The sequence below is a fragment of the Parasedimentitalea huanghaiensis genome, assembly GCF_009753675.1.
Lineage (GTDB): Bacteria > Pseudomonadota > Alphaproteobacteria > Rhodobacterales > Rhodobacteraceae > Parasedimentitalea > Parasedimentitalea huanghaiensis.
In genome coordinates, this window is the sequence record NZ_WQLV01000002.1 from 398,327 (window position 1) to 510,485 (window position 112,159).

General features: G+C 55.5%; 119 protein-coding genes and 1 tRNA gene (2 of these 120 cut by a window edge). 54 read left to right on the forward strand and 66 right to left on the reverse strand.

Annotation, left to right across the window (positions count from 1 at the left end; translation table 11 throughout):
- Together GO984_RS05650 and GO984_RS05655 are read right to left on the reverse strand one after the other, a co-directional pair.
- On the reverse strand, positions 1–569 hold the 5' portion of the coding sequence (locus GO984_RS05650) for a permease (RefSeq protein ID WP_157021569.1). It extends 460 nt beyond the left edge of the window; the window shows 569 of its 1,029 coding nt (coding positions 1–569); it begins with the start codon at positions 567–569; its stop codon lies off the left edge, out of view.
- The gene (locus GO984_RS05655) at positions 562–873 is read right to left on the reverse strand and encodes an ArsR/SmtB family transcription factor (protein WP_157021857.1); all 312 of its coding nucleotides are present in this window, start codon (positions 871–873) and stop codon (positions 562–564) included. The genes GO984_RS05650 and GO984_RS05655 overlap by 8 nt, the downstream gene beginning before the upstream one ends.
- Before the next feature lie 130 nt (positions 874–1,003).
- Between GO984_RS05655 and pdxR the strand changes: the two genes are divergently transcribed.
- The 9 genes from pdxR (at position 1,004) to GO984_RS05700 (ending at position 12,276) form a co-directional block, all read left to right on the forward strand.
- Positions 1,004–2,464 carry a MocR-like pyridoxine biosynthesis transcription factor PdxR gene (gene pdxR / locus GO984_RS05660; RefSeq protein ID WP_157021570.1) on the forward strand — a complete coding sequence of 487 codons (1,461 nt, stop codon included), beginning with the start codon at positions 1,004–1,006 and terminating at the stop codon, positions 2,462–2,464.
- A 118-nt stretch (positions 2,465–2,582) separates the two neighbouring features.
- On the forward strand, positions 2,583–4,358 hold the full coding sequence (gene xsc / locus GO984_RS05665; RefSeq protein ID WP_157021571.1) for a sulfoacetaldehyde acetyltransferase: 1,776 nt from the start codon (positions 2,583–2,585) through the stop codon (positions 4,356–4,358).
- A 4-nt stretch (positions 4,359–4,362) separates the two neighbouring features.
- Positions 4,363–5,109, forward strand: a complete 747-nt coding sequence (locus GO984_RS05670) for a TSUP family transporter (protein ID WP_157021572.1) — start codon at positions 4,363–4,365, stop codon at positions 5,107–5,109.
- A complete protein-coding gene (gene pta / locus GO984_RS05675; protein ID WP_157021573.1) occupies positions 5,106–6,131 on the forward strand; it encodes a phosphate acetyltransferase in 1,026 nt (341 codons plus the stop codon). Before GO984_RS05670 ends, pta begins: the two co-directional genes overlap by 4 nt.
- An 88-nt stretch (positions 6,132–6,219) precedes the next feature.
- A complete protein-coding gene (locus GO984_RS05680) occupies positions 6,220–9,045 on the forward strand; it encodes a molybdopterin oxidoreductase family protein (protein WP_157021574.1) in 2,826 nt (941 codons plus the stop codon).
- A gap of 85 nt (positions 9,046–9,130) precedes the next feature.
- A complete protein-coding gene (locus GO984_RS05685) occupies positions 9,131–9,925 on the forward strand; it encodes a 4Fe-4S dicluster domain-containing protein (protein WP_157021575.1) in 795 nt (264 codons plus the stop codon).
- A complete protein-coding gene (locus GO984_RS05690) occupies positions 9,925–10,812 on the forward strand; it encodes a dimethyl sulfoxide reductase anchor subunit family protein (protein WP_157021576.1) in 888 nt (295 codons plus the stop codon). Before GO984_RS05685 ends, GO984_RS05690 begins: the two co-directional genes overlap by 1 nt.
- 106 nt (positions 10,813–10,918) lie before the next feature.
- Positions 10,919–11,380 (forward strand): carboxymuconolactone decarboxylase family protein, encoded by a 462-nt coding sequence (locus tag GO984_RS05695; RefSeq protein WP_157021577.1) that lies wholly within the window; start codon positions 10,919–10,921, stop codon positions 11,378–11,380.
- A 5-nt stretch (positions 11,381–11,385) separates the two neighbouring features.
- Positions 11,386–12,276, forward strand: a complete 891-nt coding sequence (locus tag GO984_RS05700; protein ID WP_157021578.1) for a sigma-70 family RNA polymerase sigma factor — start codon at positions 11,386–11,388, stop codon at positions 12,274–12,276.
- 15 nt (positions 12,277–12,291) lie between these two features.
- Here GO984_RS05700 and GO984_RS05705 read toward each other — a convergent pair whose 3' ends face one another.
- Positions 12,292–13,470 (reverse strand): ammonium transporter, encoded by a 1,179-nt coding sequence (locus tag GO984_RS05705; protein ID WP_157021579.1) that lies wholly within the window; start codon positions 13,468–13,470, stop codon positions 12,292–12,294.
- 510 nt (positions 13,471–13,980) lie between these two features.
- Between GO984_RS05705 and GO984_RS05710 the strand changes: the two genes are divergently transcribed.
- The 3 genes from GO984_RS05710 to GO984_RS05720 are packed head-to-tail and all read left to right on the forward strand — an operon-like array spanning position 13,981 to position 15,375.
- Entirely contained in the window at positions 13,981–14,505 is a 525-nt protein-coding gene (locus tag GO984_RS05710; RefSeq protein WP_157021580.1) for a DUF2975 domain-containing protein, read from the forward strand.
- A 16-nt stretch (positions 14,506–14,521) separates the two neighbouring features.
- Positions 14,522–14,740, forward strand: coding sequence for a helix-turn-helix domain-containing protein (locus GO984_RS05715; RefSeq protein ID WP_157021581.1), 219 nt, complete (start codon positions 14,522–14,524; stop codon positions 14,738–14,740).
- 41 nt (positions 14,741–14,781) lie between these two features.
- Entirely contained in the window at positions 14,782–15,375 is a 594-nt protein-coding gene (locus GO984_RS05720) for an outer membrane beta-barrel protein (RefSeq protein WP_157021582.1), read from the forward strand.
- 112 nt (positions 15,376–15,487) lie between these two features.
- On the opposite strand, the gene GO984_RS05725 is transcribed toward GO984_RS05720, so the two are convergent.
- Positions 15,488–15,928 (reverse strand): SRPBCC family protein, encoded by a 441-nt coding sequence (locus GO984_RS05725; RefSeq protein WP_245226969.1) that lies wholly within the window; start codon positions 15,926–15,928, stop codon positions 15,488–15,490.
- 167 nt (positions 15,929–16,095) lie between these two features.
- Positions 16,096–16,968, reverse strand: a complete 873-nt coding sequence (gene dapA / locus GO984_RS05730) for a 4-hydroxy-tetrahydrodipicolinate synthase (RefSeq protein ID WP_138161210.1) — start codon at positions 16,966–16,968, stop codon at positions 16,096–16,098.
- Between the two features lie 140 nt (positions 16,969–17,108).
- Here dapA and GO984_RS05735 point away from each other — a divergent pair, with 140 nt between their 5' ends.
- The gene (locus GO984_RS05735; RefSeq protein ID WP_157021584.1) at positions 17,109–19,073 is read left to right on the forward strand and encodes a lytic transglycosylase domain-containing protein; all 1,965 of its coding nucleotides are present in this window, start codon (positions 17,109–17,111) and stop codon (positions 19,071–19,073) included.
- On the opposite strand, the gene GO984_RS05740 is transcribed toward GO984_RS05735, so the two are convergent.
- Positions 19,047–19,937: a DMT family transporter gene (locus GO984_RS05740; RefSeq protein ID WP_157021585.1), complete on the reverse strand. Its 891-nt coding sequence runs from the start codon at positions 19,935–19,937 to the stop codon at positions 19,047–19,049. The two genes, GO984_RS05735 and GO984_RS05740, sit on opposite strands and share 27 nt — an antisense overlap.
- Complete coding sequence (mnmC2, locus tag GO984_RS05745) at positions 19,934–20,602, reverse strand: tRNA (5-methylaminomethyl-2-thiouridine)(34)-methyltransferase MnmC2 (RefSeq protein WP_157021586.1); 669 nt, start codon at positions 20,600–20,602, stop codon at positions 19,934–19,936. Before mnmC2 ends, GO984_RS05740 begins: the two co-directional genes overlap by 4 nt.
- Before the next feature lie 58 nt (positions 20,603–20,660).
- Between mnmC2 and GO984_RS05750 the strand changes: the two genes are divergently transcribed.
- Positions 20,661–21,701 (forward strand): NAD(P)/FAD-dependent oxidoreductase, encoded by a 1,041-nt coding sequence (locus GO984_RS05750; protein ID WP_157021587.1) that lies wholly within the window; start codon positions 20,661–20,663, stop codon positions 21,699–21,701.
- A gap of 9 nt (positions 21,702–21,710) precedes the next feature.
- Here GO984_RS05750 and GO984_RS05755 read toward each other — a convergent pair whose 3' ends face one another.
- Together GO984_RS05755 and GO984_RS05760 are read right to left on the reverse strand one after the other, a co-directional pair.
- A complete protein-coding gene (locus tag GO984_RS05755; RefSeq protein WP_157021588.1) occupies positions 21,711–22,520 on the reverse strand; it encodes an HTD2 family dehydratase in 810 nt (269 codons plus the stop codon).
- An 8-nt stretch (positions 22,521–22,528) separates the two neighbouring features.
- Entirely contained in the window at positions 22,529–23,071 is a 543-nt protein-coding gene (locus GO984_RS05760) for an NADPH-dependent FMN reductase (protein WP_157021589.1), read from the reverse strand.
- Positions 23,072–23,251: 180 nt separating this feature from the next.
- Here GO984_RS05760 and GO984_RS05765 point away from each other — a divergent pair, with 180 nt between their 5' ends.
- Complete coding sequence (locus GO984_RS05765) at positions 23,252–23,773, forward strand: YkgJ family cysteine cluster protein (protein WP_167740235.1); 522 nt, start codon at positions 23,252–23,254, stop codon at positions 23,771–23,773.
- A gap of 33 nt (positions 23,774–23,806) precedes the next feature.
- Here the strand turns inward: GO984_RS05765 and GO984_RS05770 are convergent, their stop codons facing one another.
- From GO984_RS05770 to GO984_RS05780, 3 genes are all read right to left on the reverse strand, one after another.
- On the reverse strand, positions 23,807–24,478 hold the full coding sequence (locus GO984_RS05770; RefSeq protein WP_157021591.1) for a YiaD family glycine zipper/OmpA-like lipoprotein: 672 nt from the start codon (positions 24,476–24,478) through the stop codon (positions 23,807–23,809).
- A gap of 126 nt (positions 24,479–24,604) precedes the next feature.
- The gene (locus GO984_RS05775; RefSeq protein ID WP_157021592.1) at positions 24,605–25,444 is read right to left on the reverse strand and encodes a methylated-DNA--[protein]-cysteine S-methyltransferase; all 840 of its coding nucleotides are present in this window, start codon (positions 25,442–25,444) and stop codon (positions 24,605–24,607) included.
- Between the two features lie 131 nt (positions 25,445–25,575).
- Entirely contained in the window at positions 25,576–25,977 is a 402-nt protein-coding gene (locus tag GO984_RS05780; protein ID WP_342448061.1) for a winged helix-turn-helix transcriptional regulator, read from the reverse strand.
- A gap of 180 nt (positions 25,978–26,157) precedes the next feature.
- On the opposite strand from GO984_RS05780, the gene GO984_RS05785 reads away from it, so the two are divergent.
- The 3 genes from GO984_RS05785 to GO984_RS05795 all read left to right on the forward strand — a co-directional run bounded on the left by GO984_RS05785 (position 26,158) and on the right by GO984_RS05795 (position 28,377).
- Positions 26,158–26,535 carry a VOC family protein gene (locus GO984_RS05785; protein WP_157021594.1) on the forward strand — a complete coding sequence of 126 codons (378 nt, stop codon included), beginning with the start codon at positions 26,158–26,160 and terminating at the stop codon, positions 26,533–26,535.
- A 211-nt stretch (positions 26,536–26,746) separates the two neighbouring features.
- Positions 26,747–27,391, forward strand: coding sequence for an endonuclease III (gene nth / locus GO984_RS05790; protein WP_157021595.1), 645 nt, complete (start codon positions 26,747–26,749; stop codon positions 27,389–27,391).
- Entirely contained in the window at positions 27,388–28,377 is a 990-nt protein-coding gene (locus GO984_RS05795; protein WP_138161198.1) for an adenosine kinase, read from the forward strand. The genes nth and GO984_RS05795 overlap by 4 nt, the downstream gene beginning before the upstream one ends.
- Before the next feature lie 70 nt (positions 28,378–28,447).
- Here GO984_RS05795 and GO984_RS05800 read toward each other — a convergent pair whose 3' ends face one another.
- On the reverse strand, positions 28,448–28,936 hold the full coding sequence (locus GO984_RS05800) for a MarR family winged helix-turn-helix transcriptional regulator (RefSeq protein ID WP_157021596.1): 489 nt from the start codon (positions 28,934–28,936) through the stop codon (positions 28,448–28,450).
- A gap of 76 nt (positions 28,937–29,012) precedes the next feature.
- On the opposite strand from GO984_RS05800, the gene GO984_RS05805 reads away from it, so the two are divergent.
- Entirely contained in the window at positions 29,013–29,885 is an 873-nt protein-coding gene (locus GO984_RS05805; RefSeq protein ID WP_157021597.1) for an EamA family transporter, read from the forward strand.
- A 9-nt stretch (positions 29,886–29,894) separates the two neighbouring features.
- Here the strand turns inward: GO984_RS05805 and GO984_RS05810 are convergent, their stop codons facing one another.
- A complete protein-coding gene (locus GO984_RS05810; protein ID WP_157021598.1) occupies positions 29,895–30,440 on the reverse strand; it encodes a P-loop NTPase family protein in 546 nt (181 codons plus the stop codon).
- Positions 30,441–30,501: 61 nt separating this feature from the next.
- On the reverse strand, positions 30,502–30,984 hold the full coding sequence (locus GO984_RS05815) for an RNA pyrophosphohydrolase (protein WP_157021599.1): 483 nt from the start codon (positions 30,982–30,984) through the stop codon (positions 30,502–30,504).
- Positions 30,985–31,114: 130 nt separating this feature from the next.
- Here GO984_RS05815 and GO984_RS05820 point away from each other — a divergent pair, with 130 nt between their 5' ends.
- A complete protein-coding gene (locus GO984_RS05820) occupies positions 31,115–33,142 on the forward strand; it encodes an NADPH-dependent 2,4-dienoyl-CoA reductase (protein WP_157021600.1) in 2,028 nt (675 codons plus the stop codon).
- A gap of 51 nt (positions 33,143–33,193) precedes the next feature.
- Here the strand turns inward: GO984_RS05820 and GO984_RS05825 are convergent, their stop codons facing one another.
- From GO984_RS05825 to GO984_RS05835, 3 genes are all read right to left on the reverse strand, one after another.
- The gene (locus GO984_RS05825) at positions 33,194–33,538 is read right to left on the reverse strand and encodes an antibiotic biosynthesis monooxygenase family protein (RefSeq protein ID WP_157021601.1); all 345 of its coding nucleotides are present in this window, start codon (positions 33,536–33,538) and stop codon (positions 33,194–33,196) included.
- Complete coding sequence (locus GO984_RS05830) at positions 33,535–33,858, reverse strand: NIPSNAP family protein (RefSeq protein WP_138161192.1); 324 nt, start codon at positions 33,856–33,858, stop codon at positions 33,535–33,537. Before GO984_RS05830 ends, GO984_RS05825 begins: the two co-directional genes overlap by 4 nt.
- A gap of 120 nt (positions 33,859–33,978) precedes the next feature.
- Complete coding sequence (locus GO984_RS05835) at positions 33,979–34,419, reverse strand: DUF4399 domain-containing protein (RefSeq protein ID WP_157021602.1); 441 nt, start codon at positions 34,417–34,419, stop codon at positions 33,979–33,981.
- Positions 34,420–34,704: 285 nt separating this feature from the next.
- Between GO984_RS05835 and GO984_RS05840 the strand changes: the two genes are divergently transcribed.
- Together GO984_RS05840 and GO984_RS05845 are read left to right on the forward strand one after the other, a co-directional pair.
- The gene (locus GO984_RS05840) at positions 34,705–35,610 is read left to right on the forward strand and encodes a LysR family transcriptional regulator (RefSeq protein ID WP_157021858.1); all 906 of its coding nucleotides are present in this window, start codon (positions 34,705–34,707) and stop codon (positions 35,608–35,610) included.
- Between the two features lie 153 nt (positions 35,611–35,763).
- Positions 35,764–37,329: a hypothetical protein gene (locus GO984_RS05845; protein WP_157021603.1), complete on the forward strand. Its 1,566-nt coding sequence runs from the start codon at positions 35,764–35,766 to the stop codon at positions 37,327–37,329.
- 17 nt (positions 37,330–37,346) lie between these two features.
- On the opposite strand, the gene GO984_RS05850 is transcribed toward GO984_RS05845, so the two are convergent.
- The 5 genes from GO984_RS05850 to GO984_RS05870 form a co-directional block, all read right to left on the reverse strand.
- Positions 37,347–38,282 carry an OmpA family protein gene (locus tag GO984_RS05850; protein WP_167740236.1) on the reverse strand — a complete coding sequence of 312 codons (936 nt, stop codon included), beginning with the start codon at positions 38,280–38,282 and terminating at the stop codon, positions 37,347–37,349.
- Positions 38,279–38,851 (reverse strand): peroxidase-related enzyme, encoded by a 573-nt coding sequence (locus GO984_RS05855; RefSeq protein ID WP_157021605.1) that lies wholly within the window; start codon positions 38,849–38,851, stop codon positions 38,279–38,281. Before GO984_RS05855 ends, GO984_RS05850 begins: the two co-directional genes overlap by 4 nt.
- Before the next feature lie 6 nt (positions 38,852–38,857).
- Positions 38,858–39,583, reverse strand: a complete 726-nt coding sequence (locus GO984_RS05860; RefSeq protein WP_167740237.1) for a GNAT family N-acetyltransferase — start codon at positions 39,581–39,583, stop codon at positions 38,858–38,860.
- A complete protein-coding gene (locus GO984_RS05865; protein ID WP_157021606.1) occupies positions 39,580–40,302 on the reverse strand; it encodes a competence/damage-inducible protein A in 723 nt (240 codons plus the stop codon). Before GO984_RS05865 ends, GO984_RS05860 begins: the two co-directional genes overlap by 4 nt.
- A 73-nt stretch (positions 40,303–40,375) precedes the next feature.
- Positions 40,376–40,912 (reverse strand): TetR/AcrR family transcriptional regulator, encoded by a 537-nt coding sequence (locus GO984_RS05870; RefSeq protein ID WP_157021608.1) that lies wholly within the window; start codon positions 40,910–40,912, stop codon positions 40,376–40,378.
- Between the two features lie 103 nt (positions 40,913–41,015).
- Here GO984_RS05870 and GO984_RS05875 point away from each other — a divergent pair, with 103 nt between their 5' ends.
- The 4 genes from GO984_RS05875 to GO984_RS05890 all read left to right on the forward strand — a co-directional run bounded on the left by GO984_RS05875 (position 41,016) and on the right by GO984_RS05890 (position 44,195).
- Entirely contained in the window at positions 41,016–41,771 is a 756-nt protein-coding gene (locus GO984_RS05875; protein ID WP_157021610.1) for an SDR family NAD(P)-dependent oxidoreductase, read from the forward strand.
- A gap of 38 nt (positions 41,772–41,809) precedes the next feature.
- Entirely contained in the window at positions 41,810–42,511 is a 702-nt protein-coding gene (gene sfsA / locus GO984_RS05880) for a DNA/RNA nuclease SfsA (RefSeq protein WP_157021612.1), read from the forward strand.
- A gap of 84 nt (positions 42,512–42,595) precedes the next feature.
- Positions 42,596–43,405: a type I methionyl aminopeptidase gene (gene map / locus GO984_RS05885; RefSeq protein ID WP_157021861.1), complete on the forward strand. Its 810-nt coding sequence runs from the start codon at positions 42,596–42,598 to the stop codon at positions 43,403–43,405.
- 115 nt (positions 43,406–43,520) lie between these two features.
- Positions 43,521–44,195, forward strand: a complete 675-nt coding sequence (locus tag GO984_RS05890; protein WP_157021614.1) for a hypothetical protein — start codon at positions 43,521–43,523, stop codon at positions 44,193–44,195.
- A 123-nt stretch (positions 44,196–44,318) separates the two neighbouring features.
- On the opposite strand, the gene GO984_RS05895 is transcribed toward GO984_RS05890, so the two are convergent.
- Genes GO984_RS05895 through GO984_RS05905 form a run of 3 tightly spaced genes read right to left on the reverse strand, consistent with a single transcriptional unit; the run spans position 44,319 to position 46,809 of the window.
- Positions 44,319–44,990, reverse strand: a complete 672-nt coding sequence (locus tag GO984_RS05895) for an HAD family hydrolase (protein WP_157021615.1) — start codon at positions 44,988–44,990, stop codon at positions 44,319–44,321.
- 56 nt (positions 44,991–45,046) lie between these two features.
- Positions 45,047–45,601, reverse strand: a complete 555-nt coding sequence (gene rsmD / locus GO984_RS05900; protein ID WP_167740238.1) for a 16S rRNA (guanine(966)-N(2))-methyltransferase RsmD — start codon at positions 45,599–45,601, stop codon at positions 45,047–45,049.
- Positions 45,598–46,809, reverse strand: coding sequence for an NAD(P)/FAD-dependent oxidoreductase (locus GO984_RS05905; protein ID WP_157021617.1), 1,212 nt, complete (start codon positions 46,807–46,809; stop codon positions 45,598–45,600). Before GO984_RS05905 ends, rsmD begins: the two co-directional genes overlap by 4 nt.
- A 95-nt stretch (positions 46,810–46,904) precedes the next feature.
- Between GO984_RS05905 and GO984_RS05910 the strand changes: the two genes are divergently transcribed.
- Positions 46,905–47,393 (forward strand): peroxiredoxin, encoded by a 489-nt coding sequence (locus tag GO984_RS05910; protein WP_157021618.1) that lies wholly within the window; start codon positions 46,905–46,907, stop codon positions 47,391–47,393.
- Here the strand turns inward: GO984_RS05910 and GO984_RS05915 are convergent.
- The 6 genes from GO984_RS05915 to GO984_RS05940 form a co-directional block, all read right to left on the reverse strand.
- Entirely contained in the window at positions 47,390–47,683 is a 294-nt protein-coding gene (locus GO984_RS05915) for a 4a-hydroxytetrahydrobiopterin dehydratase (protein WP_157021619.1), read from the reverse strand. The two genes, GO984_RS05910 and GO984_RS05915, sit on opposite strands and share 4 nt — an antisense overlap.
- Positions 47,680–48,867: a GNAT family N-acetyltransferase gene (locus GO984_RS05920; RefSeq protein ID WP_157021862.1), complete on the reverse strand. Its 1,188-nt coding sequence runs from the start codon at positions 48,865–48,867 to the stop codon at positions 47,680–47,682. Before GO984_RS05920 ends, GO984_RS05915 begins: the two co-directional genes overlap by 4 nt.
- Before the next feature lie 44 nt (positions 48,868–48,911).
- Complete coding sequence (locus GO984_RS05925; RefSeq protein ID WP_157021620.1) at positions 48,912–49,685, reverse strand: glycerophosphodiester phosphodiesterase family protein; 774 nt, start codon at positions 49,683–49,685, stop codon at positions 48,912–48,914.
- The gene (locus GO984_RS05930) at positions 49,682–50,140 is read right to left on the reverse strand and encodes a RidA family protein (protein ID WP_157021622.1); all 459 of its coding nucleotides are present in this window, start codon (positions 50,138–50,140) and stop codon (positions 49,682–49,684) included. Before GO984_RS05930 ends, GO984_RS05925 begins: the two co-directional genes overlap by 4 nt.
- A gap of 83 nt (positions 50,141–50,223) precedes the next feature.
- On the reverse strand, positions 50,224–51,528 hold the full coding sequence (locus GO984_RS05935) for an HlyD family type I secretion periplasmic adaptor subunit (RefSeq protein ID WP_157021623.1): 1,305 nt from the start codon (positions 51,526–51,528) through the stop codon (positions 50,224–50,226).
- On the reverse strand, positions 51,525–53,258 hold the full coding sequence (locus GO984_RS05940) for a type I secretion system permease/ATPase (protein WP_157021625.1): 1,734 nt from the start codon (positions 53,256–53,258) through the stop codon (positions 51,525–51,527). The genes GO984_RS05935 and GO984_RS05940 overlap by 4 nt, the downstream gene beginning before the upstream one ends.
- A 198-nt stretch (positions 53,259–53,456) precedes the next feature.
- Here GO984_RS05940 and GO984_RS05945 point away from each other — a divergent pair, with 198 nt between their 5' ends.
- Positions 53,457–54,230, forward strand: a complete 774-nt coding sequence (locus GO984_RS05945; RefSeq protein WP_157021626.1) for an MlaA family lipoprotein — start codon at positions 53,457–53,459, stop codon at positions 54,228–54,230.
- Positions 54,220–54,828, forward strand: a complete 609-nt coding sequence (locus tag GO984_RS05950) for an MlaC/ttg2D family ABC transporter substrate-binding protein (RefSeq protein ID WP_157021627.1) — start codon at positions 54,220–54,222, stop codon at positions 54,826–54,828. Before GO984_RS05945 ends, GO984_RS05950 begins: the two co-directional genes overlap by 11 nt.
- A 195-nt stretch (positions 54,829–55,023) precedes the next feature.
- Here GO984_RS05950 and GO984_RS05955 read toward each other — a convergent pair whose 3' ends face one another.
- On the reverse strand, positions 55,024–57,297 hold the full coding sequence (locus GO984_RS05955; RefSeq protein ID WP_157021628.1) for a transglycosylase domain-containing protein: 2,274 nt from the start codon (positions 57,295–57,297) through the stop codon (positions 55,024–55,026).
- A 257-nt stretch (positions 57,298–57,554) separates the two neighbouring features.
- Between GO984_RS05955 and GO984_RS05960 the strand changes: the two genes are divergently transcribed.
- Together GO984_RS05960 and GO984_RS05965 are read left to right on the forward strand one after the other, a co-directional pair.
- Positions 57,555–57,893, forward strand: a complete 339-nt coding sequence (locus GO984_RS05960) for a P-II family nitrogen regulator (protein ID WP_157021629.1) — start codon at positions 57,555–57,557, stop codon at positions 57,891–57,893.
- Between the two features lie 25 nt (positions 57,894–57,918).
- Positions 57,919–59,241, forward strand: a complete 1,323-nt coding sequence (locus tag GO984_RS05965; RefSeq protein WP_157021630.1) for an ammonium transporter family protein — start codon at positions 57,919–57,921, stop codon at positions 59,239–59,241.
- A gap of 195 nt (positions 59,242–59,436) precedes the next feature.
- Here GO984_RS05965 and GO984_RS05970 read toward each other — a convergent pair whose 3' ends face one another.
- The 7 genes from GO984_RS05970 to GO984_RS05995 all read right to left on the reverse strand — a co-directional run bounded on the left by GO984_RS05970 (position 59,437) and on the right by GO984_RS05995 (position 64,609).
- On the reverse strand, positions 59,437–60,621 hold the full coding sequence (locus GO984_RS05970) for an amino acid aminotransferase (RefSeq protein ID WP_157021631.1): 1,185 nt from the start codon (positions 60,619–60,621) through the stop codon (positions 59,437–59,439).
- Positions 60,621–61,475 (reverse strand): 3-mercaptopyruvate sulfurtransferase, encoded by an 855-nt coding sequence (sseA, locus tag GO984_RS05975; protein ID WP_157021632.1) that lies wholly within the window; start codon positions 61,473–61,475, stop codon positions 60,621–60,623. The genes GO984_RS05970 and sseA overlap by 1 nt, the downstream gene beginning before the upstream one ends.
- Before the next feature lie 115 nt (positions 61,476–61,590).
- Complete coding sequence (locus GO984_RS05980; RefSeq protein ID WP_157021633.1) at positions 61,591–62,079, reverse strand: GNAT family N-acetyltransferase; 489 nt, start codon at positions 62,077–62,079, stop codon at positions 61,591–61,593.
- 36 nt (positions 62,080–62,115) lie between these two features.
- Entirely contained in the window at positions 62,116–62,592 is a 477-nt protein-coding gene (gene smpB / locus GO984_RS05985) for an SsrA-binding protein SmpB (RefSeq protein ID WP_157021634.1), read from the reverse strand.
- A gap of 279 nt (positions 62,593–62,871) precedes the next feature.
- A complete protein-coding gene (locus tag GO984_RS23340; RefSeq protein WP_167740239.1) occupies positions 62,872–63,024 on the reverse strand; it encodes a hypothetical protein in 153 nt (50 codons plus the stop codon).
- A 78-nt stretch (positions 63,025–63,102) separates the two neighbouring features.
- Entirely contained in the window at positions 63,103–63,960 is an 858-nt protein-coding gene (locus GO984_RS05990) for a DMT family transporter (protein ID WP_157021635.1), read from the reverse strand.
- Positions 63,961–64,042: 82 nt separating this feature from the next.
- Positions 64,043–64,609 carry a helix-turn-helix domain-containing protein gene (locus GO984_RS05995; protein ID WP_157021636.1) on the reverse strand — a complete coding sequence of 189 codons (567 nt, stop codon included), beginning with the start codon at positions 64,607–64,609 and terminating at the stop codon, positions 64,043–64,045.
- Positions 64,610–64,711: 102 nt separating this feature from the next.
- On the opposite strand from GO984_RS05995, the gene GO984_RS06000 reads away from it, so the two are divergent.
- The 4 genes from GO984_RS06000 (at position 64,712) to GO984_RS06015 (ending at position 69,311) form a co-directional block, all read left to right on the forward strand.
- Entirely contained in the window at positions 64,712–65,908 is a 1,197-nt protein-coding gene (locus GO984_RS06000) for a benzoate/H(+) symporter BenE family transporter (RefSeq protein ID WP_157021637.1), read from the forward strand.
- 98 nt (positions 65,909–66,006) lie between these two features.
- Positions 66,007–67,839, forward strand: a complete 1,833-nt coding sequence (gene ilvD, locus GO984_RS06005) for a dihydroxy-acid dehydratase (protein WP_157021638.1) — start codon at positions 66,007–66,009, stop codon at positions 67,837–67,839.
- 69 nt (positions 67,840–67,908) lie between these two features.
- A complete protein-coding gene (locus GO984_RS06010) occupies positions 67,909–68,838 on the forward strand; it encodes a DMT family transporter (RefSeq protein ID WP_245231011.1) in 930 nt (309 codons plus the stop codon).
- The gene (locus GO984_RS06015; protein ID WP_157021639.1) at positions 68,835–69,311 is read left to right on the forward strand and encodes an NUDIX hydrolase; all 477 of its coding nucleotides are present in this window, start codon (positions 68,835–68,837) and stop codon (positions 69,309–69,311) included. The genes GO984_RS06010 and GO984_RS06015 overlap by 4 nt, the downstream gene beginning before the upstream one ends.
- Here GO984_RS06015 and GO984_RS06020 read toward each other — a convergent pair.
- Entirely contained in the window at positions 69,292–70,044 is a 753-nt protein-coding gene (locus tag GO984_RS06020) for a sulfite exporter TauE/SafE family protein (RefSeq protein WP_157021640.1), read from the reverse strand. The genes GO984_RS06015 and GO984_RS06020 overlap by 20 nt on opposite strands.
- 40 nt (positions 70,045–70,084) lie before the next feature.
- Positions 70,085–70,903, reverse strand: coding sequence for a sulfotransferase family protein (locus GO984_RS06025; RefSeq protein WP_157021641.1), 819 nt, complete (start codon positions 70,901–70,903; stop codon positions 70,085–70,087).
- Between the two features lie 151 nt (positions 70,904–71,054).
- Here GO984_RS06025 and GO984_RS06030 point away from each other — a divergent pair, with 151 nt between their 5' ends.
- The gene (locus GO984_RS06030) at positions 71,055–72,632 is read left to right on the forward strand and encodes a DUF5928 domain-containing protein (RefSeq protein WP_157021642.1); all 1,578 of its coding nucleotides are present in this window, start codon (positions 71,055–71,057) and stop codon (positions 72,630–72,632) included.
- A 73-nt stretch (positions 72,633–72,705) separates the two neighbouring features.
- Here the strand turns inward: GO984_RS06030 and GO984_RS06035 are convergent, their stop codons facing one another.
- The 10 genes from GO984_RS06035 to GO984_RS06080 form a co-directional block, all read right to left on the reverse strand.
- Positions 72,706–73,071: a hypothetical protein gene (locus GO984_RS06035; protein WP_157021643.1), complete on the reverse strand. Its 366-nt coding sequence runs from the start codon at positions 73,069–73,071 to the stop codon at positions 72,706–72,708.
- 149 nt (positions 73,072–73,220) lie between these two features.
- Positions 73,221–73,868 (reverse strand): DUF1523 family protein, encoded by a 648-nt coding sequence (locus tag GO984_RS06040; protein ID WP_157021644.1) that lies wholly within the window; start codon positions 73,866–73,868, stop codon positions 73,221–73,223.
- A gap of 10 nt (positions 73,869–73,878) precedes the next feature.
- Entirely contained in the window at positions 73,879–74,145 is a 267-nt protein-coding gene (locus GO984_RS06045; protein ID WP_157021645.1) for a hypothetical protein, read from the reverse strand.
- On the reverse strand, positions 74,146–75,528 hold the full coding sequence (locus tag GO984_RS06050) for a DUF6638 family protein (protein ID WP_157021646.1): 1,383 nt from the start codon (positions 75,526–75,528) through the stop codon (positions 74,146–74,148).
- Positions 75,525–76,445 (reverse strand): hypothetical protein, encoded by a 921-nt coding sequence (locus tag GO984_RS06055; protein ID WP_157021647.1) that lies wholly within the window; start codon positions 76,443–76,445, stop codon positions 75,525–75,527. Before GO984_RS06055 ends, GO984_RS06050 begins: the two co-directional genes overlap by 4 nt.
- Positions 76,446–76,563: 118 nt before the next feature.
- Entirely contained in the window at positions 76,564–78,501 is a 1,938-nt protein-coding gene (locus tag GO984_RS06060) for an AAA family ATPase (protein WP_157021648.1), read from the reverse strand.
- Positions 78,498–78,914 (reverse strand): hypothetical protein, encoded by a 417-nt coding sequence (locus tag GO984_RS06065; RefSeq protein ID WP_157021649.1) that lies wholly within the window; start codon positions 78,912–78,914, stop codon positions 78,498–78,500. The genes GO984_RS06060 and GO984_RS06065 overlap by 4 nt, the downstream gene beginning before the upstream one ends.
- A 90-nt stretch (positions 78,915–79,004) precedes the next feature.
- Positions 79,005–80,126 carry a hypothetical protein gene (locus tag GO984_RS06070; RefSeq protein ID WP_157021650.1) on the reverse strand — a complete coding sequence of 374 codons (1,122 nt, stop codon included), beginning with the start codon at positions 80,124–80,126 and terminating at the stop codon, positions 79,005–79,007.
- Between the two features lie 503 nt (positions 80,127–80,629).
- The gene (locus tag GO984_RS06075) at positions 80,630–81,712 is read right to left on the reverse strand and encodes a coiled-coil domain-containing protein (protein WP_157021651.1); all 1,083 of its coding nucleotides are present in this window, start codon (positions 81,710–81,712) and stop codon (positions 80,630–80,632) included.
- Between the two features lie 224 nt (positions 81,713–81,936).
- The gene (locus GO984_RS06080; protein ID WP_157021652.1) at positions 81,937–82,554 is read right to left on the reverse strand and encodes an NAD(P)-dependent oxidoreductase; all 618 of its coding nucleotides are present in this window, start codon (positions 82,552–82,554) and stop codon (positions 81,937–81,939) included.
- Between the two features lie 120 nt (positions 82,555–82,674).
- On the opposite strand from GO984_RS06080, the gene GO984_RS06085 reads away from it, so the two are divergent.
- Positions 82,675–83,043, forward strand: coding sequence for a winged helix-turn-helix transcriptional regulator (locus GO984_RS06085; RefSeq protein WP_157021653.1), 369 nt, complete (start codon positions 82,675–82,677; stop codon positions 83,041–83,043).
- Positions 83,044–83,085: 42 nt separating this feature from the next.
- On the opposite strand, the gene GO984_RS06090 is transcribed toward GO984_RS06085, so the two are convergent.
- The 3 genes from GO984_RS06090 to GO984_RS06100 all read right to left on the reverse strand — a co-directional run bounded on the left by GO984_RS06090 (position 83,086) and on the right by GO984_RS06100 (position 86,245).
- Positions 83,086–83,850, reverse strand: coding sequence for a nuclear transport factor 2 family protein (locus tag GO984_RS06090; protein WP_167740240.1), 765 nt, complete (start codon positions 83,848–83,850; stop codon positions 83,086–83,088).
- A 260-nt stretch (positions 83,851–84,110) separates the two neighbouring features.
- A complete protein-coding gene (locus GO984_RS06095) occupies positions 84,111–85,319 on the reverse strand; it encodes an aminopeptidase P family protein (RefSeq protein WP_138161140.1) in 1,209 nt (402 codons plus the stop codon).
- Between the two features lie 140 nt (positions 85,320–85,459).
- Positions 85,460–86,245 (reverse strand): alpha/beta hydrolase, encoded by a 786-nt coding sequence (locus GO984_RS06100; RefSeq protein ID WP_157021655.1) that lies wholly within the window; start codon positions 86,243–86,245, stop codon positions 85,460–85,462.
- A 195-nt stretch (positions 86,246–86,440) separates the two neighbouring features.
- Between GO984_RS06100 and GO984_RS06105 the strand changes: the two genes are divergently transcribed.
- A complete protein-coding gene (locus GO984_RS06105; protein ID WP_157021656.1) occupies positions 86,441–87,913 on the forward strand; it encodes an NAD-dependent succinate-semialdehyde dehydrogenase in 1,473 nt (490 codons plus the stop codon).
- Positions 87,914–87,932: 19 nt separating this feature from the next.
- On the opposite strand, the gene GO984_RS06110 is transcribed toward GO984_RS06105, so the two are convergent.
- Positions 87,933–88,337 (reverse strand): globin, encoded by a 405-nt coding sequence (locus GO984_RS06110; protein WP_157021657.1) that lies wholly within the window; start codon positions 88,335–88,337, stop codon positions 87,933–87,935.
- Between the two features lie 197 nt (positions 88,338–88,534).
- Between GO984_RS06110 and GO984_RS06115 the strand changes: the two genes are divergently transcribed.
- From GO984_RS06115 to GO984_RS06125, 3 genes are all read left to right on the forward strand, one after another.
- Positions 88,535–90,718, forward strand: a complete 2,184-nt coding sequence (locus GO984_RS06115; RefSeq protein ID WP_157021658.1) for an esterase-like activity of phytase family protein — start codon at positions 88,535–88,537, stop codon at positions 90,716–90,718.
- A 148-nt stretch (positions 90,719–90,866) separates the two neighbouring features.
- Positions 90,867–91,403: an RNA polymerase sigma factor gene (locus tag GO984_RS06120; RefSeq protein WP_157021863.1), complete on the forward strand. Its 537-nt coding sequence runs from the start codon at positions 90,867–90,869 to the stop codon at positions 91,401–91,403.
- On the forward strand, positions 91,400–93,370 hold the full coding sequence (locus tag GO984_RS06125; protein ID WP_157021659.1) for a vWA domain-containing protein: 1,971 nt from the start codon (positions 91,400–91,402) through the stop codon (positions 93,368–93,370). The genes GO984_RS06120 and GO984_RS06125 overlap by 4 nt, the downstream gene beginning before the upstream one ends.
- Positions 93,371–93,491: 121 nt before the next feature.
- Here GO984_RS06125 and GO984_RS06130 read toward each other — a convergent pair whose 3' ends face one another.
- From GO984_RS06130 to GO984_RS06150, 5 genes are all read right to left on the reverse strand, one after another.
- Entirely contained in the window at positions 93,492–93,956 is a 465-nt protein-coding gene (locus tag GO984_RS06130; RefSeq protein WP_157021660.1) for an Hsp20 family protein, read from the reverse strand.
- A gap of 164 nt (positions 93,957–94,120) precedes the next feature.
- A complete protein-coding gene (locus GO984_RS06135) occupies positions 94,121–94,903 on the reverse strand; it encodes a trypsin-like serine peptidase (protein ID WP_157021864.1) in 783 nt (260 codons plus the stop codon).
- Between the two features lie 136 nt (positions 94,904–95,039).
- Positions 95,040–96,362, reverse strand: a complete 1,323-nt coding sequence (glcF, locus tag GO984_RS06140) for a glycolate oxidase subunit GlcF (protein WP_157021661.1) — start codon at positions 96,360–96,362, stop codon at positions 95,040–95,042.
- 4 nt (positions 96,363–96,366) lie between these two features.
- Positions 96,367–97,479, reverse strand: a complete 1,113-nt coding sequence (locus GO984_RS06145) for an FAD-binding protein (RefSeq protein WP_157021662.1) — start codon at positions 97,477–97,479, stop codon at positions 96,367–96,369.
- Between the two features lie 41 nt (positions 97,480–97,520).
- Positions 97,521–98,966 (reverse strand): FAD-linked oxidase C-terminal domain-containing protein, encoded by a 1,446-nt coding sequence (locus tag GO984_RS06150; RefSeq protein ID WP_157021663.1) that lies wholly within the window; start codon positions 98,964–98,966, stop codon positions 97,521–97,523.
- 79 nt (positions 98,967–99,045) lie between these two features.
- Between GO984_RS06150 and GO984_RS06155 the strand changes: the two genes are divergently transcribed.
- Positions 99,046–99,756, forward strand: coding sequence for a DUF599 domain-containing protein (locus GO984_RS06155; protein ID WP_138161129.1), 711 nt, complete (start codon positions 99,046–99,048; stop codon positions 99,754–99,756).
- A gap of 35 nt (positions 99,757–99,791) precedes the next feature.
- Positions 99,792–100,145 (forward strand): hypothetical protein, encoded by a 354-nt coding sequence (locus GO984_RS06160; RefSeq protein WP_157021664.1) that lies wholly within the window; start codon positions 99,792–99,794, stop codon positions 100,143–100,145.
- Between the two features lie 71 nt (positions 100,146–100,216).
- Here the strand turns inward: GO984_RS06160 and rlmH are convergent, their stop codons facing one another.
- The gene (gene rlmH, locus GO984_RS06165; protein ID WP_157021665.1) at positions 100,217–100,687 is read right to left on the reverse strand and encodes a 23S rRNA (pseudouridine(1915)-N(3))-methyltransferase RlmH; all 471 of its coding nucleotides are present in this window, start codon (positions 100,685–100,687) and stop codon (positions 100,217–100,219) included.
- 78 nt (positions 100,688–100,765) lie between these two features.
- Positions 100,766–101,113, reverse strand: a complete 348-nt coding sequence (gene rsfS, locus GO984_RS06170; RefSeq protein ID WP_138161126.1) for a ribosome silencing factor — start codon at positions 101,111–101,113, stop codon at positions 100,766–100,768.
- 328 nt (positions 101,114–101,441) lie between these two features.
- On the opposite strand from rsfS, the gene GO984_RS06175 reads away from it, so the two are divergent.
- From GO984_RS06175 to leuD, 4 genes are read left to right on the forward strand one after another with little or no spacing between them, the layout of a single operon-like run.
- On the forward strand, positions 101,442–101,540 hold the full coding sequence (locus tag GO984_RS06175; RefSeq protein WP_245231012.1) for an isopropylmalate isomerase: 99 nt from the start codon (positions 101,442–101,444) through the stop codon (positions 101,538–101,540).
- A gap of 54 nt (positions 101,541–101,594) precedes the next feature.
- Complete coding sequence (leuC, locus tag GO984_RS06180) at positions 101,595–102,998, forward strand: 3-isopropylmalate dehydratase large subunit (RefSeq protein ID WP_157021666.1); 1,404 nt, start codon at positions 101,595–101,597, stop codon at positions 102,996–102,998.
- A 5-nt stretch (positions 102,999–103,003) separates the two neighbouring features.
- Complete coding sequence (locus tag GO984_RS06185; RefSeq protein WP_157021667.1) at positions 103,004–103,459, forward strand: hypothetical protein; 456 nt, start codon at positions 103,004–103,006, stop codon at positions 103,457–103,459.
- Complete coding sequence (gene leuD / locus GO984_RS06190) at positions 103,446–104,051, forward strand: 3-isopropylmalate dehydratase small subunit (RefSeq protein WP_157021668.1); 606 nt, start codon at positions 103,446–103,448, stop codon at positions 104,049–104,051. The genes GO984_RS06185 and leuD overlap by 14 nt, the downstream gene beginning before the upstream one ends.
- 73 nt (positions 104,052–104,124) lie before the next feature.
- Here leuD and GO984_RS06195 read toward each other — a convergent pair whose 3' ends face one another.
- Positions 104,125–104,409 carry a hypothetical protein gene (locus tag GO984_RS06195; protein ID WP_157021669.1) on the reverse strand — a complete coding sequence of 95 codons (285 nt, stop codon included), beginning with the start codon at positions 104,407–104,409 and terminating at the stop codon, positions 104,125–104,127.
- 225 nt (positions 104,410–104,634) lie between these two features.
- Here GO984_RS06195 and GO984_RS06200 point away from each other — a divergent pair, with 225 nt between their 5' ends.
- The 3 genes from GO984_RS06200 (at position 104,635) to GO984_RS06210 (ending at position 107,360) form a co-directional block, all read left to right on the forward strand.
- Entirely contained in the window at positions 104,635–105,156 is a 522-nt protein-coding gene (locus GO984_RS06200; protein WP_138161122.1) for an HdeD family acid-resistance protein, read from the forward strand.
- A 333-nt stretch (positions 105,157–105,489) separates the two neighbouring features.
- Entirely contained in the window at positions 105,490–106,323 is an 834-nt protein-coding gene (locus tag GO984_RS06205; RefSeq protein WP_167740241.1) for a hypothetical protein, read from the forward strand.
- Positions 106,320–107,360 carry an endonuclease/exonuclease/phosphatase family protein gene (locus GO984_RS06210; protein ID WP_157021671.1) on the forward strand — a complete coding sequence of 347 codons (1,041 nt, stop codon included), beginning with the start codon at positions 106,320–106,322 and terminating at the stop codon, positions 107,358–107,360. Before GO984_RS06205 ends, GO984_RS06210 begins: the two co-directional genes overlap by 4 nt.
- On the opposite strand, the gene GO984_RS06215 is transcribed toward GO984_RS06210, so the two are convergent.
- Positions 107,289–108,212 carry a sugar nucleotide-binding protein gene (locus GO984_RS06215; RefSeq protein ID WP_157021672.1) on the reverse strand — a complete coding sequence of 308 codons (924 nt, stop codon included), beginning with the start codon at positions 108,210–108,212 and terminating at the stop codon, positions 107,289–107,291. The genes GO984_RS06210 and GO984_RS06215 overlap by 72 nt on opposite strands.
- Before the next feature lie 93 nt (positions 108,213–108,305).
- On the opposite strand from GO984_RS06215, the gene GO984_RS06220 reads away from it, so the two are divergent.
- From GO984_RS06220 to GO984_RS06235, 4 genes are all read left to right on the forward strand, one after another.
- A complete protein-coding gene (locus tag GO984_RS06220) occupies positions 108,306–109,208 on the forward strand; it encodes a LysR family transcriptional regulator (protein ID WP_157021673.1) in 903 nt (300 codons plus the stop codon).
- A gap of 83 nt (positions 109,209–109,291) precedes the next feature.
- Positions 109,292–110,395 (forward strand): 3-isopropylmalate dehydrogenase, encoded by a 1,104-nt coding sequence (leuB, locus tag GO984_RS06225; protein ID WP_157021674.1) that lies wholly within the window; start codon positions 109,292–109,294, stop codon positions 110,393–110,395.
- Positions 110,396–110,705: 310 nt separating this feature from the next.
- A complete protein-coding gene (locus tag GO984_RS06230; protein WP_157021675.1) occupies positions 110,706–111,650 on the forward strand; it encodes a DMT family transporter in 945 nt (314 codons plus the stop codon).
- A gap of 56 nt (positions 111,651–111,706) precedes the next feature.
- Positions 111,707–111,783, forward strand: a tRNA-Pro gene (locus tag GO984_RS06235).
- Between the two features lie 170 nt (positions 111,784–111,953).
- Here GO984_RS06235 and GO984_RS06240 read toward each other — a convergent pair.
- Positions 111,954–112,159, reverse strand: partial view of an isocitrate lyase/PEP mutase family protein gene (locus GO984_RS06240; protein WP_157021676.1) — the 3' end only. Its footprint extends 679 nt past the window's final position; only the last 206 of its 885 coding nucleotides appear in the window; its start codon lies beyond the right edge, outside the window; the stop codon is at positions 111,954–111,956.

Genomic DNA, 112,159 nt, shown 5'->3' on the forward strand with positions numbered 1-112,159 from the left:
CCGCAACCGGTGCTCGGCGCTTTGCGCAGGGGAGAGGCAAACAACCCACCCTTCATCAGGGCCTTGATCGCAAAGCCACCAAACAAGCCCAATGCAACGGCTACAATGGCCTTACCAATGGCAAAGGGCCAACCAAGCGCGCCTGCTGTGATCAACAGGGTTGGCGGATCTATCAGGGGTGAGGACAGCCAGAATGCCATAACAGCAGACAGAGGCGCACCCAGTGCCAACAGGCCGGCGATAAAGGGAATCACTTCGCAGGAGCAAAATGGCGCCAATCCACCAAACAGAGCTGCCATAAAAATCATCCGGACCTCGCGACCTTCAAAGGCGCGCGCCACCATCACCTCTGCCCCTGTGGCTTTGAGGTAAGCCAGCAGCAACACTGCAAAAAGAATATAGCGGCCTGTACTGACCAGCGCAGTTGCAGCGAACTGCAAAACAGCCATGAAGTTACCGGGATCCAGCACGGCAACCAGCGTCAGGATCACCACGATCAGGGCCCAGGGTGTTTTAAGCCATTTGGCCAGATCGCGGCCCCGGCCTGAAATCTGTGTTACGTCAGTCATTGCTCTTTGCCTCGCTTGATGAATCCGCACAGCATTCGCTGAGGATGAAGTTTGCCAGCTGTTCCAGTTGATCAAAGTTGGCGCGATTGACGGTTGAACGGCCACTGCGTTCCTGTTCGACCACGCCCGCACCGGTGAGAAATTTCAGATGATGCGCCAGTGTTGAGGGCGCGATGCCACTGCGTTCCTGGATCTCATGCACCAGCAACCCGTCGTGGCCTGCCCGGATCAGACAGCGCAGAACCTGCAGTCGTGATTCGGATCCCATTGCAGCAAAACCCTGCGCTGCCTCTTCCCATAACATCATCGGAACTCCAATTGATTCGATAAAACTAGTTTTATAGTTTTATTTTCACTCTAGCAATCCATCTTTTTTTGCCCGACAAGTTAAGTCCAGATCGCACCCAGGTTAGGTCCAACCCAAGGTTTCCCGCATGGCTATTTCCGTCGACACTTTCTTCCTCAGCCCCAAGGCGCACGGCACTCTGCAGGCGCAGATCCAGCAGATGATCGCCGAAGGTATTCTGTCGGGACGCTTCCATGTCGGGGAAAAACTACCTTCTTCACGCAAACTGGCAACGCATCTGGGCATCAGCCGAATCACGGTGACACTGGCCTATACCGAATTGTTGGCGAATGATTATCTGACCTCGCGCGGACGATCTGGGTATTTTGTATCGGAAAACGCACCGGTTCCCCCCAGTTACACGCCGCCTGAGAAATCAGAAGAAACCGTGGATTGGTCGCGGGCTATGGCACGGCAGTTCACCGGGGGGGATACCCCCCGCAAGCCGCAGGATTGGCGGGACTACAAATTCCCGTTTATCTACGGTCAGGCCGACCCAACCCTGTTTGACCATGCCAACTGGCGTCTCTGCGCGCTGCGGGCACTGGGACAAAAGGATTTTGCAGCTCTGACAACCGACTATTTTGATCAGGACGACCCGTTATTGATCGAATACATCGCCCGCCACACGTTGCCCCGCCGTGGCATCACGGCCCGCCCCGAGGAAATTCTGATTACACTGGGCGCGCAGAACGCCTTGTGGCTGGTCACACAAATCCTGCTAAACAGTCGCCGCAATGCCACCATAGAAGATCCCTGCTACTACACATTGCGCGACCAGCTGGCCCACAGCCGATGTCAGGTTGATGCCATTCCAGTAGACCGCGATGGGCTGCCGCCGGATCTGATCACGGACGATACCGATGTCATATTTTCCACTCCCAGCCATCAGAGCCCGACAACGGCTACCATGCCGATGGAACGCCGCCGTGCCTTGCTGGACCGCGCCCGCGATATTGATGCGATCATCGTCGAAGATGACTATGAGTTTGAAATGTCGTTCTTGGCCCCCCCATCCCCGGCCCTGAAGTCGCTGGATAGCGATGGTCGCGTTGTCTATGTCGGCAGTTTTTCAAAATCTCTGTTTCCGGGTTTAAGGCTGGGCTATCTGGTTGGGTCTGAACCCTTCATTCGTCAGGCCCGCGCCCTGCGGGCCACAGTACTGCGCCACGCACCCGGCCATATCCAGCGTACGGTGGCTTACTTCCTGTCTCTGGGTCATTACGACGCCCAGATACGCCGCACAGCCAAGACCCTGCATCGACGCCGTACGGTGATGGAGGAGGCCATCTCCGAACATGGGCTAACCATTGCGGGCAGTGGCGTTTATGGAGGATCCTCCATGTGGATGCAGGCCGAGCCAGATGTCGACATGGCAGCGGTGGCCCGTAGCCTTATGCCGCAAAGCGTTCTTGTCGAACCCGGCGCGCCATTTTTTGCCCAAAACAACCGGCAGCAGAACTATTATCGGCTTGGCTATTCCTCGATTGCAGAGAGTCGCATCGAACCTGGCTTGGCCCTTCTGGCCAAGGCGCTGCAGTCCGGCTGAGACTGGCCCTAATCCGCCGCCACAACTGGCCCTAACTGCGGACTGCCCCACAATTTAGACCAGATGCAATCCCCGACATTTTGTCGGCCCTTTCGGCGTCTCATCAGGAGCACCCCACATGAAAATGACCACCGAAGAAGCCTTTGTAAAAACACTTCAGATGCATGGCATCGAACATGCATTTGGTATCATCGGTTCGGCCATGATGCCGATTTCCGACATCTTTGAGCCAGCTGGTATCACCTTCTGGGACTGCGCCCACGAAGGATCCGGCGGCATGATGGCTGACGGTTACACCCGTGCCACCGGCAAAATGTCGATGATGATCGCGCAGAACGGCCCCGGCATCACCAACTTTGTGACCGCTGTGAAAACCGCGTACTGGAACCACACCCCGCTGCTGCTGGTGACACCGCAAGCCGCAAACAAGACCATGGGACAAGGTGGCTTCCAGGAAATGGAACAGATGAACGCATTCGCTGATTGCGTTTGCTACCAGGAAGAAGTGCGTGACCCGACCCGTATGGCCGAAGTCCTGAACCGCGTGATCATGCAAGCCAAGCGCCAGAGTGCCCCGGCCCAGATCAACGTTCCACGCGATTACTTCACTCAGGTTGTCGACATCGAGCTGCCAGCCATCGTCGACTTTGAGCGCCCACAGGGTGGTGCCGCGGCATTGGATCAGGCTGCTGAATTGCTGTCCGGCGCCAAGTTCCCCGTTATCCTGAACGGTGCTGGTGTTGTCATCGGCGGTGCAATCCCAGCCTCCATCGCACTGGCCGAGCGTCTGGACGCCCCGGTTTGCTGTGGCTACCAGCACAACGACGCCTTCCCCGGTTCGCACCCACTGCACGCTGGCCCCCTCGGCTACAACGGCTCCAAGGCCGCTATGGAGCTGATCTCGAAGGCTGACGTTGTTCTGGCCCTCGGCACACGCCTGAACCCGTTCTCGACACTGCCAGGCTATGGCATCGACTACTGGCCAACTGACGCTCAGATCATTCAGGTCGACATCAACCCTGACCGCATCGGCCTGACCAAGAAAGTCACCGTGGGTATCGTAGGTGACGCCAAAACTGTAGCAACCACGATCCTCGACAAGCTGTCGGGCACTGCCGGTGACGAAGGTCGCGCATCGCGCAAAGACCTGATCGCCACCACCAAATCAGGATGGGCGCAGGAACTGTCGTCAATGGATGACGAGCAGGACGACCCCGGCACCACCTGGAACCAGCGCGCCCGTGCAGCCAAGCCGGACTGGCTGAGCCCACGTAAAGCATGGCGTGCCATTCAGGCAGCCTTGCCTGCAGATGCGATCATCTCGTCCGACATCGGCAACAACTGTGCCATCGGCAACGCCTATCCTTCGTTCGAAGAAGGCCGCAAATACTTGGCACCAGGTCTGTTCGGCCCATGTGGCTATGGTCTGCCAGCGGTTGTTGGCGCGAAAATCGGCCGCCCAGACGTTCCGGTTGTTGGCTTCTCGGGCGATGGTGCCTTTGGTATCGCTGTGACCGAGCTGACCGCCATTGGTCGCGAAGAATGGCCGGGTGTGACCCAGGTTGTTTTCCGCAACTACCAGTGGGGCGCCGAAAAGCGTAACTCGACACTGTGGTTCGACGACAACTTTGTCGGCACCGAGCTGGACACCAAAGTGTCTTATGCAGGTATCGCCAATGCATGTGGCCTGAAAGGCGTTGTCGCCCGCACCATGGACGAGTTGACCGATGCCCTGCGTCAGGCTTGTGAAGATCAGAAACAGGGGATCACCACTCTGATCGAAGCGATGATCAACCAGGAACTGGGGGAACCCTTCCGTCGCGATGCGATGAAGAACCCGGTTGAGGTTGCTGGCATCTCGGCCGACGACATGCGTCCGCAAAAAGGCGCCTGAGCCTATGACACTGCCCTTTGACCTGACCACCGGCCAAGGGGCCTTTTTGGCCGCCGCACTGTTTGTGGCGGCCTATATCCGAGGTTTTTCCGGCTTTGGATTTTCTGCCATTTTTATCATTCTTGCTGCGTTGGTGACAAACCCGCTGCCCCTGATCCCCGTCGTATTCAGTTGCGAAATCGCCATGACGCTGTTTCAGGCGCGTGGCATTCGGGCGCATATTGACTGGAAGCGAACCATCGCATTGTTGGGCGGCGCTGCTGTGGCTGTTGTTCCCGCTGTGGCCATCATGGCCCGTCTGGGTGAGCAAGAGGCCCGCATCGCCATCTCCGCCCTGATCCTTGTGCTGAGCCTGATCCTTCTGAGTGGCTGGCGGCTGGAACGCCAGATTGGTCCCAAGGGCAATATTGCTGTTGGAATGGTGTCCGGCATCGCCAACAGCGCTGGCGTTGGTGGCCTTCCCGTTGCCGCGTTTCTATCCACACAGCCTGTCCCGCCTGCCGTTTTCCGTGCCACCATGATTGTCTTTCTAACCGGCATTGACCTGATGACCCTGCCAGTAATGGCGTCACATGGGTTGGTTGGTGCTGGCACTGTGACTGGCATCGCACTGGGCTTTCCCATCCTTGGCTCGGGCATCTGGGCTGGTAGCCTGAAGTTCTCGGCCACCTCGCAAGATCAATTCCGCAAGGTGGTGGTTCTGCTGCTGACCGGGTTTTCCGTTCTCAACATCGTGAGGGTGATTGTATGACTACAATTCTGAACCCTGTGGAACTGCTGAAGGCCACGCCATCCGATAGCCGCCCCGTCATTGCATTGAGCGAGGGCAGTGACCCACGCGTGGTCGCTGGTGCACTGGCCGCTGTTGAGGCTGAATTGGCCAATATCATTCTGATAGGCCCAACCGCCGAAGTTGAAGCCACGCTAGAGGCTGTTGGCGGACGTGTTGTTGCAAGCAGTCTTTCCGTTCACGATCCTGAGATTTCAGAACTCTCGGATGAATTTGCAACAGCGTTTTATGAGCTGCGCAAGCACAAAGGCATTGATCAAGCGGCGGCCCAAAAAGCGGTGAGAACTCCGCTGGTCTATGCTGCCATGTTAGTCCGCTGCGGACACGCAACCGGCACCGTTGGCGGCGCGGTGGCCACCACATCGGATGTCGTACGCACCGCAATTCAAGTCATTGGCATGGCCCCAGATGCTGCCATGGTGTCCAGCTTTTTCCTGATGTACCCACCCAAAAACGCCGAAAGCGGTCGGGCGATGCTGTACTCGGACTGCGGGCTGGTGATTGATCCGTCAGCCACGGAACTGGCGGCAATCGCCGGGGCCTCGGCCCAAAGTTGTCGGACCCTACTGCGAAGCGAACCCAAGATCGCCATGCTGTCGTTTTCCACCATGGGCAGCGCCAGCCACGCGGCTATCGACAAGGTCACAACCGCAACCGCAGCTCTACGCGCGGCCCATCCAGAGCTGAGTGTTGACGGCGAGATGCAGTTCGACGCGGCCTTTGTGCCGTCAGTTGGTGAAAGCAAAGCGCCCGGATCACAAGTGGCAGGACAGGCCAATGTGATGATCTTCCCCAATCTGGACGCAGGTAACATCGGCTACAAGCTGACCCAACGCCTGGGTGGATATGCCGCCATTGGCCCGGTCCTGCAGGGTCTGGCACAACCCGCCAATGATCTATCGCGTGGTTGCAGCGCCGAAGATGTCACCCAGATGATTGCCGTGACCGTGCTGCAATCCCAAAGAACGGACGACGGCGATTGACAACCGGGACTGGAAAACCTTCCCAATTTCAGCCAACAATTGCGGAATTTATCGCTGTGCAGCAAGAAAAACCCAAACAGGATCCATCATGACGCACCAACAGCCGATCATTGATACCTCGCCCAAGGTTTCGGACGAGGTGCGCCAGACCACCTGCTATATGTGTGCCTGCCGTTGCGGCATCAACGTCCATATGAAGGATGGCAAGGTCGCCTATATCGAAGGCAACCGCGACCACCCGGTCAACAAGGGCGTGCTTTGCGCCAAGGGATCGGCCGGTATCATGCAGGTCAACGCACCTTCGCGGCTCAAGGCTCCGCTGAAACGGGTTGGGCCACGTGGGTCTGGTGAGTTTGAGGAAATCAGCTGGGACGAGGCGCTGGAAATCGCTGCCAGCCGGTTAGAGCCGATCCGCAAAGACAACCCTGAAAAGCTGGCGTTTTTCACCGGGCGCGATCAGTCACAAAGCTTTACCAGCTTCTGGGCGCAGAACTTCGGCACCTGCAACTACGCAGCACATGGCGGGTTCTGCTCGGTCAATATGGCCACCGCAGGCATCTACACCATGGGCGGTGCGTTCTGGGAGTTTGGACAGCCCGACTGGGACTATACCAAATTGTTCATGCTTTTCGGTGTCGCCGAAGATCACGACAGCAACCCAATCAAAGCGGGCCTGGGAAAAATCAAGGCACGTGGTGCCAAGGTGATTGGCGTCAATCCAATCCGCTCGGGTTATAACGCCATTGCTGACGAATGGGTTGGTATCACACCCGGTACCGACGGTCTGTTCATCCTGTCGATGGTGCATTGCCTGATGAAGGCCGGAAAGATCGATCTGGAATATCTTGGCCAGTTCACCAACGCACCAGTGCTGGTCAATCAAGACCCTGATAGTCCTGACTATGGGCTGTTCCTACGCGACGACCACGGTGCACCACTGGTGATCAACCGAAAAACCGGCAAGCTGGCCCCGTTTGACATGCACGGTGTGCGCCCGGATCTGGGCGGATCGTTTGAGCTGGATGGCATCACCCATGTGTCCGTTTTCCAGCTGATGGCCCAACGTTATCTGTCAGACGACTATGCCCCCGAGGCCGTAGCCGAGCGTTGCGGCATCCCGGCAAAACGCATCCGCGCCATTGCGGCCGAACTGGCCCGCGTCGCCTTTGACGAGGCGTTTGAGTTGGATCAGGAGTGGACCGATTTTCGCGGTGAAAAACACGACAAGATGATTGGCCGCCCCGTGGCCATGCACTCGATGCGCGGGGTTTCGGCCCATGCCAACGGCTTCCAGACCTGTCGCGCATTGCATGTCCTGCAAATCATTCTTGGCACGGTCGAAGTGCCCGGAGGGTTCCGGTTCAAGCCCCCCTACCCCAAGCCGGTTGAAGCACACCCTGCCCCGCACTGCCGTGTCGCCCCGAACAAACCGCTGGATGGCCCGCACCTTGGCTTTGTCCACGGCCCGGAACATCTGGCGCTCAAGAACGATGGTACTGCTGCGCGAATCGACAAGGCGTTCACCTGGGAAAACCCCATGTCTAGCCACGGGCTGATGCATATGGTGATTTCTAATGCCCATGCGGGTGACCCGTACAAGATTGATACGCTGTTCATGTATATGGCCAACATGTCATGGAACTCTTCCATGAACACCCGTGGCGTGATGGAGATGCTGACGGACAAGGATGAGAACGGGGACTATGTAATCCCGAACATCATCTATTCGGATGCCTATTCGTCAGAGATGGTGGCTTATGCTGATCTGGTTCTGCCAGACACCACCTATCTGGAGCGGCACGATTGCATCAGTCTGCTGGATCGCCCGATCTGCGAAGCGGATGGCGCGGCGGATGCGATCCGCTGGCCGGTGATCGAGCCAGACCGTGATGTGCGCGGCTTCCAAACTGTGCTGGTGCAACTGGCCAACAAGATGAAACTGCCCGGCTTTACCGATGAGGACGGCAACGCCAAATGGCAAGATTACGCCGACTATATCGTCAATCACGAACGCAAACCGGGCATCGGCCCATTGGCTGGGTTCCGGGGCAAAGATGGCGATCAGGCAGGACGTGGCGAGGTCAACCCGGATCAGCTGGACAAATACATCGAAAACGGCGGTTTCTTTGTCGAACACATCCCGACCGAGGCCAGCTATTACAAACCCTGGAACATGGCCTATCAGGATTGGGCCGTTGGCATGGGTATTTTTGACAGCCCGCAACCCTACCTGTTCCAGCTCTATGTTGAACCCATGCGCAAATTCCAGCTGGCTGCCGAAGGCCACGGTGAACGCCAACCACCCGAGCACCTGCGCGAGCGGATCAAGGACACGATGGACCCCTTGCCGATCTGGTACGAGACGGACCAAACCGGCAACGAAGGTTATACCATCAACGCTCTGACCCAGCGCCCGATGGCAATGTATCATTCCTGGGGCACCCAGAACGCCTGGCTGCGTCAGCTACACGGCCGCAACCCGCTTTATGTGCCGACCAAGCTGATGCGCGAAAATCAGTTGCAGGATGGCGACTGGGCCAAGGTGTCCTCGCCCCACGGTGAAATCATCGTCCCAGTGATGGAAATGGCAGCGCTGAACGACAATACGGTCTGGACCTGGAATGCCATCGGCAAACGCAAGGGCGCCTGGGCTCTGGAAGAAGACGCACCAGAGGCCACCAAGGGCTTCCTGCTGAACCATCTGATCCACGAATTGTTGCCATCCAAAGGCGACGGCATGCGATGGGCAAACTCGGACCCAATCACCGGGCAAGCCGCTTGGTTCGACCTGAAAGTGAAGATCGAAAAAGTCGGCGCGCCTGATGATATCGCAGAAAGCCAGCCGGTCTTCCCCCCAATGAAATCACCCATTGGCACAGGGCCTGAAGAACTCAAATGGAAGGTGGGGAAATGATCCGAACTTCATCTAGCCACAAATATCCCGGGGTCTGGGGCAGCGCCTTAGCCTTCGCTCAAGCCTACTGCAGGGGTCTGCTGACATGACCGAGCTACCAAACGCCACTGACCGCAAGATGGGGCTGGTCATTGACCTAGACACCTGTGTCGGCTGCCACGCCTGTGTGATTTCCTGCAAAGGCTGGAACACTGAAAACTATGGTGCGCCACTGTCCGATCAGGACCCTTATGGCAGTGACCCGTCGGGCACCTTCCTGAACCGCGTGCATTCGTTTGAGGTGCAGCCAAAACCCTGTGGTTCTGAACAAGCCCCAGCCGCACAGCTGATCCACTTCCCGAAATCCTGCCTGCATTGCGAAGATGCGCCCTGCGTCACCGTTTGCCCCACCGGCGCCAGTTACAAACGTGTCGAGGATGGCATTGTGCTGGTCAATGAAAGTGACTGTATTGGTTGTGGGTTGTGCGCCTGGTCCTGCCCTTATGGCGCACGCGAATTGGATCTGGCTGCAGGGGTGATGAAGAAATGCACGCTTTGCGTAGATCGGATTTACAACGACAACCTGCCCGAAGAAGACCGCATTCCATCCTGTGTTCGCACCTGCCCCGCGGGCGCGCGACATTTTGGTGATCTGGGTGATCCGGACAGTGACGTATCCAAGCTGGTGGCCGAGCGTGAAGGCATGGACCTGATGCCTGAAATGGGCACCAAGCCGGTGAACAAATACCTGCCACCGCGCCCTAAGGATCAGATGGAAGACCAGATTGATATCCTAGCCCCCTTGCTGGCCCCGGTTGCTGAGGAAGCAGGCGGCTTTTTGGGCTGGCTGGATAAGGCGCTCGACAAGCTACCCGGCAACTCGACCGAAGGAGCAAACTAATGCATCCGGCCCCTTCTGTTATTCTCTTCACCACCCTATCCGGGCTTGGCTTTGGGTTGCTGTTCTTCCTTGGTCTTGGCATGCCCGATGTGACCGGCATGGTATCTTTTGTGTTCTTTGCCATTGCCTATGCACTGGCAGTCGGCGGGCTCTTGGCCTCGACCTTTCACCTTGGCCATCCAGAACGCGCCATGAAGGCATTCAGCCAGTGGAAAACCAGCTGGCTGAGCCGCGAGGGCTGTTGTGCGGTTGGTGCTCTGTTGGTGATGGGGCTCTACGCTATTGGTACTGTGTTTCTGGACACCCAATGGACCCTGTTCGGCGTGATTGGTGCGGTTCTTAGCTTGGCGACAGTTTTCACAACATCGATGATCTACGCCCAGTTAAAGACTATTCCGCGCTGGAACATGCCGCTCACCCCAGCGATGTTCATCAGCTTTTCGCTTGCTGGCGGCGCATTGCTGGCCGGACAAGAGACCATGGCAACCGCCCTGCTGATCATCGCAGGGATGGTGCAGCTGGGTTATTGGTCCTACGGCGATAAAGCCTTTGCCGAGTCGGGAACTACAATGGGGACGGCCACCGGTTTGGGGGATCGTGGCGCAGTGCGTGCGTTTGAGCCACCGCATACTGGATCAAACTATCTGCTGCGTGAATTTGTGCATGTGGTGGGCCGCAAGCACAGTCAGAAACTGCGAATGATCGGGTTTGGTTTGGGCTTTGCGCTGCCGATCCTGTTGCTACTGGTCCCATTCGAAGGTCTGATGCTGAAGCACACAATGGCCGCCATTGCCGTGCTATCGCATCTGGCTGGAATAGCCTGCTCGCGATGGCTGTTCTTTGCTGAGGCCGAGCATGTGGTCGGCTTGTACTACGGTAAACGCTAGAAATTCAGGGGCACCCAAACCGGGTGCCCCAATTTATTTCCGGCCACATGTCACAAACCGTGTTGCTGCTTCGTCCTGTTCCTGAGCCATCAAAAAGGAACAGCTTATGTCTCAACGTCTTGACCAATACTCCACCGCTCCAGAACTGATTAAACCGCTGCTTGAAATGGAAAAAGCATTGGATGGAACAGAGCTGGAATTCAGTTTGAAAGAACTGATCAAGCTGCGCGCATCGCAGATCAACGGTTGCGCCTATTGCATTCACATGCACACAAATGATGCCCGCGCGGGTGGTGTAAGTGAGGATCGGCTGCACCTGCTGAACGCCTGGAGAGAATCCTCGCTGTATTCGGATCGCGAACGCGCGGCGCTGGCCTGGACTGAAACCCTGACCCGCGTAGAAACACAGGGAGCGCCTGACGGGCATTACAAAACCCTGACTGAACATTTCACACCACACGAACAAGTGGCCGTCACGCTAGCCATCACAGCGATCAACTCGTGGAACCGGCTTGCAATCGCATTTTCTACCCCACATCCTGCCGCGCAGGAGGCAAATGCTGCGTGACACCTATGAACTCCCCTGAAGCAAATATGTTTCTGGATGCGCGGCCGCGATTGTTCGCGGCTGCCTATCGTATGCTGGGCACCGTCAGTGATACCGAGGACATCCTGCAGGAAGTGTATTTGCGCTGGCAAACCGTCGCTATGGATACGGTGCGCGATCCGGTTGGATATCTCATGCGGATCACCACACGCCTTTGTCTGGACCAGTTGAAGTCAGCGCGAGTGAAACGCGAAGTTTACCCCGGCGAATGGCTCCCAGAGCCCGTGTTGACCGATGACTCGGTTGAGGCGCTGGATCATGATGTTTCGGTGGCTTTGTTGCTCGCACTGGAACGGCTAACACCGCTCGAACGAGTGGCGTTTTTGCTGCATGATGTGTTTGACTGCGATTACGACGAGGTGGCCCTGACCCTAGGGCGTAGCGAAGCCAGCTGTCGACAACTCACCACGCGCGCCCGTCGGCATGTGCAGGAATCCAAGCCAAGGGCAGCAGTAGATGATGAACAAGGCGCGGCGATGGTCGAAGCCTTTTTCATGGCCTCCAAGTCGGGTGACACCTCTGTATTGGCGAAGCTGCTGACCGAAGATGTGCAACTGATCTCGGACGGTGGCGGCAAGGCGATTGCGGCGCTCAATCCAATTGTCGGCCAGGATCACGTGGTGCGGTTCTTCGAGGGGCTGTCGCGCAAGCTGGATGGATTTATTCCAAAACACTGGAAGCTCTGCCAGCTAAATGGTTTGCCAGCCATCGTTAGTCGCGAGATTGATGGGATTGTTCAGACCACTGCTTTGGAAATTGTAGACGGTAAGATCCACCGGATCTACGTGGTTCGCAATCCAGACAAGACACAGCATCTGGTTGAAACTTTGAACGACGATGAAGGGCCGCGTCAATGACGCGACCCTGAGGTTTTACGAATGGAATTCGTAGGCCCGTTCGCCATGTTCCTCGAGATCCAAACCATTGGATTCCATCTCTTCTGAGACACGGAAAGGCGTGATCAGCGCGGTGATCTTGACCAAAACGACGGACACCACAAAGGTGAAAACGCCCACAATCGCCAGCGCCCCCAATTGCGCGGCCCATGTTCCTTCGCCAAACACCGCGATCATGATGGTGCCAAAGATGCCGCCAACACCGTGAACGGCAAATACATCCAGCGTGTCGTCAATTTTGACTTTGTTACGGATGAAATTCACAGCTTCCTGACACAGAACCCCAGCAAACGCGCCGATTATCATCGCCTCGACCGGGCCAACAAAACCTGAGGCCGGTGTGATAGATGCCAGGCCTGCAATGGTGCCTGTCACGATGCCAACCAGGCTGGCCTTGCCGTATTTGATACGTTCCCACAGGGCCCAAGTCAGAGAGGCCGTCGCGGCCGAGATATGCGTCACGGTAATCGCCATCGCCGCGCCGCCATCGGCTGTTAGTTGCGATCCGCCATTAAAGCCATACCAGCCAACCCACAGCATTGCAGCGCCCAACATCACAAAGGGAGGAGAATGCGGAGGTTTGGTCGATACCTTGCGTGCGCCCAGCATGACCGCCAGAACCAAGGCCGCGATACCAGCGGTTTCATGGACCACGATGCCACCAGCAAAGTCTTTGACACCCACCTCCCCAAAGATACCACCATCCGCCAGAAAGCCGCCGCCCCAGATCCAGTGCACAACGGGCGCATAACACAGCAGCATCCATAGACCAGAAAACACCATTACAAACCCAAAGTGGATGCGTTCCACATAGGCGCCGACGATCAGGGCTGGGGTGATAATCGCAAAGGTCATCTGAAAGGCAAAGAACAGGATCTCAGGCAGGGTGCCTGTCAGGCTATCGGCAGTCACACCATCAAGGAACATCTTGCCAAGTCCGCCCCAATAGGCATTGCCATCACCAAATGCGATTGAATAGCCAACGGCGAACCAGAGTATGCTCATCAAGCAGGCAATGGCATAGCAATGCATGAACACGCTGAGCACATTTCGCGCCCGCACCAGCCCACCATAAAAAAGGGCCAGCCCCGGTAGTGTCATGAATAACACCAATGCCGTTGCGACCATTATCCAAGCTGTATCTGCCCCGTTCATAGTACTCTCCGTTCGCGTTTGGATTCTGACGTCATTGCGATGAACCGTTTTGAACACGCAAAAGAAAGAGGCAGAGCCGCAACGAGCCGGTCAAATCAGCAGCAGTTCAGGGACTGACTGGAATTTGTGCGCAATGTTCGCAGTGCGCCCAAAAATGCGCCGCGTTGTGAAAAAGGGGTCGCGACCTTCCCCGACGTCATCTTCACCAATCAGCCAAAACACAATGAACAAAGTGAGGAAGAGATTTCAGAAATCACATGTTTGGCGCTCGGTCTGGAAATGGATAGCATCTGTATCTGACGAGGATAACACGCTGACAAGTAAGTAAAATATTTTCAATCGAGTTGGATGGTCGCGAGTTAGACCGTGCACTTGCGCTGGCGATATACCGTTAATAGGAAATTTTTTATCGTTTTTCGATAAATGATTTGACCTTCGTTTCCACCCACTATAGCAAAACCACAGGCTAAACGCCCCTGTGGGGACGCACTACGCAAAGGAACTGTGGCAATGAAGATGTCGCGATTGATCAAATTATTATTCGTCCTGATTTCCGTCACGGCAATCCTATCCCTGACAGATACCATCTTTGTTTTCCAAAGTGACTTCCCGCTTGCGCTGCAAGTCGACGGGGAAGTTTGGATCCGGAAAATTTCAGAGTTTTCCATATCCGATCGAGTTGCGATCTTCTCGATGATCGAGTTCACAACATTGCCTTGGTATTGGGCACTCTTCATGATGTGGCGCTTGGCAAAACTGTATCGAGACGGTCAGTATTTCACACCCCAAAACAGTCGGTGTTTTGTTGGAATTGCCTACGCTCTGATCGCGATGTCAATTTTGGACACTCTGATCGCACCCGTCATTGGTGGCTACTTCTATTATCGCGGCATCCTTGATGGCATGCCTGATATGGACGTGACCCTGATCTTAGCTGACACCGACCTACTGACAGCCGGATTATTCTTCTTTTTGATCGGGATGATCATGGAAAAAGCGAGTACTCTTAGGGAGGAAGCAGATATGACGATATAGATTGGTACACTGAATTATGGCGTTGATCATTCATCTGGATGTTATGTTGGCTACTCGCAAAATGAAGCTTTCCGAGCTGTCTGAGCGTGTCGGTATTACCATTGCCAACCTTTCAGTTTTGAAAACAGGGAAAGCAAAGGCAGTCCGCTTTTCAACTCTCGAAGCCATATGCCGGGAACTCAACTGCCAGCCCGGCGACCTCATAGAATACAAGCCTGACAAACCTTCTGAATAAACCTCTTTAGAACGACACCCTCAAAATCTGTGGAAAATACAATGAGCAAACAAACGCACTTCGCGTTGTTTGGTGCGGTAGCTATTGCCGTGCTGACAACAACTTCACATGCATATGCTGACGATAGCAGAGACGGTTTCTATGCCGGTCTGGCAATTGCTGGATCAGGTGTCGCAACCGAGGAAGGCGCTGGCGTCCCACAACGGGACAATTCAAAAACATCAATCGGGGCTTTTGCTGGTTACAAACAGAAAGTCTATTCGAACTATTTTATCGCCGGGGAAGCGTTTATCAACGACACCTCTCAGGACAGAACCTATTCGAATGGCGACAGATTGTCGTTCGGAACCCAGTACGGCGTGAAGGCACACCTTGGATATGAAGCGAACTGGGGATCCGTCTATGCAATCCTGGGCGCAGCCAACCTAGACTATGATGTCACCTTAAGCGGTTCAACTGTAAGCGAGAGCGGCATTTCCCCGATCTTCGGCTTGGGAACCAGCTATCAAATCAATGAAAAGGTCTCTGCCAACCTCGAGTACATTGGCACCGGTGATAGCATCAATATTGCTGGTAAGTCGGACAGGGGTGTTGGTCTTGGTGTAGTGCGCCTTGGTCTTGCGTACCATTTCTAATGCGGCAGACGTAAACACACGCAAATTGTGCACGAAAAAGGCGGCGCTCCGACTGGAGGCCGCCTTGATCATATCGAGTGATCTAGCTTGTAGCAGATCTGCCCAATTCCGACTAAACCTTGCTGGCAAGTCCCTTCAGGTTTCCGTCCAGAACTTTCCCCATCATCATTTTCATCATGGTCTGCCCAAGCAACCAGCCAAACGGGCCAAATTTGACGCGATAACTCATACCCCACTTCACGTTCGACCTACCGTTTTTAAGTGGCACTACATTCAGTTCTGCATGTGCTTCGTGCAGTGGCATCGCTGACATTTCCGACAGCTGGACCCGACATTTTCTATTTGGAACCCAAGCGGTAACTTCCTCGACGACCGAGGTGCCGTTATCGAAATGACAGCGGCGTTTTGATCCAACCCCATCTTCACCGCTGGTCAATGCATCAACGGATTTCACCAGCGGTGCAAATTCGTCAACGTGCATATAGCGGCCTAAAACAGCCCACACGGCTTCTGGTGTGGCGTCAATTTCGAGTGCTCGTTCATAGTGTATCATGTCGTCCATCCTGATCCAAATTTGAGTTCCTTATAATGGATGCCTGATGACAGTTTCTGTCATCATCAGAGCAAAATCACCCGTTCCGGAAAACTTTGTTGGGCCGACATGAAAAAGGCGGCGCTCCATCCGGAGGCCGCCTTGATCGGTAGTTGATTTGTTGCGGTTTACAGTAGGCCAGCGTGGGCCATTGCAGCGTCAATTGCAGCCTTGGTGCTGGCTTCCAAACCGGTCAAGGGTGAGCGAACTTCTTCGCTGCACAGGCCCAGTTTCGACAGGCCGTATTTGGCACCAACCAAACCGGGCTCGATAAAGATCGCTTCGTGCAGAGGCATCAATTTGTCTTGAAGTTCCAGCGCCTTGGCGTAATCGCCAGCCAGAGTTGCAGCCTGGAATTCAGCACAAAGTTTTGGCGCGACGTTCGCTGTCACTGAGATGCAGCCTGTACCGCCGTGGGCGTTGAAGCCCAGCGCCGTTGCGTCTTCGCCGGACAGTTGCACAAAATCGGCACCACAGGTCATGCGCTGTTGGCTGACCCGCGCGATGTCTCCGGTCGCGTCTTTAACACCGATGATGTTTGGCAGCTTAGCCAGCTCGCCCATCGTCTCGGGTGTCATGTCGACAATCGAGCGACCGGGGATGTTGTAGATAACGATCGGGATATTTGCACAATCATGCGCAGCGGTGAAATGTGCCACCAGGCCGCGCTGGGTCGGTTTGTTGTAATAGGGGGTCACCACCAAGGCCGCATCAGCGCCCGCACTTTTGGCAAACTCGACAAAACGAATCGTTTCAACAGTGTTGTTTGACCCTGCTCCGGCAATCACCGGCACCCGGCCAGCCGCTGCTTTCACAACTTCTGCGATGACAGTCTCATGCTCATCATGGGTCAGGGTGGGGCTTTCACCAGTGGTACCGACGGGGACCAAACCGGTTGATCCCTCGCTGATATGCCATTCTACAAGGTGTTTGAGTGCATCCAGATCCAACTCGCCGTTGTTAAACGGGGTGACGAGGGCTGGCATAGAGCCTTTAAACATGGACACGCTCCCTTAGCAGTGTATTTCAGACGGGCGATGGCCCGCCGACATTGTTGATCTGCCGATAAATTGAGTTGAACCCGGCAGGTCACGGATTATCGTTATTGGCTCTAGCCTTGGTTCATTGGAAAATGCAAGCGATGACACGCATTCTAACCCTACTTGTTCTGATTTCCGCACTTTGGGTGCATCCTCTGGTCGCCCAGCAAGGCCGTCACTTAGGAAGCGCCCTGGATTCGATGCGGTCCGAAAAATGGAGCGAAGCCGCTAATACAGCGGCCAAATCGGGAGATGTGGCCGAAGATGTCATTGAATGGCACCGGCTACGCGCGGGAATGGGATCAGCAGATGATGCGCTTGCCTTTTTGTCCCGGCGTCCGGATTGGCCGGGACTCGCCTATCTGCGCCGCAAAATCGAACCTTCAATTGCCGCTGCCGGAACTGAAGCTGTTTTGAAGTTTTATGCTACTGAAGCGCCGCAAACTGCCGAAGGTGTGTTGAGTTATGCCCGGGCGCTGATTGCCACCGGGAAACGGGGGGACGGTGAAGCCAATCTGGTGGTCGCCTGGCGGACCATGCCGATGGGCTCGGCCATTCAGACAGCTTACCTGAAAGACTTTGCCAAGCTGCTAAAACCTCACCATGCCGCGAGACTGGACCGGCTGTTGTGGGATAACCATCTGGTCAGCTCAAAACGAATGTTGTCACTAGCCCCAGATGGGGATCGCAGACTCGCAGAAGCGCGGATTGCCTTGCAAGAAAGAACACCCGGGGTCGACGCCAAGATCGAAGCCATTCCGGCCCGTTTGCAAGATGCTCCTGGATTGGCGCACGACCGATTTAACTGGCGCGATCGCAAGAAGCGGCGCGAGGATGCGATCACTTTGATGTTGGAGCGGAGCGAAAGTGCCGAGAGCCTGGGCGAGCCTGAACAATGGGCGCGTCGCCGCCGCGATCTAGTGCGTCAGGATATGCGCGATGGCAACAACCAGCGGGCCTATCAGCTGGCTGCGCGCCACCACACCACCCCAGAAGCAGGTTATAATTATTCCGACCTCGAGTGGCTGGCCGGATATATTGCGCTGCGAAAACTAAATGATCCCGCAACGGCTGTGCAACATTTTGACCGGTTTTTGGATTCCATCGAGACCCCCATTTCAATCGGCCGTGGCGGGTATTGGTTGGGACGTGCCTTTGCGGCGATGGATGAACCGGACAAAGCGCATGAGGCCTATGCCTTGGGGGCAAATTATCAAACCTCCTACTATGGCCTGCTGGCCGCTGAAGAGATTGGCCGCCCGTTTGATCCGGACTTGGAAAACCCACCGTCAGTCCCGCCCTGGAAACAGGCGGAGTTCGCTTCATCATCGGTGACCAAGGCGGCGCTGATGATGATTGATGCGGATGAATTGGATCTGGCCGAACGCTTCTTGACCCATTTGGTCGAAGGGCTGGACGAAGTTCAGGCTCGGCAATTGGGTCTGATGGCAGTTGAAATGGGTCACGCGCATCTGGCTGTAATGATTTCAAAACGAGCCGCGCGTCAGAGTATGGAGCTAGAGGGAGCCTATTTTCCATTACATGCTGTTGCAAAAGAAAAGCTGCCAATGGCCAAGGAAATGGTACTGGCAATTTCACGACGCGAAAGCGAGTTCGATCATCAAGTGGTCAGTGGTGCGGGCGCACGCGGGCTGATGCAGGTGATGCCTGCAACGGCAAAACTGGTGGCCAAAGAGCTGGGCATACTGGCCAAGCATTCAACCGCACGGCTAACGGGCGAGTGGGACTATAACGCCAAATTGGGGGCCAACTATCTGGCGGGGCTGGCAGGCACCTTCGACGGCAATGTTGTTATGATGGCAGCCGGATACAATGCCGGGCCGCGACGTCCGATTGCCTGGATGGAACGCTACGGCGATCCGCGTGACGGCACCCCGGATATCGTGGACTGGATTGAGCACATCCCGTTCAACGAAACCCGCAATTACGTCATGCGGGTTTCTGAGAGCCTGCCTGTTTACCGCGCCCGATTGGGTAAACCCCCATTGCCCGTGCCGTTCACTCAGGAACTGGCTGGGTCAACCCTTCGCGCGTTCGCGCCATAGGGTAAACAGCCCGGCTGCGATAATGATACCGGCACCAATGGCCACATTGGTGCGGATCACCTCGCTAAACACTGCAATGCCCAATATGGCGGTCCAAATAAGATGGAAGTAAGCAAAGGGCTGCACGGCGCTGGCTTCAGCCATCTCATAACACTTAATCAACAGCCAATGCCCCGCGACGCCAGACACACAAAGCAACGCCATCCAAAGCCAGTCGCTGCCAACCATTGGCTCCCAGAACCAGATGCCAACAACCGTCATGCAAACCGCGCCAGAAATGCCGGTCCAGAAAAAGCTGGTTGCGGTGGTGTCTTTGCGGGCCGCGTACCGCGTCAGCAACCCATAGACCGCAAACATCAGTGCCGAGAAAAAGGGGATCACGGCTGCGGGGTTAAACACGCCCATGCCAGGCTGCAGAATAACTAGCACCCCGATCAAGCCTACGCCAATCGCTGACCAACGTCGCCAGCCAACTCTTTCTCCCAAGACCGGACCACTCAAAGCAGCCACCAACAGCGGATAAGATATAAAGACCGCCTGGCTTTCGATCAGGCCAAGAATGGTAAAGCCGTAGACGGCGACACATATTTCAGCGACCAGCAAGGCGCCTCGAAATACCTGTAATCCCAGTTGATCCGTTTTTGCAGTTGCGCGGATGCCACCGGGGGCTCGGGTCGCCAAAAACACCACAAACGCGGCGAAAAACCAGTAGCGCACCATCACCACCATGTAGGTGTTATAGGTTCCGGCTAAGTGCCGGGAGATCCCGTCCTGAAGGGCAAAAACCACAGTCGCACCAATCATAAGTAAAATGCCCAAAGGCACATTGTTGGTTTGCGTCTGTTCAGTACTGACCTGTGTCATACCATCTTTGCCTTTGTCATATGCCGCTTGCGCCCAAAACCCGGAACGCGAGTTACTTCGAATCCTGCCTCTTCCAACCCGCGCCTAACAAAACCGGCTGCCGTGTAGGTCGCCGCACTACCACCCTGTTTGGTGTGGCGCGCCACTTGCTGCATCAAATCAGCCTGCCATAGTTCGGGATTTTTGGCGGGAGAGAACCCATCCAGAAACCAAGCATCCGCCTGCCCCGTCCACTCTGGCAGCGACACGCGCGCGTCGCCTATGACCACATTCAGCTGCAACGTGCCCAAATCACAGCAACCGGTTCCCTTCCAGAGCTGTAGAAACCTCTCGGCCCAGGGTGTTATGGCGGGAAAAGCAGCCAGCGCTTTTGCCATATCTGCGGGCAACATTGGAAAGGCCTCGAAACTGGTAAAGCATAGAGGCGTGGTCATCCCCGCCTCTTCCCAGGCCTTCCAGGCGGTCAGCATGCCAAGGCCCGTCCCAAACCCCAGTTCGGCGATTTGAAACCCAGGCACAAACCGCTTTGGCAGGTCGTTGCCTGCAAGAAACACAAATTCAGTTTCAGCCAGTCCGCCCTGAAGTGAAAAGTAGGGATCATCAAACTTATCTGACACCGGCACAACGTCGTCGCGCCAACTGAGGCGGGCCTGCTGGTCTGCCATGTGATTATCCCCTAAATGAGTAGCTGGAACGGCGCGACACTGTCGAAAGGGCAAACAAATGGCAATGGCTGACATAACGGTGCGTGGCGCGGGGGCGTTTGGACTGACAATCGCCTGGGTCTGTGCCCAACGTGGTGCGCGGGTCCAAGTGGTCGATCCAAATGGCGCGGGTTCGGGGTCCAGCGGCGGATTGGTCGGGGCGCTGGCCCCCCATGTGCCTGAAAACTGGAACCCCAAGAAAGCCTTCCAGCTCGACAGCCTGCTGATGGCGGAGAAGTTCTGGTCTGAAGTGGAAGCGGCCGGAGGTGTCTCTTCGGGCTATGGCCGGACTGGGCGATTGCAACCCATCAAGGACGACAAGGCCTTGGGAATGGCCCGTCGACGGGCGGAAACCGCGCGCGAGTTGTGGCAGGGTGAGGCTGAGTGGTCAGTCTGCAAGACTTCCGATCTCGGATCATGGACGCCGCCCAGCGCCACCGGCTATGTCATCCACGACACCTTGACCGCCCGCATGTCACCACGCCGCGCCGGGGCCAGTCTGATCGCCGGGTTGGCAGTGATGGGGATAGATGTGGTCCCCGAAGCCCCGGATCAGGGATTGGTGGTACATGCCAAGGGCTTTGCTGGGCTGCAGGAGTTGAACGTCGAATTGGGCAAGACGATCGGCAGCGGTATCAAAGGCCAGTCGGCTGTGCTGCGCTTTGACGCTGGAGAGGTGCCGCAGATTTTTGCGGATAACCTCTACATGATTCCACATGCAGATGGGACATTGGCCATCGGATCCACCAGTGAACGAGAGTTCGATAGCCCAGATGAGACAGACCACCTTCTTGAGGATGTGATCGACCGCATCCGCACGCTGATGCCCGTTCTGCATGGTGCCGAAGTGATCGATCGTTGGGCTGGGGTACGGCCGCGATCTAAATCCCGCGCGCCCATGTTGGGGGCTTATCCCAACCGGCCTGGACATTTCATCGCCAACGGTGGTTTTAAGATCGGCTTTGGCATGGCGCCCAAAGTGGCGCATGTGATGGCGGATCTGTTGCTCAATGGGGTGGATGCCATTCCCGAAGGGTTCCGGGTGGAGGATAACCTGTAAGCTTTCGCACTATTTCGGCAAAGCGACCGCACTCATACATTGTCGCCCATCCGGGCCGCGCACCCACAGGTCATTGCCCTTGCTGCACAGAGTAGCCATTTCAAAATGCATGAGTGGCGAGGAGGCGCGGAAGCTAAATTCTGCAAGAGGCCCGATCTGCGCAGTTGCCATGAGCATCAGCTGCTGTGCCAGTAGCGGACCGTGCACCACCAGCCCAGTATACCCTTCGACATCACGTGCGTAATCCAGATCATAATGGATGCGATGCCCATTGAAGGTCAGCGCCGAATAGCGAAACAGCAGGGTTGAACTGAACTCAACCTCTTGGACATCGGTTTCATCCAACCTTGCTTCAGGCGCAATTGGCAAAGGTGCATTTGGATCTGGGTCCTCGCGGTAGACCAGATCCTGCCATTCGGTCAGGCACAGCTGGTCTTGCTGCCAGATTTCATGTCTGAGCGTCACAAACCCCAGCGGCCCACTGCGTCCGCGTTTTTGTGTTGCCGTTTCCAATACAGATCGTTTTTCAGCCACCAGACCTGCGCGTAGCGGTTCGCTAAACCTCAATCGGCCACCGGCCCACATGCGACGTGGCAGGCCAAGATCAGGCACTAGCCCACCGCCAGTTTTCGGGTGTCCGTCACGCCCCAAGTTGCTGGCCGGTTGTGGCGTCCAGAAATACAGCTGATGAAAAAATGGCGGTAAGTCGCTGCCAGCCCGAAGAGACGGCCCCTGCCCTAACGCAACTTGCAAAGCAACGCCACGGTCCGGGTCCATCATATCTGATTGCACGATCAGGTCTTGGGCTTTGGCGTTCATATTTCTTCTCAGCGTTGAATCTCGGTTTGCAGATTTTGCATCAAGGCCGACAAGGTCGTCAAATACTGATCGCTGGTCAGACGACCTGCATCGTCGAACTGGCCACCCGATCCCGCCAAATGCACTGGAGGTCCTGCAATCACACGAGGTTGGAACGGCACCATAAAGGCACGCAACACCATCTGTGCCTGTTCACCACCCGTCCGACCGGCGGCAGCCGACATCAGGGCGACGGGTTTATCCGCCCAAGGGCGACCGTCAGTGCGGCTGATCCAATCGAGGGCGTTCTTTAAAACCCCTGAAGGGCCCTTGTTATACTCAGGTGTGGAAATCAGCACAGCATCTGCCGCTGCAATCTGGTCCGCCAACTGCTGAACCGCGGCCGGAACGCCATCGCGGCTCTCCACATCTCCATCATAAAGTGGCAGATCAAGGTCCGCCTCAACATGACTTACGTCACCAAGCAACCGTACCGCCTCTAGCAGCAGTTTGCGGTTGGTGGCCTCGCGGCGCAATGAACCAGAAAGGGTCAGGATAACTGTCTCGGGCATGTTGTGGTCCTCTCTACATGTGGCGTACGAATTAACCTAACCCCGATCGGCGTGTACAAAAGCCCAATAACTGCGCAGCTCCTGTGCATCGTTGCTTCACCCAAACCGTGTTTACTTGCACCCTACCCCAGCTTTGGCTCATTCTGGTCCTCAGCGGTATCTATTACGGTGAGGTTTATTTTGAGCGACGGCCTGTGTGTATCCTGTTCCTTGTGCTGCAATGGCACCCTGTTCTCCCGCTTGGCCATCAGTCAGGAAGAAGCAGACCGATTAGAAGGCGATGTCGAGGTTTTCACCCGCGATGAAAAACTGCGCATGCGTCTTCCCTGCCCACAGCTGGGCAACGATGGGGCGTGTGGCTGCTACCTACAGCGGCCCGAAACCTGTCGCACTTATCGTTGCCAACTGCTGAAACGCAATGAACGGGGTGCCATCCCCAATGCAGATGCTCTGGCAATCGTGAAAGATCTGCATGCAATGCAGGACAAAGCCAAATCAGCGGCCATCGATGCAACGCCCGGACCTGAGCGTCGCAAAGGTAACACCAACGCCGCACAAGCAATGCGCGCTTTGAAGACCGCCAGATCAAAGCAACCGGAAGTGATCAACAAATACCTGTTTCAAAGCGCCAAGTTTCATTTCGAAACCTTCGTGCGATATGTCCGACTGCATCTACAGCCCAATTTTCGCAAGGAGAAATAGGGGTCGCGACCGTGGCGACCCCTTGTCAAAGCATCAGTTCGCTTGTGGGATGACCACAATTTCAACGCGGCGGTTCTGCGCCTTACCTTCAGGTGTCAGATTGCTGGCCACTGGCTGATCTTCACCTCGACCAATTGTCTGCACCCGGTTGTAGGGCACACCACCAGCCTGAATTTGATCCGCTACCGCATTGGCACGGCGCACTGACAGGCCTTGGTTATACGCAGCTTCACCGTCGCTATCCGTGTGGCCGATCACCTGCACCGAGCTGTCTGGGTAGCGCAGCAAGCTGTTCGCAACTTTTTGCAGATCTGACTGCACTGCCGAGCTGACTGTATAGCTGTCGGTTGCAAAGGTCAGATCGTTGGGCAGAGATACAATCAGCCGGTCGCCTGTGTTGACGATTGTGATGTCTTCATTGGCCAGCTCGTCGCGCAGTTCAGCGGCCTGTTTGTCCAGCGTTGCGCCAATCGCACCACCAGCCACGGCCCCAATCGCTGCCCCGCCCAGAACGGCGGCGGTTTTGTTGCTGCTGTTGGAGAGAGCACCGATGCCAGCCCCAACCAGAGCCCCAATAGCAGCCCCACCTTTGGTGTTCTGATTGGGATCGCCATTATACGTCCCCAGGGAGGCTGGATCGGTACAGGCACTCAGGCCCAGGGCGGCAACCAGAACGGTTGCTGTCGAGAATTTAACGATGGTCATGGTCTGGCCTTTGCTGCTCGGAACCGCGCCTGTCGCGCGTCTTTTGCCCAATATATCATGGTTCATGGCAAAAGGCTCAACCCCGGCGACCTGCGGGTCGGCAATTCCCCGCGCAAAAACAGTTCCTCAGGCCTCGCTGCGTGCGGCCTCATAGGCCAGCATTGCCCGTTTCACTGGTAGCCCCCAATGGTATCCACCCAAGGCCCCTGATTTGCGCAAAGCACGGTGGCAGGGAATGAGCCATGACACAGGATTGCGCCCCACCGCGGTTCCCACGGCACGTTGTGCGCGGGGTTCACCAATCGACTGGGCGATCTCGGAGTAGGTCGTGACCTGACCTGATGGGATCCGCAACAATGCTTCCCAAACCTTGATCTGTAGTGGAGCGCCAATCATGTGCAATGCGGTTTCACCGCGTCGATCAAAGGCTGCACTGACCAGCGGGGCCAACATCGCCGGGTCTTCGATAAACGTCGCTTTGGGCCAACGCGACTGCATATCGGCCATAGTCGCTTCACTCCCTGTTTCAGCGGCAAAACCCAGCCCGCAAATACCCTTGGCCGTGCCCATCGCCAGCGCCTGCCCAAAAGGGCTATCGAACCAACCCCAGAAGATTTTGAGGTCATTGCCTTTGCGGGCGTATTCACCAGGGCTCATTGCTTCCCAGCGCAGAAACAGGTCATGCAGGCGGCCAGATCCGGACAATCCAACTGCATGAGAAGCCCCCAAGGTGGTGAAATTGTCGTGCAATAGGGCCTTGGCGTGGCCCAGTCGCAAATATTGCTGATAGCGTTTGGGCGACACACCAACCCAGGCCGAAAACAGACGCTGGAAATGTGCCGGGCTCATATCCATCTTTTTCGCAAGCTCCTCTAGAGACAGGTTCTCGCCCCCTTCATCGATCAGTTCGATTGCGCGGCGCATAACACCATAATGATAGCTTTGCTCGTTCGCCTGAATATTCATCCGCGCTTCTCCTGTGGTCGTCTGAAATTAGACTAAGGATTGACTGGCGATCATACGACCCGAAACCTGCGCCTTGAGATGATTTATGGGTTTCCCGACATTCACCACTTCCAAACGAACGTCGGCTTTTGCTAGAGAAACCTGATTTCAGGTGCCATTACCTTACTGATCACTGCGCCCGTGTTTACAGCCTCGTATATTGATTTGGGCGGGCGAGCGGTTTCATCAACGCTACGGCGAACCCAGCTTCTGACTTCCATCGACTTCAATGATTGCGATAGTGCTCGATCTGTAATTCTCGGCAATTTTCGTTTGATATCGTTGAAGTGGCTTGATGAGTGAAGCGACGTCAGCACCGGAAGTGTCCAAGACCGACGGAGCAAATCTTGATCTTCATCAGCGGAAACATTTTGAATTTTGCTGGCTATTTCAGCGGCAGCAATTCCTAGCGGCGTAAGCCGAAACTCCGGCCGCAGGGGATGACCGTGACCGGGATTACGTTCTACCAACCCCATCGTGATCAGATGATCCATGCTCTGTGCGAAAGCAGTCCTACTTGCGCCAGTCGCCACCAACAGGGGCGCCTGGCGTCCGGCGATGCCTGCGTGCATGCTTGACAGTATGGGTAACGCCCAAGCTCTTGAAGTGATGTTGACAAACGATTCAATGTGCATAAAGTATAGTTAATACATTTAAGGTTAAAAGGAAAGACTATGTCGCTAATTTCGCTCGATGAAACTATAACTATTTCTCTGTCAGTCACGGATCGTCATGTAAGTGCCGAGTGGTACAGCGGTATGTTGGGGTTTGAGACCATCTACCACGCCGACGACGCAGGCTGGTCAGAACTTCAGACGAATACAGGCGGAGTAACAATTGGCCTAGGCGAGCATACCAAACCCGCCCCGGGCAACTGTGTACCCGTGTTTGGAACCGCTGACTTGGACGCCGCAAGGCAGAAGTTGGAGCTAGCCAAAGTTAGATTTGATGGTGAAACGGATGTTGTCGAAGGCATGGTCAAAACAGCAACTTTTTATGATCCTGATGGCAACGCCCTCATGCTCGCTGAAGATTTGACAGGCGGATCATGATTTATCGCGCCAGCTGAACCAACCACGTGAAGGACGGCAATGTTCCACATAATTGCCGTCTGAAGCACTTATATTGAAGTGCACTCACAAGGGTGCGCGGTTAAAATATGGCGCGGGGGCTGTTGCGAAACAACACAGGGTTAACCCGGCCTGAGCCAATTCTCCGGTTTCCCGTTGCGATGCGTTGCCTGTCACGTCATTAAGGCCCGCGATGGCAAAGCAACTCGATTATCATACCCTCCGCGAGATATTTTCGCGATTTCAGGCAGCTGAACCAGAACCCAAAGGGGAGCTGGAGCATGTTAATGTCTACACTCTGACGGTAGCGGTGGCCCTGTCGGCGCAGGCCACGGATGCCGGAGTAAACAAGGCAACGCGCGCATTGTTCCAAATTGCGGACACGCCGCAGAAGATGCTGGATCTGGGCGAAGAAGGGCTGATCGAGCACATCAAGACCATCGGGCTGTTTCGCCAAAAGGCCAAGAATGTAATCAAGATGAGCCGCATTCTGGTTGACGATTACAACGGCGTGGTCCCGAATTCCCGCGCTGCGTTGCAATCACTACCCGGTGTCGGGCGCAAAACCGCCAATGTGGTTTTGAACATGTGGTGGCAGCAGCCCGCGCAGGCGGTGGACACTCATATCTATCGCGTTGGCAACCGGTCCGGCATTGCGCCGGGCAAGGATGTCGATGCGGTTGAACGCGCTGTTGAAGACAATATTCCCGCTGATTTCCAGCTTCATGCCCATCACTGGCTGATCTTACACGGCCGCTATCACTGTAAAGCACGCAAACCGCTCTGTGGCACCTGCCTGATCCGCGACTTGTGCATGTTTGAGGACAAAAACCTATGAGAACTTACCAGATTGTTGGCATCGGCAATGCCGTTGTGGATGTCATCAGCCAAAGCGACGACAGCTTTCTTGACCTTATGGGGATCGAGAAAGGTATCATGCAGCTGATCGAACGCGATCGCGGTGAAGTGTTGTATGCAGCGATGCAAGGCCGAGTGCAGACGCCCGGCGGTTCCGTGGCCAACACCATTGCCGGCGCCGGCGCTCTTGGGCTGGATGCGGCATTTATTGGCCGGGTGCACGATGATGCACTGGGACAATTTTATGCAAAATCCATGAGCGACGATGGCGTTGATTTTGTGAACCCACCCGTGCCTGGCGGCGAGCTGCCGACCTCGCGCTCGATGATTTTTGTGTCACCCGATGGTGAGCGGTCGATGAACACCTATTTGGGCATTTCCTCCGAGCTGAGCTCGGCCGATGTGTCCAAGGATGTGGCGGGTCAAGCCAAGATCATGTTCCTTGAGGGCTATTTGTTCGATAAGGACAAAGGCAAAACAGCATTCCTGGAGGCCGCGCGCAGCTGTCACGAAGGCGGCGGCAAGGCTGGCATCGCAATTTCCGATCCGTTCTGTGTCGAACGTCACCGCGCTGATTTTCTGTCACTGATCGAAAACGAACTGGACTACGTGATCGGCAACGAGGATGAAATCAAGTCGCTGTTCGAAACTGATGATCTGGATGAGGCGCTGGCCAAAACTGCCGCAATCTGCCCGCTGGTGGTTTGCACCCGCTCTGGTGACGGCGTGACGGTTGTTTCCGAAGGCAAACACATCGAAGTTCCTGTGACCAAAGTTGTTCCTGTCGATGCAACCGGTGCTGGCGATCAGTTTGCTGCTGGTTTCTTGTTTGGTCTGGCCACTGGTCGTGATCTGGAAACTTGCGCTAAAATGGGCTGTGTTTGCGCCGGCGAGGTGATCAGTCACATTGGCCCACGCCCTGAAGCCAATATGCTGGCGCTGCTCAAGGCCGAAGGTCTGGTCTGATCTGACTTTCGCAGTTTTGTAATGCAATCAGAAAGCCGCCCGTACTGGGCGGCTTTTTTATTGGCAACACCTATTCCAGTTCTGCCGCGACAAGCGCCTTGCCGAGAAGGGCGCGGAAGGTTTCAACATCCGCCACGTCCAGATCAGCGATCAAGGATGTCTGGGTTTGGACGTGTTCCGTCACCACCTTGTCAATCAGGGCAAAACCGCTGTCGGTCAGACCGACCAAAAAGCTACGGCTGTCAGCAGGATTCACGCTCCGCTTTACCAGACCGTCGGATTCGAGCCGGTCAATCCGATTGGTCATCGTCCCCGATGCCACCATAGTCCTTTCCAGCAAGACACCCGGCGACAGGGTATAGGGGTCCCCTGCCCGGCGCAGGGTCGCCAGCACATCGAATTTCGCGGCATTCAACCCGTGCTTGGCAAACGTCTTATGCATTTCCTTTTGATAGGTCAGATACAGCCGCGCAACGCGACCGATAATACCCATGGCCGTCACATCCAGATCTGGCCGCTCTTTTTCCCATTGTCGGGTGATAAAATCTACGTGGTCCATAAACCCTTGTCGCATATTTTCTCTTGACGTCAAGATTAAATCCATTATCTCGACATCAAGAGAAAAGGAGTTTCCCATGTCCAGACGTTTAGATCTGCTGCTCACTGCCCTTGCCCCAGCCATTTGGGGGAGCAGCTACATTGTGACCACACAGCTGCTGCCTGAGCATTCGGCCATGACCGTGGCGTTTCTGCGCGCCCTACCCGCTGGATTGCTGCTGCTGTTGATCGTGCGGCAGTTGCCGCCATTGAACTGGGTCGGCAAAATTTTCATCCTTGGGGCGCTGAATTTTTCGATCTTTTGGGCCATGTTGTTCATTTCTGCCTATCGCTTGCCGGGTGGCGTCGCCGCAACACTAGGGGCCGTTCAGCCATTGATCGTGATTTTCCTAGCTGGGTTTGTGCTGCAAACCACAATCCGCAGCGGGCAAATTCTCGCAGCTATCTTGGGCATTGCTGGGGTTGCGCTGTTGCTTCTGACACCAGCAGCCCAATTGGATACGGTCGGGATTCTGGCCGGCCTGGGCGGCGCAGCCTCCATGGCGGCTGGCGTAGTCTTAACCCGCAAATGGCAGCCTCCGGTTCCGCCGCTAACTTTCACCGCATGGCAGATGACGGCTGGCGGGCTGTTGTTGCTGCCGGTGGCCTTCTGGATTTCGCCTGAGATCCCCACATTCACTCCAACTAATCTGCTGGGTCTGGCCTACCTTGGTCTGATCGGAGGCGCGTTGACCTATGTTTTGTGGTTCCGTGGGATAGCCCGGATTGATCCAGCATCAGTCTCTATTCTTGGTGTATTCAGCCCGCTGTCGGCCGTTGTCCTTGGCTGGGCGCTGATGGGCGAAACCCTGAGCACCACTCAATTGTTTGGAGCGATCATCGTGGTCTTCAGTGTCTGGCTTAACCAATCGAAAGCACAGCTCATCCAAACGCCACAGAAGGCAGCTTGATCCGCTGTCTTAGCCCAAAGTTGATCGAACTGTACCAGCAACATGTTCGGTCAACTCTTCCACAGTCAAAGCACCATCGACCCTGAGAATTGGCGGTGTTTGTTGATCGAGCCACCTTTCGTGTCTAGCGCGGCTGCGCCCCTGAAAATCCGGGTCCTCGTATTGCCCCGCCCATGCAACAAAATCTTGATGGATTTTGTACATATCACCACCCGGCTCGATACGGTTCCCATATCTTTGACTTTCTCGTGCAACAAGACGTCTCATCCTGAGCTGTTCATCGGTTGAAACAAACACGATGAAAGTTGCCTTTCGGGTTAGGTCTTCACCCCACCCCATGCAGGATCCTGAAAGCACCCAATCACCGTCACCCATTGTTTCCTGCATCGAAAGAACGCGATCTTTTGCGCTGCGTTTTTGTGAAAACGGCGGCTCTACGGGGGCCCAATAGTGATCATCACTATCGACGTGTAACATCCCCATTTTTTGAGCAATGGCGGCGCCGAGAATGGTTGTACCAGAACAGGACGCACCCAAGACAAAAATGCGTTGCATAACCTGTGAGTCCTTCATCATTATGTGGGCGACACCTATAGCAGTGAAGCAAGAACGGCGGCTATAGGTATTCGTTGAACTCTTGGATCACCCGCGCATAAACCTCACGCTTGAACGGCACGATCTTCTCAACCAGTTGATCCACCGGCTGCCAACACCAAGCCGAGAACTCGGGGTGATCGGTATCGATATTGACCTGATCATCTGTCCCAGTGAACCGCATCAAGTACCACTTTTGCTCTTGCCCACGGTACTTACCCCCCCAGAATTTGGGCACCACGTCGTGCGGCAGCTCATAGGGCAACCAGCCGTTACTTTCGGCGATGATCTCGACCAGTTCAGGCGTGACACCGGTTTCTTCCTCAAGCTCGCGCAGGACAGCCGCGCGGGGGTCCTCACCCTCATCAATCCCGCCCTGAGGCATTTGCCAAGCATCCTTGAACCGATCCTTGCGCTGTCCAACAAAGACGTCGCCATCCGCGTTGATCATCATCACACCCACATTGGGACGGTAGGGCAGTTTGGCAATCTCACTCGGGGTCATCGTGTTCTCCTGATCAGTCGCGCTACTGTGTACATGTGCCCCCGCGTCGCACAAGAGGGTGACGCCGCGTTTCGGGTGACAAGCTGGGCCAAGGCCGTAAATCTGTCCGGCAAATCTGAGGGAGAGTGTGATGACTGAGTACCCAAACCTGCTGGCACCGTTGGACCTGGGCTTTACCACCCTAAAGAATCGCGTGCTGATGGGATCGATGCACACTGGCCTCGAGGAGACCCGCGACTGGAACCGGGTCGCAGAGTTTTATGCCGCGCGTGCGCGGGGCAATGTTGGCTTGATGGTCACCGGAGGCATTGGTCCTAATCTGGAAGGTTCTGTTCTGCCCGGCGCGGCAATGATGACCCGTGAAGAGGACGTGAAGAACCACGCGATTGTCGCCAACCGGGTCCATCAGGCAGGCGGCAAGATCGCGATGCAGATCCTGCACGCCGGACGCTATTCTTATGGTCCGAAATGTGTTGCCCCCAGCGTGGTGAAATCGCCGATCTCGCCCTTCCCGCCGACCGAGCTGGACGAGGACGGGATCGAGAAACAGATTAGCGATATCGTCAATGCCGCGAGTCTGGCGCAAAAGGCCGGTTATGACGGGGTCGAGATCATGGGCTCCGAGGGGTATTTCCTCAACCAGTTTCTGGTCACCCACACCAACAAACGCACCGACCGCTGGGGCGGGTCTTATGAGAACCGGATGCGGTTGGCGATTGAAGTGGTCCGACGTACGCGCGAAGCTGTTGGGACCAACTTCATCATCATCTTCCGCCTGTCGATGATTGATTTGGTGCCCAATGGATCGACCCATGACGAGGTGGTTCAGCTGGCCGTCGAAGTTGAAAAAGCAGGCGCCACAATTATCAACACCGGCATCGGCTGGCACGAAGCCCGCATTCCCACCATCGCCACCAGTGTCCCCCGCGCGGCCTTTTCCTGGGTCACCAAAAAGCTGATGGGCAAGGTGGGTATTCCCCTGATCACCTCGAATCGGATCAACTCTCCCGAAGTGGGCGAAGAGGTTTTGGCAACCGGTTGTGCCGACATGGTGTCGATGGCCCGCCCGATGCTGGCGGATGCGGAGTTTGTGACCAAGGCTATGACAGGCGCGAGTGATCAAATCGCCCCCTGCATTGCCTGCAATCAGGCCTGTTTGGACCACACCTTTGGTGGCAAGCTGACCTCCTGTCTGGTGAACCCACGGGCCTGTCACGAGACCGAGTTGCTGATCGAACCCTCCCCAATTGCCAAAAGTGTTGCGATTGTTGGTGCGGGACCGGCTGGGTTATCTACGGCGCTGACCGCAGCACAGCGCGGCCATTCAGTGACCCTGTTTGATAAGTCGGATGAGATTGGTGGCCAGTTAAACATGGCCAAACAGGTTCCGGGCAAGGAAGAGTTCTGGGGATTGGTGGACTGGTACCGGACCATGGTCGCTGAGGCCGGGATTACCGTGAAACTGGGGGTTGAGGTTGGGGCAGATGACCTCGCCGAGTTTGACGAGGTGGTGATCGCCACGGGTGTCGTTCCACGTGATCCGCAGATCCCCGGACAGGACCGCGACAATGTTCTGACCTATATCGACGTGCTGCGTGGCAAGGCGCCGGTTGGCAAACATGTTGCAGTGATCGGCGCCGGTGGCATCGGGTTTGACGTTTCTGAATTCTTGCTGGAGGAGGGCCATAGCCCCACCACAGACTTACCGTTGTGGATGAAAGAATGGGGGGTCGCCGATCCTGCAGAGCATCGCGCTGGACTAGCTCCTGAGGGACCTCAGCCTGCTGCACCGGTCCGCAAGGTGACCCTGCTGCAGCGCAAGGCAAAGGCACTCGGCAAAGGATTGGGCAAAACCACTGGTTGGATCCACCGGGCCACATTGAGAATGAAAAATGTCGAGATGATTGGCGGTGTAAACTATGAACACATCGACGACGCTGGGCTACATGTCTCATTTGGTGAAGCGCGCGAAAACCCGACAGTCATTCCAGCGGATACCATTGTCCTGTGTTCGGGGCAGATCTCGCAGCGATCACTGGCCGATGCGTTGTCCGACCGGGGCATCTCTTGTCATGTGATCGGAGGCGCGGACGTAGCAGCGGAACTGGATGCAAAACGAGCCATCAATCAAGGCACCCGGCTGGCTGCGACGTTCTAAAAAAGAGGTGCGTGAACCCGCGCATCTGCGCGGAACCACGCACCCTACCCATTAACCGTGGATGTTGCGACTATCAGTGGGGGCTTCTGTCCGGTCCTCCATTCCGTAGTCACGAACGACACTGGCAACACGCAGGCGATAATCGGCAAAGATACCGCTGCGGCCACTGTCCTGCCCGGCACGATGTTCAGTCAGCGCCCGCCAGTTGGCCACGGCCTCTTCGTCGCGAAAAAAGGACAGCGACAATAGCTTGTCTGCATTCGTCAGACTTTGGAACCGCTCCACTGAGATAAATCCGTCGACCTGTTGCAACAGAGGCAACAGGTCAGCGGCGACCTTTAGGTAGTCGGGCTTGCGGCCTTCAGCGATCTGAACTTCGAACAGGACGGCTATCATTTTGAGGCTCCATGCGGGGAAGAGGCCAGTTTTAGCCAGGTCCGGTCCTCGCGCAACAGGAACTTTTCTTTCTGAGCGAACTCATAGTTTTCGCGCCCCAAGGGATCTGCCGACAAACGTGCGCGGTAGGATTCATAATCCGCCAGGCTGGCCACATTATAGATCCCATAGGCTAGCGTCGATGAGCCTTCGTGTGGGGCGTAGTAACCGATCAAGTCTGCCCCACAGCGCGGTATCGCCTGCCCCCAATTGCGCGCGTATTGCTCAAACTGGGATTTCTTTGTTGGGTCGATTTGATAGCGAATGATGCAGGTCAGCATTGATAACTCCGATTTTGATGACCTGCTTCTAGGGGCGATCCGCGAGCAAATGCTTCGCTCTGCATCGAAGTGTGGAGCTATCGCGTGACCTGGGCGACGGATGAACCGCCGCCCATTCTATCATTCAATTACGATGGTAATCACGTCTGAGACAATTGGGGTGGAATGCGGCACATGACCAAGATCCCCCATTACCAGTTGCAGTGTGTGCTGACCGGGTTCCAGATCAATCTTGGTTTCGGTTTGCCCGCCGCCAAAATGCACATGGTGCTCGTCAGCGGGTAACCCATAAGACAGCTCATCGGCCCCATCTTCACCCTCGCCCAACGGCGGACGGTCGATCAACAAATGGTGGTGACCGGTATTTTCTTTCTCTGTCCCCGCCGGGGCAACGCCCATACCTGATAAGCCAAAGATGACTGTCACCGGAGAGACAAAGGTGTCTCCATCTTCAATATTCACAAAATAAACCTGAGCATCGGGATTAGAGGCGGTCTCACCTCCGGCCCAGGCGGGCATTGCTAAAGAGACTGCAATTAGTGCTGCTGCAATTTTCTTCATCTGTCTAACCTTTTTAAAACACCTACAATGAAGACACCTTATCGCTCGTCCGCTGAGATTGCGACTCGCGTCCGGATGATCCCATTGTTCCTAAACTCGGACACACTAGTCCGTGGCAACTAAAATCGTTGTTCACATTTTATCCATCTTTGCCGACATCACGCGATCGTTTCCACATGCCGAACGATCCATGGAAAACCCCGGTATTATCCCACCAGCGCCCCGAAGTTGCCTGAATTGACCGTCATTCACATCCCCAAGCAAGATATGATCGAGGGGATCGAAATGGACCGACTGACTGAAATGGAGGCGTTTGCCAACGTCGTGGACCAGGGTGGTTTCACCGATGCCGCACGTAAAATGGGCATCTCCAAGTCCGCGGTTTCAAAACACGTATCCAGCCTTGAAGCACGGCTGGGTGCACGCCTTCTGAACCGCACGACCCGCCGTGTGTCGCCAACCGAAATTGGCCTAGCCTATTACGACCGCGCACGCCGCGTACTGAATGACGCCGGTGAAGCTGATGCCTTGGTTACCTCGATGCAATCGGCCCCCTCTGGACTGTTGCGGATTTCGGTCGCTACAGATTTTGGCGTCAATCACCTATCGCCGGTGTTATCCGAGTTCCTAAGTGACTTTCCGGATATCACCGTCAACATGGTGCTGAACAACCGCTTTGTTGAGCTGATCTCAGAAGGGTTCGACATGGCCCTGCGTATTGGTGAGCTGGAAGACAGCACCCTGCGAGCCCGTAAGCTGAGCGAAACAACCAAGCGAATGATTGCCTCACCCGAATATTTGGCAAAATTCGGACATCCTCAGAAAATTGATGATTTGAACGAGCATAAGCTGCTGCACTATTCGAACCAATCCAGTGGCAACATGTGGAAACTGACGGCACCCTCTGGAGAAAAACGTCAGGTGCGCACCGCCGGTTGGCTGAGTGTCAATGATGGTCAATCGCTGCTGAACGCCGCAATTTCCGGGCTCGGCATCGCCTACCTACCCAGCTATTTGTATTCACAAGCGATGGCTGATGGCCTGGTTCAAGACGTTATGCCAACGCTACCTCGTGAAACCCAAGGCATCTATGCCGTCTACCCTCCGGGTCGATTTACCCAGCCCAAGGTCCGCGCCTTTATCGATTTCCTTGTCCACGCCTTTGCCGACAAAGGCCCCGGTGACTGGTAACCACTCTTCAAACATCCTTCAGTGCCTCAAACTGCCCCATGCCCCACCGGTGTGGGGTTTTTTCTGCTGTGTTCAGCTCAGCGAATTGCCTTTTCTTGACGCATTGGCGGTTTGCGCGGAATACTTGGGTTTTAACCAAGTTGAGTATTTATCATGGCAGGATCTAGTCTCACGGCCCCGGTTGGCCTTTCTCCCCGCGAAAGTCAGGGCAAACCCGTAAAGAACAAAGCTGCAGACGTCATGCTGGTTCGTGCGATGTTGTCAGCCAACGGTATTGGGCCAATGGGAGAATCCAAAAAGATGGATTCAGGCCTTTTGAAATCCCTAAAGACGTTTCAGAAAAATATCGGTTTCAAGAACCCTGATCAAGTGGTCGATCCCGGCGGCAAAACTGAAAAGGCGCTAAAGCCTAAGTTTGAAGCGCAAAAGCGTGAGGCGGCCAAGGTTGTCATGGTCGAGGTCAAGTATCGCGGGAAAATTCTGCAGCTCACCGAGAAAGACCACGAAAAGATGGTCAAAGAGGTCTTTGCCAAGCTCGACGGTTATATGACCTCGCTGATCAAAAACCACAAAAGCTGCATTGATACGCATCAGGATTATCTGGATACGGCGATGTTGAAAGACGGTGTTATGAATGCGGTTGCACAGGCCATCATTATTACGGCCGGTTCCGTCAACATGCCCGATATGAAAATCATCAGCCGCTCGATCAAGGCAACCGGCGGGTTGGAGCGGGCAATTGCATCAAAAGACCTGAGCAAGCTGGATAAGGCCCTCCCCGAGGCAGAAGCGGCGATCAATGCCTTCAACGCCGAAATACAGCGGTTCTTGAAGGATTTCACCGGATCTGCACAGACCACTGCCACGGTCCTGACAATTACTTCGGCCACCTGTTTTGCCGTTGTTGGTGCCTTGGCCGCGCCGGTTCTGGTCACCGGAGCAGGGATGAGCGCAACAGCAGCTGCCGTGACTTCGGGCGCCAGCGTCGGTGTTTTGCAAAGCGCGTCGCAGGAATTGGGCAAGCACGCCAGTGGTATGAAGGTAACGGTATGGGGATCAGTCCAGTCCATTGTCATTGACGGGACCATTGGCGGTCTGACAGCTGGTATTGGCAACAAGATCCCGCTGAAGTTCTGCGACAAGATGGGCAAGGCCATGGCTTCCAAACTGGGGTCAAAAGTGGCCTTCATGTCCAGTGCGCAGCTGGAGAAGTTCATCGCCAATTATCTGGCTGGTTCAGGCCAGGAAGTCATCAAGGGTGCCATCGGAGAGTCGATAAAGCTGGTCGGGATCTGGATGAAAAAGGGCAAGATCCCTTCAGAGAAGGATTTCGACGCAGCAGTAGAGAGCATCTTATACTCTGCACTTCTGGGAGGTATGGTTAAAAACCTTGGCGGGTTCCAAAAGAAATGGGCGTATAAAAACAAAGACATGCTGACCGGCACCATCTTGCCTGATCGGTTTTCCAAACTTGCCAAAAGCAACACAATTCCCAAGACACTGCAGGCCAAGTTATGGGCGGACGTAATGAACAAAGTTTCGAATGAGGGGCTAAAGGCTGGTCACCATGAGATCTATGCACGCGCCACCGGCAAAGAGAGCGAAAAACAACTAACCGATATGGCTGCCAAGGCTCTGTTAAAAGACAAATCGCTCCAAAAAGTCATCGATCGTGAAATGTTGAAGGCGATGAAAAAGCACGGGATCGAGGCGAAGTAAGCCAGCTTTATTCTGGGTTACCGATTCAATAGTACCGCTTCGACCCGGCGGTTGGCTTCTCGTCCTTGGGGCGTAAGATTGCTGGTCAGCGGGGCCATATAGCCAACACCGGCGACGTCGATCCGGTTTACATCGATGTCGTAGGTCTCGTGCAGACGTTCACGGACTGCCGTAGCTCGTCGACGCGAAAGAGAGATGTTTTTGTCCTGTGCTCCAACATTGTCGGTGTGGCCCACCAGAGAAATATGCATCTCTGGGTTATCACGCAGAACTTCAGCCAGTCGCACAAGGCTTTCAAACGGGCCAGAACCCAATCGGGCAGACCCGCTGTCAAACTCCAGGTTCTCCAAAACCACGCGGCCATTGTTTGTCAGTACAGTGAGCAACCCTCTCTCTTCCGGTTCCACCGTTTGATCAGGTTCGGTCACCGGCATCGTAGGTTTGGGTGGCGTAACATCAATGGGATTGGTTTCAGGTGGGGTCACTTCAATCACCTGAATATAGCTGGCGCCACGAGATCGGGATACCAACAGCGACAGGGCCTGTTCATCCCCTTTGAGAGCGGACAAAAACAAGTAATCGCCGATTGCTACCGTCATATCCGGCGCAGGAACCACCTCGATACCAAAGCGGAAATCAAAGCCGCCGCAGTCTTGTGCCTGACACTGGAACAAAATGTCATAGCCTGCGTCCTCCAATTGCTGTCGCATCGGAGCAAACAATTGAAGCGAAGTGGCGTCACCCCCTGCCCGCCAAGTGCGTCGCAGCACCTGGCCCTCGAAATACCGGACAGGAACATTATCGTCAGCCGCTGGCCCCAGCGGCAGCGCATAGCGCGCTAGCGGACTGTGCCGCTGGGCCAGGGTCTTGGCCCCGTTTGGCAACGTCAAATCACTTGCCAGCGCAGGCAGTGCCAGCGCCGAAACGCAAAATATGACCAGTGCGCGGATCACCGGAACTGGCTGTGATATTCGTCATTGGGCTGCATCGCGGTCGCGCTGGCAATCCTGTTGGACATGTTGAAAAACCCGGTCACATTGGCAATGTCCCAGATATCGCGATCGCTAAACCCAACATCGCGCAGGCCTTGCCTGTCACTTTCTGATATTTCAGCACTGGCAGTGGTCATTTTGGCAGCAAAATCCAGCATTGCGCTTTGACGTGGGTCCAGAGATGCCATCCGGTAGTTCATCACCAGAACTTCACCCAATTTTGGATCACCGGACAATTGCCGCACAGCGGCACCGTGGGCAACCAGACAATAGAAACACTTGTTGATCGACGAGACCACCACCGCGATCATCTCGCGCTCCAGCTTACTCAGGCCACTTTCTGCCAACATCACGTCGTTATACATACCGGTAAAAGCGTTGAGCTTCGCGATATCAAAGGCGTTGGCCTTAAGAACATTGGGGATCATGCCCAGTTTCTCGACACAGATATCAAAGTACTTCTGGGTCTCAGGTGGCAGAGGATCCACCATCGGCAGGTCCAGCGCGGTGGGCATGGTCTGATCAGTCATTCTGGTTCAATCTCCGTTCGGCAAAATGCGGTAATGATACTGTCCCACAGTGGTCATACCGATGGAAGCATAGAGCCCGTTTGCGCCTTTGTTACGTTTGGTACATATCACCGCCAGCGTATCAGCACCGTTGTCGAGCGCCCAAAGTGCCGCCTGACGCATCATCCAGACACCCATTCCTTTGCGACGTTGATGCGGTAAAATCTCTAACGCGTGTATCATGGCAACGCCATCATGGATGGCACAAAAGGCTGCACCAGCAGGCTTGTCATCGTTGCGGCTTAACAATGCGGTTTTGGCGCCTGCCACACGGTCCATCACCGCCCAGCGATGTGGTCCTATACCACCCGAGGCCCATATTTCCTTTTGGATTGCCAAGGGCTCCCAAACACAAAAGGTGGTAACCCGCGGGATCGCTACATCGCCTAAAAGGGTCGCAGGGCAGGCCCAAATATTGACCGGGTCCATCACCTCATAGCCACGTATCGCGAGCAAACCGTCCAGATCAGCCTCGCCATCATGTACCATGAACAAAGGCTTTTGGCCCATTGCACGCATTGCCGACTCGGCCGCGACTATGTCTGCATCGGTGACCACACCTGACACTGTCGCCGCTGACACCCGGCTGCCGCCGCCAAGTCCCTGACGCAAAGTAACAGGACCCAGGTTCGTTTTAGTCGCGGCCGGCCAAGTTGCCTCCGATACTGCGTAGTACCGCGGATCTGTGCTCACAGCTCAAGCTCCTTGGCCAATTGTGTCATCGCCGCATCAATGCGGGTGCCTATTGTGCCACGGATCACGATATTTGCACCAAATGCGCCATCCTTTTGGAAGGGATAGCAGCCAATTGACAGGTCATCATACTTCTCGGCCAGTGCACTTAAAGTGGGCGCAATGTCCCCCTCTCCGCGCAACACCCGCAGGGTTTGCGAGAGCATCGGCTGGCCGCCGGTAATCGTTGGCAGGACCGAAGCTACCATCGCCTGAAAGACCAGTGGCACCCCGGCCATCACATGTACATTGCCAAGGGTAAATCCCGGTGCAACTGAGACCGGATTGTCAATCAGTGTTGCCCCATCAGGAATACGCGCCATGCGTAGACGGGCCTCGTTCAGCTCACTACCGGATTTTTTGTAGTGCTCTGCCAGCAGTGCCCGCGCGTCGTCGCGTACGTCAATTTGAGTGTCAAAGGCCTGTGCAATACAGTCGGCGGTAATGTCATCATGCGTAGGGCCAATTCCACCGCTGGTGAACACATGATCAAAGCTTTCAGATAGTGCCCGAACCGCTGAAACGATTGCAGCTGCATCATCGCTGACAATACGAACCTCGGCCAAATCTACGCCGTGCTTGGTCAGCTCACCGGCCAAGAAATACATATTGGCGTCGCGTGTGCGCCCTGAAAGGATCTCGTCGCCAATGACCAGCATGGCTGCGGTGGGGTTTGGCATCGTCTCACTCCTTTGGCGGTTTTGTCCGCAAGATACCCCCACCCGCCGTAAGGGCAAGCAGACAGTTTCTTTTTCACCTGTAACCTTCAATGATCCGATCAAACAGAGTGTCATCCTGCAGGCTCCGCGACAGGATCATCGCCCCTTCAAGCGCCGCTATCATACAGGCCGCTTTCGTTTCGGCCTCCTCGGCTCCTAGCCCCCTGGCTTGGAAAACCTGCCCCAGCCACTGGATATTTCGAACAAAGAAAGCGCGCGTTTGGCGGGCAACGGGATCTGGCAAGTCGCTGATTTCGGCACCAAACATGCCGCAAAGACACATTTGCCCATCCTCGATCAGGGCTCTGCGATAGCTGGCCGCATAGCGCCGCAGCATTTCATCTGCGCCTTCAGCTCCTGGTTCGCCCAGCCCGTCAAGAAACCGGTTGGTATACCGTTCCGCCAGCGCCGCCCCCAAAATTTCCTTATTGGCAAAATGATAGTGCACACTGGCCGATTTAATGCCGATCTCAGCTGCGATCTCGCGAAAGGAAAAACTGTTGTAGCCGCCCTGTCGCGCCATCCGTTCGGCGCTGTCCAGGATACGGCTGGCGGTTTCTGAATAGGCCATTTGTCCACTCTTTTATCTACCTACCTGCAGATAGGGGTTGACGACTCATTCCGCAATCTCAATATAGCTACCTATCGATAGGTAGGCAAAAAGGATTGACGACATGACCACTCCAACAACACTCATCATCGGCGGTTCCAGCGGCATGGGTCTGGAAACAGCCCGCAACCTGACAGCACAGGGTCAGCATGTTACTCTGGTTGGCCGTTCAACTGAAAAACTGGCTGCGGCCAAAGCAGAATTTGGGATTTTGGCTGAGACCGCGCAGCTGGACTTGTCCGACACAGAAGCGACAAATGCATTTGCGGCTGAACTGAAAACCAGCAAACGTCACATCAACCAACTGGTGAACGCAGCTGGCATTTTTGCACCCAAGCCCTTTCTGGAGCACACCGGTGAAGACTACGATGCTTACATGGGGCTGAACCGGGCGACCTTCTTCATCACCCAAGCGGTTGCAGAAAACATGAAAGCCAATGGCGGAGGTTCCATCGTGAACATCGGGTCCATGTGGGGCAAGCAGGCGGTCAAAGCGACACCTTCATCCGCCTATTCCATGGCCAAGGCTGGCCTGCACTCTCTGACCCAACATCTGGCAATCGAGTTGGGCGAGCACGGTATCCGGGTCAATGCGGTCTCTCCCGCCGTTGTGGTCACGCCTATCTATGGCGCATTTATTGACCCGGACCAGATCGAAGACACCCTGACAGGGGCCTTTGATGCATTCCACCCTGTTGGACGTGTGGGCCGCCCCTCGGATGTTGCAGCAACAGTTGCGCATTTGTTATCAGACCAAACGAACTGGGTCACCGGCGCCATCTGGGATGTAGACGGCGGCGTTATGGCCGGTCGCAACTGATACTTTAACAGCAGGCGGGGGTGCGATAGGCAGAAGGCATGAACTTTGCCACGCCCCTCATCCCCGCCACGCTGATCCGCCGCTACAAACGGTTTCTGGCCGATTGCCAGCTACCAGATGGTCGCGAGATCACCGCACATTGTGCCAACCCTGGCTCAATGATGGGGTTGGCCGAACCGGGAATACGCGTGTGGTTGGAACCAAACGACGATCCGAAGAAAAAGCTCGACTATGGCTGGCGGCTTGTTGACCACGAGAACGGCCACTTTACCGGAGTTGATACCTCGGTCCCCAACCGCGCTCTGCGGGCTTCTCTTGAGGCTGGTGAAATCATTGAACTGGCCGATTATGAAACCCTGCGCCCCGAAGTGAAATATGGTGAAAACAGCCGTATTGATTTCCTGTTGACCCAGTCCGGCCTGCCCGATTGTTACGTCGAGGTCAAAAGTGTCACCCTGATGCGTCAGCCGGGACTCGCCGAGTTTCCTGACAGCGTGACCAAACGCGGCACCAAGCATTTGGGTGAGTTGACCAAAATGGTACAGCAAGGCCACCGGGCTGTGATGCTGTATTTGGTACAGCGCACCGATTGCCAGCGCTTCCAGCTAGCGGCTGATATCGACCCGGCTTACGCTGCAGCCTTTGACCAGGCACAGGCCGCTGGTGTTGAAAGATTGATCTATTCAACCAATATTTCACCTGAGGAGATTACCCTGGGCGCGGCTATTGCCGCCGCCTGAACAGCGCGGCATCACAGCCTATGGCCCTTTTGTGCCAATACCCTTAGATAGCGATCCAAGATTGCAGCGATGGAGCCCATCTTGATGAGAAAAAACGGTGGCCGGACAACCAAGGACGGCATTCGCATTTACCAACAGGCCGACTATGCCGGCATGCATGTGGCCGGAAAACTGGCCGCGCGTATTCTGGACGACATTGCCGCACATGTCTTTGTCGGACAAACCACGGGCGAAATTGACCGAGTGATCACCCAGATGGTCGATGACGCTGGCGCCAAATCAGCCACCATCGGCTACAAAGGCTATCAGCACGCCAGCTGTATTTCAGTGAACCATGTGGTCTGCCATGGCATCCCCGGTGACAAAAAACTGAAGGATGGTGACATCCTCAACATTGATGTCACCGTGATTGTTGATGGCTGGTTCGGCGATACCAGCCGGATGTTTGTTGCAGGCAAGCTACCGCGCAAAGCTGAACGGCTGATCCAGGTGACCTATGATGCCCTGATGAAGGGTATCGAGGCGGTCAAACCTGGTAATACCTTTGGCGACATCGGTCATGCCATTCAGGTCTATGCCGAAAGCCAGCGAATGAGCGTTGTACGCGATTTCTGTGGTCACGGTCTGGGCGAGGTTTTCCACGCCCCACCTAATGTGCTGCACTATGGCCGCCCCGGCACCGGTGCCACTCTCGAAGAAGGCATGTTCTTCACGATTGAGCCAATGATCAACCTGGGCCGCCCCGAAACCAAAATCCTTGCCGATGATTGGACAGCGGTAACCCGCGACAAGTCTCTGACCGCTCAGTTTGAACACTCCGTTGCGGTGACCGCTGACGGTGTTGAAATTTTCACCCTCTCACCTGCTGGCAGATTTCATCCAACCTACGGCTGACGCCACAACCCCTCTGCATCCGTCCAGCTGACGGGCACAGAGGGGTTTCATCAACCGTTTGACCAACACCCAGAATGCCCTAACCTGATCCCTATAACGTCTATTGGGGGTGGTTATGCCGTTTAGGTCTATCGTTGGATTGGTGTTTATACTGGGCATTGCACAACCCGCACCAGCGCAAGAGGCCAGTATTGACTTCAATCTATTCAGTTATGAGGGTGCCTATCTTAACCGAATTTTCCGGTTTAACGCCGATTACACTGCCAAATACAACATCCCCATCGAGGTGCCGTTTGCCCTGCAAATCCCGGTACGCAGTGATGTCGAAATCATCGCAGACGGGCGCCCCAGCGGCGGTATTGTCAAATTTACCTTCGCCACTAAAGACCCTTCCGGGCGAAAATTCATTGAGAACTTCCATGTGGTCGATGCAAGCTTCCCGATCCCACAGGATAGTACCGACCCAATGCCCATCCGGTTGCGCAGCGCCGCCAAAGCCCTGACACAGTCGGCCTACCCTTCGGCGGTCCAAGGCTTCACAGATGCCAAAATTATCAGCACCCTCGAAATTGTCGTCAATGGCCTGCGCGCGGTTGAGCTTCTGGGCACCTACAACGACCCCGCCAATGGTCCGATGGTGTTGCAACTGGTCGCCGTCCCACATCCCAACCGTGCCGAGAGCTATTTCATCGTTCACAACATCAGCCGCACCATGGTCCCGATGAGCGGCCCGGAACAGCTGCCCGAAACACTGGGTGGCCGGGTATTGGACAGTTTCACCTACGACTAACCTCCAAGACAGGACCGGATCGTCTTCATCTAGCTAAAAGTATCCCGGGGGTGAATTGCCGCAATAGCGGCAAGAGGGGGCAGCGCCCCATCTTGAACTCAGGCTTGGATCTGCACTCCGGGCTTAATCATCAGCTAAACCAATCAACCTCGGCACCTGCGCCATGGCGTTGAACAGCTCAGCCCCCTGGTCAGACAAGTCAGCACCATCCCCTTCGGGTATATAGCCCAGACAACGCATCCCTGCCCGTGCCGCCGCAGTTGCTCCCGTAGTGCTATCTTCAATCACCAAACAATCACGCGCCTGCACATCAAAATGACTTGCGGCAGCCAGAAATAATCCCGGTTCCGGTTTGGCCACCCCCAATGAGTGGGCAGAAAACATTGCATTCGGGTGAAACCGATCCCATAGGCCATTCTGACCAAGGGTAATCCGCATTTTGTCTTCACTGCCGTTTGAGGCTACACAGCATTGAATCCCCTGCCGGTCCAACAGCTCCAGCAGCTCTGGAATACCCTGCACAAGCGGGACGCCTTGTTGCAAACGCTCGTAGGTTTCCTGATAAACATCATCGACCCACGTGGGCGGCAACTCTGCGCCCCTTTCCAGGGCGATCTGCAAAACATCGTCCATTGTGGCTCCAACAAACAAATTCATGCATTCAGACAGTGTCAGATGCAGGCCAAATTTGGCCAGGTTGTCTGCAACCACCTGATTTGAAACCACTTCGCTGTCGACCAGCACTCCATCACAATCAAAAATCACCAGTTTTGGTGTTGGAAAGGTTGTTGGCATCTATCAAATTCCACTTTCAAAATAAGTTAAAAATCGAGCTGATGGTCGGGTGAGTTCTAAATATCCCGCCACATCAGAGTAATATAGGTATCGCCATATTTCCGGCTATCGCGCAGCTGATAGCCTTCGGGCGCGGGCATCGGGGCGTTTTCCTCCCACACAATCAGCGCCTCATCATCAATCCAGCCGCCAGCGGCCACCGCCGCCAGTGCCTTTTCCCCCAATGCGCGACCATAAGGTGGATCTAGGAAAATCAGGTCATAAGCTGCATCCGGATTGGGGCCCAACTTCAGCGCATCGCGTTTGATCAGGTTGGTGTTTTCCTCACTGCGTGTGATCTCGATATTCTTGCGGATCAGGTTTGATGACACCCGACCATCATCAACAAAAGTAACACAGTCCGCCCCGCGCGACAGCGCCTCAAGCCCCAGTGCGCCGGTCCCTGCAAACAGGTCCAAAACCCGCGCGCCGGGAATGGCGCCTGTATGGGTCAACACATTGAACAGGCTTTCACGGACCCGGTCGGTGGTGGGGCGCAATTGCGCCCCCGCATCCCCCTTACCCACGGCAGCCAGTGCCCGACCGCGAAAATCTCCAGCTATGATCCTCACGCCTTCAACAGACTTTTCAATTCAGTTTCGGGATCAGCCACGGCCTGCGCATCACAGGTTTTGCCCATATCGATCAACCGCTTACCCACCATATAGGCGCGAGGATCGTTCATCGCATCTACCGCCAAAAGCTGAGCATCTTTGAAGTACCAATACGACACCGACTGCCCTTCGCCGGGTCGCGTAACAACATGGGTGTAGCCGGTATTCAGCCCTGCAATTTGCAGTTTTACATCATATTGGTCTGACCAGAACCAAGGTTTGGCAACGTATTCTTTGCCAGCACCCATAATATTCTGTGCCACCAATTCTGCCTGATCAATGGCATTTGGTACACTTTCCAACCTGATCCGCCCTCCCTGATAAGGGAAGGAGGCACAATCGCCTGCCGCCCAGATCGCAGAATCTGACGTGCCACCCTGAGCATTGGTCTCGATGCCGTTGTTCAACGTCACGCCGGCCATCTCTGCGAGATGAGTCGCTGGCGCGATGCCAACTCCAACCACCACAAAATCTACTGTGACTTCTGAACCATCGGTCAATACTGCGCCGGTGACTTTGCCGTTCGCACCAACCAGCCGGTCCAGGCCAACGCCTTCGCGGATATCTACCCCGTGCCCACCATGCAGTGCGCGGAAATAGTCCGAGGTTTCAGGCGCAGCGACCCGTTGCAAAATCCGATCAGCCATTTCCACCAATGTCACCTGTACACCGCGTTTGGCGCAGACTGCAGCGGCCTCAAGCCCGATGTAACCGCCACCGACAATCAACGTGCGGGCCCCTTCGGTCACCATGGGTGCCATTGCATCGACATCCGCTAACCCGCGCACCACAAACACGCCGTCCAAATCGCCACCAATTGAAGCTGGCAAGCGACGCGGGTCCGACCCGGTGGTCAGCGCCAGATGATCATAAGAAATCACCTCATTCGCCAGAGTGACCGTTTTTGCAGCGGCATCAATTGCTGTGACCGGCTGCCCCAGTCTCAGAGTGATGTTGTTGTCCGCATAAAAACTCTCGGGTCGCAAGAACAATCGCTCCAGCGTCATTTCACCTAACAGGTACCCCTTGGACAGCGGAGGTCGCTGATAAGGCAGGTTCGGCTCAGCCCCGATCAGCGTAATCTCACCGTCAAACCCGTCTTTGCGCAGCTTGGCCACCAACGAAGAACCCGCCTGCCCTGCCCCTATCACGACTATGTGGCTCATGTTCCACTTGCCTCCCAACACTGTTCCGGTCACGTCTGTTGCCGGACCCTATATGTGGGTTGAACCAAAACGCAATTAGAAGTGATGAGGCTTAGATGATTTCAGTTGGTGAAAAACTGCCAAAGGCAAACCTGGTACAAATGGGACCTGATGGTCCTGAATCGATTTCAATTTCCGATAAGACAAATGGCCGCACAGTTGCGATGTTTGCTGTACCTGGCGCCTATACGCCAACCTGCAGCTCTGCGCATGTACCCAGCTTCATTCGTACTAAAGACCAGTTTACGGCCAAGGGCGTTGACGAAATCATCTGCATTTCTGTCAATGACCCGTTTGTCATGGCTGCATGGGGCGCCGAAACAGGCGCAACCGAGGCAGGCATAACCATGCTGGCCGACGCCGAATGCAACCTGACCGAAGCCATCGGGATGCGTTTTGATGCAGCTCCGGCAGGCTTGGTCGCCCGCTCACTGCGCTACGCCATGCTGGTTGAAGATGGTGTAGTCAAAATTTTGCAGATGGAACAAGGCCCTGGCGTTTGTGACCTCACCGCCGGAGAGGGTCTGCTAGACGCCATGGCTTAAACCAGGCTGTCCAGCTTACGAGCCAGTTTGGCATCCTGTGTGCTGACCCCACCCACATCATGTGTGGTCAGCACAACGGTTACCTTATTGTAGACATTGCTCCACTCGGGGTGATGATCCCATTTTTCAGCCCAGATCGCGGCGCGCGTCATCCAGCCGAACGCGTCAACAAAACTGCTGAACTTGTAGGTTTTGGTGATGGCATCCCGGCCCTCCATCAGTGTCCAGCCGGTTTGGAACAGCGGGTCCAGCAAAGGCCCGCGGGTTGCATCTGACAGTTTCTCAGTCATTGCTGTTCCTCCACTTGCAATTTTTTGAACGGGCCGTAGTCCGTCAAGATTTCAATTTCTTCCTCGATTGCAGCGCGTTCGGCTTCAAGATATCTGGCCACCGCATCAGAAAACCCGGGATCACCTAACCAATGCAAGGAGTGTGTCTGCGTCGGCAGATATCCGCGCGCCAGCTTGTGTTCACCCTGGGCTCCGGCTTCGATTGTTGCCAATCCCATTGAGATCGCCAGATCCATCGCCTGATAATAGCACAGTTCGAAATGCAGGCATGGATGATGTTCCGTACTGCCCCAATAGCGACCATAGAGCGTGTCACGACCAATAAAATTCAGCGCCCCAGCCACATACTCGCCGTCACGACGGGCAAGTATCAACACCATGTCATTGGTCATTGTATCTTGGGCAATATCAAAGAAACTCCGGGACAGATAGGGCGACCCCCATTTGCGCGCTCCGGTGTCCTGATAAAACTCCCAGAACGCATCCCAGTGCTCGGGCTTCAACGCATCCCCGGTGAAGGTTTCGATCTCGCCACCAAACCCCTGGGCCTGTGCGCGTTCCTTGCGGATGTTCTTTCGTTTGCGAGACGACAGGCTGGCGAGAAAATCGTCAAAACTCTTGTAATCGTGATTAAGCCAGTGAAACTGTTGCGTCAGTCTTGGCATCAGGCCCATTTGTTCGCCTGCCTTGGCCTCAAACTCCGTACAAAACGTAACATGCAATGACGACAGCTGATTATTCGCCGCCAATTGCACAGCTCCCTGTATCAGCGCCGAGTGGCCGATGCCTTCATACTCCGGCCGGACAAGCAATCTCCGCCCTGTCACAGGTGTAAACGGCACCGCCATCTGGAGTTTTGGGTAATACCGCCCGCCGGCCTGCTCAAACGCATGGGCCCAATTGTGATCAAAAATGTATTCACCCTGGCTATGCGACTTGGCATACATCGGGGCGCAAGCGATCATCTCTCCTTCCCGATAGGCCGTCAAGTACTGCGGCTGCCAGCCGGTCCCGCGCCCAACCGAACCGCTGTCTTCCAGTGCCGTGAGAAACCGATGGGTGGTAAAGGGATCATTTGGACGCCCTCCATCAACCACTTCGGGACAGGCGCAGGCATCCCATTCCCCGGCCTCGATCTGCGACAGGGAACTCAGCAACTGTATTTCGATTTGCGCCTGATCCATGGTGCCCCCTTGTGCCTGCATACTTGGGTAGAGACGCTCCGCGATCAACCCGGCAGGTTTGAAAGGTAGCCTTCGAAGGTCACATTATCGGCAAATGCCCGTGCTGCCGCTTCTTCGGCCGCAGATGTGATGGTCCAGCTAAGCACCGGAACACCGCTATCCCGCAGGGACTGCACACGGGGTCGGGTCAGGTCATAAGCCTCATGGCTGATAAAACAGGCCTGAGCGCCTTCAAAATCTGGTATGTCACGCAAATGATCGCAGATTGCTGGGGTAAGCTCCGGCCACTCAATCGGATCATAGGCGCTGGTCGTAATGCCACGCGGCAAGTGTGGGGCCAGTCGGGCCAGTTCAGCAACCGAATGGGGATTAAACGACATTAAGGCCACTGGGCCATTGTAGCTGCGCAGGGCATCCACAGCAGCCCGTTCCAATACGCCGACATCAGGGCCCATTAGCCCATCTTGGTCCTTAACCTCGATCAGCAGAGGTACTTGACCTCCGACCAGCTCCAATACTTCAGCCAGATCCGGAATACCTTCATCAACGCCGCCTTTCAGCGGAATTGCCTGAGCCTGACTGTGGCTCAAAGCTTTGACCGGACCACAGGCCCCGGTCAGTCGCTCTAGGGTGTCGTCATGAAATACCATTGCCTGACCATCCGAGGTCAGCTGCAGATCGATTTCGATGCCATAACCCGCCGCAATTGCCGCATGGATGGCCGCGCGACTGTTTTCGGGACGGCCATCTGCGACATCATGCAGGGCACGATGCGCAATAGGAATGTTCAGGAATGCAGCAGGCAGAGGCGGTCTCATTTGATTTGGAAAACCCCGTCGATCTCAACCGCGACACCAAGCGGCAACGACGGTGCGCTGACAGCTGACCGTGCATGGCGGCCAGCATCACCCAGAGCCGCAACCAAAAAGTCAGAGGCCCCGTTCACGACCATTGGCTGCTGGGTGAACTCATCTGTGGAATTCACAAATGCGCCCAGTTTCACCACTTTCACCAGACGGTCCAGATCACCGCCACAGGCAGCTTTCACCTGTGCGAGCAAAGCAATAGCACAGCGCTTGGCTGCAGCAGCGCCAGCTTCGACATCCATATCCGCACCCAATGTACCGGTGATCAACCCAGACTCGTCGGCTGAAATTTGACCAGAGACATAGACCATATCGCCCACCACCACATAGGGCACATAGTTCGCCGCTGGTGCCGGAGCGTCAGGGAGCGTTACACCCAATTCGTTCAGTTTCGCCTCAAAACCCATGTCATCATTCCTCCAGGATGCGTTTGCGTGGCGACGCTAGCCGGGATGCCCAACAGCGAAAAGAGCAAAAATGCAAACAAGCCTTAGCTCTCGCGGAAGGCCTTGAGGAAATAAGCGGCAAGTGGCTTAACCAGATATGATAGCGGCGAGTGGTCAGCGGTACGAATATAGCTTTCGACAGGCATACCGGGGAGTAACACGATTCCTTCCGGCAGCTTTTCGAGCTCTCCTTCATTTAGCGTGATTTCAGCGCGATAATAGGACAAACGACTGGCCTCATCCTCAAACGCATCTGCTGACAGCAACATAACAGTACCAAACAGATCCGGCGTTTCACGTTGATCCAGCGTCGAGAACCGAAGCGTCACAGGCTGCCCAACATAGACCTCATCGACATGAATAGGATCAACTTGTGCCGCAACAACCAATGGTCGATCCTGTGGCACCAGATACAACACAGGTTCCGCCGCCCGGATCACCGACCGTGGAGTGTGCACCTGCAATCCATAAACAATCCCCGAGACGGGTGCCCGGATATCCAACCGCTGCAACTGCTCCAGGAGGGAACGCCTGGTTTCTGCCAGCTCCAATTCCTGGTACCGCAAATCGCGCAACTGCGTGATCGCTGCTTCGCGTCGGCCAGTGCCAAGTTTAAGCACCTCAATTTCAATTTCGGTGATCCGTCCTTCGGCCTGGGCCTCACTCGCAATCAGCTCCCCTAAAGAACCTTGTAAATCAGCGGACGTGCGACGCAGGTTCAGCACGGTGCTCGCCTGTGCCAAGCCTCTGTCCAGCAGCGTCTGCTGGTTGGTCAACTCTTGTCCAATCAGCTCTAGCTGAAGCGTCATCGAATCCTGCTGCGCTTTCACCCCGATAATTTGGTTGGCAATCTGTGCTCTGCGCTTTGCCAATTGCTCTGTTTCTCGCGCAATTGATTCGCGACGCGCATGGAATAGCCGCTTCTGGCCAGCTATCAGATCCTCGATCTCGATCCGCCCACCTGATAGCTCAACAAGTTCAGCATCAAATTCAATTTCATCGGCGTCGTCGCGTTCTGCTTCCAGACGCCCTCGACGGGCGACAAGCTCAAATAACTGCCCCTCGGTGATCACCAATTGAGAGCGCAGTCGATTCGCGTCCAGGCGGAGCAACATTGCCCCTTCAACCACGCTGTCGCCTTCCTCGATTAGGATTTCGGACACGATCCCGCCATCCAGATGTTGCACCACTTGGCGGTTTTGATCCACTTCGATACGGCCGCTTGCAACCACCGCACCGGCAATGGATGACAGCACCGCCCAGGCACCGAAACCACCAATCAACACCATCAAACCCAGCCCCCCGATGATCAACGGACCACGGGCAGACCATGTATTTTCCTGCTTCATGATACTGATCCCGCGGTTGCAGATTTTTTGATATCCTGATGGTTCGCCACCATTTGGCGCAGTACCTGTTCTTTCGGGCCAAAGGCCGTCTGGTTGCCTTGATCTACAACCAGCAGCAAATCACACTCCTGAATCGCCGCAGGTCGGTGCGCCATAATCAACACAGAGTTACCTTCTGATTTCAAAGATTTAATCGCCGCGTTCAAGGCCATCGACCCCTCATTATCCAGGTTCGAATTAGGCTCATCCAAGATAACAATTACCGGGTCATCATACAGCGCCCGCGCTAGGGCGATACGTTGCATCTGCCCACCGGACAGCCGGCCACCACCTGCGCTGACACGGGTGTCATAGCCGTCTGGTAACTTTGTAATCATCTCATGCGCTGCTGCTTTCTTGGCGGCAGCAACAACCTTTTCTGCATCCGGGGCCTCCGCCAGTCGCGCAATATTCTGTGCTATTGTGCCTTCAAACAGTTGAACCCGCTGTGGCAAGTACCCAATATGTTGCCCCAATACGTCCGGAGCATATTGGTCCAATGCGGCGCCATCCAGCCGAACAGTTCCTGCTGCGGCCCGCCACACCCCTGTTAGCGCCCGGGCCAACGTTGATTTCCCAGACCCAGATGGACCAATCACACCAAGTGCCTGCCCCGGAGCCAGTTGAAACGATACATTGCGTAACAGCGGTGTTTTGTCACCCGGAGGCACAATGGTCACGGCCTGCACCTCCAGCTTCGCTTTTGGTTTAGGCAAAGACAAACGATCCTTTTCTTCGGGAACCTTGGTCAGCAACTCACTCAAATTACCCCATCCCTTGATGGCTCGCTGGACCAGCGCCCATTGGCCCAGACCCAACTCAATAGGAGCCAGTGCTCGCCCCATCAGGATCGATCCCGCAATCATCGCCCCCGGCGACACTTCCCCCTGCAATGCAAGATAGGCCCCAAGGCCCAACATTGCGGACTGTAGGAACAATCGCAGCGTCTTGGTCATTGTGGTGAACCGACCGCCTATATCATTGGCCGAAACATTATCTACCAATGCCTCGTCACGCGCGATCTTCCAGCGTCCAAATGCAGCGCCACGCATCCCCATCGATTGGATCATTTCTGATTCGGTTCGAATCTCTTCGGACATCAGGTTTCCACGGTGAGAAGCAGCCATAGCTTTTTGCAGGGGTGCGCGTGAAAAGAACTGGTTCATCAACGCAAGACAGACTAGAATTGCGCCGCCAACCAAGGCCAGCATACCCAGCCAAGGGTGGAACAACGCGATCCCCGCCAAAAAGACCGGGGTCCAAGGAAGATCAAATGCCGCCATCAGCACAGGCGACGACATCAGACGCTGCACCGATTCTAAATCGCTTAGCCCGGTTTGAGCCACTGGGTCGGGGGCAACGGCAGAGCGTCGGATCATTGCGTTAAACACCCTCTTGTCCAGATCCGCCTGAAATCTCGCTCCGACACGCGCCATGATCCGGCCACGCGCGTAATCCAATATCCCCATTATGCCATATAGGAAAACGACCAGAAGTGTCAGAGCCACCAGCGTCTGCTCGGAACGGCTGCCCAGGACCCGGTCATAGACCTGCATCATGTACATCGGCCCAGTTAGCATCAGCATGTTCGCAAAGAAGCTAAAAGCGCCGACCGACCAATAGAGACCGCGGCTGCGGCTGCGGGCCGAACGCAGTTCATCTAACCCACTTTGAAATATTTTAGTTGCCATAATGTGCCCAAAAATAGTCGCATGTTGCGTTGGTTTAAACGCAACTCTTACGCTCAGAAGGTTAACTTGAAATTTGTTCCAAATCTGTCACAACCAGACAAACAATACGAGCTACCACTGGGAACCAGAGTGATTACCTATAAATCACACTGATATTGCGCTCATGTTGCAAATGAACGGACACAAAGGCCAACGGTTTTGACGCTACGATCAATTTTTATTCTTGTTTCGCTATTGCTCGCAGGCTTGACAGCTGGCTGCTCAGGCCAAAGCCCTGAAGCCCGTGCTTCTGGTGAAGTTTTTGACCCGTACGAGGGCGTCAACCGTGCCACACACGGTTTTAACCTTGATGTAGACCGGTTTCTCTTTCGCCCTGCCTCCAAAGGTTATGTAAGCGTTATTCCACCCGATATGGTCACCAGCTTCGGCTTGTTCGCTGAAAACCTGTCGATGCCCGGCCAGGCGGTGAATGCGCTCCTGCAAGGTAACCTGAAAGAATCCGGAATCGCAGTGTCCCGGTTTTTCATAAACTCGGTGTTTGGTATTTTGGGCATGGGTGACCCTGCCTCGGACTTTAATGTACCCCGGGTCGATACCGACTTTGGTGAAACCCTACATGTTTGGGGTTTTGGTGAAGGCGCATATGTGGAGCTCCCTTTGTACGGTCCATCGACTTCACGCGATGCCATCGGCGTAATTGCTGATTTTTTCACCAACCCAATCACCTTTGCCCGGCAAAACCCCGCCGATAACATCGGCGTTTACGCCGAAATCGTGCGCCGGATGGGCGATCGTGGCAATTATTCTGCTACAGTGGATTCGATTTTGTACGAGAGCGCCGACAGCTATGCTCAGGCACGGCTCATCTACCTGCAAAACCGCCGCTTTGAATTGGGCGGCGATCAAGATAGCTATGATGGGGTCTTTGGGGATCCCTACTCTGACCCCTACGAGGATATCTATGCCGATTAAACTGTTTAGCCGTCGCTCCTTTTTGGCAACCACGGTGTCTGGGCTTGGCTTAGCTGCCCTGCCATTCCCTGCCTTTGCAATCAGCGAAAATAGTGCCCGCAGCTTGGTCGACGAGGTAGTGAACGACATCAACAAGGTGATTGCCTCAGGCAAACCCGAGTCAGCAATGGTCCGGGATTTTGAGAAAATATTCGTGCGTTATGCTGACGTGCCCATCATGGCCCAATATGCGCTTGGCGTTGACGGTCGCAGCGCCTCGAAGGGTCAAATGAGATCCTTCACCAAAGCATTCCAGGGTTACATTGCTCGTAAGTACGGCAAGCGGTTCCGTGAATTCATCGGCGGCGGCATCGAAGTAAAGTCGACCCGGAAGATCCGCGCTGGCTACGAAGTTAAGTCGATCGCAACGCTTCAGGGGCAGGCACCGTTTGAAGTGACATTCCTGGTGTCAGACAAGTCCGGCAAAAATAAGTTTTTCAACATGTTCATCGAAGGGGTGAACTTGCTGCTGACTGAACGCACTGAAATTGGCGCCATGCTGGATCGTCGCAAAGGTGATCTCGACTTGCTGATCAAAGATCTAAAGACGCTGAGCTAGCCCTAAATGTGTGGGCAATTGGGCGGCACTCATGTGTCTTGCTCATTCTGACAAAAGCCCCGCGTTCATGTGAACCATCAGCGATGCTGATAGTTATGTGATCTTGGGCGCCGCGCCTGCGCGGCGCTACGCCCAACGGAAGCCACCTCCATCAGGAGGTCGGCGACGGGCGGGAGGTCCCGTCTGCAACACGCGTCAGTTGCCAAATATATCCTTCAGCAACCCATCCACCGCGCGTCCCAGCTCCCGACCCAGTTTAGGTCCATTGCCATTATTTCGGCGTTCCGGGTTGGGTTGTGGTGTCGGAACAACCAATGGAGCAGGAGCCTGCATCGGCAGTGCCACGGGTGCCAGCCCATCATGCACCCGGATCATTGTTTCGCGCCAGATTTCAGCGGGGAGACCGCCACCGGTAACGCCTGACAGCGGTGTATTGTCATCATAGCCCATCCAGACACCGGCAACATATTCAGCCGTGAAGCCGATGAACCATGCATCCCGCGCAGCCTGGGTTGTGCCTGTTTTGCCCGCGACCTGCCAACCTGGCAACTGTGCCCGGCGACCGGTGCCCTCAGAAATCACCTTCTCCATCATCCAGGTCAACTGTTGCGCAGCGCTTGTCTGGATCACCCGCTCCCCCATGCCACCACTGGTGCCAATCATAGCTTCATCATCATCCATCAACCGCAATTCGACCAACCCATAGGGGGTGACTGACGACCCGCCATTCAGGATTCCCGCATAGGCGCCGGTCATTTCGATCAAAGTGCTTTCCGAAGCGCCAAGAGCCAGCGCCGGGCCATCAGCCAAATCACTGGACAGACCAAAATCACCTGCCACCTGACGCACCAAATCGCGTCCAACCGCTTCAGAGACTTTTACCGCAGGGATGTTCAATGAATCTCGCAGCGCCCGTGCAAGAGTCACCTCTCCATAGAATTTATGCGTATAGTTCTTGGGGCACCATTGCCCTGACCCAGCGATATTCAGGCAGTATTCAGCGTCCAGCACCAGATCCAGCGGTGAGTAACCCAATTCCAGTGCCGTCGCATAGACAAAAGGCTTGAACGCCGAGCCAGTTTGACGTTGCGCTTGCGTTGCACGGTTGAACACACCGGATACACGGGACTGCCGCCCACCAACCATCGCCCGCACAGCGCCATCCGCGCTCATTACGACAATCGCCGCCTGTGCCTTTGACCCTTCGCGTACCTTATTATCAAAAATATAGGTCAACGCCTCTTCAGCCGCAGTCTGCAGTCGTTGGTCAAGCGTGGTGCGAATGACCACGTCCTCGGTTGTCTGATCACCAAAGAAGCTGGGGATTTTGTCCATGACCCAATCCGCAAAATATCCCCCCGCCCTCGCAGCTGCGGCTTTGCTCAATTGGGCAGGGTTGTTCCGGGCATCCTGTGCCTGCGCGACGGTCAAATACCCCTGATCATGCATCAATCCAACGATCACCTGCGCCCGGTCCTGTGAACGTTGCAGGTTATTGGTTGGCGCATATCGCGTTGGCGCTTTCAACAGCCCGGCCAACATGGCTGCCTCCGCAGGGTCAACCTCAGCGGCGGATATTCCAAAATAGCGCTGACTTGCGGCCTCAAACCCTCGTGCTCCAGCCCCCAGAAAAGCCCGGTTCATATAGATCGTCAGAATCTCGTCCTTGGTGTATTTGCTCTCCATCGCCAGCGCATAAATCGCTTCTTTGACTTTACGCCACAGAGAACCTTGTCGGCAATCCGCCTCATAGGCCTTTTCGCTTTCCCAGACATCCATGTCATAGGGCACCCCCAAACACAGCAGCTTGGCTGTTTGTTGGGTGATGGTTGAGCCCCCATTGCCTGATAATGGGCTACGCCCTGCCCGCATGTTGATACGTATTGCACTGGCGACACCCCGTGGTGAGATTCCAAAGTGACCATAGAACCGCTTGTCCTCGGTAGCGATAATGGCGTTCTTCAGATGGGGAGACACAGTTTGCGTAGTGACCACACCACCAAACTGATCTCCACGCCATGCATACACCTGACCATTCCGATCCAGCATCGTTACCGAACCACGCGCACGGCCATCCAGCAAAGCACTGACGTCTGGCAACTGCAGGTAGTGATAGCCGACAGCCAGAGCGGTCAATGTACACACCACCATCCCTATCCGCCAGGTAAAGCCCCAGAACAGGCCAAACACCCAACGAAACAGTCCACCTATTGCATAGCGAATACGTCCAAAAAATCCCTTTGGCTTGCGCTTACGTGGGCTGGACTTTCGGGCGGCAACCTTGCGTGGAGCCGGTTTACGCTTTGTTGGTTTTGGTTTCGCCGCTTTGCCTCCACCGAACAGAAAGCTGAACCAACCCTTGCTCTTTGGCTTAGACCTGCGTGCACTTTTGCGAGCGGGTGTCTTTCGAGACCCCGCCGAGTAGCGCTTATCTGCCACCAGAGGCGTACGCCCTGATCGTTTTGCCATGCCAATGTCCTGCCCGGTTCGCCCGTTTTGCATAGCATAACCGCTCCGGCGGGTTTTGTTGAGGGGAAGTTTTTCTGCGGGTGCGCCTTCTTTGATCGTCTAAAAAACAGGCAAAGATTATTATTTAAGCAACTATATTGAGCCGACGCACCCGGCAAAGGCGAACTCTCTTCCAAAATCATTCCCAAGACTCACTACAGCCGCTTGTTTGCAGGTGCAGAACAATTGGGCTGGTCGCCTGGGAAAAGGATGCTGACATGAAAATGATCATTGCCGCCATCAAGCCATTTAAGCTGGAAGAAGTCCGCGAAGCGCTGACTGACATCGGCATTGCAGGCCTGATGGTTACTGAAATCAAGGGGTTCGGCGCACAGGCGGGCCATACAGAAATCTACCGCGGTGCAGAATACGAAGTAAATTTTGTACCCAAGATGAAACTAGAAATCGTGGTTGCTGCCGATCAGGCCGACCAGGTCGTCGAAACCATCACCAAAACCGCCCGCACCGGCAAAATCGGCGACGGCAAAATCTTTGTTCTGGATGTGGCTCAGGCAGTGCGGGTGCGCACTGGCGAGACCAATCTGGACGCACTGTGAATAACGGCACAAGAAGGAACATAAAATGAAAATCCTGAAACTCCCACTCGCCGTTGCAGCGTTGATCGCGCTTCCCGCGATTGGATTTGCGCAAGACGCAGATGTCACCCCACCGAACAGCGAAATCGGCTACATCCTCACAACCTTTATGTTCCTGTTTGCAGGTGTTCTGGTGTTCTGGATGGCTGCGGGCTTTACCATGCTCGAAGTTGGTCTGGTGCGCGGCAAGAACGTGACCATGCAGCTGACCAAAAACATGGGTCTGTTTTCGCTGGCTGGCATTGCCTATTATGCGGTTGGGTATAACCTGATGTATCCGGGTGATGGTTGGTCTATTAACGGCATCTTGGGTGCCTTCTCGATGACCTCACTGGAACCCGTTGGTCTGGCCGACACCGAAACTGACCTGACCTATGCGTCGGTTGGTTCTGATTACTTCTTCCAGCTAATGTTCTGCGCCGCGACCGCGTCGATCGTGTCCGGCACCATGGCCGAACGTATCAAGCTGTGGCCATTCCTGATCTTCGTGATTGTCCTGACCGCCTTCATCTACCCGATCCAAGCCTCCTGGAAATGGGGCGGCGGATTTCTGCAGGAAATGGGTTTCCAAGATTTTGCTGGTTCTACCGTTGTGCACTCGGTTGGTGGCTGGGCTGCCTTGGTTGGCGCACTGATCCTGGGCCCGCGCATCGGTAAGTACAAAGGCGACCGTACCATTCCAATGCCGGGGTCCAACCTGCCACTGGCCACTCTGGGCACTTTCATCCTGTGGATGGGCTGGTTTGGATTTAACGGTGGTTCGCAACTGTACATGGACACTGCTGCCAACGTTGCTGACATCAGCCGTATCTTTGCCAACACCAACGCTGCTGCTGCTGGCGGTGCGGTGGCCGCAATGCTGCTGACACAATTCCTATACAAAAAACCTGACCTGACCATGATCCTGAACGGTGCGCTGGCTGGCCTGGTTTCGATTACTGCCGAGCCTCTGGCGCCTTCGCTGGGCCTGGCCACGCTGATCGGTGCTGCTGGTGGTGTGATCGTGGTTCTGGTTGTTCCAGTTCTCGACAAGTTCAAAATTGATGACGTTGTTGGCGCCATTCCAGTTCACCTTGGTGCAGGTATCTTTGGTACGCTGGTTGTGCCACTCAGCAATGTTGATGCATCGTTCTTTGTTCAGCTGAAGTCAGTTCTGATTGTGGGTGTCTTTGTTTCGGTTATTTCCGCCATTGTTTGGCTGGCACTGAAAGCCAGCGTCGGCATCCGGGTCACGGAAGAAGACGAAATCAACGGATTGGACATGGCTGAACTGGGCATGGAAGCCTACCCAGAGTTTTCCAAACTCTAATTCTACCCCCACATTGATACAGTTGGCGCGGCCCTTATGGGGGCCGCGTTTTGCGTTTTGGGGCAAGTGTTGGAATTTGAGTATTTTCAGCAAAAAGAAGCTGTGGGTGTGCAAACCGAAATGAAGCATCAGATCTGCATAAAAAAGCGCGCCACCAAATGGGGCGCGCCGTTTTGTTTTACCTTGGTGCGTTTCTTAGACGCCAGCGTCGATGATCGCTTTAGCCAGAATAGGTACAGTATCCGCATTCAGTCCGGCGATATTCATCCGGCTGTCACCTACCATGTAGATACCATCGTCCGAACGCATCTTCTCCACCAGATCAGGGGACGTTCCCAATAGCGAGAACATGCCGCGATGCTGGGCAAGAAAACCAAACCGGTTAGACCCGGACAGGCGCTGCAGTTCGTCCGCCAATTGCTGGCGTAGGCCCAGCATACCCAGACGGGTTTCTTCCAGCTCCGCAGCCCAATCAGCCCGCAGGGCATCATCGTTCAGAATCATTGTCACCAGTCGTGCACCGTGATCCGGTGGGAACGAAAAGTTCTGACGGTTCAGGAAGGCCAGCGTACCCTGGTTCAGTTTCTGAGCTGCGGTATCGTTAGACACCATCATTAGAAGACCGGTGCGTTCACGGTAGATGCCAAAGTTCTTGGAGCAACTTGCTGCGATCATGCATTCTGGTGTCCCGGCGGCTACCAACCGAACACCCACTGCGTCTTCTTCCAAACCGTCGCCAAAGCCCTGATAGGCGATGTCGATCATCGGAACCAAACCACGCTCGTTCATCTGCGCGATGATTTCTTTCCACTGCACTTCATTCAGATTGGCACCGGTGGGGTTGTGACAGCAGCCATGCAGCAGAACCACATCACCTTTCACCGCAGTTTTCAGATCTTCGACCATACCGTCAAAGTTCACCCCACGGGTTTCACGATCGAAGTACCGGTAGGTGACGGTTTCTATCCCAACGTAGTCCAGGATCGAGATGTGGTTAGGCCAAGTCGGGTCAGACACAAAGACACGCGCCGACGGGTTGGCCATCTTGATCAGTTCAAACGCCTGACGCACCGCGCCAGTGCCGCCGGGAGTGGCCGCAGCAGCGATATTTCCGCGCTCTACCGCACCCCCCAAAATCAATTTGATCATCGCATCGGAATAGGCCGGATCACCAACCAAGCCGACATAAGACTTGCTGGTCTGCTCTTCCCACAGCTTATGCTCGGCGGCCTTGATGGCGCGCATCACCGGCGTTACGCCCTGAGCATTTTTGTAGACGCCAACACCAAGATCTATCTTGCTCTCGCGAGGGTCCTCACGGAACTTCTGCATCAGCGCCAGGATTTTGTCGGCGGGCTGCGTTTTTAGGGTTTCGAACATCAGTTCTCTCCGGTTGCAACGGGTAAAGTTGGAAAGGCGCCCCATTCGGTCCAAGAGCCATCATACAGCGCATGATCGCTTTTGCCGATGCGTTCCAGTGCGAGACTGAGCACGGCAGCGGTCACACCAGAACCACAGGTGGTGATCGCGGGCTTATTCAGATCAACCCCGGCAGCCTCGAAAATAGTGCGGAGGTTTTCCACGGGCTTCATTGTGCCATTTGCGTTCAGCAGCGTTGTGAAGGGTACGTTTTTGGAATTCGGAATGTGACCAGCGCGCAGCCCCTGTCGAGGTTCGGGAACCTCACCCCGGAATCGTTCGGCAGCCCGAGCATCGATAATTTCGTGGTCGCCCAACTTGGCAGCCGCCGAAACCTGTGTCACGTCACGCACCATATGGTTTTGCACCCGAACCGTCATGTGGCGGTCACGGATGACTGGCGGCATGTCTTCGATCTCACGACCTTCGGCTTTCCACTTGGGTAGCCCGCCGTCCAGCACCGCGATATTGGATTGCCCCATCAGCCGGAACATCCACCACACACGGGCCGCAGAAAAGAGCCCAAGGCCGTCATAAACAACAACCTGGTGACCATCGCCAACACCCATGGCGCGAAGCCGCGACATGAATTTCTCCACCGGTGGCACCATATGAGGTAGCTCTGACCGGTGGTCCGAAATGTCATCAATGTCAAAGAATCGAGCCCCTGGAATGTGGCCCGCCTCATATTCCGCTCGCGCATCGCGCTTCATCGCGGGCAAAACCCACGATGCGTCCAGCAGCCGCAAATCCGGATCTTTCAGATGAGCCGCCAGCCAATCAGTGGAAACAAGTGTCTTTGGATCGTCCTGCATGAATTTCTCCCTAGGCGCGTTGTCCAAGGCCTACTATCGGCAGCAGGAAGTCGCAAGGAAAAGACAGGGGGAAACGGACCCTTGGTGTTTGGTTTTAACTGAAACTTCGGTGAATTTATTCCCTTCGCTCTTCAGCAATGGGTTTCCTCATGTTGATGCCAGTCACCTGAAACCCTGCAGCTTGGTACAGATGCTGCGACCGGTCATTGTCTGCAGCCACACGCAGCCTGATATCGCAATACCCCGCACCGGCATACTCCGCCTCAAGCGCCGCGAGCGCCTGCTTGGCGTAACCTTTTCCGCGAAAAGAAGGTAGAATACAAAAGTCGCTGATGAAGACTGCTCCGCCGTTGCCCCCCGGCTTGCACCAAAAATACCCAACTACCGGTGCATCCTTGGCCCCGTCGATCACGATACAAAACAGGTCCTGCCCCGGGCTGTCTACGCCCAGTCCCAGATCCGCTTCGACCTCCTGTTCGGCCCGAACACGGGCTGCCTGAGGATCGGCATCGTAGTTGGCTGAGATTTCGGCCGCATAGTCGGGGATGAAATAGGCAAGATAGTCCTGAAACTCACCAGCCTGCATCTTGCGAAGACGTATCATTTCTATCCCCGTGCAAACAAAAAAGGCGTCTTGCCCTTAGCTGTGGTCTTTCATCAACCGCGATTTCTGTCGCGACCAGTCACGTTTGGCTTCCGATGCGCGCTTGTCGTGGTTCTGCTTACCCTTGGCGATGCCGATCTTTACCTTCACCAGCCCCTTGTGATTGAAGTACATCACCAGCGGTACCAATGTCATGCCCTTGCGTTGGGTCGCATTCCACAGGTTAGACATCTGTTTGCGCGACACCAGCAATTTGCGGCGACGACGCTCTAGATGCTTAAACGTTTTGGCCCGTTCGTATGGCGCGATGTAAGAGTTCACCAACCACAACTCGCCATCCTCAACCGCAGCATAGCTTTCAGAGATGTTTGTTCCGCCGACTCGTGTGCTTTTAACCTCCGAGCCTTCCAGAATGATGCCACACTCCAGATCATCATCAATCGCGTAGTCATACCGCGCGCGGCGGTTTTCAGCGATAACTTTGTAATTCGGATCTGATTTTTTCTGGGCCATAAAGGCAGATGTAAGCGGGCAAGCGCGCGGGTGCAAGGCAGCGCGAGACGGCCTTCTCAACTTAGCCCCCTGAAATCCGTGGATCTTGCCGGGAACCAGATGCGATTTTTGCAATTACCGGGCAGCGGGGACCATGCAAGATCACCATGGACAGCCGTGCAATGAGTAGAAAACTGTCGGCAACAGGCGCACCAACTAAACCGACATAAAGCGGTGATACCAATCCACCCCCTATAATTTCGGAGGTTAGCCTCTGCATTATCCGTTCTCGCAGAGCCCTCATGTGGGGCAAAACCCGCCTAGGCGTTTGTGGTTCTGGCGAGGCACAATCAGGTGCGTCATCACCCAGGCCAGAAACGGCACATCAGCCTTCGGTATCTCGTTCCAGATCGGTAATCCGTCTGGGTGGGATCCATTGACGATTCTGATCATTCGGGACCCAAGGCTGCCTGTTGAAGCACGGCACTGCCAATTGGGTTTTCCGGGTCCTGATCTCAGGACCAGAGCGTCTTATTTTAACTGACGTTCTCGCAGTACGGTAAACAGCCCGCTGCCAATAATCACTGCGCTGCCAAGCAGGGTCAGCGTGTCCGGTTGCTCACCAAACACCAGCACGCCCAGAACCATGGCAAAAATTAGCCTTACATAACGAAACGGGGCCACCACCGAAATTTCACCGTGCCGCATAGCACCGGTGAGCGCGTTGTAGGCGATGACACCTATGACGGTTGCTGCAGCAAGTTGCCCCCAAAGCTGCAGGCTTGGCCAGCTCGCTCCCCCTGTCCAGCCCAGCGCGACCCCTCCAGCAACAACCAGCATGGCAAATCCGTAGATCCCCAGCTGATGGTTGGACATCGATTGCGGCGCTGCTCGCGTTGCCAAGTCACGGCCCGCAAACCCCAGCGTACCAATCACGGCAAACATCGATGCAGGTTCAAAACCGTTGAGGCCTGGGCGTAAGATCATCAGCACACCACAGAAACCCACCGCAATCGCCACCCAGCGTCTCCAACCAACTTTCTCGCCAAAGAACACCACCGCGCCAGCAGCCACCACCAGCGGTGTCGCCTGTAAAATGGCCGAGGCAGAAGACAGGGGTGTCAGCGCAATGGCCAGCGTGAAGCCGAGACGCCCTATCACCTCTGAAACTGAACGCAACAACAAAGGGCGCGTGCAAATCGCCGGATGCAACAAGCGCTGCCCCTGCGCACGCGCCAGGATCATGAAAATCACCATCCCCCCCAAGCCAAACAGAATAAGGACCTGCCCCACCGGCAAACTTCGGGTGGCGGACTTGATGAACATGTCTTCCAGCGCAAAAGCCGCCATTGCCAGCACCATCAGCAGGCTGCCGCGAACTGTTTCCATATTGATTGCTTCCGAAATTGCCCAATCTGCAATCGCAATTTGTAGGCAGGGCCTATGTAATTCACAAGTGAAGCAACTGAGTTTATTGCGATTTTCCCTGCGACATAACTGCGTGCCTGTAGTGGTGCATATTGAGATAGACAGCTCCCTCAGGCCCGCCACGATAGCCATGTTCTTGGTCAGCCCTAAACCGTATCCCCTCACCCGTCTTCAACGGCACCCACTGCTCCTCTCGCAGGACTTCCATCTCCCCCGCCAGCACAAAGACTTCTTCGATCATTCCCGCTTCATGCGGCTGCGAGACATGGGTTTGTCCCGGTGTCAGACTGATCCGAAACGTCTCGCCGCCAAAACTCGGGTCATAGGGAAAAACGATCTCTATCGCGATGCTGCCTGGAAACTGTACCGTCTTGAATGCCCTATTCCCTGCGGAGTTATCTCGGGATGGTTCATCAATCAGAGCTGAAAGTGGCAGGTGAAACCCCTTGGCGATTTTCCACAGCGTTGCAATGGTCGGACTCGATTCGCCGCGCTCTATCTGGCCCAGCATCGCTTTACTCACCCCTGTCAGCTCCGCAACTTTGGTCAGGCTCAAGCCCGATTCAGCCCGGATGTTACGTAGGTTAAGGGTAATGGTGTCGTCGCTCATCTTATCCGCCCATAAAAAGACTTGTGCGTTATAGCGCACGGTGACTATTGTGCGCTATAACGCACGCAACCCTACCCGACCAGCTAGCGCAGGAAAACCCACATGCTGAGAAGTTTGAAACTTTCCCATCTCGCCGCCGGGGCAATCGCCGTATTGGTGGGTTATACCAGTTCGGTTGCCATCATTTTTCAAGCCATAGAGGCGGTCGGCGCAACACAGGCCCAAGCCAACAGCTGGCTTATTGCCCTTGGTCTGGGCATGGGATTGACAAGCCTGGGACTTTCCCTCTGGTTTCGAATGCCAATCCTCACCGCCTGGTCCACCCCCGGCGCTGCTCTCTTGGTAGTTGGACTAAAAGATGTACCAGTGGAGCAAGCCATAGGCGCTTTTCTATTTTGTGGCGCCCTGCTCACTCTGACGGGCCTCACGGGCTGGTTCGAACGTCTGTCGCAACTGATCCCGGACAGGCTTGCCAACGCCTTGCTCGCTGGCATTTTGTTCCAGTTTGGACTGTCCGCCTTTACGGCCCTCAACGATGATACAACTCTTGTAGCACTGATGGGTGTTAGTTTCCTTATCGGCCGACTTTGGTTCCCCCGCTACAACATACCTGTTGTCCTGCTAGCAGGCTGCTTCTGGGCTGGGCAGTCCGGTTCCTTTGGCGACATGCAACAGTTGGACCTCAGCCTCAGCTTGCCCGTGCCAGTCATGCCAGAGTTTTCATTTCCTGTTCTGATCGGCGTTGGTCTGCCGCTGTATATCGTCACCATGTGCTCGCAAAACATGCCCGGCGTCGTCACCCTGCGCTCGGCCGGATACAGACCACCTGTCTCAGCCAGCCTGACTGTGACCGGCATTGCCTCGATACTGCTGGCCCCGTTTGGCGGTTACGCCTTTAACCTTGCCGCCATCACCGCCGCCATCTGTGCTGGACCCGAGGCCGATGACGACCCCAAAACCCGTTATCTTGCCAGCGCCACCGCTGGTGTCTTGTATTGTTGTGTCGGTCTGGGCGGCGCGACCGTGATCAGCCTATTCCTGATCGCGCCCAAAGCCCTGGTGGCCACCATTGCAGGCCTGGCCCTGCTCTCGACCATCGGCAACAGCCTGTCACATGCGCTGTCCAATAGCCAAAATCGCGAAGCCGCGCTGATTACCTTCATGGTCACCGTTTCCGGCATCAGTTTCTTTGGCATTGGCGCCGCCTTTTGGGCGCTGGTGATAGGCTTAGGCGTCAACCAGCTCCTGACCAATCGAACCGAAACAAATGCGCCGGCATCGGCCCCTCAGGCCCGCTAGACCGGGTCAAAGGACACAAAACAACCAAAGACCGCCTCGACATATTGCGTTTGTTGCGCAAATCGTGTCCCTGAGGGCAAACATAGGGAAACAGCACAATGCCATTTTACCGATCCAGAACCTCCACCCACGGCCGCAACATGGCGGGTGCCCGCGGCCTTTGGCGCGCCACCGGCATGACCGACAGCGATTTCGGCAAACCGATCATCGCCATCGTCAACTCGTTCACCCAGTTTGTACCGGGCCACGTCCACCTCAAAGACCTTGGCCAGATGGTCGCGCGTGAAGTCGAAACCGCAGGCGGTGTTGCTAAGGAATTCAACACCATCGCTGTAGATGACGGCATCGCCATGGGTCACGACGGCATGCTCTACTCGCTGCCCTCGCGCGAAATCATCGCTGACTCGGTTGAGTACATGGTCAACGCCCACTGTGCCGATGCCATGGTCTGCATCTCGAACTGTGACAAGATCACGCCCGGCATGATGATGGCCGCCATGCGCCTGAACATCCCGGTGATCTTTGTCTCTGGTGGTCCGATGGAGGCCGGCAAGATCGACATCGAAGATCTGGACATGACAAAGATTGATCTGGTTGACGCCATGGTTGCCGCCGCCAGCGAAACCATGACCGACGAACAGGTTCAGCACATCGAAGAAAACGCCTGCCCTACCTGCGGGTCGTGTTCTGGTATGTTCACCGCAAACTCGATGAACTGCCTAGCCGAAGCGCTGGGTCTGGCGCTGCCGGGCAACGGGTCAACCCTCGCCACCCATGCAGACCGTAAGCACCTGTTCCTTGAGGCAGGGCGCAAGATCGTCGAGATCACCAAACGCCACTACGAAGGCGAAGAAAAGGGCTTGTTGCCGCGCGACATCGCCACTTTCGACGCCTTTGAAAACGCCATGTCGCTGGACATCGCGATGGGCGGGTCGACCAACACGGTACTCCACTTACTGGCCATCGCCAGCGAGGGCGAAGTTGACTTCACCATGACCGACATGGACCGCCTGAGCCGTCAGGTGCCCTGCCTGTGCAAAGTCGCGCCAAACATCGAAAACGTCCATATGGAAGACATCCACCGCGCCGGTGGCATCTTCTCAATCCTCGGTGAGTTGTCGCGTGCGGGTCTGCTACATAACGATGTCTCCACCGTGCACTCCAGCACCATGGGTGAAGCGATTGCCAAGTGGGACATCAAAGTCGCCAACAACCCTGAAGCCGAAGAACTGTTCAAGGCAGCACCGGGCGGCGTACGCACCACGCAGGCGTTCTCGACTGAAAACCGTTACAAAGAGCTGGACACTGACCGCGAAGGCGGCGTGATCCGTTCCAAGGAACACGCCTTCAGCCAGGACGGTGGTCTTGCAGTTCTGTTCGGCAATATTGCATTGGACGGTTGCATCGTGAAAACCGCAGGTGTCGATGCCAGCATCCTGCAATTCACCGGATCTGCCTATGTCTGTGAAAGCCAGGATCAGGCGGTCAGCGACATCCTGACCGGCAAGGTCAAAGAGGGCGACGTCGTGGTCATCCGCTATGAGGGCCCACGCGGCGGCCCAGGCATGCAGGAAATGCTCTACCCGACCTCCTACCTGAAATCCAAAGGTCTGGGCAAAGCCTGCGCCCTGCTGACGGACGGTCGCTTCTCGGGTGGCACCTCGGGTCTGTCCATCGGTCACGTTTCGCCCGAGGCGGCTGAAGGTGGCACCATCGGTTTGGTGGAACACGGCGACAAGATCGAGATCGACATTCCGAACCGGTCTATACATCTCGCTGTTTCCGACGAGGAGCTGACCGCGCGTCGCACGGCTCAGGATGAAAAAGGCTGGCAACCTGCCGCTCCACGTAAGCGGAAAGTGTCCACCGCACTCAAGGCTTATGCCAAACTGACCACCAGTGCCGCTAAAGGTGCTGTACGCCAAGTTTAAGGCAAAATAACCTCTGCCCGCCATTCATTGCGGCGGGCAGAGCTCTTTTGTGTAATAGGTGTTTTTGTTTTGAAGCCACAACATGCTGACAGCCACCAACTGCTTTGGGGCATCGGACTCAGGCTCTTCACAACATTTCTGATCACCGCGATGGCTGCCTGCATTCATGCGGTCAGTAGCTCGGCAGAACTCGGCCAGATCATCTTCTATCGCTCAGCCTTCGCACTCCTTCCAATTTGCCTGTACATGGTGATCCGGAAAGAGTGGCCAACCGCCCTACGCACCCAGCGTCCCGGTTTACACGTCACTCGCAGCCTGCTTGGCGCATTCTCTATGGGGCTCTCGTTCATATCATTGGCCTACCTACCGGTTGCCAATGCGCAGTCTCTGTCATTCCTTGCCCCTGTGTTGTCCTTGCCTCTGGCGGCAATTTTATTGGGCGAGCACCTGCCCCGATCAGTCATCCTCGCCACGATCATAGGCTTTGGAGGCGTCATCATCCTACTCTGGGATGCTTTGCAGAGCCCTTCCTCTGACGCCCTTGTGGGCGTGTTGGCCGGACTTGGCTTTGCCCTGACCATGTCCTTTGTGCGGGTCCACACCAAAACGATGACGGCCACTGAAAGCTCATCCACTATAGCTTTCTACTTTGCCCTAGTGGCCTCAATGGTGGGATTGGCGACCTACCCATTTGGCTGGTCTGGCCTGACCAGCGCGGATTGGGCACTGCTGATCTTGGCCGGGTTAATCGGTGGTATCGGCCACATTGCCTCAAACGAAGCTGTAGCCCGCGCCCCGGTTTCGACCCTGGCCCCTTACGATTTCACCGGACTGATATGGGCGCTTGGATTTGACATCCTACTATTTGCCGCATGGCCCAGCACAACCAGCCTGCTTGGTGCCGCAATAATCACCGGTGCAGCCTTGTTGGTGACTTTTGCCTCGATCCGGTCCAAGCCAAAGGTTGAAAAGACAGTCCCTCTAGGAGGTTTGAAATGACCCGATGGCGACCGCATGCTGGTATCCGGATCAAAGCAATCGGCCTTCATTGGCGCGCTGACAAGCTTTTGGCATCCGAAGTTTACAATGATCTGGGGCAACTCAAGGGTGTTCGGCCATTAGGCGGAACTGTTGAATTTGGTGAGCCCTGGCAAACCGCTTTGAAACGCGAGTTCCTCGAAGAACTCAATGTATCCATTCAAATATCCGGCGCCCCATTCATTTTTGAAAACATTTACCAGCATGAAGGGCACCCCGGCCACGAAGTCATTTTTGCAGCCGAGGTAGAGCTTCCCGATAGTTTTGATCTGAACAGGGATGTCGTGACGTTCAAGGAAGACAACGGTATCGAATGCGTCGCTCGTTGGTTTGACCTCGAAACTCTCGATACTGGTGGCCCCGAGCTTTACCCGACTGGGCTAAAAGCCCGTCTACAAAACTCGTCAAACGAGGTCATCCCAGATAGCCAGTAACCCCGTCCCACAGCAGCTTCATGGCGGTGACACAAAGCAACATATAGCACAGTCGGTATAGCTGAGCTTGATCCAAACGTTCGTGCAGCCGCCATCCCAGCCAGACGCCAAATGGAATGACCGGCAGTGCCAGCCCCATGAGCACCCAAGTGTCGTTAGATGGTTGCGCCACCCACAGCCAGGGCACCACCTTGACCAGATTTCCAGCCGTAAAGAACAGGCTTGTTGTGCCGGCATAGATGGCCTTGGGCAGCCCTAATCCTAACAGGTACAGAGCCAACGGTGGCCCGCCGGAGTGCGCAACCATGGTTGTGATGCCTGATCCGACACCTGCGGCGACGGCTTTGGGAGTGCTCCGGGTCGTTGAACTCCTTGTTCCACCACGAAACCACATGGCAGCAAACGCCAATGTAATCAGTGCCATTGCAATGGAAACCGCTCGCGCATCCAGGTAATCCAGAACGGCGGTCCCGATCGCGATCCCAACCAAAAGGCTGGGCAATAGCAGCTTTAAATCGACTTTTGACCAGGTTGCCGGACTCCAATATCGCAGCGCAAACAGATCCATCACCACAAACAGCGGCGCCAGCAAGGCACCGGCTTGAAACGGATCCATAACCAGCGCCAACAAAGGGATTCCAACGATTGCAAACCCTCCGCCAAAGCCGCCCTTCATGAAGGCAATGACAAAAACCCCGGACAAGGTCAGGAGGATGGTTCCTGCATCAAGCATTTTGGGGAGAGCCTACTCTACGAGCTTCGGATAGCGGGGGCTATTCCCCCAGCTTGGCGTGCACTTCATCCAAATCGATCTCGCCAATCGGCATCTTATTCGATGGGTCTTCGAAGTCATATTTGAACAGCTCGAAGTCACGTTTGTAAATTTCGTAAATCAGATGCATCGACAGATCGTCAAAATAGTCCTCAACCGGGTGTGCCCGTTTGGGGCCGTGGCCTTCACTTTCGTTGAACCTTGGGATCGCACTCAGATCCACGGCTTGAGGTGTTTCGATGGCCCCCAGTACATCGGCCATACCGTCGTTAAACGCCTCGGTCCATAGGATCTTATCGTACCTTCCGCCATTCCAGATGAAAGTCGATACATGGCCCGACATCGCAGACCAATGAATATCCGGATCCATCGGGCGGCGAAACCGAATGGTGTCCCGCACGAACAGCAGGAACCGGCGAAAGCTGCGGATCTGGTCAAACTCTTGTTTGCCGTCGTCACCACCAACTTCGATCCCATAGTCATAGACCAGTTTCGGCACCAAATTACCGCGATAACGCCGCCCATTGCGCTGAATACCGCAGATTTTGTCAAAGAAAGAGCTGAGAACCCGCGTGTAGGGGTTGCGTACGCAGGTAAAGGAATAAGAGCGATGCCCCTGCACATTGCGGGTGATCGGCCCCTGGCTGTCCTCCATCGCCCATTTGTGCAGCCCGGTTTTGGCATCATGAATATCGCCATCAAAGAATTCGCCATGATCGGAGTAATACATGATCTGACCGATGGTCGAGCAGGCGCATTTGGGCACCACGCGGTACACAACGCTTTCACTTTCGGTCATCCAAGTGCCCGGAAATCCCATATACTCTTACCTCCACCCCGTGCTGCATTATCGCGGTTCCTGACGATTGCAGGCATCTATATGCAAAAACCAGAACTAACTGGTTTATTCAATCAGACTTCACCCTTATCAAGGACTACAATGCAAAGAAATTAGGTGTACTGTCTCCATTATGGCAAAAATCGCATATATTCTGCTCTGCCATAAAGATCCCGAGGCAATCATTCAGCAGGCCGAACAGCTGACGGCCGCAGGCGATTTCATGTCCATCCACTTTGACGCAAGCGCCAAGTCAGAGTCCTTTGCGATGATCCGCGATGCATTGGAGGACAATCCCAATGTCACCTTTGCCCACAAGCGCATCAAATGTGGTTGGGGGGAATGGTCTCTGGTGCAGGCAACCTTGTACGCCATCGAGGCTGCCATCGCAGATTTTCCGCGCGCTACACATTTTTACATGCTGTCCGGCGATTGCATGGCGGTCAAAACCGCTGAATACGCACACCAGTTTCTCGATGACAACGAGACCGATTTCATTGAGAGTTTTGACTTCTTCGAAAGTGACTGGATCAAGATCGGAATGAAAGAAGAGCGATTGATTTATCGTCACTTCTTCAACGAACGTACCCATAAATCGCTATTTTACTGGGCCATTGAACTTCAAAAACGACTGGGTTTCAAACGACGAATTCCTGGCGATGTCCAAGTTCAGATTGGCAGCCAATGGTGGTGCCTGCGCCGCCGCACAATTGAGTCGATACTCGACTTCATTCGCAGCCGAAAAGATGTAATTCGGTTTTTCCGCACCACCTGGATTCCTGATGAAACCTTTTTTCAGACACTTGTTCGCCACTTGGTACCCGAAAACGAGATCGACACCCGAACTTTAACCTTTTTGATGTTCACGGATTACGGAATGCCGGTGACATTTCACAATGATCACTATGATTTACTGCTAAGTCAGGACTTTTTGTTCGCCCGAAAAATCAGCCCTGACGCCAAAACCCTGAAAGCGCGATTGGGCAAGTTGTATTCTTCTCGCGGGATCGATTTTCAAATCTCCAATGAAGGGCGCAGTCTGTACAAGTTTCTTGCGACCCAAGGTCGAGCAGGCCGCCGGTTCGGGATGAGGTTCTGGGAAACCGAAAGCTCGTTAGGGCGCGAGCGTGAATTGATGATCGTGGTTTGCAAGAAATGGCACGTAGCCAAACGCCTGACGGATCAAATACGTCAAGAGACTGAAATTCCGGCTATTGATTTTATTTTCGACGAGGACAACACGGCCCTGCCTGACCTTGGCGGCATTCAATCCTCACTGGCGAAACGTGCACGTCACCGACGTTCCCTGATGCGGATGCTGTTTGAGTACTTTGAAAGTGATCGATTGATCGTCTGCATGGACCCTTCCAACCTGGACCTGATGCACGATTTCTTTTCCGACCGGTCTATGACGCGACTGCTGCGGATCGAATGTGATTTTACTGATGACTATTTGATTGGCCATGCGCGCCGGATAGGTTTAGCTGGGGATCGGACGTCACAGCTCACATTGGAGCGGTTGCTACCAACCATTCGCAACGACATCAACCACGAAGCGGATCGCATTCGGGATGCCGGTTTTAGTCGGCACTTTCGAATTCGCCAGTCAGATAGCACCGAGACAAACGCGACCAAACTGGTGGAGTTTCTCAGCCTTCCATATGAAACAGCTTTGAAACTCGCCCAGACCCGCCAGTTGTTTGACGACTGAGGTAAACCATTTGTGTCACTGCCGGACAGTGGCTTCTATCCAACAACACTTCCCTGCAATTTCAATTGGCGACCTAGTTTGACAACTCGCTAATCAGTCCCATCACCGCAAGCACCTTCATCGTGTCCGACACCCTGAGTATCTCATTGTCGACTTTGATGTACTTCTCACCACCAGAAAGTGGCTTGAGTTTCCACTTGGACAGGTCAGAAATGGAATCGAACTGCACATCTCCTGGTAGCTTTGCGCCACGGGTATAACGCTTGATCTGCCCCGGAGGCACGGCTTTGGCGGCATTTCCATTCCCTGCCCCAATCGAAATATTCTTGCCCGGCTTGCCACGGCCATTATTGGCATTTTTCGCCTCAGCCAGTTCTGCGGCACCAAATGCAAATAGGCTTACAGCCGTAATCAGACCAGTCATCATCAAACGTTTCATCGTCAAACTCCCTATAATCTAAAATTCCACTATTTGCCTTAGTTCGCCCGAGCTTGCCTTTGCCTCACTCCAAAATAACGGGGAGGTGCTTGGGCGGAAACTAGTCTCATTAGTCCCACTGCATACAAGCACCTCGCCGCCGGTTCTGATCATTTTTTCTTCCAGGTATCCAACCAACGCCGCATGCCACTGCGCTTTTCAGAAATTGCATCACCAGCCGCATACAGGCTGTCTTCCATGTCTTCGATCACCGGATCAATCCGCGCCTTGCGGAACCGCCGCCAGCGCACATAGACGGCCCAAAACAAGGCGGCCAGCATGGTCAAGAAAACAATATTGAACCAGTTGATGGCCGAGTAGTCAGGTCCATCGACCGCTTTCACTGAGACTGCATTGGGGAAGATAGTCATGAATTCGTTCCGCCACCCATAATGGCGCAGCACCACCCACTGCGGGCTATCCTTGGTCGACACGAGATCCGTTAGCTCAGCCTGCAGATTGGAACTGTCCAGCTTGAAATATGGCGGCCATCCCCAACCTGTGTCCTCGTTGCGAAACACCATTGGACGACCGTTTTCATAAAAGGTCTCGATAAACCGCACATCGCGACTGGTGGTCGTTGCCCCTTCTTGGGCCGTATCTTGCTGGGCCCAGAACATCGAATTCTCACCAAAATCAACCCGGCGCACATCGGTAGACACAACCCGCACCACATCGTGCTGTGGCAGCGTATAGTGCAACACCGAAACAAACAGCACCCAGAAGGTGATTGTGAACACCCATTTTACATAGACCATCGCGGTCCCCTCACATGAAATTCATCGTGTACACTAGGATTCCAATCGCCCCCAGTGGAATGATATAGACCAACAGGATCAGCTTGCGCCGGATCGAGCCATCGTATTTTTTCAGCCCGCGCCGAACATAGGCATCCCGGTCCACTTTCAGGCCTTTTTGCTTCCAGTGCCGCTTCAGCTTGGACTTACGCACAGCCCGCGAGTACAGCGAGACCGCCACATAGACAACCGTCAGAACGACCAGCAATTCGAACAACAAGACCAGCGGCGCAATCATCTAGCGTTTCCTTTCACGGGCCACTGCGCCCCAAGGGCCAACCCGGTCGATCATCCGTTCACGGGTGCGGACCTTGGGCATTGCACGCGGCAGTTCCGGCGCGTCGTCCCCAGACATATCAGGTTCATGACCAAAAAGCGCGTCGCGCGCGCCGGCCTTGTCCACCGCGTATTCATTGGCCAGGAAGTGCACCACATAGGCCTTCTTTTCCTCGGGCCAACTGCGGTACTGCTGATAGAATAGTGTTTTGTGACAGATGAACAACTGACGCACATCCAGCGGGCTCAACTCGGCCAGCAGCATATTCACCAAGTTTCGATCCGGCGTATCCGCAGCCCGCAGGGAATAGAAATAAGCCGGGTGATCCGAGCTGATCCGGGGCCAACGACCGCCACTTTCAGCCCAGCGCACCATCGCCGCCAACCCTTCGTATTCTTCGGGCAGTTCATTGGCATGTTTCGCCGTCAGCCGCCGCAGTTTCGATCGGTGCATCCCGGTCAGATCATGCCCCTTGGCCGCCAGCGCATCGGCGGCGATAAAGTCCATTTTCTGCCGCAGGATCGCCGCGCCATCTACGCCACGCGCCTTGACCACCGGTTCGGTCAAACCGTTGTAATCCAGAAACTTGGCAATCCGGTTCCGCTCAGCCATATCAAACACATATTTGATCGGCAGCTCACCGCGCGGTTTTTCCCCACTAGCGATTATTGCCGGGTGCTCAACCCCCTGAAACAGATACAACCCGCCAAAATGCGCGGTCCAGTAATTGTCCTGCTGAAACGCCTCGTGCTTTAGCTTCACCGGGTTGCGGGTGATGTCACCAGTCTGCTTGGCGGTGCTGATCATCTCGGCGATCAGCACGTCGTCAAACCAGGCATCATCCTCACCTTTGAACCGGTCCACCAGCTCGCTCAGATGCTCGGCATGGCGCAGGGTGCCCTTGGTGGTGTCTGCCTCGATTTCGATTTTATGAATGTCAAACAACCGCGCCGGAGTGTCGATTTCAAAGACCGAGTTCACCAGCTCGCCCGCCACCGCATCCGTCGCGGTCAGGGCAAACAACTGGCGTTCATTATCACTGATAAACCGCCGCAGAATATCGCGATTGACCGAGAATTTTTCGTTCAACAGTGGTGATCGTTTCTGTTCGGTGCTCAGCAGGATAAACTGCCGGTTCACGCCCGCATGGTTCAGATACAGATCATCCCCCAGCTCATCGCCGATTTCAGGCGAATAACCCGAGATGTCCACATGAAAGTCTGTCAGCGCCGTGGTCTTGCCGGTCAAATGCTGCAACGCCCGGTTATAACGCTCCACCAAGGCAGGCGAGGCCACATGGAACAGATTGCCGAACATCAGCCCGTGTTGGATTAGGCGTTTCATTCTAACTCTTCCTTCGTAGTCGCCCATAAATTTGAGTGCCCGCGGATATCTCGAAGACCTTCCAATACCGCCTCGGCTCTTAAACGTAGAAGGTGCTCTTTTTCGGGATCAGCCAGTTTGTTTTTGAGGGATATTACCTCTTCCAACTTGCTTTCAACTCTATCTAAGATCCCATGTTGCTTTGGATGTGTATAAACTTCAGACGTCGCGATAGCTTCGTCAATTGAGTTAGGCAACGACGCCCAATGCTCCACATGTCTCGCCAACCAATCATCAAATGTTTCGTTGGCATTCCGATGAGGGGAAAATCCGTATGTAATAACATCTTTAGAATAATGCAGATCGTGTTCACTTCTGGCATAATGCCACGATACCCAGCTAAATTCAGGGCTCAGCAAATACTGGCTTAAAGTTTCAACCTTTTGCTGAAATAGCTCCTTCGCACGTTGTTCCCTACGTTGCGACTGTTCATCTTCAAATACTCGCGCCTGAGCCGCCATAGCTTTCGCCATGTCTTGCGTCGCTTCGCGCTGCAGTTCCATTTCATCTTTTTGCAACGTCAATACTTCCCGCTGCTCGCGCAGTTCGATGGACTGCAACCAAACCGTAATAATAATCCAGAGGAACGCTAGGACACCGGCGATACCCGCAAAGGTGTCTCCAATTTCGTTGGGGGGCGACAACAGAAATGCGACAATCCTAATGTCCCAGCCACCTGCAACTGTGTGCTGAGGAAGTACTGCCAACAGCACGATCAGAGCCAAGAATATCTTGGTTAGAGCACGCCCAACTTTCAGTGGCTCATCGCTTTTCAGGTCAGGCCAAATTGAGCGCCACTCTGTTTTCATTCGGATCCAAAGAGGATCACGAAACCACTTGATTAGTCGCTGTAGTAAACCTGTCATCTTGTCTTTCACGCGCTCACCTCAATCCCACAAACCAGCGCGGCTTTGCCGCGCAGCCCCCTCCCTTCCCCCCATGGGGAGGGGGCTTGGGTGACACTTGGCAGGACATATCGTGATGCGGGACAGCCCATTAGGATTTCCCCTCCAGATACCGCCGCTTCGCCTCTTCCTGGCGGCCAAAGTCGCGCACCATGCCGTCAATCGCCACCTCGTCCGATTTGTCGGCATAGCGGAACTCGCTATCGGCGTAGCGGTTGATCTCCTGGATCACCATCTCCACAGTGATCGGCACCCGCAGCTCCTCGATCATCGCTTTCTTGGCGTCGTAATCGCGGAACAGGAACAGCTCAGGGTTCTCCATCCATTCATCCGGCAGTTCAAAATCCATCGCCCGCACCTTGACCGCGTCGGTGATGTTCTTGATCGCCCGGCCAGTAAACCGCTCATCCGCCTGCTGGATCATCTTCAGATAGCTGCCCAGCTTGGCGATGGTGTCGAGGCCGCCAATCTGGGCTTCGGCGCGATCAAACACGTTCATTAGCCCCGGTTCCTGCGGCTTAGCATGCGCCTCAAAAGATTTGGCGACGGCCTTCTTGATCTCCTGCGCGGCGAACGGTTCATGCTCGCCCAGCGGGATATTGTGGTTCTTGCCCATCAGCAGGTTCAGGATGTCCACATAATCCTCGCGCGTCTGCGGCCCATCCACCAAGAACCGCGCCCCGGCCCGCTGCCGCAGCGCATCATCGACGTTTTCCGGATAGTTCGAGAACATGCCAAAGGTGCAGTTGCCCCGCACCACCGTATTGGCCCCGGCAAAGCTCTCCATCAGCACCGCCGTGATTTCCAGCTGCCCCGCCGAGGACTGCCGGTCGCCGCGTTTACCGGCCAGCTGGTCGATATCATCAATGGTGCCAAAACCGATCACACCGGGGTCGATGATCGAGTTGATAAAGGCCTTGGCGTTCTGCCCCGATTTGCCCTGATAGCTGTCGATATTATCGGTGCTCAGGTTCTGATAGCGAAACGGATAGCCCGCCACCTGACAGTAGTCATTAACCAGCCCCGCCATCATCTGGATCAGCGTCGTCTTACCGGTGCCCGGCTTGCCGTCGCCCATAAAGGTAAAGATGAAACCGCCGAGTTCGGCAAAGGGGTTCAGACGGCGATCAAAGTCATAGGCCATCAGCATTTTCGACAGCTTCATCGCCTGATACTTGGCGATATGGTTGCCCACCACCTCGTGCGGTTTCTTGAACGTCATGGTCAGGGTGGTCGACTTAGCCTTGGCCGCCGGTTCAAACCCGCGAATGGTCAGGTCGTCCGCCTCGATATGCCAGGCCGCCTCGGTAAACGGAGCCAGCCGCGGCGCGTTCTGCGCCCGCAACGCCGCCTTCTCCATCAACTGTTCAGCGTAGGCGGCAACGGTAGCAATCAACGCCGCATCATCCGGCGCAAACTGTGCCAACTTCTGATCCAGCTCCCACAGCGCGCCATGCAGTGCCAGCTGTGCATGATCCGTCAGCAACTCCTCAACATCGCCCACTTCCACTTGGGCTTCGCTGGCATGCGGCGCCAGTAAATAGGCCGTGGCATTAGCAAACACATGCGCCACCGCCAGCGCCTCAGCTGCCAGCAACTCACCAAACTCCCCTTTGCGCCCGGCATCCAGCGACCCGGCTAGATTGGCCCGCTTCAGCTCACTCAGCCCAGACGCCTCGGAATAGGCCTCGCCCACGGCCAAAGCCACCACCAGCGCACGCCGCAACACATGCTGCGCCGTTGCCTGCAAGGGCGATGTCAGTGGGTCATCATCATCCGCCGCCTCGATCCGCGCCACCAGATGCACACCCTCGGGCCGCGCGGTCGATCGTGTCACCAACCCCGGAGTGGTGGACCGAAACCGCCGCGTCCGCGCAACACCCGGTGAACGTTCGGGCGCTGCCGCCTCAACCTTGGCTTTGGCAATTCGTGGCGTGTGATCAAACCCCTCCAGCATCGCCGCCGCAGCGCCGTAATGCTTCTGGATTTCATCCTCACGCAGTTCCATCTGATCGCTTGTCAAACTCATTGTGTCATCGTCTCCAATGTCTCATTTGAAACTCTAAAATCACTGCCGTCCTGAAAATCCGCCGCTCTCATGTCGACCGGATAGACCTCGGTCCAGCGAAGCCGAAAGGATTCCCCCGACAGCACAATAGGATGCTCATCCCCCGCAAAACAAACCCGCACCAGAACGGCCCCGGCCAGCATGTTTCCACTGCTCTTCCCAAAGCACGGGCCTGTCGTGGGCCACGGCCCCCCTGCCCCCTCACGATCCAATTGCCGATAGCCGCGCCGCAACAACCATTGCTGATGCGCTTCAACATCCAAGTCGGGTTCCGCCAACCGTTGTGCCAACACGTCAGCCGAGGGCCGAACCACTGGCGTACATGCAGCGGCCAACCCCAACAGCGCAAGCACGGGCAAGTGACGTCGCTTCATAAATGAATTCCCCTCAAACATCTGGCATACCGATTTCAATGTATGCCCAACTTCATCTGGCCAAAAATATCCCCGCCGGAGGCCTAAAATCTAATAGCGCAACACTTGCCCGCTATCGCTGACCACAAATTTGCGCACATCGCCAAAGCCGGGCGGGTCCTGTTCGGCCAGCACCTGGAACGGACGCTGTGGCAGGATGATCGACCGCTGCGTTCGCGTCGCCCCAGTATCGGCCCCACGCCCACCAAATGGGTCCAGCGCAAACACCTCGCGGTCCACCTTGCCAAACCAACCCGACCGCTCCTGCCGCACATCCTCGCTGGTCAATTCTTCAACGGTCCATGCCATCGCCCAGTCTTGCCCAGTCGGAGCATCCGCGTCCTCCAACACCCGCCGCAACGGGCCGGATTGCTCGGTATAAGCCGAGGAATACATCGGCCCCACGTGATAGCGCCGCAGCCGTTTGGGGTGCAGGTCGTCAAAATCCTCGTCAAAGCCCTTGGCGATGGTCAGCAGCTTCAGCCCTGCCAACCCCTGCGCCATCAGATGCGCTTGCACCTCGGGCCAGCGGTACTGGTCCTTGGGTAGCGAGGTCTTGCCGCTGTCTTCCAGTTCCATCAGGTAGATCACTGGCAGATTGACCTGACTGTCGTAGGCTGCCCAATGCACCAGAAACTTGCGCCGGTCGCCATCGGCCTTGCCCTGCCATTGGCATTCGGGGTCGTTCTGGGTCCAGAAAAGATCACCCTTTAGCAGCTCCTGATAATACAGGCGTTGCGACAGGGCAAATTGCAGCTTGGTCGGCACCTCTTGGTCGGCGATGATCTTGCGCACCATGTCGTCTTTTAACTGATCCTCGGACGGCATATTGGCCAGATGCCCCTCGGCCTGCTGCGCGTCATTGGCCATGGTCATTAATTCCGCTGCTACCGGAAAGCCGCTGTCGCGGGTGTCCATCGCGAGGGATCCAAAGAACCGCCCGGTATCGCGCCCAACCAGCAGATATTTCATGCTGAGCGCGCGAAAGGTAAAGTTCAGCCGCATCAGATAACCGGTCAACGCCTTGACGTCGTGTTTACCCAACGCGCCCTCGGCCTGCATCGTTGCCGCCACACGAGTCAGATGCTCGGTAATGATCTCAAACTTCTTGAAATACCGGCGCGAGGCGAAGGTATCGCTTAGGCCGGTGTGGTCTTTGGCTGGGTCAGTCATGCTTCCCTCTTCCGTGTCGCTTGCGGCACGGACAGCGCCCGTCCGCCCCCTTCAAACCGCAGATTTGCCTCTGGCAAAACGGCGGGCGCTTCGCTTCCGCCCGCAGACTGGCTTTGTCCTAGCCCAATCGCTTCATTACTCACCGTCATGCAAATTCCTACTTCCAAAATAGTGGCGAGAAACGCCTACCAGCACACCGGCTACTGCCACAAAAATCGCCCACCACCGCAACACAACATACCAATAAAACAAGACCGCATTTGTCTCAGAAATTACAGGTGGTCCTTCCCAACCTCTAGGAGTTGCATCGAAATAGTACACCCCCTCCACAAACACAGCGTAAACCACTCGGCCAGCAAAAAGGTGGAAAACACCAAACCCGACCAGAAGCAGTGGAATTTGCAGGGTTAGGAATATTTCCAAAAACCGACAAACACGCGCTAGCCTTAACCTAGATACTTCCCATGACATTCTGAGAAAGTCTTCCACTGGGCGCAAACTGGTCACCCACCATACAAGTTCTTATCATGCTTCTCGACAATCTTGGCAAAGCGGCGGGCAAAGCGCTCATCCGCCTTGGCCTTCTTCTCTAGCACGTCGCGGGCAAACACCATGTGGTCCTCGTGCGCGTCCAGCATGTCGGCCATCTTCTGGTTGGTCGCCGTCCCGATTGAGGCCATTGCGGTCTGCGCTTCCTGATCCGTCTTCACCCCAATTTCATTGATCCGGTGCGCCACATCCTGCTGCTGCGCGGTCTTCAACGATTTGGTCAGCGCATCATAAAGCACCACCCGCTGCTGGGTGTCGGTTTGCAGCTTGTTGATCAGCACCATCTGCGTCGCCGCCTGGTTTTGCAGTGAATCGACCCAAGTTTTACCCTTCTCGATGTACCGCTCCAACGTCTGGCTCTTGGCCAGTTTGACCTGCTCGTCCTGCACCATGGCGTTATAGCCCGCGTTCAGGTCCGCAAGTTCAGTCTCCAGCTTGGTCCGCGCCGCCGCGTCCTGCTCAACCGAGATTTTATTTTCCAGCTCAATAATCTTGGGGTCCAGCGCCAGAATTTCGGCCCGCACGTTCTCTAGTTCTTGCACGGTCGCTTCCCGCTCGTCCAACGTCTCGGTCAGGTTCACCTGAACCTTTTCCTTTTGCTCATCCAGAACCGCCAACTGGCCCTCTAGCAGCTGAACAATGGTGTCAGACTTGGCGATCAGATCCTGCAGCTTGTCATCAATACTGGCGGTGCGCATCCGTTCCTGGCGCATCGAATCTGATTTGCCGGCGCTGAAAATCCCGACAAAACTCTCCCAGCCGGTCTTGTTGCGCATCTCGTCGAAATCTTGCGAAAAGGCTGAGGTCACATCGTCCAGACCCATGATCAGCTCAGCAATATTGCTGTTCATCACTTCGGTATGGGCATGCACGTCCTCAAGCGTGGCGTTTTCGATATCAATGTCAGCCGCCTCACCCGCAGAAATCTTGTCGCGCGCGGTTTCGATCCGAGAGGTCAGCTCCGCAATCTTGCTTTGCGACTCTTTCACCTTGCTCTGAGTGTCTTCGACCATGCTTTCAAAATTCGAAAACGACATAATCCCTGTTCCTTCCACAAAATTCTTTGCCCTCTACATAGGGATGTAAATTCAATTTACATCCCCTGGAGCGTCCTTAATCGATAAATTCAAGCGGAGTTTCGCAGACAAGGTCGCCAAAGGAAAGCCTTGGGTACAGTTAGAAGGCCGCACCACATGGCGCGACCTTTATGAGCCTCAGCGGTGCGTGCAAGCACACACCCTACACAGTGACCTTCGTTGGTTTAATAGGCGACCGAGAACACCTGACGCGGATGCGCCGGAGTCTCGACCTCATCCAGAAGTGCGATGGCGTAATCCTCAGCACTGATCCGGCTGTTGCCCTCGGCATCGGTCATGAACTCACGGCCCCCCAAGCGAAATTCACCAGTGCGGCCTCCCGGCTCTATCAACCCGGCCGGCGCCAGGAACGTAAAGTCGATGTCACTATCCCCAAGCATTTCGTAGACGCCCCGCATCGCCTTCGCCTCGGCCCGGTACATCTCGGGTACAACTTCGGCCACAGGGGTGCCATCAGGCAGGTTCAGTGTGCCAGCCCCGCCCACCATGACCAGACGTTTGCCGCTGGACTGGGCGGCGGCAATCAGCGCCTGCCCATAACTCGCGGCCTCATCTGCAGGATTGGCGGTTGACCGGGGACTGACGGAGGAAATCACAACATCGACATCCTTCGCCGCAGTCGCGACTGCTTCGGCTTGCGCCACGTCCAGCGCCAGCGCGGTTGTTCCCTCAACCACTGTGCCTTTGCGAGACGCTGCAGTGACCTGATGTCCGCGCGTCAATGCCTCAGCCACTAGGCGATTGCCGATCAATCCGGTGGCACCAATAATTAGGAGTTTCATGTAAGTTCCCTTTAAGGTAGTGGTTACGACTAGTAACCAGATACGCATGCGAACCTAACAACGGAATACGCATGTTTTGGTCTCATAGTTACCTTCAGGGAACCGCCACAGGAGAACCTCATGGGAGCCCGTCGCAAACTGGACTATGATTGCCCGATACGGGACGTATTGGACCGTGTTGGCGATGCCTGGTCGGTACTGACCATACTAGAACTGTCCAAGGGTCCCTGCCGGTTCAATGCTCTGCGCCGGGTGATTGACGGAATTTCGCAACGCATGCTTGCCGTCACTCTACGCCACCTGGAGAGAGACGGATTGATCAGCCGCAGAGTTCTACCAACGGCACCGCCGCAGGTGGAATACGCACTGACCGACAGAGGCCAGTCGCTGCACGCCGCAATTGGTCAATTAAACGGTTGGGCTGTGGAACATCAGCCCGGCATTCGTGCGGATCGGGCTGAGTATGATGCCAGACCTGATGTCGCCTAGCACCTCAATGCGTGCTTTCTTTACCCCCACCCATACGGGCTGCTAGAACTTGCCGTTGTTATTCTTCCACTGTTCCTGTGGCGCCACCTTTTCTGTGGTGTCCCAGTGCTCAACCACTTTTCCATTTGCGACACGGAACAGATCATAGAATGCCGAGTGGACACCGCTCTTCAATCCCTCGCTGACGCTCAGGACAAAACTACCTTCAGCAAGAACAAGGTGCACCTGCTGGTAGTTGATATGCTTTTGGCCACTGTCGCTGGTGCTCAAGACTGACCGGAGGCTCGCCGCTCCGTCAGAAATGTCCGGATTATGCTCAACGTAAGATGCCTCATCGACAAATTCGCTCAGGCGCTCAATCTGTCCGGCGACCAGAACAGTTTCTACGAAACGCCGAACCAGCGCGCGGTTTTCTTCGGTCCGGTCCAAATCTGCTACCTCGACAGGCCCGTCCACCATACTGTGGCCCGATGGGTTTGGCGGCTGACGTTCCTGAATGTTGTCCCAATGCTCAACGGCCTGACCATCCTCGAACCGAAAAACTTCGAAACAGATTTTCCGGCTGGCAAAGTCGTATTCCATATGGGCAAACACATAGTCGCCATCTTCGAACCCACGCACCATATTGACCCGTGGACCTGTTTTGGACAGCCGCTGGAACAGTTGCACCAATCCTTCGCTTCCCTCATGGGTCTGCGGGTTGTGCTGAATGTACTTGGCCTCATTGACCACAGCGATAGGATCGGGATTTCCGGTCTCGATGCTTTTCAACAGGTCTCGGATTTGGTCTATCTTGCTCTCGGCCACTGATGTGCGCTCCTGTTTAACGAAACACGTAACAGTAGCCTCGACCTGACAACATCCCAAATGCTAATCGTGTTTGGTGCTCGGCATGTCCTATTTCATGCCGAGGCTTTAATCACTTAAGGCACTGCGCCACGCGCAGTGCCAGGCCCAACGGGAGGAACGCATCTTAGATGCGTGATCGACGGGCGGGAGAGCTGCGCCGCCGGGGCTCCGCCCGTTCACAGGCAAACGGTCCCGCTGACCGTTTCCGGGAAGCCTGCTCACCCGACAACGTTGAACTCAGGCCCGTATGGATACTTGGTGACGTTCTCGTTGTCGTCCTCATGGATCACCAGAATATCGTGCTCGCGGTATCCACCAGCACCGGGTTGACCGTCGGCGATGGTCAGCATCGGCTCCATCGAAATCACCATGCCCGGTTCCAGCACGGTATCGATGTCCTCGCGCAGTTCCAGACCTGCCTCACGCCCATAGTAATGCGACAGCACACCAAACGAGTGGCCATAGCCAAAGGTGCGGTATTGCAGCAGATCCCGCTCTTCAAAGAAGGCATTGATCTTGTGGGTAATCTCGGCACAGCTCGCACCCGGCTTCAACAGTGAAATGCCGTATTCATGCGCCGCCACATTGGCTTCCCAAATGCGTAGGCTCTCGGCATCCACCTCTTTCACGAACATGGTCCGTTCCAGCGCGGTGTAATAGCCGGAAATCATCGGAAAAGTGTTCAGCGACAGGATATCGCCACGCTGCAACTTGCGGGCTGTTACTGGGTTATGGGCGCCGTCGGTGTTGATACCCGACTGGAACCAGACCCAGCTGTCGCGGTATTCGGCATCCGGGAATCGCTTGGCAATTTCCAGCTCCATCGCATCACGACCCGCCATTGCCACATCGATCTCGCGCACGCCTTCCTTGACTGCATCGCGAATGGCAAAGCCACCTACGTCAGCAACCGCAGCGCCCTGGCGGATCATCTCGATCTCGGCCTCGGACTTAGCCATCCGCTGCACCATGGTGGCCTCGTACAGGTCCACGGTGGATTTCGGGTTCAGGTAATGCTCCAGCTTACCCTTTTGCAACAACGACAGGTGGTCGCTTTCATAACCCACAACCGCGTCTGGCCCACAGACAGACAGAATCGCCCGCCAGTAGTTGTCTCGCTGCCAATCGGTGTAGGTGATGTTATCACCATAGCAGCGACGCCAAGGCTGACCGGCATCAATCCCGGCGGAAATCGTCACGCATTCATCAGCGGTGACAACCAACCCATATGGGCGGCCAAAGGCGCAGTAAGTAAAGCCAGAGTAGTATGAGATGTTGTGCATCGAGGTGAAGACAGCGGCGGTAACGCCCTTGTCCACCATAATTTTGCGCAGACCCGCCACGCGGTTGGCATACTCAGCCTCGGCAAACTGCAAAGGCGCTTTTTCACCATTGTGAAAACGATACATTTCAGGACGTGAAGTCATATTCGACCCTTCCTTCTTACAAGAAAGGTCCCGGCGTTCAGGACGGTTTATAAGATATTTGGGCAGCATGTGGTTATGCGGCGACGCCATCGCCCGGCCCTTGGCTGGAAATTGCGGCGGATTTCTCCGCCGCGCAAGTTTTATTTTGTGAGAATTGCCACCATCTCACTGTCCATGTCGCTAAGGGCATCTATTATGTCGAAATGGTGCTTTCTCGGATCGATTTTCTGATCGCAGCTCCAGGCATCTGCCAGCCATTGTGCCTGATCCAGGAACGAAGGACGCTCATCCGCGCCGACCCAAACGGTGACCTCTGCATCATACCGCTCTTGCATCAGAATCGGGCTCTCGGCCTCAGCAGCCGCCTCATCCAGCTTGAACTTCTCGTTCATCGACGTCCGCATCAGCGGGCGCAGGTCCGATAGAGGCGAAATCGGTACCGCAGTACGCAACCTATTCCCGACCTCTGGTGCAAGCAGGTCCTTGTCGAGCATGCGCGCGACCAGATGACCACCAGCAGAATGTCCCGCCAAAGAAATCGGGCCCTCAACCTCCCTAGCGGCTTGCGTTACCGCTGCTGCGATCTGGCTGGTAATATCGGCGATCGAAACGTCCGGACACAGATCGTATGACGGCATCGCCACAGCCCATCCCTTCGCTAAGGCCCCGGCGGCCAAGTGGGACCAGCTGTTTTTGTCAAACAACAACCAATAACCGCCATGAACAAAGACAAACAATCCCTTAGCCTTACCCTCAGGTAGGAACAGATCAAACTTGTTCCGTTCCCCCGGGCCATAGGCAATATCCAACTTGGCACGATCTCCTAGCGATACCCGAAAAGCCTCTGCCTTGGCCGCCCAGCGCGGTGGGAATTCTTCTGCCCCATCGATGTAAGCACCGTTGCTGTACGCGTCGTCCAATTCCATCCCAGCTCTCCCACAGATTCATTTAAGCCTAAAGGATATTTCCGTGATCCAAATGTCAATTGGTCGCTGGCCCGAGATCCTCCAGTGGACAAAGCTCATCCAGATCATTTGATCAAATTCTGGACTTATGGATCTTTCTGGACATATCTGGGCGCAACTGCTTTGCATCGGACAAATCAATTCTGGGAGGCCCCTATGCTCGACACTATCACCGACCTTCGTTCCCTTTTGAAAGACCCCAGCCTGCTGGAACACCGCGCCTATATTGGCGGCCAATTTGTCGATGGCGACGGTACCTTTGACGTTATCAACCCTGCGCGTGGCGACGTCATCGCTCAGGTCGCAGACGTAAAACGTCCGCAGGTCGCGGGTGCCATTTCTCAGGCGGAGGCTGCACAGAAGGACTGGGCCAAGTGGACGGGCAAAGAACGCGCCAACGTATTGCGTAAGTGGTACGACCTGATGATGGCGAACCAGGAAGACTTGGCCGTGATCCTGACTGCCGAAATGGGCAAACCCCTAGCTGAATCCCGCGGCGAGATAGCCTATGGTGCCTCGTTCATCGAGTTCTTTGCTGAGGAAGCTAAGCGCATCTACGGCGAAACCATCCCCGGCCACCAGCGCGACAAACGCATCACCGTGCTGAAGCAGCCCATCGGCGTAGCCGCCTCGATCACGCCGTGGAACTTCCCCAACGCGATGATCACCCGCAAAGCGGGCCCTGCGCTGGCTGCTGGCTGTGCCTTTGTCGCCCGCCCTGCCGAGTTGACGCCACTGTCGGCTACGGCGATTGCCGTTCTGGCCGACCGCGCTGGCATCCCTGCCGGTATATTCAATGTGGTGCCCTCCTCCAATGCTTCGGAAACCGGGTTGGAATTCTGCGAAAACAACGCAGTGCGCAAACTGACCTTCACCGGTTCAACCGAGGTCGGCCGTATTCTGATGCGTCAGGCGGCAGACACCGTCATGAAATGCTCGATGGAGCTGGGCGGCAACGCTCCGTTCATCGTGTTTGACGACGCTGACATCGACGCCGCTGTCGAAGGCGCGATCATGTGCAAGTTCCGCAACAACGGCCAGACCTGTGTTTGTGCCAACCGGATCTATGTGCAGGCTGGCGTCTACGACGAATTCGCCGCTAAGCTGAAGGCCGCCGTTGAGAAGATGAATGTCGGCGATGGCTTGGACGATGGCATCCACTTTGGCCCACTGATCAACGCCAAGGCCGTGGCCAAGGTACAAGACCACATTGCCGATGCCACCGCCAAAGGTGCCGAAGTCTTTCTGGGCGGCAACCCATCCGAACTGGGCGGAACATTCTTCCAGCCGACTATCGTTACTGGCGCCACCAAAGACATGCTGTTCAGCACCGATGAAACATTCGGCCCGCTGGCACCACTGTTCAAGTTCGAAGACGAGGACGAGGTCATCGCGCTGGCAAATGACACCATCTTTGGTTTGGCGTCTTACTTCTACGCCAAGGATCTAAGCCGCGTGTACAAGGTCGCAGAAGAGCTGGAATACGGCATCGTTGGCGTCAACACTGGCATCATCTCAACCGAGCTGGCCCCATTTGGTGGTGTCAAACAGTCCGGCCTAGGCCGCGAAGGCAGCCACCACGGCATCGAAGACTATCTAGAGATGAAATACATCTGCATGTCGGTCTAATACGACAGTTTTGGCGGGGCTAACTCAGCCCCGCCGCAAGATCCAAGCCAAACGTCCGGATCACGCGGTCCCACGCCTTTTGTTCTTCCGCTGTCAGATCAGCCGCAAGCTCCTCTCTCAGAATCTCTAGAATGATGTTCAGCGCGCGCTCAACTTGCTGAGCTGTCACCCCCAGCTGCACATGCAATTGCCTGAGCTCCTCCATGCGACGTTCGGCGGCCTCTCCCGTCTGAGGCATCTTCATCGCTTCGATCAGGACCGAAACAAAGCCCTCTTTTTGTTGCAACACATCTCCCTGCATGAACTTACGCGCTTCTGGAATTTGGTCGAATATTTCAGCATAAATCTTCGTGGAAAGCAGAGCCTTCTTCTGAAAAACCTTACTAAAACAAGATGTAACTGTTTTTCTGTCGTCACGTTCCAAGTATCATATTCTCGCAATAGTTAAGTGCCTTTCGGCAGAATGGCGTTTTAAAGATACATACTAAAAGTATATTTTATAATTCCCAAGCAGATAAAGCACGGTGTTCTAGAAGCGTCAGAAATAATTCACGATAATGTCACGTCTCTGTTGTGGATCGCTGGTTTGCTCCGCCCATGAATTTAACTGGGAGCCCCCTGATGTCTGCACGATTTATCTGCCTGACATCCGTCCTAGCCCTGAGCGCAGTTCAGGCTTCGGCGGAGATGAATTTCAACCGTATTGCGTCTTTCCCTGTGGTCAAAAACATGGCCGAAGGCGAAGACACCAAGCGCGAAACCTCACCTGAGATCATCGCCGCAACAGCCGATGGTATGACGTTGGCCTATACCGACAGCCCGCTCGGCGCGTTGGGGCTGGTCGACATTGCCGACCCCGCCAACCCGCAGCCGCTGGGCAACATCGATCTGGGCGGTGAGCCGACATCCGTTGGCATCATCGGCAACACAGCTTTTGTCGGTGTGAACACTTCGCAAAGCTACACCGCACCAGCTGGTCATCTGGCCGCCATCGATCTGGCAACCAAGACCGAGCTTGCCCGCTGTGATCTGGGTGGTCAGCCTGACAGCATCGCCATCGCTCCGGATGCCTCTTTTGTGTCCATCGCAATTGAAAACGAGCGTGACGAAGACCTGAACGGCGGCCTGATGCCGCAAATGCCTGCCGGCAATCTGGTCATGGTTGGCCTGAACGACGGCGCGCTGGACTGTGCCGCCATGAAAATGGTCGACCTGACCGGTCTGGCAGAGGTTGCGCCTTCTGACCCAGAACCCGAATATGTCTCGATCAACGCTCTGGGTGAAACCGTTGTCACCCTACAGGAAAACAACCACATGGTTGTTGTTGCGCGTGATGGGTCCATCGTCAGCCACTTCTCGGCAGGTGCGGTGGATCTGGACGGCATCGACGCCACGGATGAACGCGGCAAGCTGGTGTTCACCGAAAGCCAGCAGGGTCGCAAGCGTGAACCCGATGCCGTAACCTGGATCGACAACACCCATTTCGCCACCGCCAACGAAGGCGACTACGAAGGCGGATCGCGCGGTTGGACCATCTTCAGCAAAGACGGCACCGTAGTTTATGACAGCGGCACCAGTTTTGAACATGCCATCGTGCAGATTGGCCATTACCCTGACAAACGCTCCGACAGCAAAGGGGTCGAACCTGAATCAGTGACCTTTGGCCAATTCGGTGACACGCCTTATGTGTTTGTTGGAGCTGAGCGCGCCTCGATTGTGGGTGTCTATGACGTCACCAATCCGGCGGCTCCGGTGCTGACCCAGCTTCTGCCATCGGGTGTTGGTCCCGAAGGATATGTGACTATCCCGTCGCGCAACCTGCTCATCTCGGCCAATGAAAAAGACCTGATCGAAGACAAAGGGGCCCGGGCCCACGTCATGATGTACGAGTTACAGGACACCCCGGCGGCATACCCACACCTGACGTCTGAAGGAACAGACGAGCTGATTGGCTGGGGTGCGATTTCCGGTATGGTCGCTGATGAAGACGGCACCATCTGGGCTGTGAACGACAGTTTCTACGGCTTCCAACCTTCGATCTTCAAGATCGACGCCTCCCAGACACCCGCCCGTATCACCGATGTGATCCGCATCACCCGCGACGGGCAGCCAGCGCAGAAACTGGATCTGGAAGGCATCACTCTGGACGGCAAAGGTGGCTTCTACGTTTCCTCCGAAGGCCGGACTGACCGGGTGATCCCACACGCGATTTACCACGTTCAGCCCGACGGCTCGATCAAAGCCAAAAAAGGTGAGATCGGTCTGCCTGCCGAGCTGATGGCCGTGGAAAAGCGCTTTGGCTTTGAAGGCATCACCAAGATTGGCGATACCCTGTGGATGGTTGTTCAACGTGAATGGAAAGACGATCCCAAGAACCACATCAAACTGGTTTCCTACAATCTGGAAACCAAAGAGTGGGGCGCAGTTCATTATCAGAAAGCCGAGCCAGCATATGGTTGGGTTGGCATGAGCGAGATCGTTGCCCACGGTGACTATGCCTATGTAATCGAACGTGACAACCAGCACGATTACCGCGCAGTCACAAAGAAGGTGTACCGCATCCCATTGACCGAAATGGTCCCCGCACCATTGGGTGGCGAACTGCCCGTTGTGTCCAAGGAACTGGTCCGCGACCTGCTGCCAGACCTGACATCAACCGGCGGTTACGTTTTGGACAAGGTCGAAGGCATGGCCATCTTGGCCGACGGCGAAGCCTTTATCTCGACCGACAACGACGGTGTAGACGACCACTCGGGCGAGACAATGTTCTTCTCGATCGGAAATGTCACCAAGCCCACGCATTAAACCCAATGCATTATTGGCAATAATCCAACCTATTAACCCCAATACATTTTAGTCAATTCGAGGTGCCCATTCCCCCGGGCACCTCTTTTTATTTTCCATACAGACCAAGAACTCGCTATCTGGATACGTTACAGGATATGTAATGCGTATGGCGGTAGATGATCAGCACTTGGCGGTGGCAGCGGCCCATGGCGATTCAGAGGCTTTTTCGGCCCTGCTCGGTCGTCACTATGATCGTGTCTTTGCGCTGGCCTTTCGCCTGACGGGCCAGCGCGCCGAAGCCGAGGATCTGACACAGGACATCTGCGCCGCTCTGCCTGATAAAATGACGAACTACCAGCCCAGCGCCCGCTTCACCACTTGGCTGTATCGCGTCGTGGTCAATGCAGCCCATGATCGCCGACGCCGTGCTGTCACCCGGACCAAGGCCGCCAGCGGTTGGGGGGATTGGGAGGTAGATCGTCAGGCCGCCATCGCCGAGACCAATGATCAACTTGACTGGCTCACCCGTGCCATGCGCGCCCTACCTGACGACCTGCGTGATACACTGGCACTGATACTGGACGACGTGACCCACGCCGATGCGTCAGAAATCCTTGGCGTTTCGCCCGGCACCATCAGTTGGCGGGTATCTGAGGCCAAAAAACACCTGCGCGCCTTAAAACAACAGGAGGACGCATCATGAGCGACCCCTTTGACGATTTTGATGATCTGAAAGCCGCGATGCAGGCCGCTACCCCGGCCCCAAATGTTGCGCGTAAAGCGGAAAACATCGCCTTAGCAGAAAAAAACTTCGCCACGCGCCAAGAAACGGCCAGGCAGCCCCGTTTCACCTCTGATCGCCCAAAACAGGGCTTGTTCCGAGGAGTAATTTCTATGCTGAATTCCATTTCCACCCGCCATGCCCTTACTGCAACAACCGCAATAGTGGCGATTGGCCTTTTTGTTTACCTTCCCACTCTGCAGCAAGGCCCAACGCCTGTGACGCTGACCGAAGCCGAAACGCGCAGCCGTTTAGCAGTCGACGATCAAATCGCCCAAGCGGCTCAGCAGGAGGCTGAAGAAACCGATGCACTAAGTGGTCAGCTGGTTGAGCCCCTTGCTGAAATTGCGGCAAGCCCCATGGCTGACATAGCAGCAACAAGGCCCGCAGCCCTGGAGCCAATGGCAGGTGTTCTTGCACCACCATCCGCGACCAAACGCATGCTCGCCCCCCCTCCTCCCGGGTATGACAATCGCGACCAATTCGCACTCCCCGAGGTGGACACCGAAGCCTACCCCGAAGCCGAGCCAAACGCGTTGAAGATAACCACAGAAGAGTCTGTCTCGACGTTTTCAATCGACGTTGACACGGCTTCTTATGCGATCCTGCGCTCTAGTCTGAATGCCGGTCAGCTCCCCAATCCAGAGCAAGTCCGGATCGAGGAAATGGTGAACTATTTCCCTTATGACTACACCGCGCCTCTGGATGAACTGCCGTTTTCGTCCCGCGCGACCGTGATCGACACCCCTTGGAACTCAGAAACACAATTGGTTCACATCGCGCTACAGGGCCAGAAACCCGCGCTTGACGCGCGCCCTCCTCTGAACTTGGTTTTTCTGATCGACACATCCGGCAGTATGGATGAACGCAATAAACTACCACTTCTGAAACAAAGTTTTCAACTAATGCTGGCTCAACTCCGCCCCGAAGATAAGGTCGCTATCGTTACCTATGCCGGGTCTGCGGGACAGGTGCTGGACCCAACCCCGGCAAGTGATCGGGCCACCATCATGGCTGCCCTCGATAAGCTGGATGCAGGCGGCTCTACTGCCGGTCAGGCCGGGCTGCAACAGGCTTATGCAACAGCCGAGGCCATGACAGAAGAAGGCGATGTCAGCCGGATCATTCTGGCCACTGATGGCGATTTCAACGTCGGCATCGATGACCCAGACGAACTGGAGGATTTCATCGCCAGAAAACGCCAGACAGGGACATATCTCTCGGTTCTGGGTTTTGGCCGCGGCAACCTTGACGATGCAACGATGCAGGCGCTGGCGCAGAACGGCAATGGCCAGGCGGCCTATATCGACACCCTGTCAGAGGCGCAGAAGACGCTCGTTGACCAACTCGGCGGCGCATTGTTTCCGATTGCCAACGATGTGAAAATTCAGGTCGAATTCAACCCGGCACAAATCGCTGAGTACCGGTTGATTGGCTACGAAACACGGGCTCTGAACCGCGAGGATTTCAACAACGATCGCGTTGACGCCGGCGAAATCGGCGCTGGCCACGCGGTGACCGCTCTTTATGAGGTCACACCGGTTGGCAGCCCTGCCCGGTTGAGTGACCCCTTGCGCTATCAAGCCGCGGAAGTGACCTCTGTCAGCGAAGAATACGGTTTCCTGCGGCTGCGGTATAAACGACCCGGGGAAGAGACCAGCGCGCTGATCGAAACTCCGATCCTGCCGGGCGGTGATGCAACATCTGACATGCAGTTTGCTGCAGCTATCGCGGGCTTTGGCCAGCTGCTACAAAACAGCCCCTACCTTGGCAACTGGTCCTACACCCAAGCAATTGATCTGGCCAATGCAGCCAAGGGTGAGGATGCGTTTGGCTATCGTGCCCAAGCAGTGCAACTGATGCGCCTGGCCGATACTCTGAGCCAATAACCGGCACAAACTTTCCTATAACAACGCAAAACCCCCTTGGTGGGCAACCAAGGGGGTCCAGACCGGAATAACTAGGGAAAGACGTTGCCCCGGTCTAACACGATCTCTGGCAGAAGATCGATCAGTTGACTGGCTTTGCCTCTACCATCTTGGAATTAGAGCTCTTTGTGGAAATTTCAATCCGACGCGGCTTCAGGGCTTCAGGCACTTCACGCTGCAAATCGATATGCAACATCCCATCCGCGTGGCTGGCGCCACTCACCCGCACATGGTCGGCCAAAGTAAAGCGGCGTTCAAAGGCACGAGTGGCAATTCCGCGATGCAGATAACTGCGTTCACTTTCGTCCGGCGCTTTCTTGGCAGTTACAATCAACCCGTTTTCCTTCACTTCCACGTTCAGGTCTGCCTCAGAAAATCCCGCCACGGCGATTGAAATACGATAGCTGTCAGCTGCTGTTTTCTCGATGTTGTAAGGGGGGTAACTGGGTTGCGCCACATCCGAGGTCAGGGCCCGATCCATCAGATCTGCGATCTGGTCAAAGCCAATAGAAGCCCGGTGCAGCGGTGCAAAATCAAAACTACGCATAAATATCATCCTCTTTCAGAGCGATAGGTGTTGAGCCCTCCCATACAAGGGACAGGCAATTTATCACCGGACCCCATCAGCGGCGATCCGATGGGAAAGAGGTATGCACATAGTTTCTGGTTTCAAGACGCACCGCGAAAGGATTGCTTCCAATCACATGCCGCTTAGTTTTTGATGAACTTAGCGCCTGTGTCGTTGCGCACATCACCCACCTTAACCCGGCCAACGCCAGGTGGCAGGCGACCTGCTGTGGCGACCCCGGTCATTTGAGCCTGCAGCAATTCCAATTCCTCCGCCAGCGCAGAGCCCAAAGACACCTGTTCACCATCGACCTCAGCCTTGGCAGAAACCACTGACACAATGCGCGGGTTGCCTCCATCAAAGGCAAACACGGGTGCCCCGGAGGAGCCAAAATCTACATCACAGGACATCACCAGCACGCCCTGCTGTCTTGACATCACCGAGCAAACTTCCTGCAAGGACGGCGCCTCGGATCGGTCATGCGCATATGAAACGATCCCAATACGAGCCCCTTTGCGCGGTCGCACATCGGTTTCAAACGGCGTGACTGTTGTGTTGCGAATTGGCCGTTGCAATTGCAACAAAGCGATATCGTTGCGCACACGGTCCGTCGAAACCTGACCGTCGTAGATGTATTCTGGATGCACCACGGCCCGGCGTACTGTACGATAGGCCGAGGCCCTGCCATTGCGCCAGCCCGCCAGAAACTCGATGGTATCAGGACGTATCGGGTTTTTGGTTTCACTATCAAACAGACAATGCGCCGCCGTTAACACCAAATCAGGTGCAATCAGCGCCCCGGTGCAAAACCCATCACCATTGACATCCAACCGCCCAACAGCTTGCCATTCGCGCCCAGCATCAAGGGTATCCATCCGCAACAGACCACTGTCTTGCGCGATCGCAGCCCATGGCATCAGGACCATCACACATACCACTATCCAATATCGCAAGATCTGCCTCCAACGTGCCTGTGAATCGCAAGGTAAAGGCGCCACAGGGCGAAATTACGGCAAACTGCAAACCAGTGCAGCCCCCGGCAGGAAATTTATTGAGACGTGATCAGCGCAACACAGGCACATCCGACGGGAGTTTGCCCGGCGCTGCTAGCGCAGGCGGTTGCGGCCCGCCTGTGGCCCAGTCCAGCAATTCAACTGTATGCAAGATCGGCAGTTCAGTCCCCGAGCCAATCTGCATCATGCAACCAATGTTCCCCGCCGCAATCAGATCCGGCGACTTGGCTTCCAGTGTTTTAACCTTACGCGCCTTCAACTGCCCTGAAATCTCAGGTTGCATCAGGTTATAGGTCCCGGCTGATCCACAGCACAGGTGACTGTCCGCCGGCTCCACCACTTTGAACCCTACCCGTTTCAGCAGGGTCTTGGGATGGGTCTTTATCTGCTGGCCATGCTGCAAGGAACAGGCTGCGTGATAGGCGACGGTTAGCCCCTTGTCTGCACCCACGGGCAGGTCCAACTGCATCAACAGCTCAGATATATCCATCGCCCGCTCGGACACCCGCGCCGCATCCGCCGCCAGCGCATCATTGCGGAACATATGACCGTAATCCTTGACCGTGGTACCGCATCCGCTGGTGTTGATGACAATGGCATCCAACCCGTCACCGTCCATCTCAGCCACCCAGGCCCGAATGTTCTTCGCCGCTGAGGCGTGGCTCTCATCCTCGCGCCCCATGTGGTGGGTCAGCGCACCGCAACACCCCGCGCCCTCGGCCACCACAACCTCGCAACCCAACCGAGTCAGCAGCCGAATGGTGGAATCGTTGATATCCGTATTCAGCGCCTTCTGCGCACAGCCCGTCATCAGCGCCACGCGCTTGCGGCGTGGTTCAGCCGGGGCAAAGCTTTGTGGATCATCATTGCGACTGACCGGAGAGATATGTTTCGGCGCCATCTCCAACATCGCCTTGAGCCTTGGGTCGGGCATCAGGCCGCGCAGAGGCCGCGCAATCTTGGCCCCCAACAGTGCCATTCGAAACCGTCCCGGATAAGGCAGGATTCGCGACAAAATCCAACGCAAGGCCCGATCCATGAATGGCCGTTTGTAATTCGTCTCGATATAGGCGCGCGCATGATCCACCAGATGCATGTAATGCACCCCCGATGGGCAGGTGGTCATACAGGCCAGACAAGACAGACAGCGATCAATATGCTTCACCGTCTTCTCATCCGGTACGCGGTTGTTTTCCAGCATATCCTTGATCAGATAAATCCGCCCACGCGGGCTGTCCAACTCATCGCCCAACACCTGGTAGGTCGGGCATGTCGCCGTGCAGAACCCACAATGCACACAGGACCGCAGAATCTCGTTTGAGCGTTCAATGGCTGGGTCGCTCAGCTGCTCTTTGGTAAATGTCGTTTGCATCTGATTATCCCATCAACCCGGTATTCAGGATCCCACGAGGGTCGAACTTCGCCCGCAATTCAGCTGAAATCGCCGCCAATGGTGCAGGCTCAGCCTGAAACTGCCCCAAACGGCCGCGCGTCTCAGCGCCCGCCCGCATCAGCGTCGCATGCCCCGGCACTGCTATACGAGCGCGCAAATCAGTGCCCGCTGGCACCAGTACCCAGATCAGCCCACCGCCCCAATCAAACTGGAGCGCCTCTGCCTGCAGCTGCTCCGCCAACTCGACCGCATCTGATGGCTTAACCGAGATACGCCAGACATCACCCGCGTTGCCATGAAATGCACTAACGTCGCGAATACAGCGCCACAGACTTTCACTATCATCGACTTGCTGCACTGCACCAAACCGCGCCAGATCCGCCACCAGCCGACCCACCCGATAGTCTACCGACCCAGCAAACCCTTCGATGCGAACATAGGCACGCCGTTCTACCGGATCATACGCTGCTCCCGTCACGTCAAACGGGGAACCCAAGGCCGCCGACATCACTTGCACCGCAACCGCAAGATCAACCCCTACAACAGCTACGGTCGCCGCCGCCTCAGGCATCGGCAGCACCTTGAACGAGACCTCGCTCAATACCCCCAACGTCCCATGCGCCCCAGCCATCAGCTTGACCAGATCATAACCGGTGACGTTCTTCATCACCCGGCCACCGTTCTTCACCACCTGGCCCATCCCATCAACAAACCGCACCCCCAACAGGAAATCCCGCGCCGCGCCACACTGGATTCGCCGAGGCCCCGAGACATTCGCAGCAAAAACACCCCCGATTGTCGGCTCTCCATCACTGCCCAACAGCCCACGATGATCCATCGGCTCAAACGCCAACCGCTGGCCTTGCTCGGCCAACAACGTCTCAATCTCGGCTACGGGTGTCCCCGCCCGCGCAACCATCGTCAAAGCACCCGGCTCATACAGCTCGACACCACTTAATCCTCGGGTGCTCAACACCTCCCCATCACTCGCAAACCCACGGGTGCCCCCACTCTGAATGCACAGCGGGCCACCCGCACCAGCAATCATTTCTACCAATTCTGTCTCGGATTTCGGCTGCAACATCATCTTCTTCATCTAGCCCTAAATATCCTGGGGGTTTGGGGGCAAAGCACCCGTTACTTGCTCAGCTCCACAGCGCGTCGCCCTTCGGTCACTGACAAGGGAAACACCTTGGCCGGGTTCAACAGCCACTGCGGATCAAACACATCTTTGACCTTCAACTGCGCTTCCAGATCCTCGGGGGAATATTGATGCAACATCAGGTCCCGCTTCTCGACCCCGACACCATGCTCACCGGTCAGACAACCGCCAACCTCAACGCAAAGCTTCAGGATATCGGCACCCATGTCCTCACACAGCTCCAGATCCCCCGGCTTGTTGGCATCAAACAGGATCAACGGGTGCATATTACCATCCCCGGCATGAAACACATTGGCCACCCCCAGCCCATATTGCTTACTCAATTCACCAATCCGCCGCAGCACATAGGGCAACTCGGTCACCGGGATCGTTCCATCCAGACACATGTAATCGTTGATCTGCCCCATCGCACCAAAGGCTGATTTGCGGCCCAGCCAGATCCGCCCAGCCTCATCCGCATCCTGCGCCTCGCGCAGCTCCACCGGATTATGCGACTTGGCAATCTCGATGATCAGCCCCAACTGATGATCAATCTCCGCCTCACTGCCCTCGACCTCGACAATCAACAGCGCTTCGCACATTGGGTATCCCGCCTTGGCAAAGGCCTCACAAGCCTCGATGCAGGGGCGATCCATGAACTCAATCGCTACCGGCAACACGCCTGCCTTTATAATATCGCTGACACAGGCGCCGGCGACCTCATTGCTGTCGTAGCCAATCAACACCGGCCGCGCACCCTCGGGCTTGCGCAAGATCCGCAAGGTCGCCTCGGTCACCACACCCAGCTGCCCCTCGCTGCCGCAGATCACCCCCAGCAAGTCTAAACCGCCAGCATCCAAATGCGCGCCGCCAATTTCAACAACAGTGCCATCCATCATCACCAAGGTCACGCCCATCAGGTTGTTGGTCGTGACCCCATATTTCAGACAATGCGCCCCGCCTGAATTCATCGCGATATTGCCAGCAATCGCACAGGCCAATTGCGACGACGGATCCGGCGCATAGAAAAAGTCCTCTTCCTCTACCGCTCCCGACACACTCAGGTTGGTACGCCCGGTCTGCACGCGGATGACGCGGTTGTCGTAATCCGTCTCCAGCACCTCGTTCATCCGAGCCACACCCAGAATAACCGAATCCGCCGTCGGTAATGCCCCTCCGGCCAATGATGTCCCCGCCCCGCGCGGCACCACTGGCACGCCCATCTGATGACAGACCCGCAGAACATCCGAGACTTCCTGTGTTGTCCGCGGCAAAACCACCAACATCGGAGGACACCGGTATGCTGTCAAAGCATCACATTCATACGCCCGTGTTTCAGCCTCATCCTGAATCAACGCATCCAGGGGCAAAACAGTGGACAGCTTAGCGGCCAGCTCAGCCTTACGCGCCAGAATCGCTGTATTCGGGGATGGCATTTGCATAGAGACTCTCCTTTGGTAAACTAATATTACCAATTTATACCCGCTGGCAAGAACCATATTGACACGTTAGGTTGGCCACATGAACTGGACCGAACGCCTCAGCCTATTTTCTTCCTTTGATTTGGTCGCCTTATGCCTTTTGATTGGGGGGTGGTTCTGGATCGGATGGCGTATTGAAAACACAGCCCCTACGCGCCCCTCTGTCTCGATCCTGATGGAGGACTTCCGCCGCGGCTGGATGCACCAGATGGTTACACGCGAACCACGGGTGTTTGACGCTCAACTGATTGGCAGTCTGCGCCAGGGGGCAACGTTCTTTGCCTCAGCTGCGATGATTGCCATCGGTGGCGGTCTCGCCCTGATCGGTAACACCGAACAGCTTGAAGGCGTGGTCAGCGATCTCACCCTTGGCAAAACCCCCGCCTTTGTTTGGGAGGTCAAACTGCTTCTGGTTTTAATGTTCCTTGCCAATGCATTTTTGAAATACGTCTGGGCCCACCGTCTGTTTGGCTATTGTTCGGTCCTGATGGCCGCGGTTCCAAACAAACCGGATGGCGACCAGGCCTACCCGCGCGCAGCCCAAGCTGCGGAAATCTGTATCAATGCCGCCCGCAGTTTCAACCGGGGTATGCGATCCACTTACTTTGCACTGGCGGCCGTCGCCTGGCTGGCCGGTGCCTTTGCCCTGATCTGCGCAACCGTGGTCACGTTGGCCATGCTTTACCGCCGCGAGTTTGCATCGCAATCGCGTGAAACGCTGTTGCGCATTCCGCCTGACACAACAATGTGAAATCGCATTTTACAGGACCCCGCTAGGGTGGTCACATGAAACAGATTCTCGCCCTGATACTCGCCACCGCCGCGATACCAGCTATGGCAGATGCTCCCCTGGTCGAAAATGTCAGGACACAAAACTCCAGCAGCGGTTGGAAATTTCACGTTACCCTGTCCCATCCTGACACCGGATGGGATCACTATGCCGACGGTTGGCGCGTGCTGGATATGAATGGCACCGAGTCGGGAATGCGAGTCCTCGGCCACCCCCATGAGCAAGAGCAACCCTTCACCCGTTCACTGAGCGGGGTACAGATTCCTGTGGGAACTCAGCAGGTCCAAATCCAAGCCCGCTGCCTAACCGATGGCTGGGCCTCGGAAACATATCTGGTCCGCCTACCGTAACAAGCCCGCGCTTCTTTTTGCCTAAAATACTCGCGCCGCAGGCACGCGCCATAAGGCGCGTCCGAATGCCCTCAGACCCGGTGATACGGGCTGCCACCCAAGATCGTCGCTGCGCGATAGATTTGTTCGGCCAGCATCACCCGCACCAGCATATGCGGCCAAACCATTTTGCCAAAGGATATCGAGAAATCGGCCTCGGCGCGCAGGCTAGGATCAATCCCATCGGCACCGCCAATGATCAGCGCCAAATCCTGTCGGCCAGTGTCACGCCATCCGGCCATTTTCTGTGCAAAATCCGGCGAGGACAGCACCTTGCCACGCTCATCGAGCGTACAGATCACCGCCCCTTTTGGCAGGGCCTTGCGCAATAGCGCCGCTTCGGCAGCCATTCCGGCGTTTTTCTTGTCTTCAACCTCGACCACCCGTGCGGGGCCCAACCCCAGGGCACGGCCACTGCGGTCAAACCGGGTCAGATAATCATCGATCAAGGTTTTTTCGGGGCCAGCTCGCAGGCGGCCAACAACACAGAGATGTACACGCATGCGGAGATACCCCAGCAGCGGCCCGAGCAAATGCACGGGCCATTACCATTTTCGAAGTCAGCTATTAGAAGTCAGCTATTAGCTATCTTCGCCAAGCCACATCTTTTCAAGCTGATAGAACTCGCGAACTTCGGGCCGGAAGACATGAACGATAACATCGCCCGTATCAATCAGCACCCAATCACCCGTGTCACGGCCTTCTGTTTTGCAGGTAAAGCCATAGTCCTGCTTGATCCGCTCAGCCAGCTTTTGCGACAAAGCAGACACCTGTCGGGTCGAGCGACCTGTTGCAACGACCATGTAGTCGCCAATTGCCGTTTTACCGCGCAGATCAATCTGCACCACGTCTTCAGCTTTATCTTCATCTAGCGATGCAAGAATGCGAGCCAGCAACTCTTCGCTACCTGGTCGAGTTTGAGCAGCCATTACGGGTGCCCCACTGTCAGCGGACTCAACCGCTTCGGATTCGGGTGACAGGACATCGTCCTCCTTTTTGGGCGCCGTCCGCCCCCCGGCGCTGGGGATATGGCAAAAATAGCAAGCCTCAGACCAGTTTTCAACGCGGCCGGTAAGATTTGAGGCGAATCAAGACGTCTCTGTGCCCGATCTGCACGGCTTAGTGAAGAGGGTAGCAGCCATGCACAGCGGGAAAACGCGCAATGTTTGCCATGTTTGCCGCAGTTGGGCCCGTCTTTACCACAGTTGGGCCGGGCGAACCCTTGATTGCCTAGGCCACCGCCTGTATCTGACAGCCATGATACCCGTATTGGCGCAAAAAATCGAACTGCAAGATCGCACCCGCCTGCGTGAGCGATTCTTTGGCGCCGCCCGCTCGGTTTTGGCCCGGCTATAACGCCTGCCCGCCCCTCAGCCAGCTTATTGAAAATACAAAACGGGAGAGGACCCCATGTCCCCCAAAACGCTCTATGACAAAATCTGGGATGCGCATGTTGCGCATGAAGCAGAAGACGGCACCACACTGCTGTATATCGACCGCCACCTGGTTCACGAAGTGACCAGTGCCCAGGCGTTCGAAGGTCTGCGCATGACCAACCGTACGGTACGCGCACCTGATAAAACGATCGCCGTGCCAGACCACAACGTGCCCACCACGCCAGACCGCGTCAACGGCATCGAAAACGAAGAAGGCCGCATTCAGGTTGCCGCGCTGGATACCAATGCCAAGGAATTTGGCATCCACTACTACCCAATGAACGACATCCGTCAGGGCATCGTACACATCGTCGGCCCAGAGCAGGGCTGGACCCTGCCCGGCATGACCGTGGTTTGCGGCGACAGCCACACCGCGACTCACGGCGCATTTGGCGCGCTGGCTCACGGCATCGGCACGTCCGAAGTTGAGCACGTTCTGGCCACCCAGACGCTGATCCAGAAAAAGTCCAAAAACATGAAGGTCGAGATCACTGGCAAGTTGCAGCCAGGTGTGACCGCCAAAGACATCACGCTGGCAGTGATCGGTGAAACCGGCACCGCCGGCGGCACTGGCTATGTCATCGAGTATTGCGGCGAAGCGATCCGTGATCTGTCGATGGAAGGTCGCATGACCGTCTGCAACATGGCCATCGAAGGCGGCGCCCGCGCTGGCCTGATTGCTCCGGACGAGACCACGTTTAAATACGTCAACGGCCGCGCCCACGCCCCTAAGGGTGCCCAGTGGGAAGCTGCGATGGACTGGTGGAAGACGCTCTACACCGACGAAGGTGCGGAATTCGATCTGGTCGTCACCCTGAAAGGTGAAGACATCCAGCCGGTTGTCACCTGGGGCACCTCGCCCGAGGACGTTCTGCCCATCACCGCCAAGGTTCCTTTCCCCGAGGACTTTACCGGCGGCAAAGTTGATGCGGTTAAACGTGCGCTTGACTACATGGGCCTCGAATCCGGCACCAACCTGACTGACATCGAAATCGACACTGTCTTTATCGGTTCTTGCACCAACGGCCGCATCGAAGATCTGCGCGCCGTGGCTGATGTGGTCAAAGGCAAAAAGATCAAAGATGGTATGCGCGCCATGATCGTTCCGGGCTCCGGCCTTGTTCGGGCACAGGCCGAAGAAGAAGGTCTGGGCGACATCTTTGTCGAGGCTGGCTTTGAATGGCGTCTGGCCGGTTGCTCTATGTGTCTGGCGATGAACCCCGATCAGCTGTCCGAGAACGAGCGCTGCGCCTCGACCTCGAACCGCAACTTCGAAGGTCGCCAAGGCTACAAGGGCCGCACCCACCTGGTGTCCCCAGCCATGGCCGCCGCTGCTGCCCTGACCGGCAAGCTGACCGACGTACGCGATCTAACCTAGTAATCGTGGCAGAGCTCTCCGATATCACATCCCGGCACGACGCGGCCATCGCAGCGATGGCGAAGCGACGTACCGGGAAATACGACCGTCCAGTAGTCGTCGTTTCTGATCTTGGTAAGTCAAAAAATCTTGAAGAAGAGCGCTCTGTTTTTAATGCTATTGGCCTAACTTTGGCATGCAAATTTGAGACTGGCGAATGGGACTATGAATTCTGTGATTGCGTGGCCAACGATCTTTGGTGGTTAATGTTGGATCGCTTGGACGCCCCACATGGAGAAAAAATTTCGTTGGCCGAAACCATGAGTAATGTCTTTTTTGCTTTCGATGATGGTGAATATCGCCGTCCAGGAGACCCAAAAGATCTAGACCCAATAGCTTTTTACACGGTTCCAGAAATCAAACGAATTCTCTCCCAACACACGGAGAGTAAATCTGAGGAGTCCATAAATGGACAAGTTTGAAAAACTTCAGGGCATCGCTGCCCCTATGCCGTTGGTCAATATCGACACCGATATGATCATCCCAAAAGTTCACCTGAAATCGATCAAGCGGACCGGTTTTGGCAAGAACCTGTTCGACGAGATGCGGTTCAACCGTGATGGCACCGAGATCGCTGATTTCGTGCTGAACAAACCGCAGTACCGCGACGCTGACATTCTGGTGGCCGGTGACAACTTTGGCTGTGGCTCATCACGCGAGCACGCGCCTTGGGCGATTGCTGATTTTGGTATCAAATGTGTGATCTCGACCTCATTTGCTGACATCTTCTTCAACAACTGCTTCAAGAACGGCATCCTGCCAATCGTCCTGCCACAAGAGCAGGTCGACATCCTGATGGCTGACGCTGAAAAAGGCGCAAACGCACGGATGACCGTGGATCTGGTAACCCAGGAAATTACCACATCCGATGGCGATGTGATCAAGTTCGACGTGGATGCCTTCAAAAAGCACTGCCTGCTCGAAGGTCTGGATGACATCGGCCTGACCATGGAAAAAGCGGCTTCGATCGACACCTTCGAAGAAAAGGCCGCTCAGTCACGCCCTTGGGTCTGACCTGCGATTTGCCAAAGACACACAAAAGGCCGCTCAGAAATGGGCGGCCTTTTTTAGTATTGTCTCTGACAGATCAGTTGCTCGCGAAGACTTCCCCGGCGTGAACACCTTCCATCGTCATGGTAAATTCACCCGCAGCCTGTTTTCGAACCTCAGCAATCTTTTCCTGAGCAGCGGCAGCGGTTGCAGCATCTGAATACTGTGTAATCACACACATGGTTAAATCACCGGTGCGTACCATCTGCACACCTGTTGCCCCAACTGACATAACCAGCGGAACGTATTTTTCATTTGCAGTAGCGATCATTTCGTCTGACATTTCTTCGGCAGACCAAAGGGTCAAAGTAACGTAAGCCAATACTCGTACTCCCTAAAAACACAGCGAAACAGAATCGCTGAATGGCCGACCTTAACACATTCACAGAACCTGCCCGACCGCCAAGCAGAACACCTTCGCCGTTATGCAAAAACCTTCGGTAGCTTTCCCCCTGCCACTATGGGTAATGTCAGCCCACCCAGGGTCTTGATCCCAATAGAAATGCAGGGTCCGCTTAAAAGTTTTTTGATTTTCAGGAGAAATATAATGTCAGACTCGGTGAAATGGATGTTGCTAGGCGCTCTATCGCTGTTCTTTAGCATTCTGGTTTTGGGCAATACCGTCATTGCAACCATGGCAGTCACCACCCTGACAGGTGCGATGTTGATGGTGTCTGGTGTGTTCCAGGTCATCGGTGGTTTTTCCAGCACCGAATCGACAGGCAGCAAGATTTTTGGCATCCTGATGGGACTTCTGATGGGTTTTCTCGGCACCAACTTTCTGTTCAACCCACTGCAGGGCGCCATTTCCCTCACCATGCTAATACTCATCCTTTTGATCTCTAGCGGCATTGTCCGATTGATCTTTGCATGGAAGATGCGCAGCACCGTATATTTTTGGCCAATGATCCTGTCTGGTGCAATTTCTGTACTGCTGGCTGGCTATATCTGGACCAATTTTGCTGCCGCCTCTTTGACTTTTCTGGGCATAATGCTGGGCATCGAATTGATGATGAACGGGTTCAGCCTAATTGTCATTGGGCTCTCAAGCCGCAGCCAGAGAGACTGAACCAGCCAATTGAGTCCACACAGCGTACCGGGCCGTCAGTTCAACTGGCGGCCCGGTAAGCCCTATGGGTCTCCTCAGGGTCGCCACAACATATAGTGCGCAAAGCTAGATACCCCTAAATACTGAGGTTTTCATGATGCATTCTCGCACCACTACTCCCACCATAAACCCTACCAACGGCGGTATTTGCTGCTCAGATCTTGAGGGGAATCGTGAAACAAGGCACAAATAGGGCGCAAATGAGGCACAGCGATCCCAGACCACCGGGGTTGCGTCAAAGTGGAACAAAGGTTCGGCAACGTATCGACCTGTCCAGTTTGAAGGGAACGAACAGTGTTAGCACGCATAACAGGCGCAGCTATGCGCGGTATACTTGTGGCATTTCTAATTGCCATGCCGTCATTGCTACTGCCAAATTTCGCAACGGACTCTGCTGAGATCGTGGCCTTAATGGCCCTACTCGGAGGCATATTGACCTTTGCCGAGTACTATTCCAACTTCCCCAGCTTCATTGAATTTCGCGAAGCACCACCGCTAAACCGGATGCGGTTCATATCCTTACTGGTGACCATCGGAATTCTGAGCCTGATGGCACGTCACCCATTTGAACCCACAGGCCTCACAACCCTTATCCACGGCATGGGTAGTAAACTTGGGAACGCGCTGGATTTCTCATACTCACCTGTGCATCTGGTCACACTGATTATGCCGCCACATGCATCAGCCGAAACGGTGAGCATGGTCCGGGCGGCAGCAGGCCTTGCCTATGTGATCGGACTGATCAGTGTTGCGGTCTTCTTCTTCACGATCCACATCCGCAATTGGCCCGTCGCCAATGGCGCCTTCAACGTCTGGGTAAATTTACCCTTGTTTGATCCAACCACAGGTGGCGATGTCGTACATCGACTGCAACGTGATGGCCGGATCAATTTGATATTCGGCGTATTGCTCCCCTTTGCAATTCCTGCGGCAGTATCCGCATTGTCAGCAGTATTCGACCCAGCGGTCCTAAGTCATCCGCAAACTCTGGTCTGGATGATCGGCGCATGGGGGTTCCTGCCCACATCCTTGGTGATGCGCGGAATGGCAATGTTGCGGGTGGCAGAGCTGATCGAACAAAAGCGCCGCCGCGCTTATGCAAACGCTGAGGCTATACAAACAGCATGAGGTGGCTGGCCGCACTTCTGCTGCTGTCTCTTACCACGCCAAGTCATGCCGACACCCTACGCATTGCCAGCTTCAACACGGAATTGTCCCGCGACGGCCCTGGTCTGCTTTTCCGGGACATAGAGCGCGGTAACGACCCCCATATCAGCGCAGTCGTGCAGACGATCGCCGGCGCGCATCCAGACGTGCTAGCCCTGCAAGGCATAGACTGGGACTATGAAGGTCGGGCGCTGAATGCGCTGCAAAGCCAATTGCAAAAACATGGTGTGCATTATCCGTATCTTCTCGCCCTACAACCAAACTCGGGGCTGGCCAGCGGTCTTGATCTGGACGGCAATAACCAGTTTGGCGAACCTCGAGATTCGCAGGGTTATGGCACATTTACTGGCCAAGACGGCATTGCTGTACTGTCACGCCTGCCTATAGACGACGCTTTGGTGCAGGACTTCAGTTCGCTGCTGTGGCGTGATTTGCCCGGCGCCCTACTCCCGCAATACCCCGATGGGACCCCATTTCCATCAGCGCAGGCTCAGGCCGTACAGCGCCTTTCCAGTACAGGCCACTGGGTAGTGCCACTGACCCTACCTAATGGAGAACGGTTGAACCTGCTGACATTTCAGGCTGGACCTCCTCTTTTTGACGGACCCGAGGATCGCAACGGTCGGCGCAACCACGATGAAATCCGCCTTTGGCAACTACTGCTCGACGGCGACCTGGGCCCGGTGCCCGGATCGCCCTTTGTAATTGCAGGTGGCGCTAATCTGGATCCAGACCGCGGCGATGGGCGGCGCGAAGCCATTCGGTCATTGCTCGTTGAGCCAAGACTACAGGACCCACGTCCCTCCAGCGCCGAAGCAGACATCAACACTGTGCAATGGAAGAACGCCGGACGGATGCGGGTAGACTATGTTTTGCCCTCTGCAGACCTGAAGGTGCTTGATGCTGGTGTTGTCTGGCCACCTGTTTCAGGTCAAGCCGGGGTTGCGTCCAGTCGTCATCACCTGGTTTGGGTGGACATTGCGCTCGACCAACCCTGAGGGCAAAGCTGCATCAAGTGCGACATCGAGTGGGGTTTGCCGCAAATCAGGCAATAGGCGCTCAAGCAAGGTCCCATCCAGACGGTGGGCCGTATCCCATAGATAGCGCATTTCCAGCAGACACCGCCCCATAGGCCAAAACGGTCGTGCCAGCTGCAATGGCCACCAGGACATGGACTTCAGTTGCACAGGTCGCGCGACTGCGCCATTCACCGCATCAAACATTTGCTGTCCGGTCAACGTATACCCGGAAAAGGGAATATCGGCATAAACCGGCAGCACGTCACGTTTCTCAACCAAACCCACCACAGCGCGCGCCAAGTCCGGCAAATAGGCCCAGGCATGCGGCACATCGGTTTTCCCCGGATAGGTAAAACGACCCTTAGCCAAATCTTTGGTCAGGATCAGGTCAAACCAATTGCCCGAGGCCTCAGTGTCAAGAAAATCACCTGACCGCACCACAATTGTAGAGACGCCAGAGCGTTTATAGGCAGCCTCCATTTCAACACGAATGCGACCCAATGGGTTTTTCGCGCGATGCGAGGTATTTTCCGACCAGGGGCTGGGCGTGTCTTCGCCAAACACATATACATTGCCCGGCACAACAACTGTTGCCCCATTCGCCCGCGCTGCTGCAATGACCTGCGCATGCAACTCGGGCACCTGTTTCGCCCAGTCAGGATAAGCCGGGTTCCACCCGTTTATGATCACCTGCACACCAGATGCTGCATCCATCAGATTGCCATGGGTGCGGTCAAAATGCTGGACCTGCCAGCCTGCTTCAGAAAATGCAGTTGAACAGGCCCGGCCAAACCGGCCACTCGCGCCAAGTATCAAAACACTACGGGTCATAACTCAGTCTCCAAATTGCTATTGGTGACACATTATCCATTCAATATACGCAGGGGGATTGCCGAAATACGCAGGTCATGTATTCATAATTGAATGAGTCAAACACCTCCTCTTCCCGATTGGTCGTTGATCCAGAGCTTTCTTGCTGTCGCGGAAACAGGCTCGCTTTCCGGTGCGGCGCGACGGTTAAACCGTAGCCAACCCACTTTGGGACGCCATATTCAGAGCCTTGAGCAGGATCTCGGCAGTCAGCTGTTCGAACGCCATGCCCGCGGCTTGCGCTTGTCCGCTGATGGCACCCGGTTGCTGCCTATGGCGCAACAGATGAATGCGCAGATGAATGCGATTGCGCTAAACGTTGCGGGGCAGTCGCAACAGCTGCAAGGAACGGTACGCATTACCGCCAGTGTATTTGCCTCCCATTACCTGCTGCCGCCAATCCTGGCCCACATCCGAAAAGAAGAACCGCTGATCGAACTGGAACTGGCCCCCTCTGACAGCAGCGAAAACCTGCTTTTTCGTGCCGCTGATATCGCGGTGAGAATGTACAGGCCCAGCCAACTCGATATTGTGACCCGCCACGTTTGCGACCTACCGTTGGGTATATTTGCCGCACAGAGCTACCTGTCACGCAGAGGTTCCCCCAATACACCCGATCAATTGCGCGAGCATGATCTGGTTGGTTATGATTCAAACGAGCTGATCTTGCACACCACCCGCTCACTTGGCTGGTCGATGGAGCGCAGCAATTTTGCGACACGCTGCGATAATCAGGCAACCTACTGGCAGCTGGTCCGGGCTGGCTGCGGCATCGGGTTTTCTCAATGTAACGTTGGTCGTGCAGATCCACTGGTAAAAGAGCTAGATCTAGGAATTGAGATCCCCCCGCTACCAGTCTGGCTCGCAGCACATCAAGCCATGCGGCAAACTCCTCGGATCGCCCGTGTCTGGTCACTGCTGGCCAAAGGCCTGCAACAGGCTACACCTTTGCCCTAGCCCCCCCGTTCACCTTCGCGCGTTATTGACCCTGCGGACCCTAGCGGGTACCTCCGGTACAACCGATTTCAAGGAGTATCCGCATGTCCAACCCTTCGATTCTGATTCTGCCCGGCGACGGCATTGGCCCCGAAGTCATGGCGCAAGTCACCCGGATCATCGACTGGTATGGCGAAAAGCGGGACCTGGCGTTCGATGTCAGCACCGACCTTGTTGGCGGCGCCGCCTATGACGCCCACGGTGTTCCGTTGCACGACGACACAATGGCCAAAGCCATGGAAGTTGACGCCGTTCTGCTCGGTGCTGTAGGTGGCCCGAAATACGACGATCTGGACTTCTCGGTGAAGCCCGAACGCGGCCTTCTGCGCCTGCGCAAGGAAATGGATCTGTTCTCCAACCTGCGCCCCGCCCAGTGCTTTGACGCCCTGGCTGATTTCTCCTCGCTAAAGAAAGAGCTGGTCGCCGGTCTGGACATCATGATCGTGCGCGAACTGACCTCGGGCGTCTATTTCGGCGAACCCCGCGGCATCTTCAACGAAGGTAACGAGCGCGTCGGCATCAACACCCAGCGCTACACCGAGTCTGAAATCGAGCGCGCAGCCCGTTCGGCCTTTGAACTGGCCATGGTCCGCAACAAAAAACTCTGCTCGATGGAAAAAGCCAATGTGATGGAGAGCGGCATCCTGTGGCGTGAAGTTGTCACGCGTGTGCACGCTGACTACCCCGAGGTTGAGCTGTCGCACATGTACGCCGACAACGGCGCCATGCAGCTGGTCCGCGCACCGAAACAGTTCGACGTGATCGTCACCGACAACCTGTTCGGCGATATCCTATCCGACTGCGCAGCCATGCTGACCGGCTCGCTGGGTATGCTGCCCTCTGCCTCGCTTGGTGCCCCAATGGACAATGGCCGCCCACGCGCCATGTACGAACCTGTACACGGCTCTGCCCCGGACATCACCGGTCAGGCCAAGGCCAACCCAATCGCCTGTATCCTCAGCTTTGCTATGGCCCTGCGCTACAGCTTTGCCGAAGGCGCCGAGGCTGACCGCCTAGAGGCCGCTGTTGAATCCGTGCTGGCCGACGGTGTCCGCACTGCTGACCTGCTTGGCGAAGAGGGCGTAACACCCGTCTCGACCAGTGAAATGGGCGACGCTGTTCTGGCTGCACTGGACGCCAGCCTGTAAAATTTAGCTTCGTGCTACCAAAACTTGGCCCCGCCTGCATAAGTCAGCGCGGGGCTTTTTGTTACTGGAACATTCGACACAACGGAGACAGCTATTGGTGACACAGTGTTTGCCGGATTCACGATAGCTGCTTAGCACTGTAATTCATCTCAGGTCATTCACCCCACCGCCTTTTCCAGGCTCGCGCTGCCATTCAAGTATGTTTCGAATCCCGCTCTTTTATTTTTTCATATATGAGCGTCACAGTTAGCCTGTAGACTTACCCCAACAACCTTGACCGTATGCCACAACCCAAAACCACTGGTGACCTATGAACCTGAAAGCTGCTGTGCTGGCTCTGCTGGGCTATGCCATTTTCTCGACCCACGACGTGGTGGTCAAATATTTGGGGGCCAGCATGTCCCCTTTTCAGCTGGTGTTTTTTAGCAGCCTGCTGTCGTTTCCTCTGGTTACGCTGATGTTGATCAGAGATCCGGCACACGGCAACCTGCGGCCGCAGCATCCCTGGTGGATGGCCCTTCGGTCTATAGCGGTGTCCCTGGTACCTGCCAGCGCCTTCTACGCGTTTTCTCAACTGCCACTGGCCCAGGCCTATGCTCTATTGTTTGTAACCCCCCTGTTAGTAACCTTGCTGTCCATTCCTGTTCTAAGGGAACAAGTTGGACTGCCCCGGATGCTAGCCGTTGTTCTTGGATTCATAGGTGTCATGGTCGTTCTGCGTCCTGGCGGTACCGAATTCGGCTGGGGGCATGCCGCGGCACTTTTGGCCGCATTCGGAAACGCTCTGCAATCTGTGATCTTACGCAAAATTGGCACCCATGAACGCCGGGTGGTCCTGATGATCTACCCGCTTATGACCACCTTTGTAGCGATGGGAATCGCGTTGCCCTTCGTTTATGTACCGCTTGAAGCATCGGCACTGGGCGGCCTTGTAGTTGTTGCCATATTTGGCTTTTTCGCCACCCTATTGATGGTTAGCGCCTATACCCTCGGCGAGGCCGTGATCGTCGCGCCGATGCAATATTCACAGATCATCTGGGCCACCCTGTTTGGATTTTTCCTGTTCGGAGAGGCCATCGATCTCAGCACCCTTCTGGGAGCGGGAATCATTATCGCCAGTGGTATTTTCATCGTCATCCGCGAGGCCTCGGGCGGCCAGTCACGCAATACCCCAGTGCTGCAAACCCGGACCCGTGGCTACACCTCTGGGGGCGTCAATATCTCGCTGCTGCTAAAACGGAAGTCGAACAAATAAACTCTCGATATTAGGCTTGCATATCCGCTTCGAAGCATCTATTCCGCCCTCACGGTCGGGCTATGGCGCAGTCTGGTAGCGCACCTGTTTTGGGTACAGGGGGTCAGAAGTTCGAATCTTCTTAGCCCGACCAATTTTCCCTACAAAGACCAGCTTATGCCGGTACTCACCCACGGCATCCGGAACCCCGGATGCTGATCGGTGTTGCGAGAACCGGAATGCACATTCCAGACTTCATTGCCGGGCGATCCACGGAATGACATTTGGAACCTGCCAGCCCTAGATCATCGACCAGAAAATGACCTAGTGCGGATCTTTCACAGTGCGGGCTGAACTGGTGTAGATTTCCGACTCTGCGTAATAGTCATCAAACCCAATTCGCTTTCGCAAATCACCAAAATCCATCAAGCTGTCGCGTGGTTGATCTTTCGCCAGCTGCTCCAACGTCTGAACCATCGCCCGCATTGCTGCTGACATCAGCGTCAGCGGATAGGCCGCGATGCGATACC

Excerpts from the sequence above, each read along its gene's own strand:
- GO984_RS05655 (WP_157021857.1), bottom strand. The coding sequence starts at position 873 with ATGTTATGGGAAGAGGCAGCGCAGGGTTTTGCTGCAATGGGATCCGAA.
- pdxR (WP_157021570.1), top strand. The coding sequence starts at position 1,004 with ATGGCTATTTCCGTCGACACTTTCTTCCTCAGCCCCAAGGCGCACGGC.
- xsc (WP_157021571.1), top strand. The coding sequence starts at position 2,583 with ATGAAAATGACCACCGAAGAAGCCTTTGTAAAAACACTTCAGATGCAT.
- GO984_RS05670 (WP_157021572.1), top strand. The coding sequence starts at position 4,363 with ATGACACTGCCCTTTGACCTGACCACCGGCCAAGGGGCCTTTTTGGCC.
- pta (WP_157021573.1), top strand. The coding sequence starts at position 5,106 with ATGACTACAATTCTGAACCCTGTGGAACTGCTGAAGGCCACGCCATCC.
- GO984_RS05680 (WP_157021574.1), top strand. The coding sequence starts at position 6,220 with ATGACGCACCAACAGCCGATCATTGATACCTCGCCCAAGGTTTCGGAC.
- GO984_RS05685 (WP_157021575.1), top strand. The coding sequence starts at position 9,131 with ATGACCGAGCTACCAAACGCCACTGACCGCAAGATGGGGCTGGTCATT.
- GO984_RS05690 (WP_157021576.1), top strand. The coding sequence starts at position 9,925 with ATGCATCCGGCCCCTTCTGTTATTCTCTTCACCACCCTATCCGGGCTT.
- GO984_RS05695 (WP_157021577.1), top strand. The coding sequence starts at position 10,919 with ATGTCTCAACGTCTTGACCAATACTCCACCGCTCCAGAACTGATTAAA.
- GO984_RS05700 (WP_157021578.1), top strand. The coding sequence starts at position 11,386 with ATGAACTCCCCTGAAGCAAATATGTTTCTGGATGCGCGGCCGCGATTG.
- GO984_RS05705 (WP_157021579.1), bottom strand. The coding sequence starts at position 13,470 with ATGAACGGGGCAGATACAGCTTGGATAATGGTCGCAACGGCATTGGTG.
- GO984_RS05710 (WP_157021580.1), top strand. The coding sequence starts at position 13,981 with ATGAAGATGTCGCGATTGATCAAATTATTATTCGTCCTGATTTCCGTC.
- GO984_RS05715 (WP_157021581.1), top strand. The coding sequence starts at position 14,522 with ATGGCGTTGATCATTCATCTGGATGTTATGTTGGCTACTCGCAAAATG.
- GO984_RS05720 (WP_157021582.1), top strand. The coding sequence starts at position 14,782 with ATGAGCAAACAAACGCACTTCGCGTTGTTTGGTGCGGTAGCTATTGCC.
- GO984_RS05725 (WP_245226969.1), bottom strand. The coding sequence starts at position 15,928 with ATGATACACTATGAACGAGCACTCGAAATTGACGCCACACCAGAAGCC.
- dapA (WP_138161210.1), bottom strand. The coding sequence starts at position 16,968 with ATGTTTAAAGGCTCTATGCCAGCCCTCGTCACCCCGTTTAACAACGGC.
- GO984_RS05735 (WP_157021584.1), top strand. The coding sequence starts at position 17,109 with ATGACACGCATTCTAACCCTACTTGTTCTGATTTCCGCACTTTGGGTG.
- GO984_RS05740 (WP_157021585.1), bottom strand. The coding sequence starts at position 19,937 with ATGACACAGGTCAGTACTGAACAGACGCAAACCAACAATGTGCCTTTG.
- mnmC2 (WP_157021586.1), bottom strand. The coding sequence starts at position 20,602 with ATGGCAGACCAGCAGGCCCGCCTCAGTTGGCGCGACGACGTTGTGCCG.
- GO984_RS05750 (WP_157021587.1), top strand. The coding sequence starts at position 20,661 with ATGGCAATGGCTGACATAACGGTGCGTGGCGCGGGGGCGTTTGGACTG.
- GO984_RS05755 (WP_157021588.1), bottom strand. The coding sequence starts at position 22,520 with ATGAACGCCAAAGCCCAAGACCTGATCGTGCAATCAGATATGATGGAC.
- GO984_RS05760 (WP_157021589.1), bottom strand. The coding sequence starts at position 23,071 with ATGCCCGAGACAGTTATCCTGACCCTTTCTGGTTCATTGCGCCGCGAG.
- GO984_RS05770 (WP_157021591.1), bottom strand. The coding sequence starts at position 24,478 with ATGACCATCGTTAAATTCTCGACAGCAACCGTTCTGGTTGCCGCCCTG.
- GO984_RS05775 (WP_157021592.1), bottom strand. The coding sequence starts at position 25,444 with ATGAATATTCAGGCGAACGAGCAAAGCTATCATTATGGTGTTATGCGC.
- GO984_RS05780 (WP_342448061.1), bottom strand. The coding sequence starts at position 25,977 with ATGGATCATCTGATCACGATGGGGTTGGTAGAACGTAATCCCGGTCAC.
- GO984_RS05785 (WP_157021594.1), top strand. The coding sequence starts at position 26,158 with ATGTCGCTAATTTCGCTCGATGAAACTATAACTATTTCTCTGTCAGTC.
- nth (WP_157021595.1), top strand. The coding sequence starts at position 26,747 with ATGGCAAAGCAACTCGATTATCATACCCTCCGCGAGATATTTTCGCGA.
- GO984_RS05795 (WP_138161198.1), top strand. The coding sequence starts at position 27,388 with ATGAGAACTTACCAGATTGTTGGCATCGGCAATGCCGTTGTGGATGTC.
- GO984_RS05800 (WP_157021596.1), bottom strand. The coding sequence starts at position 28,936 with ATGGACCACGTAGATTTTATCACCCGACAATGGGAAAAAGAGCGGCCA.
- GO984_RS05805 (WP_157021597.1), top strand. The coding sequence starts at position 29,013 with ATGTCCAGACGTTTAGATCTGCTGCTCACTGCCCTTGCCCCAGCCATT.
- GO984_RS05810 (WP_157021598.1), bottom strand. The coding sequence starts at position 30,440 with ATGCAACGCATTTTTGTCTTGGGTGCGTCCTGTTCTGGTACAACCATT.
- GO984_RS05815 (WP_157021599.1), bottom strand. The coding sequence starts at position 30,984 with ATGACCCCGAGTGAGATTGCCAAACTGCCCTACCGTCCCAATGTGGGT.
- GO984_RS05820 (WP_157021600.1), top strand. The coding sequence starts at position 31,115 with ATGACTGAGTACCCAAACCTGCTGGCACCGTTGGACCTGGGCTTTACC.
- GO984_RS05825 (WP_157021601.1), bottom strand. The coding sequence starts at position 33,538 with ATGATAGCCGTCCTGTTCGAAGTTCAGATCGCTGAAGGCCGCAAGCCC.
- GO984_RS05830 (WP_138161192.1), bottom strand. The coding sequence starts at position 33,858 with ATGCTGACCTGCATCATTCGCTATCAAATCGACCCAACAAAGAAATCC.
- GO984_RS05835 (WP_157021602.1), bottom strand. The coding sequence starts at position 34,419 with ATGAAGAAAATTGCAGCAGCACTAATTGCAGTCTCTTTAGCAATGCCC.
- GO984_RS05840 (WP_157021858.1), top strand. The coding sequence starts at position 34,705 with ATGGACCGACTGACTGAAATGGAGGCGTTTGCCAACGTCGTGGACCAG.
- GO984_RS05845 (WP_157021603.1), top strand. The coding sequence starts at position 35,764 with ATGGCAGGATCTAGTCTCACGGCCCCGGTTGGCCTTTCTCCCCGCGAA.
- GO984_RS05855 (WP_157021605.1), bottom strand. The coding sequence starts at position 38,851 with ATGACTGATCAGACCATGCCCACCGCGCTGGACCTGCCGATGGTGGAT.
- GO984_RS05865 (WP_157021606.1), bottom strand. The coding sequence starts at position 40,302 with ATGCCAAACCCCACCGCAGCCATGCTGGTCATTGGCGACGAGATCCTT.
- GO984_RS05870 (WP_157021608.1), bottom strand. The coding sequence starts at position 40,912 with ATGGCCTATTCAGAAACCGCCAGCCGTATCCTGGACAGCGCCGAACGG.
- GO984_RS05875 (WP_157021610.1), top strand. The coding sequence starts at position 41,016 with ATGACCACTCCAACAACACTCATCATCGGCGGTTCCAGCGGCATGGGT.
- sfsA (WP_157021612.1), top strand. The coding sequence starts at position 41,810 with ATGAACTTTGCCACGCCCCTCATCCCCGCCACGCTGATCCGCCGCTAC.
- map (WP_157021861.1), top strand. The coding sequence starts at position 42,596 with ATGAGAAAAAACGGTGGCCGGACAACCAAGGACGGCATTCGCATTTAC.
- GO984_RS05890 (WP_157021614.1), top strand. The coding sequence starts at position 43,521 with ATGCCGTTTAGGTCTATCGTTGGATTGGTGTTTATACTGGGCATTGCA.
- GO984_RS05895 (WP_157021615.1), bottom strand. The coding sequence starts at position 44,990 with ATGCCAACAACCTTTCCAACACCAAAACTGGTGATTTTTGATTGTGAT.
- GO984_RS05905 (WP_157021617.1), bottom strand. The coding sequence starts at position 46,809 with ATGAGCCACATAGTCGTGATAGGGGCAGGGCAGGCGGGTTCTTCGTTG.
- GO984_RS05910 (WP_157021618.1), top strand. The coding sequence starts at position 46,905 with ATGATTTCAGTTGGTGAAAAACTGCCAAAGGCAAACCTGGTACAAATG.
- GO984_RS05915 (WP_157021619.1), bottom strand. The coding sequence starts at position 47,683 with ATGACTGAGAAACTGTCAGATGCAACCCGCGGGCCTTTGCTGGACCCG.
- GO984_RS05920 (WP_157021862.1), bottom strand. The coding sequence starts at position 48,867 with ATGGATCAGGCGCAAATCGAAATACAGTTGCTGAGTTCCCTGTCGCAG.
- GO984_RS05925 (WP_157021620.1), bottom strand. The coding sequence starts at position 49,685 with ATGAGACCGCCTCTGCCTGCTGCATTCCTGAACATTCCTATTGCGCAT.
- GO984_RS05930 (WP_157021622.1), bottom strand. The coding sequence starts at position 50,140 with ATGGGTTTTGAGGCGAAACTGAACGAATTGGGTGTAACGCTCCCTGAC.
- GO984_RS05935 (WP_157021623.1), bottom strand. The coding sequence starts at position 51,528 with ATGAAGCAGGAAAATACATGGTCTGCCCGTGGTCCGTTGATCATCGGG.
- GO984_RS05940 (WP_157021625.1), bottom strand. The coding sequence starts at position 53,258 with ATGGCAACTAAAATATTTCAAAGTGGGTTAGATGAACTGCGTTCGGCC.
- GO984_RS05950 (WP_157021627.1), top strand. The coding sequence starts at position 54,220 with ATGCCGATTAAACTGTTTAGCCGTCGCTCCTTTTTGGCAACCACGGTG.
- GO984_RS05955 (WP_157021628.1), bottom strand. The coding sequence starts at position 57,297 with ATGGCAAAACGATCAGGGCGTACGCCTCTGGTGGCAGATAAGCGCTAC.
- GO984_RS05960 (WP_157021629.1), top strand. The coding sequence starts at position 57,555 with ATGAAAATGATCATTGCCGCCATCAAGCCATTTAAGCTGGAAGAAGTC.
- GO984_RS05965 (WP_157021630.1), top strand. The coding sequence starts at position 57,919 with ATGAAAATCCTGAAACTCCCACTCGCCGTTGCAGCGTTGATCGCGCTT.
- GO984_RS05970 (WP_157021631.1), bottom strand. The coding sequence starts at position 60,621 with ATGTTCGAAACCCTAAAAACGCAGCCCGCCGACAAAATCCTGGCGCTG.
- sseA (WP_157021632.1), bottom strand. The coding sequence starts at position 61,475 with ATGCAGGACGATCCAAAGACACTTGTTTCCACTGATTGGCTGGCGGCT.
- GO984_RS05980 (WP_157021633.1), bottom strand. The coding sequence starts at position 62,079 with ATGATACGTCTTCGCAAGATGCAGGCTGGTGAGTTTCAGGACTATCTT.
- smpB (WP_157021634.1), bottom strand. The coding sequence starts at position 62,592 with ATGGCCCAGAAAAAATCAGATCCGAATTACAAAGTTATCGCTGAAAAC.
- GO984_RS23340 (WP_167740239.1), bottom strand. The coding sequence starts at position 63,024 with ATGATCAGAATCGTCAATGGATCCCACCCAGACGGATTACCGATCTGG.
- GO984_RS05990 (WP_157021635.1), bottom strand. The coding sequence starts at position 63,960 with ATGGAAACAGTTCGCGGCAGCCTGCTGATGGTGCTGGCAATGGCGGCT.
- GO984_RS05995 (WP_157021636.1), bottom strand. The coding sequence starts at position 64,609 with ATGAGCGACGACACCATTACCCTTAACCTACGTAACATCCGGGCTGAA.
- GO984_RS06000 (WP_157021637.1), top strand. The coding sequence starts at position 64,712 with ATGCTGAGAAGTTTGAAACTTTCCCATCTCGCCGCCGGGGCAATCGCC.
- ilvD (WP_157021638.1), top strand. The coding sequence starts at position 66,007 with ATGCCATTTTACCGATCCAGAACCTCCACCCACGGCCGCAACATGGCG.
- GO984_RS06015 (WP_157021639.1), top strand. The coding sequence starts at position 68,835 with ATGACCCGATGGCGACCGCATGCTGGTATCCGGATCAAAGCAATCGGC.
- GO984_RS06020 (WP_157021640.1), bottom strand. The coding sequence starts at position 70,044 with ATGCTTGATGCAGGAACCATCCTCCTGACCTTGTCCGGGGTTTTTGTC.
- GO984_RS06025 (WP_157021641.1), bottom strand. The coding sequence starts at position 70,903 with ATGGGATTTCCGGGCACTTGGATGACCGAAAGTGAAAGCGTTGTGTAC.
- GO984_RS06030 (WP_157021642.1), top strand. The coding sequence starts at position 71,055 with ATGGCAAAAATCGCATATATTCTGCTCTGCCATAAAGATCCCGAGGCA.
- GO984_RS06035 (WP_157021643.1), bottom strand. The coding sequence starts at position 73,071 with ATGAAACGTTTGATGATGACTGGTCTGATTACGGCTGTAAGCCTATTT.
- GO984_RS06040 (WP_157021644.1), bottom strand. The coding sequence starts at position 73,868 with ATGGTCTATGTAAAATGGGTGTTCACAATCACCTTCTGGGTGCTGTTT.
- GO984_RS06045 (WP_157021645.1), bottom strand. The coding sequence starts at position 74,145 with ATGATTGCGCCGCTGGTCTTGTTGTTCGAATTGCTGGTCGTTCTGACG.
- GO984_RS06050 (WP_157021646.1), bottom strand. The coding sequence starts at position 75,528 with ATGAAACGCCTAATCCAACACGGGCTGATGTTCGGCAATCTGTTCCAT.
- GO984_RS06060 (WP_157021648.1), bottom strand. The coding sequence starts at position 78,501 with ATGAGTTTGACAAGCGATCAGATGGAACTGCGTGAGGATGAAATCCAG.
- GO984_RS06065 (WP_157021649.1), bottom strand. The coding sequence starts at position 78,914 with ATGAAGCGACGTCACTTGCCCGTGCTTGCGCTGTTGGGGTTGGCCGCT.
- GO984_RS06070 (WP_157021650.1), bottom strand. The coding sequence starts at position 80,126 with ATGACTGACCCAGCCAAAGACCACACCGGCCTAAGCGATACCTTCGCC.
- GO984_RS06075 (WP_157021651.1), bottom strand. The coding sequence starts at position 81,712 with ATGTCGTTTTCGAATTTTGAAAGCATGGTCGAAGACACTCAGAGCAAG.
- GO984_RS06080 (WP_157021652.1), bottom strand. The coding sequence starts at position 82,554 with ATGAAACTCCTAATTATTGGTGCCACCGGATTGATCGGCAATCGCCTA.
- GO984_RS06085 (WP_157021653.1), top strand. The coding sequence starts at position 82,675 with ATGGGAGCCCGTCGCAAACTGGACTATGATTGCCCGATACGGGACGTA.
- GO984_RS06095 (WP_138161140.1), bottom strand. The coding sequence starts at position 85,319 with ATGACTTCACGTCCTGAAATGTATCGTTTTCACAATGGTGAAAAAGCG.
- GO984_RS06100 (WP_157021655.1), bottom strand. The coding sequence starts at position 86,245 with ATGGAATTGGACGACGCGTACAGCAACGGTGCTTACATCGATGGGGCA.
- GO984_RS06105 (WP_157021656.1), top strand. The coding sequence starts at position 86,441 with ATGCTCGACACTATCACCGACCTTCGTTCCCTTTTGAAAGACCCCAGC.
- GO984_RS06115 (WP_157021658.1), top strand. The coding sequence starts at position 88,535 with ATGTCTGCACGATTTATCTGCCTGACATCCGTCCTAGCCCTGAGCGCA.
- GO984_RS06120 (WP_157021863.1), top strand. The coding sequence starts at position 90,867 with ATGGCGGTAGATGATCAGCACTTGGCGGTGGCAGCGGCCCATGGCGAT.
- GO984_RS06125 (WP_157021659.1), top strand. The coding sequence starts at position 91,400 with ATGAGCGACCCCTTTGACGATTTTGATGATCTGAAAGCCGCGATGCAG.
- GO984_RS06130 (WP_157021660.1), bottom strand. The coding sequence starts at position 93,956 with ATGCGTAGTTTTGATTTTGCACCGCTGCACCGGGCTTCTATTGGCTTT.
- GO984_RS06135 (WP_157021864.1), bottom strand. The coding sequence starts at position 94,903 with ATGGTCCTGATGCCATGGGCTGCGATCGCGCAAGACAGTGGTCTGTTG.
- glcF (WP_157021661.1), bottom strand. The coding sequence starts at position 96,362 with ATGCAAACGACATTTACCAAAGAGCAGCTGAGCGACCCAGCCATTGAA.
- GO984_RS06145 (WP_157021662.1), bottom strand. The coding sequence starts at position 97,479 with ATGAAGAAGATGATGTTGCAGCCGAAATCCGAGACAGAATTGGTAGAA.
- GO984_RS06150 (WP_157021663.1), bottom strand. The coding sequence starts at position 98,966 with ATGCAAATGCCATCCCCGAATACAGCGATTCTGGCGCGTAAGGCTGAG.
- GO984_RS06155 (WP_138161129.1), top strand. The coding sequence starts at position 99,046 with ATGAACTGGACCGAACGCCTCAGCCTATTTTCTTCCTTTGATTTGGTC.
- GO984_RS06160 (WP_157021664.1), top strand. The coding sequence starts at position 99,792 with ATGAAACAGATTCTCGCCCTGATACTCGCCACCGCCGCGATACCAGCT.
- rlmH (WP_157021665.1), bottom strand. The coding sequence starts at position 100,687 with ATGCGTGTACATCTCTGTGTTGTTGGCCGCCTGCGAGCTGGCCCCGAA.
- rsfS (WP_138161126.1), bottom strand. The coding sequence starts at position 101,113 with ATGGCTGCTCAAACTCGACCAGGTAGCGAAGAGTTGCTGGCTCGCATT.
- GO984_RS06175 (WP_245231012.1), top strand. The coding sequence starts at position 101,442 with ATGATACCCGTATTGGCGCAAAAAATCGAACTGCAAGATCGCACCCGC.
- leuC (WP_157021666.1), top strand. The coding sequence starts at position 101,595 with ATGTCCCCCAAAACGCTCTATGACAAAATCTGGGATGCGCATGTTGCG.
- leuD (WP_157021668.1), top strand. The coding sequence starts at position 103,446 with ATGGACAAGTTTGAAAAACTTCAGGGCATCGCTGCCCCTATGCCGTTG.
- GO984_RS06200 (WP_138161122.1), top strand. The coding sequence starts at position 104,635 with ATGTCAGACTCGGTGAAATGGATGTTGCTAGGCGCTCTATCGCTGTTC.
- GO984_RS06210 (WP_157021671.1), top strand. The coding sequence starts at position 106,320 with ATGAGGTGGCTGGCCGCACTTCTGCTGCTGTCTCTTACCACGCCAAGT.
- GO984_RS06215 (WP_157021672.1), bottom strand. The coding sequence starts at position 108,212 with ATGACCCGTAGTGTTTTGATACTTGGCGCGAGTGGCCGGTTTGGCCGG.
- GO984_RS06220 (WP_157021673.1), top strand. The coding sequence starts at position 108,306 with ATGAGTCAAACACCTCCTCTTCCCGATTGGTCGTTGATCCAGAGCTTT.
- leuB (WP_157021674.1), top strand. The coding sequence starts at position 109,292 with ATGTCCAACCCTTCGATTCTGATTCTGCCCGGCGACGGCATTGGCCCC.
- GO984_RS06230 (WP_157021675.1), top strand. The coding sequence starts at position 110,706 with ATGAACCTGAAAGCTGCTGTGCTGGCTCTGCTGGGCTATGCCATTTTC.